The organism is Jiella flava (genome assembly GCF_017349315.1).
Taxonomy (GTDB): domain Bacteria; phylum Pseudomonadota; class Alphaproteobacteria; order Rhizobiales; family Rhizobiaceae; genus Jiella; species Jiella flava.
In genome coordinates this window covers 57,672-171,850 of sequence record NZ_JAFMPP010000006.1, presented here as the reverse complement: position 1 = coordinate 171,850, position 114,179 = coordinate 57,672, and the positions used below count along the sequence as shown (strand labels likewise).

Annotated in this window: 98 protein-coding genes, 1 tRNA gene and 1 pseudogene (2 of these 100 cut by a window edge); 57 read left to right on the top strand and 43 right to left on the bottom strand. The window is 64.3% G+C overall.

From position 1 onward, the window contains the following. The 3 genes from purS to J1C48_RS09120 all read right to left on the bottom strand — a co-directional run. A protein-coding gene (gene purS / locus J1C48_RS09130; protein WP_207257527.1) for a phosphoribosylformylglycinamidine synthase subunit PurS crosses the window boundary here: on the bottom strand, positions 1-39 show its beginning. 210 nt of this gene lie to the left of the window's left edge; 39 of the gene's 249 nt are visible here — the first part of the coding sequence; its start codon is at positions 37-39; the stop codon falls past the left edge of the window. An 85-nt stretch (positions 40-124) separates the two neighbouring features. Further along, complete coding sequence (purC, locus tag J1C48_RS09125) at positions 125-889, bottom strand: phosphoribosylaminoimidazolesuccinocarboxamide synthase (RefSeq protein WP_207257604.1); 765 nt, start codon at positions 887-889, stop codon at positions 125-127. A gap of 329 nt (positions 890-1,218) precedes the next feature. Beyond that, positions 1,219-1,292 (bottom strand) — tRNA-Cys (locus tag J1C48_RS09120). 352 nt (positions 1,293-1,644) lie between these two features. On the opposite strand from J1C48_RS09120, the gene J1C48_RS09115 reads away from it, so the two are divergent. Beyond that, a complete protein-coding gene (locus tag J1C48_RS09115; protein WP_207257526.1) occupies positions 1,645-1,923 on the top strand; it encodes a hypothetical protein in 279 nt (92 codons plus the stop codon). A gap of 267 nt (positions 1,924-2,190) precedes the next feature. Next, the gene (locus tag J1C48_RS09110) at positions 2,191-3,849 is read left to right on the top strand and encodes an outer membrane beta-barrel protein (protein WP_207257525.1); all 1,659 of its coding nucleotides are present in this window, start codon (positions 2,191-2,193) and stop codon (positions 3,847-3,849) included. Positions 3,850-4,146: 297 nt separating this feature from the next. Here the strand turns inward: J1C48_RS09110 and J1C48_RS09105 are convergent, their stop codons facing one another. Beyond that, on the bottom strand, positions 4,147-5,001 hold the full coding sequence (locus J1C48_RS09105) for an LOG family protein (RefSeq protein WP_207257524.1): 855 nt from the start codon (positions 4,999-5,001) through the stop codon (positions 4,147-4,149). A gap of 116 nt (positions 5,002-5,117) precedes the next feature. On the opposite strand from J1C48_RS09105, the gene dapD reads away from it, so the two are divergent. Both dapD and J1C48_RS09095 read left to right on the top strand, forming a co-directional pair. Further along, on the top strand, positions 5,118-5,972 hold the full coding sequence (gene dapD, locus J1C48_RS09100) for a 2,3,4,5-tetrahydropyridine-2,6-dicarboxylate N-succinyltransferase (RefSeq protein WP_207257523.1): 855 nt from the start codon (positions 5,118-5,120) through the stop codon (positions 5,970-5,972). Positions 5,973-6,016: 44 nt separating this feature from the next. Continuing rightward, positions 6,017-6,820, top strand: a complete 804-nt coding sequence (locus tag J1C48_RS09095) for a phosphodiester glycosidase family protein (protein ID WP_207257522.1) — start codon at positions 6,017-6,019, stop codon at positions 6,818-6,820. Positions 6,821-6,938: 118 nt separating this feature from the next. Here the strand turns inward: J1C48_RS09095 and J1C48_RS09090 are convergent, their stop codons facing one another. Next, positions 6,939-7,913 (bottom strand): lytic transglycosylase domain-containing protein, encoded by a 975-nt coding sequence (locus J1C48_RS09090; RefSeq protein WP_207257521.1) that lies wholly within the window; start codon positions 7,911-7,913, stop codon positions 6,939-6,941. A 165-nt stretch (positions 7,914-8,078) separates the two neighbouring features. Between J1C48_RS09090 and dapE the strand changes: the two genes are divergently transcribed. Both dapE and J1C48_RS09080 read left to right on the top strand, forming a co-directional pair. Next, entirely contained in the window at positions 8,079-9,311 is a 1,233-nt protein-coding gene (gene dapE, locus J1C48_RS09085) for a succinyl-diaminopimelate desuccinylase (RefSeq protein ID WP_207257520.1), read from the top strand. 4 nt (positions 9,312-9,315) lie between these two features. Next, on the top strand, positions 9,316-9,906 hold the full coding sequence (locus tag J1C48_RS09080; protein WP_207257519.1) for a hypothetical protein: 591 nt from the start codon (positions 9,316-9,318) through the stop codon (positions 9,904-9,906). 51 nt (positions 9,907-9,957) lie between these two features. On the opposite strand, the gene truA is transcribed toward J1C48_RS09080, so the two are convergent. The 3 genes from truA to def all read right to left on the bottom strand — a co-directional run bounded on the left by truA (position 9,958) and on the right by def (position 12,282). Next, a complete protein-coding gene (truA, locus tag J1C48_RS09075; RefSeq protein WP_207257518.1) occupies positions 9,958-10,737 on the bottom strand; it encodes a tRNA pseudouridine(38-40) synthase TruA in 780 nt (259 codons plus the stop codon). 62 nt (positions 10,738-10,799) lie between these two features. After that, on the bottom strand, positions 10,800-11,759 hold the full coding sequence (gene fmt, locus J1C48_RS09070; protein ID WP_207257517.1) for a methionyl-tRNA formyltransferase: 960 nt from the start codon (positions 11,757-11,759) through the stop codon (positions 10,800-10,802). A 4-nt stretch (positions 11,760-11,763) separates the two neighbouring features. Next, a complete protein-coding gene (gene def, locus J1C48_RS09065) occupies positions 11,764-12,282 on the bottom strand; it encodes a peptide deformylase (protein WP_207257516.1) in 519 nt (172 codons plus the stop codon). 136 nt (positions 12,283-12,418) lie between these two features. Here def and J1C48_RS09060 point away from each other — a divergent pair, with 136 nt between their 5' ends. Both J1C48_RS09060 and J1C48_RS09055 read left to right on the top strand, forming a co-directional pair. Beyond that, entirely contained in the window at positions 12,419-13,588 is a 1,170-nt protein-coding gene (locus J1C48_RS09060; RefSeq protein ID WP_207257515.1) for a DNA recombination protein RmuC, read from the top strand. A 219-nt stretch (positions 13,589-13,807) separates the two neighbouring features. Beyond that, on the top strand, positions 13,808-15,388 hold the full coding sequence (locus tag J1C48_RS09055; RefSeq protein WP_207257514.1) for a serine protease: 1,581 nt from the start codon (positions 13,808-13,810) through the stop codon (positions 15,386-15,388). Between the two features lie 37 nt (positions 15,389-15,425). Here J1C48_RS09055 and J1C48_RS09050 read toward each other — a convergent pair whose 3' ends face one another. Continuing rightward, positions 15,426-16,046, bottom strand: a complete 621-nt coding sequence (locus J1C48_RS09050) for a fused DSP-PTPase phosphatase/NAD kinase-like protein (RefSeq protein ID WP_207257513.1) — start codon at positions 16,044-16,046, stop codon at positions 15,426-15,428. A 281-nt stretch (positions 16,047-16,327) separates the two neighbouring features. Here J1C48_RS09050 and J1C48_RS09045 point away from each other — a divergent pair, with 281 nt between their 5' ends. Further along, the gene (locus J1C48_RS09045; protein WP_207257512.1) at positions 16,328-16,627 is read left to right on the top strand and encodes a hypothetical protein; all 300 of its coding nucleotides are present in this window, start codon (positions 16,328-16,330) and stop codon (positions 16,625-16,627) included. A gap of 219 nt (positions 16,628-16,846) precedes the next feature. Here the strand turns inward: J1C48_RS09045 and J1C48_RS09040 are convergent, their stop codons facing one another. Continuing rightward, complete coding sequence (locus J1C48_RS09040; protein ID WP_207257511.1) at positions 16,847-17,569, bottom strand: pyrimidine 5'-nucleotidase; 723 nt, start codon at positions 17,567-17,569, stop codon at positions 16,847-16,849. A 95-nt stretch (positions 17,570-17,664) separates the two neighbouring features. Here J1C48_RS09040 and J1C48_RS09035 point away from each other — a divergent pair, with 95 nt between their 5' ends. Further along, positions 17,665-18,564: a DMT family transporter gene (locus J1C48_RS09035; RefSeq protein ID WP_207257510.1), complete on the top strand. Its 900-nt coding sequence runs from the start codon at positions 17,665-17,667 to the stop codon at positions 18,562-18,564. A gap of 10 nt (positions 18,565-18,574) precedes the next feature. Here J1C48_RS09035 and J1C48_RS09030 read toward each other — a convergent pair whose 3' ends face one another. Next, a complete protein-coding gene (locus J1C48_RS09030) occupies positions 18,575-19,588 on the bottom strand; it encodes a P1 family peptidase (protein ID WP_207257509.1) in 1,014 nt (337 codons plus the stop codon). A 7-nt stretch (positions 19,589-19,595) separates the two neighbouring features. Next, positions 19,596-20,681, bottom strand: a complete 1,086-nt coding sequence (locus J1C48_RS09025) for an ABC transporter substrate-binding protein (protein ID WP_207257508.1) — start codon at positions 20,679-20,681, stop codon at positions 19,596-19,598. A 175-nt stretch (positions 20,682-20,856) separates the two neighbouring features. Between J1C48_RS09025 and J1C48_RS09020 the strand changes: the two genes are divergently transcribed. The 8 genes from J1C48_RS09020 to J1C48_RS08985 all read left to right on the top strand — a co-directional run bounded on the left by J1C48_RS09020 (position 20,857) and on the right by J1C48_RS08985 (position 27,937). After that, positions 20,857-21,345: a flavin reductase gene (locus tag J1C48_RS09020; protein ID WP_231081662.1), complete on the top strand. Its 489-nt coding sequence runs from the start codon at positions 20,857-20,859 to the stop codon at positions 21,343-21,345. Between the two features lie 82 nt (positions 21,346-21,427). Beyond that, entirely contained in the window at positions 21,428-22,303 is an 876-nt protein-coding gene (locus J1C48_RS09015; protein WP_207257602.1) for an AAA family ATPase, read from the top strand. Next, on the top strand, positions 22,281-23,570 hold the full coding sequence (locus J1C48_RS09010) for a vWA domain-containing protein (protein ID WP_207257507.1): 1,290 nt from the start codon (positions 22,281-22,283) through the stop codon (positions 23,568-23,570). Before J1C48_RS09015 ends, J1C48_RS09010 begins: the two co-directional genes overlap by 23 nt. Positions 23,571-23,780: 210 nt before the next feature. Beyond that, complete coding sequence (locus J1C48_RS09005) at positions 23,781-24,113, top strand: XdhC family protein (protein WP_207257506.1); 333 nt, start codon at positions 23,781-23,783, stop codon at positions 24,111-24,113. After that, a complete protein-coding gene (locus tag J1C48_RS09000) occupies positions 24,113-24,829 on the top strand; it encodes an XdhC family protein (protein WP_207257505.1) in 717 nt (238 codons plus the stop codon). The genes J1C48_RS09005 and J1C48_RS09000 overlap by 1 nt, the downstream gene beginning before the upstream one ends. Further along, the gene (locus J1C48_RS08995) at positions 24,826-26,460 is read left to right on the top strand and encodes an NTP transferase domain-containing protein (RefSeq protein WP_207257504.1); all 1,635 of its coding nucleotides are present in this window, start codon (positions 24,826-24,828) and stop codon (positions 26,458-26,460) included. Before J1C48_RS09000 ends, J1C48_RS08995 begins: the two co-directional genes overlap by 4 nt. Before the next feature lie 142 nt (positions 26,461-26,602). Beyond that, positions 26,603-27,241, top strand: coding sequence for a DedA family protein (locus tag J1C48_RS08990; RefSeq protein WP_207257503.1), 639 nt, complete (start codon positions 26,603-26,605; stop codon positions 27,239-27,241). Between the two features lie 84 nt (positions 27,242-27,325). After that, complete coding sequence (locus J1C48_RS08985; protein WP_207257502.1) at positions 27,326-27,937, top strand: MOSC domain-containing protein; 612 nt, start codon at positions 27,326-27,328, stop codon at positions 27,935-27,937. A gap of 82 nt (positions 27,938-28,019) precedes the next feature. Here the strand turns inward: J1C48_RS08985 and J1C48_RS08980 are convergent, their stop codons facing one another. Further along, on the bottom strand, positions 28,020-29,255 hold the full coding sequence (locus J1C48_RS08980; RefSeq protein ID WP_207257501.1) for an MFS transporter: 1,236 nt from the start codon (positions 29,253-29,255) through the stop codon (positions 28,020-28,022). 317 nt (positions 29,256-29,572) lie between these two features. Further along, a complete protein-coding gene (locus J1C48_RS08975) occupies positions 29,573-30,616 on the bottom strand; it encodes an aldo/keto reductase (protein WP_207257500.1) in 1,044 nt (347 codons plus the stop codon). Between the two features lie 202 nt (positions 30,617-30,818). Here J1C48_RS08975 and J1C48_RS08970 point away from each other — a divergent pair, with 202 nt between their 5' ends. Together J1C48_RS08970 and J1C48_RS08965 are read left to right on the top strand one after the other, a co-directional pair. Continuing rightward, positions 30,819-32,210 carry a M20/M25/M40 family metallo-hydrolase gene (locus J1C48_RS08970; RefSeq protein ID WP_207257499.1) on the top strand — a complete coding sequence of 464 codons (1,392 nt, stop codon included), beginning with the start codon at positions 30,819-30,821 and terminating at the stop codon, positions 32,208-32,210. Between the two features lie 542 nt (positions 32,211-32,752). Further along, entirely contained in the window at positions 32,753-33,583 is an 831-nt protein-coding gene (locus tag J1C48_RS08965; protein ID WP_207257498.1) for a MipA/OmpV family protein, read from the top strand. Positions 33,584-33,752: 169 nt separating this feature from the next. On the opposite strand, the gene J1C48_RS08960 is transcribed toward J1C48_RS08965, so the two are convergent. Then, the gene (locus J1C48_RS08960) at positions 33,753-34,550 is read right to left on the bottom strand and encodes an SDR family NAD(P)-dependent oxidoreductase (RefSeq protein WP_207257497.1); all 798 of its coding nucleotides are present in this window, start codon (positions 34,548-34,550) and stop codon (positions 33,753-33,755) included. Between the two features lie 470 nt (positions 34,551-35,020). Between J1C48_RS08960 and J1C48_RS08955 the strand changes: the two genes are divergently transcribed. Together J1C48_RS08955 and dnaK are read left to right on the top strand one after the other, a co-directional pair. Beyond that, a complete protein-coding gene (locus J1C48_RS08955; RefSeq protein WP_207257496.1) occupies positions 35,021-37,264 on the top strand; it encodes a transglycosylase domain-containing protein in 2,244 nt (747 codons plus the stop codon). Between the two features lie 370 nt (positions 37,265-37,634). Continuing rightward, a complete protein-coding gene (dnaK, locus tag J1C48_RS08950; protein WP_207257495.1) occupies positions 37,635-39,569 on the top strand; it encodes a molecular chaperone DnaK in 1,935 nt (644 codons plus the stop codon). Positions 39,570-39,698: 129 nt separating this feature from the next. Here dnaK and purB read toward each other — a convergent pair whose 3' ends face one another. Together purB and J1C48_RS08940 are read right to left on the bottom strand one after the other, a co-directional pair. Next, positions 39,699-41,030, bottom strand: a complete 1,332-nt coding sequence (purB, locus tag J1C48_RS08945; protein ID WP_207257494.1) for an adenylosuccinate lyase — start codon at positions 41,028-41,030, stop codon at positions 39,699-39,701. Positions 41,031-41,150: 120 nt separating this feature from the next. Continuing rightward, on the bottom strand, positions 41,151-41,633 hold the full coding sequence (locus J1C48_RS08940) for a PaaI family thioesterase (protein WP_425523491.1): 483 nt from the start codon (positions 41,631-41,633) through the stop codon (positions 41,151-41,153). Positions 41,634-41,801: 168 nt separating this feature from the next. On the opposite strand from J1C48_RS08940, the gene J1C48_RS08935 reads away from it, so the two are divergent. Genes J1C48_RS08935 through J1C48_RS08925 form a run of 3 tightly spaced genes read left to right on the top strand, consistent with a single transcriptional unit; the run spans position 41,802 to position 44,020 of the window. Then, the gene (locus tag J1C48_RS08935; protein ID WP_207257493.1) at positions 41,802-42,623 is read left to right on the top strand and encodes an enoyl-CoA hydratase; all 822 of its coding nucleotides are present in this window, start codon (positions 41,802-41,804) and stop codon (positions 42,621-42,623) included. Further along, positions 42,620-43,204 carry a CoA-binding protein gene (locus J1C48_RS08930; RefSeq protein WP_207257492.1) on the top strand — a complete coding sequence of 195 codons (585 nt, stop codon included), beginning with the start codon at positions 42,620-42,622 and terminating at the stop codon, positions 43,202-43,204. Before J1C48_RS08935 ends, J1C48_RS08930 begins: the two co-directional genes overlap by 4 nt. 45 nt (positions 43,205-43,249) lie before the next feature. Then, positions 43,250-44,020 (top strand): sulfotransferase-like domain-containing protein, encoded by a 771-nt coding sequence (locus J1C48_RS08925; protein ID WP_207257491.1) that lies wholly within the window; start codon positions 43,250-43,252, stop codon positions 44,018-44,020. A 63-nt stretch (positions 44,021-44,083) separates the two neighbouring features. Here J1C48_RS08925 and J1C48_RS08920 read toward each other — a convergent pair whose 3' ends face one another. After that, on the bottom strand, positions 44,084-45,187 hold the full coding sequence (locus J1C48_RS08920) for a Gfo/Idh/MocA family protein (protein ID WP_207257490.1): 1,104 nt from the start codon (positions 45,185-45,187) through the stop codon (positions 44,084-44,086). A gap of 178 nt (positions 45,188-45,365) precedes the next feature. Between J1C48_RS08920 and J1C48_RS08915 the strand changes: the two genes are divergently transcribed. Both J1C48_RS08915 and J1C48_RS08910 read left to right on the top strand, forming a co-directional pair. After that, positions 45,366-46,643, top strand: a complete 1,278-nt coding sequence (locus J1C48_RS08915; RefSeq protein ID WP_207257489.1) for an O-acetylhomoserine aminocarboxypropyltransferase — start codon at positions 45,366-45,368, stop codon at positions 46,641-46,643. Between the two features lie 202 nt (positions 46,644-46,845). Continuing rightward, a complete protein-coding gene (locus tag J1C48_RS08910; protein ID WP_207257488.1) occupies positions 46,846-47,193 on the top strand; it encodes a cupin domain-containing protein in 348 nt (115 codons plus the stop codon). 10 nt (positions 47,194-47,203) lie between these two features. On the opposite strand, the gene J1C48_RS08905 is transcribed toward J1C48_RS08910, so the two are convergent. The 3 genes from J1C48_RS08905 to J1C48_RS08895 all read right to left on the bottom strand — a co-directional run bounded on the left by J1C48_RS08905 (position 47,204) and on the right by J1C48_RS08895 (position 50,489). Continuing rightward, entirely contained in the window at positions 47,204-48,481 is a 1,278-nt protein-coding gene (locus J1C48_RS08905; RefSeq protein ID WP_207257487.1) for a cytochrome P450, read from the bottom strand. 138 nt (positions 48,482-48,619) lie between these two features. Further along, positions 48,620-49,345: a hypothetical protein gene (locus tag J1C48_RS08900; protein WP_207257486.1), complete on the bottom strand. Its 726-nt coding sequence runs from the start codon at positions 49,343-49,345 to the stop codon at positions 48,620-48,622. A 178-nt stretch (positions 49,346-49,523) separates the two neighbouring features. Beyond that, positions 49,524-50,489, bottom strand: a complete 966-nt coding sequence (locus J1C48_RS08895; protein ID WP_207257485.1) for a formate/nitrite transporter family protein — start codon at positions 50,487-50,489, stop codon at positions 49,524-49,526. A 190-nt stretch (positions 50,490-50,679) separates the two neighbouring features. On the opposite strand from J1C48_RS08895, the gene J1C48_RS08890 reads away from it, so the two are divergent. From J1C48_RS08890 to J1C48_RS08840, 11 genes are all read left to right on the top strand, one after another. Further along, the gene (locus J1C48_RS08890; protein ID WP_207257484.1) at positions 50,680-50,988 is read left to right on the top strand and encodes an FtsB family cell division protein; all 309 of its coding nucleotides are present in this window, start codon (positions 50,680-50,682) and stop codon (positions 50,986-50,988) included. 422 nt (positions 50,989-51,410) lie between these two features. Beyond that, complete coding sequence (pdhA, locus tag J1C48_RS08885) at positions 51,411-52,529, top strand: pyruvate dehydrogenase (acetyl-transferring) E1 component subunit alpha (protein ID WP_207257483.1); 1,119 nt, start codon at positions 51,411-51,413, stop codon at positions 52,527-52,529. 157 nt (positions 52,530-52,686) lie between these two features. After that, positions 52,687-54,132: a pyruvate dehydrogenase complex E1 component subunit beta gene (locus J1C48_RS08880; protein WP_207257482.1), complete on the top strand. Its 1,446-nt coding sequence runs from the start codon at positions 52,687-52,689 to the stop codon at positions 54,130-54,132. A gap of 22 nt (positions 54,133-54,154) precedes the next feature. Next, complete coding sequence (locus tag J1C48_RS08875) at positions 54,155-54,658, top strand: SRPBCC family protein (RefSeq protein WP_207257481.1); 504 nt, start codon at positions 54,155-54,157, stop codon at positions 54,656-54,658. Positions 54,659-54,673: 15 nt separating this feature from the next. Continuing rightward, positions 54,674-55,288 (top strand): Uma2 family endonuclease, encoded by a 615-nt coding sequence (locus J1C48_RS08870; RefSeq protein WP_207257480.1) that lies wholly within the window; start codon positions 54,674-54,676, stop codon positions 55,286-55,288. A gap of 21 nt (positions 55,289-55,309) precedes the next feature. After that, positions 55,310-56,719, top strand: coding sequence for a pyruvate dehydrogenase complex dihydrolipoamide acetyltransferase (locus tag J1C48_RS08865; RefSeq protein ID WP_207257479.1), 1,410 nt, complete (start codon positions 55,310-55,312; stop codon positions 56,717-56,719). Between the two features lie 12 nt (positions 56,720-56,731). Beyond that, positions 56,732-57,370 (top strand): SGNH/GDSL hydrolase family protein, encoded by a 639-nt coding sequence (locus tag J1C48_RS08860; RefSeq protein ID WP_207257478.1) that lies wholly within the window; start codon positions 56,732-56,734, stop codon positions 57,368-57,370. Positions 57,371-57,450: 80 nt separating this feature from the next. Further along, positions 57,451-58,905, top strand: coding sequence for a dihydrolipoyl dehydrogenase (gene lpdA, locus J1C48_RS08855; protein ID WP_207257477.1), 1,455 nt, complete (start codon positions 57,451-57,453; stop codon positions 58,903-58,905). A 144-nt stretch (positions 58,906-59,049) separates the two neighbouring features. After that, positions 59,050-59,304 carry a GlsB/YeaQ/YmgE family stress response membrane protein gene (locus J1C48_RS08850; RefSeq protein ID WP_207257476.1) on the top strand — a complete coding sequence of 85 codons (255 nt, stop codon included), beginning with the start codon at positions 59,050-59,052 and terminating at the stop codon, positions 59,302-59,304. A gap of 104 nt (positions 59,305-59,408) precedes the next feature. Continuing rightward, positions 59,409-60,383 carry a lipoyl synthase gene (lipA, locus tag J1C48_RS08845; protein ID WP_207257475.1) on the top strand — a complete coding sequence of 325 codons (975 nt, stop codon included), beginning with the start codon at positions 59,409-59,411 and terminating at the stop codon, positions 60,381-60,383. Positions 60,384-60,396: 13 nt separating this feature from the next. After that, the gene (locus tag J1C48_RS08840) at positions 60,397-60,843 is read left to right on the top strand and encodes a type II toxin-antitoxin system RatA family toxin (RefSeq protein ID WP_207257474.1); all 447 of its coding nucleotides are present in this window, start codon (positions 60,397-60,399) and stop codon (positions 60,841-60,843) included. Between the two features lie 55 nt (positions 60,844-60,898). On the opposite strand, the gene J1C48_RS08835 is transcribed toward J1C48_RS08840, so the two are convergent. Next, positions 60,899-61,408: a CinA family protein gene (locus J1C48_RS08835; RefSeq protein WP_207257473.1), complete on the bottom strand. Its 510-nt coding sequence runs from the start codon at positions 61,406-61,408 to the stop codon at positions 60,899-60,901. Further along, positions 61,405-62,601, bottom strand: coding sequence for a bifunctional 2-C-methyl-D-erythritol 4-phosphate cytidylyltransferase/2-C-methyl-D-erythritol 2,4-cyclodiphosphate synthase (locus J1C48_RS08830; RefSeq protein ID WP_207257472.1), 1,197 nt, complete (start codon positions 62,599-62,601; stop codon positions 61,405-61,407). The genes J1C48_RS08835 and J1C48_RS08830 overlap by 4 nt, the downstream gene beginning before the upstream one ends. Positions 62,602-62,736: 135 nt before the next feature. Between J1C48_RS08830 and dusB the strand changes: the two genes are divergently transcribed. The 8 genes from dusB to hflX all read left to right on the top strand — a co-directional run bounded on the left by dusB (position 62,737) and on the right by hflX (position 73,337). Beyond that, positions 62,737-63,807: a tRNA dihydrouridine synthase DusB gene (gene dusB, locus J1C48_RS08825; RefSeq protein WP_207257471.1), complete on the top strand. Its 1,071-nt coding sequence runs from the start codon at positions 62,737-62,739 to the stop codon at positions 63,805-63,807. Positions 63,808-63,857: 50 nt separating this feature from the next. Then, the gene (locus J1C48_RS08820) at positions 63,858-64,940 is read left to right on the top strand and encodes a two-component system sensor histidine kinase NtrB (RefSeq protein WP_425523492.1); all 1,083 of its coding nucleotides are present in this window, start codon (positions 63,858-63,860) and stop codon (positions 64,938-64,940) included. An 8-nt stretch (positions 64,941-64,948) separates the two neighbouring features. Next, positions 64,949-66,394, top strand: coding sequence for a nitrogen regulation protein NR(I) (gene ntrC / locus J1C48_RS08815; protein WP_207257469.1), 1,446 nt, complete (start codon positions 64,949-64,951; stop codon positions 66,392-66,394). An 82-nt stretch (positions 66,395-66,476) separates the two neighbouring features. Next, positions 66,477-68,732, top strand: a complete 2,256-nt coding sequence (locus J1C48_RS08810; protein ID WP_207257468.1) for a sensor histidine kinase NtrY-like — start codon at positions 66,477-66,479, stop codon at positions 68,730-68,732. After that, on the top strand, positions 68,714-70,078 hold the full coding sequence (gene ntrX, locus J1C48_RS08805) for a nitrogen assimilation response regulator NtrX (RefSeq protein WP_207257467.1): 1,365 nt from the start codon (positions 68,714-68,716) through the stop codon (positions 70,076-70,078). Before J1C48_RS08810 ends, ntrX begins: the two co-directional genes overlap by 19 nt. Before the next feature lie 58 nt (positions 70,079-70,136). Further along, positions 70,137-71,513 (top strand): Trk system potassium transporter TrkA, encoded by a 1,377-nt coding sequence (trkA, locus tag J1C48_RS08800; RefSeq protein WP_207257466.1) that lies wholly within the window; start codon positions 70,137-70,139, stop codon positions 71,511-71,513. 183 nt (positions 71,514-71,696) lie between these two features. Beyond that, positions 71,697-71,945, top strand: a complete 249-nt coding sequence (gene hfq / locus J1C48_RS08795; RefSeq protein ID WP_207257465.1) for an RNA chaperone Hfq — start codon at positions 71,697-71,699, stop codon at positions 71,943-71,945. Beyond that, positions 71,946-73,337 (top strand): GTPase HflX, encoded by a 1,392-nt coding sequence (gene hflX / locus J1C48_RS08790; protein ID WP_207257464.1) that lies wholly within the window; start codon positions 71,946-71,948, stop codon positions 73,335-73,337. It begins immediately after the preceding gene. Between the two features lie 165 nt (positions 73,338-73,502). Here the strand turns inward: hflX and J1C48_RS08785 are convergent, their stop codons facing one another. After that, the gene (locus J1C48_RS08785; RefSeq protein WP_207257463.1) at positions 73,503-75,038 is read right to left on the bottom strand and encodes a DEAD/DEAH box helicase; all 1,536 of its coding nucleotides are present in this window, start codon (positions 75,036-75,038) and stop codon (positions 73,503-73,505) included. Between the two features lie 135 nt (positions 75,039-75,173). Between J1C48_RS08785 and J1C48_RS08780 the strand changes: the two genes are divergently transcribed. Then, complete coding sequence (locus J1C48_RS08780) at positions 75,174-75,878, top strand: alpha/beta fold hydrolase (protein WP_207257462.1); 705 nt, start codon at positions 75,174-75,176, stop codon at positions 75,876-75,878. Between the two features lie 152 nt (positions 75,879-76,030). On the opposite strand, the gene J1C48_RS08775 is transcribed toward J1C48_RS08780, so the two are convergent. Next, on the bottom strand, positions 76,031-76,372 hold the full coding sequence (locus J1C48_RS08775; protein ID WP_207257461.1) for a hypothetical protein: 342 nt from the start codon (positions 76,370-76,372) through the stop codon (positions 76,031-76,033). A gap of 793 nt (positions 76,373-77,165) precedes the next feature. Between J1C48_RS08775 and J1C48_RS08770 the strand changes: the two genes are divergently transcribed. Beyond that, positions 77,166-78,395: a polysaccharide biosynthesis/export family protein gene (locus J1C48_RS08770; protein ID WP_207257460.1), complete on the top strand. Its 1,230-nt coding sequence runs from the start codon at positions 77,166-77,168 to the stop codon at positions 78,393-78,395. Between the two features lie 1,263 nt (positions 78,396-79,658). Here J1C48_RS08770 and tagF read toward each other — a convergent pair. From tagF to tssA, 13 genes and pseudogenes are all read right to left on the bottom strand, one after another. Further along, positions 79,659-80,165: pseudogene (gene tagF, locus J1C48_RS19255) on the bottom strand (type VI secretion system-associated protein TagF); the annotation flags it as partial. 15 nt (positions 80,166-80,180) lie between these two features. Further along, complete coding sequence (gene tssM / locus J1C48_RS08760; RefSeq protein WP_207257458.1) at positions 80,181-83,750, bottom strand: type VI secretion system membrane subunit TssM; 3,570 nt, start codon at positions 83,748-83,750, stop codon at positions 80,181-80,183. Then, positions 83,747-85,399 carry a type VI secretion system protein TssL, long form gene (tssL, locus tag J1C48_RS08755; RefSeq protein WP_207257457.1) on the bottom strand — a complete coding sequence of 551 codons (1,653 nt, stop codon included), beginning with the start codon at positions 85,397-85,399 and terminating at the stop codon, positions 83,747-83,749. Before tssL ends, tssM begins: the two co-directional genes overlap by 4 nt. Beyond that, positions 85,396-86,736: a type VI secretion system baseplate subunit TssK gene (gene tssK, locus J1C48_RS08750; RefSeq protein WP_207257456.1), complete on the bottom strand. Its 1,341-nt coding sequence runs from the start codon at positions 86,734-86,736 to the stop codon at positions 85,396-85,398. The genes tssL and tssK overlap by 4 nt, the downstream gene beginning before the upstream one ends. A 19-nt stretch (positions 86,737-86,755) precedes the next feature. After that, the gene (locus J1C48_RS08745) at positions 86,756-88,384 is read right to left on the bottom strand and encodes an FHA domain-containing protein (RefSeq protein ID WP_207257455.1); all 1,629 of its coding nucleotides are present in this window, start codon (positions 88,382-88,384) and stop codon (positions 86,756-86,758) included. Beyond that, positions 88,374-89,420: a type VI secretion system baseplate subunit TssG gene (gene tssG / locus J1C48_RS08740; protein ID WP_231081661.1), complete on the bottom strand. Its 1,047-nt coding sequence runs from the start codon at positions 89,418-89,420 to the stop codon at positions 88,374-88,376. Before tssG ends, J1C48_RS08745 begins: the two co-directional genes overlap by 11 nt. Next, on the bottom strand, positions 89,417-91,186 hold the full coding sequence (tssF, locus tag J1C48_RS08735) for a type VI secretion system baseplate subunit TssF (protein WP_207257454.1): 1,770 nt from the start codon (positions 91,184-91,186) through the stop codon (positions 89,417-89,419). The genes tssG and tssF overlap by 4 nt, the downstream gene beginning before the upstream one ends. After that, positions 91,179-91,688: a type VI secretion system baseplate subunit TssE gene (gene tssE, locus J1C48_RS08730; RefSeq protein WP_207257453.1), complete on the bottom strand. Its 510-nt coding sequence runs from the start codon at positions 91,686-91,688 to the stop codon at positions 91,179-91,181. Before tssE ends, tssF begins: the two co-directional genes overlap by 8 nt. Continuing rightward, a complete protein-coding gene (locus tag J1C48_RS08725) occupies positions 91,681-92,505 on the bottom strand; it encodes a type VI secretion system accessory protein TagJ (RefSeq protein WP_207257452.1) in 825 nt (274 codons plus the stop codon). Before J1C48_RS08725 ends, tssE begins: the two co-directional genes overlap by 8 nt. Continuing rightward, entirely contained in the window at positions 92,502-93,902 is a 1,401-nt protein-coding gene (gene tssC / locus J1C48_RS08720; RefSeq protein ID WP_207257451.1) for a type VI secretion system contractile sheath large subunit, read from the bottom strand. The genes J1C48_RS08725 and tssC (J1C48_RS08720) overlap by 4 nt, the downstream gene beginning before the upstream one ends. 55 nt (positions 93,903-93,957) lie before the next feature. Beyond that, positions 93,958-95,436, bottom strand: coding sequence for a type VI secretion system contractile sheath large subunit (tssC, locus tag J1C48_RS08715; RefSeq protein WP_207257450.1), 1,479 nt, complete (start codon positions 95,434-95,436; stop codon positions 93,958-93,960). Positions 95,437-95,456: 20 nt separating this feature from the next. Then, positions 95,457-95,981, bottom strand: coding sequence for a type VI secretion system contractile sheath small subunit (gene tssB / locus J1C48_RS08710; protein ID WP_207257449.1), 525 nt, complete (start codon positions 95,979-95,981; stop codon positions 95,457-95,459). A gap of 138 nt (positions 95,982-96,119) precedes the next feature. Further along, positions 96,120-97,271: a type VI secretion system protein TssA gene (gene tssA / locus J1C48_RS08705; protein WP_207257448.1), complete on the bottom strand. Its 1,152-nt coding sequence runs from the start codon at positions 97,269-97,271 to the stop codon at positions 96,120-96,122. Positions 97,272-97,465: 194 nt separating this feature from the next. Here tssA and tssH point away from each other — a divergent pair, with 194 nt between their 5' ends. The 4 genes from tssH (at position 97,466) to J1C48_RS08685 (ending at position 102,859) form a co-directional block, all read left to right on the top strand. Next, entirely contained in the window at positions 97,466-100,258 is a 2,793-nt protein-coding gene (gene tssH / locus J1C48_RS08700) for a type VI secretion system ATPase TssH (RefSeq protein WP_207257447.1), read from the top strand. A 46-nt stretch (positions 100,259-100,304) separates the two neighbouring features. Then, a complete protein-coding gene (locus J1C48_RS08695) occupies positions 100,305-100,781 on the top strand; it encodes an Hcp family type VI secretion system effector (protein WP_207257446.1) in 477 nt (158 codons plus the stop codon). Between the two features lie 135 nt (positions 100,782-100,916). After that, positions 100,917-101,966 carry a hypothetical protein gene (locus J1C48_RS08690; RefSeq protein ID WP_207257445.1) on the top strand — a complete coding sequence of 350 codons (1,050 nt, stop codon included), beginning with the start codon at positions 100,917-100,919 and terminating at the stop codon, positions 101,964-101,966. A gap of 65 nt (positions 101,967-102,031) precedes the next feature. Beyond that, positions 102,032-102,859: a hypothetical protein gene (locus J1C48_RS08685; protein ID WP_207257444.1), complete on the top strand. Its 828-nt coding sequence runs from the start codon at positions 102,032-102,034 to the stop codon at positions 102,857-102,859. Positions 102,860-103,030: 171 nt separating this feature from the next. On the opposite strand, the gene J1C48_RS08680 is transcribed toward J1C48_RS08685, so the two are convergent. Then, complete coding sequence (locus J1C48_RS08680; RefSeq protein WP_207257443.1) at positions 103,031-103,375, bottom strand: hypothetical protein; 345 nt, start codon at positions 103,373-103,375, stop codon at positions 103,031-103,033. A 38-nt stretch (positions 103,376-103,413) separates the two neighbouring features. Between J1C48_RS08680 and J1C48_RS08675 the strand changes: the two genes are divergently transcribed. The 3 genes from J1C48_RS08675 to dnaE all read left to right on the top strand — a co-directional run bounded on the left by J1C48_RS08675 (position 103,414) and on the right by dnaE (position 108,703). Next, the gene (locus tag J1C48_RS08675; RefSeq protein ID WP_207257442.1) at positions 103,414-104,193 is read left to right on the top strand and encodes a contact-dependent growth inhibition system immunity protein; all 780 of its coding nucleotides are present in this window, start codon (positions 103,414-103,416) and stop codon (positions 104,191-104,193) included. Positions 104,194-104,784: 591 nt separating this feature from the next. After that, positions 104,785-104,976, top strand: a complete 192-nt coding sequence (locus tag J1C48_RS08670; protein WP_207257441.1) for a hypothetical protein — start codon at positions 104,785-104,787, stop codon at positions 104,974-104,976. 229 nt (positions 104,977-105,205) lie between these two features. Beyond that, entirely contained in the window at positions 105,206-108,703 is a 3,498-nt protein-coding gene (gene dnaE / locus J1C48_RS08665) for a DNA polymerase III subunit alpha (RefSeq protein WP_207257440.1), read from the top strand. Between the two features lie 305 nt (positions 108,704-109,008). Here dnaE and J1C48_RS08660 read toward each other — a convergent pair whose 3' ends face one another. From J1C48_RS08660 to J1C48_RS08650, 3 genes are all read right to left on the bottom strand, one after another. Then, positions 109,009-110,310, bottom strand: a complete 1,302-nt coding sequence (locus J1C48_RS08660; RefSeq protein WP_207257439.1) for a DNA polymerase IV — start codon at positions 110,308-110,310, stop codon at positions 109,009-109,011. 166 nt (positions 110,311-110,476) lie between these two features. Then, positions 110,477-111,145, bottom strand: coding sequence for a hypothetical protein (locus tag J1C48_RS08655; RefSeq protein WP_207257438.1), 669 nt, complete (start codon positions 111,143-111,145; stop codon positions 110,477-110,479). Continuing rightward, positions 111,142-111,417: a DUF3572 family protein gene (locus tag J1C48_RS08650; protein ID WP_207257599.1), complete on the bottom strand. Its 276-nt coding sequence runs from the start codon at positions 111,415-111,417 to the stop codon at positions 111,142-111,144. The genes J1C48_RS08655 and J1C48_RS08650 overlap by 4 nt, the downstream gene beginning before the upstream one ends. A gap of 145 nt (positions 111,418-111,562) precedes the next feature. On the opposite strand from J1C48_RS08650, the gene J1C48_RS08645 reads away from it, so the two are divergent. Together J1C48_RS08645 and J1C48_RS08640 are read left to right on the top strand one after the other, a co-directional pair. Further along, positions 111,563-111,934 carry a response regulator gene (locus J1C48_RS08645; protein WP_207257437.1) on the top strand — a complete coding sequence of 124 codons (372 nt, stop codon included), beginning with the start codon at positions 111,563-111,565 and terminating at the stop codon, positions 111,932-111,934. Positions 111,935-111,944: 10 nt separating this feature from the next. Beyond that, the gene (locus tag J1C48_RS08640) at positions 111,945-113,315 is read left to right on the top strand and encodes a PleD family two-component system response regulator (protein WP_207257436.1); all 1,371 of its coding nucleotides are present in this window, start codon (positions 111,945-111,947) and stop codon (positions 113,313-113,315) included. A 481-nt stretch (positions 113,316-113,796) separates the two neighbouring features. On the opposite strand, the gene uvrB is transcribed toward J1C48_RS08640, so the two are convergent. Further along, on the bottom strand, positions 113,797-114,179 hold the final stretch of the coding sequence (gene uvrB / locus J1C48_RS08635; protein ID WP_207257435.1) for an excinuclease ABC subunit UvrB. It continues 2,797 nt past the right edge of the window; only the last 383 of its 3,180 coding nucleotides appear in the window; the start codon falls outside the window, past its right edge — the gene reads right to left on this strand; it ends in the stop codon at positions 113,797-113,799.

Sequence of the window (114,179 nt, the reverse complement as noted above, 5' to 3'; positions counted from 1 at the left end):
GCCGGTCTTCAGCGTGACGATGATGCGGGCCTTGATCATGTGTCCCCTCGCACGGGTGTGCGTCTGTCTCTCGAATAGACCAGTCTCAGCGCCGATGCCGGCTGTTTCGCGGGTCTGCGCCGCGTCACTTGACCAGCACCGGCCCGGAAGGGCGCGGCGGCTCGTTCTCGTTCATGATCCCGAGGCGTCGCGCCACCTCCTGATAGGCCTCGACGAGGCCGCCCATGTCGCGGCGGAAGCGGTCCTTGTCCAGCTTGTCGTTGGTCTGGACGTCCCACAGCCGGCAGGAATCGGGCGAGATTTCGTCGGCGACGACGATACGCATCATGTCGCCTTCGAACAGCCGGCCGGTCTCGATCTTGAAGTCGACAAGCTGGATGCCGACGCCGAGGAAGAGGCCGGAGAGGAAGTCGTTGACCCGGATGGCGAGCGCCATGATGTCGTCGATTTCCTGCGGGCTCGCCCAGCCAAAGGCGGTGATGTGCTCCTCGGAAACGAGCGGATCGTCGAGCGCGTCGGCCTTGTAATAGAACTCGATGATCGAGCGCGGCAGCACCGTGCCTTCGTCGATCCCGAGGCGCTTGGCGAGCGATCCGGCGGCGACGTTACGCACCACGACCTCGAGCGGGATGATCTCGACTTCCTTGATCAGCTGCTCGCGCATGTTGAGCCGGCGGATGAAGTGCGTCGGGATCCCCATCTTGTTCAGATGCGAAAAGATGTATTCCGAGATGCGGTTGTTGAGGACGCCCTTGCCGTCGACGATCTCGTGCTTCTTTTTGTTGAAGGCAGTGGCATCGTCTTTGAAGAACTGCACGAGAGTGCCAGGTTCGGGGCCTTCGTACAGGATCTTGCCCTTGCCTTCGTAGATGCGGCGGCGACGTGTCATCATCAAAACTCTATCATTGTGAAGCCACGCGACGTTCGGCGGGAATCGCGTGGGAACGCGCGCGTCTGGAGCGGGTCAATAGACCAAAAGGCCCGTCATCACAATCGGCACGGCGACGGTGATCACAAAGGTTATCACCGGTCTGGCGAGCCGCGACTCTCGACGCTGTCCCGCCGGCTGATTGGCGGCCTCCGCGCTCGGGTCACAGCACCGTCTCGTCAGTGCCTTGCGCCGAGACGCCGGCACACGCGGAAGCGATAAAGCGGAACCAAAGCGACCGCTGGCATCTGCGTGACCGCGGTTTTCGCTGCAGATGACGGGAAGCGTCTTGGAGGCCTCGGCCGGAATCGAACCGGCGTGCAAGGATTTGCAGTCCTCTGCGTAACCACTCCGCCACGAGGCCTCAACGGCGCTCTACCTACTGAGATGGCTGGGGGTTTGCAAGGGGCGAGCCCGGCCATTTTGAAAAACCGTCCCGTGGCCTTGTCTGCGAAATCCATTCGCCGCTTCGTCGGTATGGCGCGACGGACACGCCCTTCAGCGGCGGTTCATGTGAGCGTGGCACAATCGGACTGATCCCCTGGGCGAAGGAGCCGACCCGGCGATGCGTTTTGCGCCATGGACGTTTGCCGCCATCGGCGCGACAATCGTTTCGCGGGATTGATGACCGGTGGTCTTTCGAAGCCCTCAAACGACGAAGAGACGGGTGGTTCATCTGTTGGATATGCCGAACACGACGCAAAGGAGACTGTGCCATGCGACTGGCGATCCTGATATCCATCTGCGTTGGCCTTGCCGCGTGCGCCGATGCCGCGCCCTCGGATGAGGCCATGCCCCTAAAGCGTTTGCCGATTGCCAAGCACCTCAGCCGGCACGAAGGCACGAATGTGCAACGAATGCGGTCTGAGCATGGGCGGGATCAGTCGCAGAAGTCCCGCCTGCGCCTTCGGATCGACGCGGGCAATGCCAAGCCGCAACGGCCCGGACTGGATCGATGCGGCATTTCGGCTGTGTTGGTCTGTCCGGAAAATTAAGCGTGGGGATAAAAGCCCATCTTTGCAATTGCATGCACGGCGTTAGGTCGGGAAATACGGAGAGATGTCGATAACGCTTTGATATTAAATATACATTTCGAATTGTGTCATTTTGGTGTCAGTAAATTCGAATAGCACCATTTGTTTGCCTTATTTCTTGACCCGCAGGTAAGTTCCGGCATACTCGATGAGTATTGGCCGATGACGCGGCAAAGCGCTCACAAGATGGCGCCACGTGCTTCGGTGAGATGCGGCTGGAGATTTGTCATGAAGACCTGCGTCATTGGCGGCATTGCCGCGCTGTTGGGGCTTGGATGGGCCGGTGTGGCCAATGCCGCGGACATTTTAGAAACGCCACCAGTCGTCTGGAGCTGGACCGGCGGTTACGCCGGCGTCAATCTCGGGCTCGGCGTCGGCTCGACGGACGTTTCGGATCCCTTCGGATCGTCGATCTATGGCGACGACATCCGCACACCCGGCTTTTTGGTCGGTGGCCAGCTCGGCTATAACTGGCAGATGCCGAATACCCGGTGGGTCTTCGGTCTCGAGGGCGATGCCGATTGGCTGGACGCCGAGGGCACCAACACCTGCTTTGCCTTCTCGGGATCCTATGTTTCGTCCAACTGCCGGGCGCGCCCCGACTTCGTCGGGACGTTGACCGGGCGGGTTGGCTATGCCGCCGGTCCGGCCGGTCATACGCTGCTCTATGTCAAGGGCGGCGCGGCCGTCATGCACAACCGCATCGACGCGACGACGAACAATCTTTACGGCGCTTTCGCGCCGTCTTCGACCAGCGAGAGCAACACGAGCTGGGGATGGACGGCCGGTGTCGGCATCGAGCAGGCGATCACGCCGGCCTGGTCGGTCAAGGCGGAATACGACTATCTCGGCTTCGGCCACACCGACATCGATAGCCCGACGAGTTTGTTCGTCTCGCCGACGGGGTCAGTGGTCGGTTTCGTCCCCGGGCGCACGGCGAGCGTCGATCAGAGCATGAATCTGTTCAAGATCGGGCTGAACTACCGCTTCGGTGCCGATGCTGGCGCCCAGTTCGCCGACGCCGCGCCGGCGCCCGCCATGGCGCCATCCGATTGGAGCTTCGAGGGCGGCATTCGCTACTGGTACAGCTCCGGACGGTTCCGCAAGGATCTGGCGGCGACGTCCAGTTCGTCGACCAGCCTGATCTCACGGCTGACCTATGACAAGCTGACGGCCCATTCCGGCGAACTCTACGGCCGCGTCGACTCGCCCTGGGACGTGTTCTTGAAGGGCAATGTCGGTCTCGGCAAGATCGTCGGTGGTCATATGAACGACGAGGATTGGGGCCTGTTTACGGCGGCGCCATTCACCTCTTATTCGAACACCGATTCCAGTCTCACCAACACCCATCTGAATTACGCCACCGTCGATCTCGGCTACGACTTCCTGCATGGCGGCGATTACAAGGTCGGTGCCTTCGTCGGCTACAACCGCGTCCACGAAAAATATGAAGCGGACGACTGCGCGCAGATCGCCTCGCCAAGTTCCGGCATCTGTTCGCCGTCGATCTCCGGCACCCGCGTGATCACGGAAACCGATACCTGGAATTCGTTGCGCCTCGGTGTTTCGACCGATGTCTGGCTGTCGGATCGCATCCGGCTGACCGGCGACGCGGCCTATCTTCCCTATGTGCACTTCAAGGGCGTCGACAATCACTGGCTGCGCAATCTCGTGATCGACGAGTCGGGCCATGGCCGTGGCGCGCAGCTGGAAGCGATGATGTCCTATTACGTGACGCCAAACTGGAGCATTGGCGTCGGTGGGCGCTACTGGACGATGCGGACGACGAGCGGGTCGGACAAGTTCAATGGAACACCGACCAATCGTGACGACACCTTCCGATACCAGCGCTACGGTCTGCTGCTGCAGACGGCCTACAAGTTCTAAGGTCTACAAGCCGATTTCGAAAGCGGCGGGCTGCAGAGATGCACCCGCCGCTTTCGTTCAAAGATCGACACCGGGCAACCCTGCGGACCACCATCAGACAGCGCGGCCGGCAGGCCTGCAGCATCGGCCCCGAAAATCGGAATCGATTTTCGGCAAAGCACGACGCGTAGAATCAACGAGTGAGAGCGCTCATTCTGCGTCCGATCGGACGCAGGGCGCTCGAATATCGCAGAGGCAATCATTCAAACGACATAGCGGCGGCATGCGGATCTCGGCGATCTTGAACGGGGGCGGCTCTCAGAACCCGTAAAAGTCACGGATACTTTGCCAGCCTTCGTCGGCGGTTTCGACGAAGGTGATGAGTTTGAGATCGTCCGGCGCGATCGTGCCTTCCTCGGCCAGAGCTTCGAAGTCGATCACTTTGTTCCAGAATGCCTTGCCGAAGAGCAACACCGGAATCTTCTGCATCCGCCGTGTCTGGATGAGCGTCAGCGCCTCGAACAATTCGTCCATGGTGCCGAAGCCGCCAGGGAAGATCGCCATTGCCTTTGCCCGCAAGAGAAAATGCATTTTGCGCACGGCGAAATAGTGGAAGTTGAAGCAGAGACCCGGCGTCGCATAGTGGTTCGGCTCCTGCTCGTGGGGCAGGGTGACGTTAAGGGCGATCGACGGCGCACCAACATCGGCGGCGCCGCGGTTGCCGGCCTCCATCACGCCTGGCCCACCGCCGGTGACGATGACGAATTCCTTGCTGCCAGATGACGCCGCCGAATGGTTCGAGGCGATCTGGGCGAAGCGGCGTGCTTCGTCATAAAACGCCGAATGGGCTTCGAGATTGGCCTTCTGCGTCTCGTTGCGCGCTGCCCAGGCGGCTTGCCCGGGCGCCGGAATTCGGGCGCCGCCAAACAGGACGACAGTGGACAAAATTCCCGCCTCAAGGAAGGCGATCTCGGGCTTCATCAATTCGAGCTGCAGGCGCACGCCGCGGGTCTCTTCGCGGGTGAGAAAGTCCGGGTCGTCAAAGGCCAGCCGATAGGTGGGCGAGCGGCTTTGCGATGTGCCGCGTGATTTTGCCGCCGCCTCGCGCCGATCTTGATCGGAGCTTGGAAAGGGATCCCAGCCATCGCGATTGCGCGGAATTTCGTCTGACATGATGAGGGGTTGTCCTGCTGGCTTCGATTGACCTTCCGGAGGGGGGGAACTAGGGTCCGGCCCGATTTGGGCAGGGGTGACCCGGCCTGTTTTTCATAACATATGGAGCCACGCCGATGACCGCGCCGGACCGCGCCGCCCTGGAAGCCACGATCGAACGCGCCTTCGACGAGCGCGATGGCATTTCGCCCACGACGACAGGCGCGGTTCGCAAGGCCGTCGATACGGCGCTGGATCTCATGGATCGCGGTGAAGCGCGGGTTGCGACCCGCGGGCCCGACGGGGCCTGGGTTGTGCATCAGTGGCTGAAAAAGGCGGTGCTTTTGTCCTTCCGCCTCAACGATATGACGGTGATCGAGGGCGGCCCGGGCGGGGCGACCTGGTGGGACAAGGTGCCGTCGAAATTCGAGGGCTGGGGCGAGAACCGGTTCCGCGAAGCCGGCCTGCGGGCCGTGCCGAATACGGTCGTGCGCCGCTCGGCCCATATCGGCAAGGGCGTCGTCCTGATGCCGTCCTTTGTCAATCTCGGCGCTTATGTCGACGACGGCACCATGGTCGACACCTGGGCGACGGTCGGCTCCTGCGCGCAAATCGGCAAGAACGTGCATCTGTCGGGCGGTGTCGGCATCGGTGGCGTGCTGGAGCCGATGCAGGCCGGGCCGACGATCATCGAGGACAATTGCTTCATCGGTGCGCGCTCGGAAGTCGTCGAGGGCTGCATCGTGCGCGAGGGCTCGGTGCTCGGCATGGGCGTTTTCATCGGCAAGTCGACCAAGATCGTCGATCGCACCACCGGTGAGATCAGCTATGGCGAAGTGCCGCCCTATTCTGTGGTCGTCGCCGGCACGATGCCCGGCAAGGCGCTGCCGAATGGCGAGCCCGGCCCGAACCTCTACTGCGCGGTGATCGTCAAGCGAGTCGATGAAAAGACGCGCTCGAAGACTTCGATCAACGAGCTCCTGCGCAGCTGAGGGGGCGGCGCGAGCGCAGACGGCTTTCACCAACGGATCGGCGGATGATCGGCCTGTTTCGAAACCGGCGCCTGGCAAGCCGGCTTGCCAGTGCTTGGCCGGCGACCCTTGTGGCGGTCGGCAGCCTGTTGTCCTGGCTGCAAACTGTCCCGGCGCTGCCGGCCGGCCATGACGGACTCTGCCGAACCGAGAGCGTCGGCGGGATCGACTACATCGTCTGCGACGTGCCGCTTGATCGCCACCAGCTGTCGCTTCGAGCGCTGGATGCGGCCGGCAGGCCATATGAGACCTTCGAGGCCGCCAAGGCCTCGATGGGCGGCCGCCGGGTCGATCTCATCATGAATGCGGGCATGTATCACGAAAGCCGCCAGCCGGTTGGCCTTGCGGTGCAGGACGGCAAAACCCTCCATGGCGCGGTGCTCGGGACCGGATCCGGCAATTACTCGCTGCGGCCAAACGGTGTGTTCTTCGTTGAAAACGGCCGGGCGCATGTGATGGAAAGCACCCGCTATCTCGCTGGCAAGCACCATCCCGAGCTGGCGACCCAATCCGGGCCGATGCTGCTGATCGACGGCAAGCTGCATCCGCGCTTCATCGAAACTTCCGACAGCCGCAACATCCGCAACGGCGTCTGCGCCCGCGAGGACGGGCGGCTGGTTACCCTCGTCCTCTCCCGGGCGCCGGTGAATTTCTACGATTTCGCAAGTGTCTTCAAAGACCGGCTCGGCTGCCGCGACGCGCTGTTTTTCGACGGCACCATCTCCAGCCTCTATTATCCGGCGGGCGGCATCGACTATCGCCGCGATCGGTTGGGGCCAATGCTGGTGGTCACCGACCGTCGACGCTGAGCGGTCTCCGGCATCGGCGCGAAAATCGAAATCGATTTTCGGCAAAGCACGAGGTGCCGATTCAAAGAGGTGGATCGCCCTGCATCTGTTTGGACGCAGGGCGATTGAAGGCCTTCGATCAATCTTGCGACGGACGCAGGTCCGGCACCGGCACGGATTCGGTGGCGTCGTTCTCGTCGAGACGCGCGGCGAGATTGGCCTCGTCCTCGCTGGCGATCCAAACGCGCCCGCCGCGCTTTGTCGCACGCTCGTCGGTCGCATGACCCACTGTCATGCGAATGGTCGCCGGAACGGCGCTGACTGGCGCCGAGCGGTCTTTCACCTTGCTCTGATCCGGCGCGAAGGCGACGGCCTCGACACGTTTGCCGCCCATCTCGGCAACGGTCTTATCGGCGGTCTTCATCGTGGCCGGTACGGCTTTGCCGAGTGCGCTGCGCTTGAAATCGAGCAAGGCCATCTGCGCCTTGAGCTTCGAGCAGTAGCTGCGCGCGGCTCTGGTCATGCGGGTCGCCCGGTGGCCGCCCTGATATTTCATCGCCGTACGGCACACGTCGTGGCCGCCTTGTTCCCAGGCACCCTTCAGATAGCGCATGCCGTAGGTGAGGTTGGTCTCGGCATCGAGAAGGCCGCTCGCCGGGCCGGAAAAGCCGAGGCTGCGCGCCGTCGCCGGCTTGATCTGCGACAGGCCGTAGACGCCGCGGCCCCGAGCGCGGGGATTGTAGCGGCTCTCGACCCGCACCACGGCGAAGGCGAGGGCGGGCGGAATGCCGTTCTCTTTGGCGTGCCTGGCGATCATCTTATCGATCGCGGCGCTGCCGGAAATCGTCCCGCGTTCGGCCGCCTCTGCCGCTTCGCGTTTGGCGATGCGCAGGTCGCTGTCATGGACGTCTTTGGTCGAGACCTCGATGCTGCCGGTTGTGCCGCTGTCCTTGCCGGAGCCGTCGCTTGTATCATCCGTCCCGGCGAAGGCGACGCCGAGCGGCGAGCCGCCGGGACCATCGGCGATGCAGCCGGTCAGCGCGACGAGGCCCGCCATGGCGACGACGGACGCCGCGAGGCGCGGCAGCCGCGATTGCGCCGATTGCATATCCATCGCCGTGTCCCCGAGCTCTGCAAATTCCCCAAAGGCATCCTCTTGATGGGGAAATCGGCACAATCGTGACGGCGAGGCGTCGCGCGCCATCAATTCTTACCAGGATGTCATCAAGGCCGCGTTGTTGTGGCGAAGCGGCATCATCTGCGGTATCTGCTCGAAACCATGAGTGACCCGATCCTTTCCGCCGGCGGCGCTGCCGCGACTCTCGATCCGACCGATCCGGTGGCGCTGCTGGCGGCGCTGATCCGGTGTCCGTCCGTCACGCCCGACGAGGGCGGCGCGCTGGCGTTGCTCGAAGCGGTGCTGCAGTCTCTGGGCTTCGCCGTCGACCGGCCGGTCTTTTCGCAAGACGGCACGCCGCCGGTCGAAAACCTCTTCGCCCGCATTGGCGAGGGGGGCCCGCATCTGGTCTTTGCCGGGCATACCGATGTGGTGCCGCCGGGCCCTGCCTCGGACTGGCGGGCGGATCCATTTTCGGCGGCGATCGTCGAGGGCGAAATGATTGGCCGCGGCGCGGTCGACATGAAAGGCGGGATCGCCGCCTTTGCCGCCGCCTATGCGCGTTTTGCCAAAGCCAACGGGGCTCCCCGCGGCCAAGTGTCGTTCCTGATCACCGGCGACGAGGAAGGTCCAGCCGTGAACGGCACGGTGAAGCTGCTCGAATGGGCGGCCGCGCGAGGCGAGCGTTTCGACGCCTGTATCGTCGGCGAACCGACCAATCCCGATCGTCTTGGCGAGATGATCAAGATCGGCCGGCGCGGTTCGCTTTCCTGCGAGGTCAACGTTCTCGGCCGGCAAGGGCATGTCGCCTATCCGCATCTTGCCGACAATCCGCTGCGCGCGGCGACGGCGATCGCCGATGCGCTGCTGGCAACGCCGCTCGATTCCGGCACCACGGCGTTTCAGCCGTCCCATCTCGAAATCACCGCCATCGAAACCGGCAATCCATCCGTTAACGTCATTCCCGCCCGGTGTTCGATCTTCTTCAATGTCCGCTTCAACGATTCATGGAGTGTCGAGGGGCTGAAGCAGGAACTGTGCGATCGCATCGCCAAAGGGGCCGGCGCAGAAAGGTTGCGGCCCGGACGGCCGGCAGCCGGCTACGAATTGATTTGGCGCGAGCGGCCGTCGGAATGTTTCGTGACGCAGCCCGGCGCCTTGACCGATTCTTTACGTGCAGCAGTTGAGGCTGTGGTCGGGCGCAGGCCGGATCTTTCCACGTCGGGAGGAACCTCCGACGCGCGCTTCATCAAGGATTATTGCCCGGTCATCGAATTCGGGCTTGTCGGCCAGACAATGCACATGTCCAATGAGCGGGTTGCGTTGGCCGATCTCGAAGGACTGACGGAAATCTATGAAGCCTTCATCGCCCGCTGGTTCGCCGCCCACACCTGATTTCATGCCGAGTTTTGAAGACGTTCTGCGGTTTTTCTCGGGTGCCTTGCAGCTGATGCTGGGGCAGCCGGAGGGGCTGCGGCGACTGGATCTATCGGCCGACGGCTTCTGGCAGTCCTTTGCGGCGATGGTTGTCGCCCTGCCGCCGGTGGCGCTTTCCTGGGTCGCCAGCGAAAGCGGCGACAAGCCGGACGCGGTCGCCAATATGAGCGGGATCGCGATTTACGGCGCGCACGCCTTTGCCGATGGCGTGTCATGGCTGTTGCCGGTGGTGATTTTGATGCTGGTCGCCAAGCCGATCGGCTTTTCGCGCAAGATCGTGCCGCTGGTTGTAGCCACCAACTGGGGCGGGGCACTGCTGGCCTGGACCATGACGCCCTATTGGCTGATCGCGATCGTGCTCGGCCCCGGCGATGGCATGGCGATGCTCGGCCTCATCGTCACCATCGCCGCGGTGACCCTCACCATGCGCCTGATCTATTTTGCGCTCGGTCGGGATTTTCCGACCGCCGTCGCTGTCACCATGTTGATGGTCGTCGCCTCGCTGATCACCTATGGCGCGGTGATGGACGTCACCGGCGTGCCGCTGGTCTGAGGCTGGCGCATAGAGGAAAGCCGTCAGCAACGACGCGGCTCCCCGCGCCGATTATCCCGGATAGGGTGGCAGTGTCCGCTTTGGGGCGTCGCCATAATCCACCTGTGTCAGATAGAGACCATCCGGCGGCGCGACGGGGCCGCAACGGGTGCGGTCGCGCGCGTCGAGAGCCGAGACCACGTCAGCCCGCGTCCAGCGATGCTCGCCGACGAGCTTCAGCGTGCCGGCAAAGGAGCGGATCTGATTGTGCAGGAAAGACTGCGCCATTGCGACGATATGCACTTCGTCGCCGGACCCTTTGCTGACCGTCAGCTGCTCCAGCGTGCGGATCGGGTTTTTCGCCTGGCAATGGGTCGAGCGGAAGGTGTTGAAGTCATGGGTGCCGACCAGCGCCTGGGCGGCGTCGTTCATGGCGGCGATGTCGAGATCGCGCCAGACCCACCAGACCTTGCCGCGCGCGACGGCCGGCGGCGCCCGGCGATTGAAGATCCGGTAGAGATACCAGCGCTTGCGTGCGGAAAATCGCGCGTCGAAGCCGTCCGACACACGCTCGGCGGAGAGGATCGAGACGAGTTCGTCGCGAAGATGCGCATTAAGCGCGTCGCGTACCGTGTCCTCCGGCCAGTCCCGTTGGAGATCGACATGGGCGACCTGGCCGGTGGCGTGCACGCCGGCATCGGTGCGCCCGGCGCCGAACAGCGTCACGGTTTCGCTGGAAAAGCCCTGAATGCCGGTCTCGATGACTTCCTGCACCGACAGGCCGTTTGCCTGCCGCTGCCAGCCGCAATAAGGCGTGCCGTCATATTCGACGGTGAGCTTGTAGCGGGCCATCAGCGGGCACCCGCCGACGGCATGGGGAGGGCGGCAGCAAGGATCACGGACGGCGTCATCGCTCAGCTCTCGCTGCAGATCGTGCCGGGCGGCACTGGCGTGCCGCGCAGAAGTGTCGTCGTCGCCATCGGCTTGCCGCCGGCGCGCTGGAGGCTGAGCAGCCGCACGGCGCCGTTGCCACAGGCGATCGTTAGATCGTCGCCGATGACGGTGCCGGCAGCGCCGGTGCCGGGCACCGCTTCGGCCCGCAGCAGCTTGACCCGCTCCATCTTGCCGCCGAAAGGCATCATCGTCCAAGCGCCGGGCATCGGCGAAAAGGCGTTGATCTTGCGGGCAATCGCATCGGCATCGGCGTGCCAGTCGATGGGCGTCTCGGTCTTCTCGATCTTTCTCGCATAGAGCGGCTCGCGGCCGGTACGCGCGCCGAGCATGGTCTGGTCCTCGAAGGTGAAGGTGCCGGCTTCGAGCTCCTCGAGCGCTACCACCATCAGCTCGGCCGACAGCGCGCTCAAGCGCTCCTGCAGCTCGCCGGCAGTCTCGCGCGGGTCGATTGTGATTTCGCCGGTCAGGCCGACCGGGCCGGTATCGAGCCCTGCCTCCATCTTCATCACCATCATCCCGGTCATCGCGTCGCCTGCCTCGATCGCTCGCTGGATGGGCGCGGCGCCGCGCCAGCGCGGCAGCAGCGAGCCATGGCCGTTGAGGCAGCCGAACCGCGGTGCGTCGAGAACCGTCTGGCGCAGCAACAGACCATAGGCGACGACGACCGCAACGTCGGCCCCAAGCGCGGCGAACGCCTCAACCTCGGCGGGCGCCTTGAAGCTGACCGGCGAGCGGACCTCAAGCCCGAGCGCTTTTGCGGCCGTTTGAACCGGTGATGGCGTCAGTTGCAGGCCGCGCCGGCCAGCCTTGCGCGGCGGCTGGGTATAGACGGCCGGCACTCGGTGCCCGGCTTCAACGATGGCCTCGAGCGTTGGCACCGAAAAGGCCGGCGTTCCCATGAAGACGACGGACAGCGCCATGACCTCAGCCCGGCTGCCGGCGCGCCGCCTGCTTGGTGAACTTCTTGATCACCATGTCGCGCTTCAGTTTCGAGATGTAATCGATGAAAAGAACGCCGTTCAGATGGTCGATCTCGTGCTGCAGACAGGTGGCGTAGAGGCCATCGACCGCCTCTTCGTGCATCGTGCCGTCAAGGCCGAGATAGCGGACGGTCACGCTCGCCGGCCGCTCGACCTCGGCGTAATAATCCGGAATCGACAGGCAGCCTTCCTCATAGGTGCTGCGCTCGTCGGAATGGGCGACGATCTCCGGGTTGAGGAACACCTGCGGCTTGCGCTCCTCGTCCTCCTTGGTCACGTCGAGAACCAGCATGCGCAAAGGCTCGCCGACCTGGATGGCGGCCAGGCCGATGCCCGGCGCGTCATACATCGTTTCCAGCATGTCGTCGGCGAACCGGCGGACGGCATCGTCGACCGTCTCGATCGGTTTGGAGACCTCGCGCAGAAGCGGATCGGGAAGGATGATGAGGGGTTTGATCGTCATGGCGGCTGAGGTAGTCGCTGTCACACGAGGGGTCAATCCGCTTCCTGCGCCGGTTTGCGCTGATGAGGACGAGGTTTCGGTGGATTTGTTCTCGATTTGATCCGATCGTTAAGCTTTACCTGCTAGGATCGTGCTCATGAGTCACGATCTCACCACCGTTTTGAACCGAACCCTCGCCGTCATCGGCGGTGTCGGCATCAGCGGCCTGGCGCTCGTCCTGGCCGGGCTGCTCCTGGTTTTTGCCGCCCTCTGGTGGGCGGCACGAGCGCGGGCGCGGCAGGCCGAGGAGGCGTTGGCTGGCGCCGAGGCGGAGGCGGGGCGCCTCGACACGGTCTTGCGCACCCAGGCGGAAATTTCAGGCCGCATGCAGACGATGGCGGAGATCCTCGGATCGCGACAGGCCGATTTGACCCGCGCGTTGTCGGATCGTCTCGACGGCCTGTCCAGCCGGGTCGGACAATCGATCCTGGCGACGACGAAGGAGACCAAGGCGTCGCTCTCGGTGCTCGCCGAACGCCTCGCTGTCATCGATCGGGCGCAAAGCGAGATTCGCAATCTGACCGGCGAAGTGGTGCGGCTGAAGGACATTCTTTCCAACAAGCAGACCCGCGGCGCGTTCGGTGAAGGCCGCATGCAGGCGATCGTCGCCGACGCGCTTCCGGCTTCGGTCTATGCCTTCCAGGCGACGCTCTCCAACGGTCGGCGCCCTGACTGTCTGATCCGGATGCCGAATGGTGCACCCGGGCTAGTGATCGACGCGAAATTCCCGCTGGAGGCCTATTCGGCGTTGGAGGCGTCGACGAGCGACGACGCAAAGGCCGCTGCTGCGGTTCGGATGCGGCGCGACATGGATGTGCATGTAAAAGCGATTGCCGAGAAGTATCTCATCCCGGGCGAAACCCAGGATACCGCCTTCCTCTTCGTGCCCTCCGAGACCATCTTCGCAGTGCTGCACGAAGACTTCGACGATATCGTTCAAAAGGCCTATCGGACCGGGGTGGTGATCGTCTCTCCGTCGCTTCTCAACCTGTCGATCCAAGTCGTGCAGGCGGTGTTGAAGGATGCGCGATTGAGAGCGTCCGCTGGGCGGATCCAGGCGGAGGTGCGCCTGTTCGCCGAGGATCTGAGCCGGCTCGACGAACGGGTTTCAGCGCTGAAAGGCCACTTTACCCAAGCCTCGCGCGACATCGATCAGATCGCCGTCTCCAGCGCCAAGCTGCAGCGCCGCGGGGACCGAATCACCGGGATTGAAATCGGCGACAACGCCCTTGCCGATGACGCGGAAGTGAAGACGGCACACGGTTAAACAGAAGAGGTAGCAAGGCTGATCTTTGGTGGAAGGTGGCGTGCCGTCGTTGTCGACGGCCCTTGCCGGGCTTCCGCCAATGGTACATCAATAGGGCTATTGATGACGTTGCGTAAGTTGCAAATGAATTCAGAAACCTTAAAAAAAAATTACACTGGACGGATCGAATGGGTTCCGGCTGCATTATTAGCGTAATGGTTGAAGACGGCAGGGGACGATATGCACGGCAGATTGGGGGGCTTGATGGCGGCAGTGGTGCTGGCGGTTTCGCCGGTCGCTTATGCACGCGATTTTCAAGCTGTCCCAAGCGCGCCGATCACATCGATCATTGATCTTTCTGTTGCTTACAATACGGAAACCGATCTCTCCTTCCGCCGCGGTCTACAGATCCGCTTGGCTTGGACGGGTGATTATGCCGGCCCGTTTTCCGGAATGATTGCCGCGCCGACGCTGCGGGCGATCCGTGACTTTCAGGCTCGCAACGGCATGCACGCCGATGGCGTGATTACCGAGCCGATGCTGCAGAAACTCGTCGCTATGTCGGATGACGCTCAGAGCGGCCTGCAGGTGACCATGGTCGACGATCGCGCCACCGGCGAGCGGCTGGCGGTGCCGCTGGGGTCGGTCCGCGACATGGGCCCGACCGAGGTCGGCAATCTCTGGCGCTCCGACGATAACGGCGTTGAAATCGAGTCCGTTCGTATCGCCGATACCGGCCAGACCTTCGACGGGCTCTATGCGGTGTTGAGCGACGCGACGAACAAGCGTTCGGTGCTCGGCGCGCAGAAGGCGCAGGATTGGTTCACGGTGTCCGGCATGGAGGCTGGCCGCCACTATTTCATGCGGTTCTCGGCGCAGGGCGCCGATCTTCGCGGCTTCTCCGTCTCATACACCGATGCCTATGAGGATAAGCTCGCGCCGTTTGTCACCGTTGCGTCGAACCTGTTTGAACCGTTCGTCAACGAGCCTTCCGCGCCGCTGGTCGCCGATGCACGGCCAAACCCGTTCTCGTCGATGCTGGCGCGCCGCCGCAACGCGGCCGATGGTGAGGCGCGCTACGCGATGGCGGATAAGGGCCGAGGCGGTCGCGCATCGAACCTGTTCGAATTGCCGTCGGACAGCCGTGGTCAGACGCCCGTCTATGACAACATGCAAGCGATTGCTCCCCAGCCTGGCACCCCGGCCTTTGACATGGCAGGCTCCGGCTTCGTCATCGCCAAGGGGTGGCTGTTGACCAACGCCCATGTGGTGCGCGGCTGCAAGAAGGTCGAAGTCGGCAACAAGATGATGGCGTCGGACGTCACGATCGATGAGGCGCACGATCTGGCGCTGATCCACGTCGCGGCCGAACTCGGCAAGCCGCTGACTATCTCGGTGGGCAAGCCGCGTCTCGGCGAGGACGTCCTTGCCCTCGGCTTCCCGCTTCGCTCGATCTTGGCCGACTCGCTGAACGTCACCCGGGGCAACGTGTCATCGCTGCTCGGGCTGATGAACGATCCACGCTATCTGCAGATCTCGGCGCCGGTGCAGCCGGGCAATTCCGGCGGGCCGTTGGTTGATCTCGCCGGCCGGGTGGTCGGCGTCGTGACGGCCAAGCTCGACGCCGTCGCCGTCGCCGATGCGACGGGGGATATCCCGCAGTCGATCAACTTCGCGATTCGGCCGGACACGGTCTCGACCTTCCTCCGCGACCACCACATCGCCTTCGAAGCCGCCGACCCGAAGGCTGCGCTTGAAAGCGTGCCGGACGCCACCGCCAAGGTGAAGGACGCAGTCTATCCGGTGGTCTGCGTCGACTGATCAGGTGCAAGTCGCGCCGTCAGTTGACCGATGTCAGTCAATTTGCAGCGATCTTGCGCCGTGACGACGCTCCCGGAACCTGGACTGGTTCGCGTCCGTGTTTTTGATGGTCCGCGACATAATCGGCAAACGCTTCGTCCATCGCCACCGTCCGGCTGCCGAGCCATGGAAAATGGCCGTAAAGAATTGAAAGCTGGCGATCGGAGGTCGCCGCAGATTTCCCGGAAACGACGTATTCGAACAGCGCCGAGACGAGCCCGGATCGATCCGCACCGGAGTTGCAGTGGACAAGAATCGGCTCGGGCGCATTGCGCAGGACGAAGGCGATTTCGTTCATCCGGCGCATTGTCGGGATATCCTTGGCCGACAGATGGAAGCTCAGGAAGTCGACGCCGTTCTTGGCGGCGACGTCGCGCTCCCGATTCCACCATTCCTGGCCCTCGTCACCCCGCAGATTGACGATCGTGCGAATGCCTTTTTCGCGGATCAAGGTCTGCAGGCTGTCTGGCGACAGCGTGCCCGAGCGGTAGAGACGACCGGCCTCGACGGTGTGAATGTTTCCGCTGAGGTGGATGTAGAGGGCGTTGGCGAGAACCAGGCCGGTCAGGACGGCAACGATGCCGAGCGCCATGGCAGCGAGATTTCTGACCAATTTCATCGCATGATCCCCGACACAATCGGACAGGAACATAAGCGACAATCATCTCAGCCACCTGACGGCGACATTGCAGTTTTGTAAATGTTTTATGGCGGGGCGGGCACAAGCGGTCTGTCCGAAGCGTCGGTGAGATGGGCTCTGTTCGTCTCTCGCATGGTGATCCACGCCGCGTCGTCGATGCGCTCCCGGAACTCTTCGACTGAGCACTCGTTGGTTCCGTAACACAGCAGATGCACCGGCCGTTCTTCAGCCGGGGGCCAAGCCACTGAGAGAGCGTCGCGATGCCAGATTTCGATCCCGATCCGGAGATGATGCGCAAGCAGCAGAACCTCGATATGCCCGAGCCCGTGGCGCAGGCCGAAGAGCCGCGCGAAATTGCCACCGACAGCGATGCCCGCAGCTGCGAGGATCGCCGCGGCGCCCTTGCCGGCGGTATCGACGGTGAAGGGCAGATGCAGGCGATCCTGCGTCAAAACCGCGCCGGCATTTCGGATGACACCACCATCTCCAGTGCCCCGGCCGTTGCCGGTCACAAACAGATGGGGCTGGTGCGAGCGGGCCGGTCGCTTCTCGGCGGCTGAGCTGAGGCGTAGAACGGACTGCGCTCAACCGCATCGCCGTTGCGCTGCCAGTCTTCGTTGAGCCGCATGATGGGATCCGAAACGCCATGCAACGTCTCGGCATCATGCTTCAGCCGACCTGCAAGCCTGATGCAGACCGAGTGTTACCACATCGGATGTCTGAGAATATTGGCTGCGATGGTCGATCTTAAGGGTTGGCGGTCGGAGCTCTCGCGGTGGTCAGCGGATGGCGCGCAAAAAGGTCGTCAGATCATCGGTGACATAGTCGATATGCGCGCCGTCACGATCTTCGTGTTCCCACACATCGCCGAAAGTCTGCTCAAAATTGCGCGGTACCACCAGAACAGTCCGCATTCCACGCTGTTTCGGCACCGTCAGATTGCGTGACAGATCCTCGAACATCGCCGCATGGGCGGCGTCGACGCGGTGCAGCCCGAAGAACTTGTCATAGGTCTCCGCGGCCGGCTTCGGCACGAGATCGGCGGCGACGAGATCGAAAATATCCTCGAAGTGATCGAGAATGCCGAGCTGCCGCGCCGCGCGCTCGGCGTGATTGCGGTCGCCATTGGTGAAGATGAACTTCCGGCCCGGCAGCGCGGCGATCGTCTCGCCGAGAGCCGGATCCGGATCGATCCAGGAATAGTCGATGTCGTGCACATATTCGAGAAAGGCGTCCGGGTCGACTTGGTGCTCGGTCATAAGACCGCGCAGCGTCGTCCCGTGGCGCTGATAAAATTCCTTCTGCACGATCCGCGCTTTGTCGTTCGGCAATGACAGGAACTCGGCGACGAAGGCCGTCATCCGCTGGTCGATCTGATCGAACAGGTTGCAGTGGCGTGGGTAGAGCGTGTTGTCGAGGTCGAAGACCCAGTCCCGCACATGCGCAAAATCGGCGGCATTCACATCCGACGTCTTCTGAAGATGATGAGCACTTGTCGACATCGGGGGCGGCGCCTGTCCTTGGAAACGTCTGTTGTTGGCGAAGTGTCTGTCCATATTAGAGTGCGGGGCTTGCCAAAAACAGGACGATTCGCCTCATGCCGCTCTGGATCCCGATCACGATCGCCGCAGCGTTCTTCCAGAATCTGCGATCGGGTCTCCAGAAACGGCTCAAGCGGCAAATGCGAACGACCGGGGCGACCTTCGTGCGGTTCGGCTTCGGGCTTCCGTTCGCGCTGGTTTATCTGGTCGTTGTCGTTCAGCTGTCGACGGGGCCGGTCCCGCTGCCGAACGGCTGGGTCGTTCTGGCCGCTGCGTCGGGCGGTCTCGCCCAGATCGGGGCGACATTCCTGCTCGTCTATCTCTTCGGCCTGCGCAATTTCATGGTCGGCACCGCCTATTCGAAGACCGAGCCGGTCCAAGCCGCGTTGTTCGGATTCCTGATCCTCGGGGACACGGTTTCGCCGCTGGGCCTTCTTGCGGTGGCGGCGGGGGTCGTCGGCGTCATCTTGATTTCGGTCGGCAATGCCGGTTCGCGCGACATCGTCCGGGGCCTTGCCTCGCGCGCGGCGCTGATCGGCGTCGGCTCGGGCGCGCTGTTCGGCATCTCGGCCGTCTGCTTTCGTGCCGCCGCCCTGGCGCTTGGCTCCGGTGAGGCCGCGCTGCGGGCGGCGGTGGTGCTGGTGCTGACACTGGCGATCCAATCCATCGTGATGCTCCTCTGGATGGCGATCCGCGACCGGTCCGAATTGCGGCGAGTGGCGAATGGCTGGAGGCCGGGTCTGTTGGTCGGGCTTTCGGGAGCGAGCGCTTCCGCTGGCTGGTTCACCGCGATGACGCTGCAGAACGTCGCCTATGTGCGTGCGCTCGGCCAGATCGAGCTGATCTTCACCCTGGCCTCGTCGCTGCTGTGGTTTCGCGAGCGGATCACCCGCCTGGAACTGGCGGGTGCCGGGATCATCGTGCTTGCGATCTTCGCGCTGATCGGCGGCACCTGATGGGGTGCGATCAGGCGGGCAGGCTCTGCCAGGCGGGCACGAGGTCGCCCTCGGCGGCGGTGGCGGCAAAGACGCCCCGGGCGATCGCGCGAGCCATCACCGCCGCGGCGGCGGCGCCAAGCTCGAGCGAACCACCGCCGCGTGGGTCGAATTGGACGCCCGAGCGCCCCGTCGCGACGGCGAAGACGAGATCACCGTCAAAGTCGGTGTGGCAAGGCCAGATCGCGCGGGCAAACCCGTCGTGGCCGGCAATCGCCAGACGCTTTGCCGCCGCCTTGTCGAGAACCGCGTCGGTGGCGATGATGCCGATGGTGGTGTTTGCGCCGGGTTTGGCGTCGAATTTGGTCCGTGGCAGGCCGGCATCCGGCGGCAGCGGGGCTGGCAGGCCCAGGCCGCCGAATTCGCCCTCCATCTCGAAGGCCGCGGCCCGGAAATGCCGCTTGCTGCCAAGCGTGACCGAACCGACGGCATTGACCGCGACCAGCGCGCCGACCGTCACGCCGTTCGCCAGGCGGACCGAGGCGGAGCCGAGCCCGCCTTTCAGCGTCGCGGTGGTGCAGCCGAGGCCGGCACCGGTACTGCCGAGGTCGAAATCAGCCGCCGCCGCATTTGCCGCCGCAAAGCCGAAGTCGCGATAGGGCGGATAGCGGCCCCAGCTCTTGTCGCCGCCATTGGCGAGATCGAACAGGATCGCCGCCGGCACGATCGGCACCCGCACGGCGCCGACGGCAAAGCCGCGGCCACGCTCGGCAAGCCAGGCCATCACGCCGGCCGCCGCGTCGAGCCCGAAGGCCGACCCGCCGGACAGGACCAGGGCATCGATGCCGGCGACGGTGTTTTCCGGCGATAAAAGATCGCTTTCCCGTGTCCCGGGGGCGCCGCCGAGAACCGCGACGGAGGCGGGCGCGGCCTCATCGAGCAGGAGCACGGTGCTCCCGCTCTTCAATTTCGAATCGCCGGCATTGCCAACGGTGACGCCGGCAACGTCGGTAATCCGATTGCGTGGGCCGGGGCGCCAGGCCATCAACGCCTCAGCCTCCGGTCTCTTCGACGAATTTTTCGCCCTGCCATTCGAAGACGCGGAAGAGGTCGAGATCGCTGTCCCCTTTGCCGTCGAAACGGATAGCGCCGAGGCCGGTGTCGAAGGGCTGCGAGGCGAGGATGGTGAGGATCGATCGCTTGCTGGCGCCGGCTTTTGCGCTCGCTTCGAGGGCGACCTCCATCGCGGCATAGGCGGTGCCGAAATAACCCTGCGGCGGCAGAGAGCCGGGGACGGACAGGTCGGTGCCCTTCGGCGCCAGCTCTGGGAAGCTGGTCTTCGGGCCGATCGCGATGATCCCGGCCGGGAGCGGCGTGTCGACGCTGGCCTCGTCGAAGAGATTCTCGTCGCCGAGAATCGTCAGGTCGAGGCCGAGCGCCTTGGCGTCCCGGGCGATGATCGCGATGTCCGGCCGGTCGCCGGCGATGAAGAAACGGGTGACGCCGGTGCGCTGCAGGCGGCGCGCCAGACCGAACTGTTTTTCCTCGGCCGGGCGATAATTGTCGACGGTCTGCGGCTTCAGCCCGTCGTCGCCGAGGCGGCGGCGCACGGAGTCCGACAGGCCGCGCGAGGCGATCGACCCGTCGTCGATGAGGCCGAAGGGCTGATCAGCCCAGCGCGCCTCGATGAAGCGCGTAATCGCGGCGGCCGCCGCGCCCGAGCGCGGCGCAAGGCGATAGATGAGATCGCCGGTCCGGACTTTCTTGTCGGTCAGCCGGTTGGCCCTCACACCGACATCGAGCGTGACGATACCGGCTTGCTTCAACACCGGCAGCGCGGCTTCGATCGCGGGGGTGCAGAGAAAGCCGAGCGCAATCGTCGCCTTCGCTTTGACGAGTTCGCGCGCGGCGGCCTCACCGCCCTTGGCCGAGCATTGGGTGTCGGCTTCGACGATCGTCGCCGCGCCCGCCTTTGTCGCCAGGGCGGCCTTGGCCCCGTCGATCACCTGCTTGCCGAGAATGGCTTGCGCTCCACTTCGCGGTGCGATGACGCCGATTCTCACCGTCCCGCCACGATTTTGGGCGATGGCGGGGACGGCGGCGAGAATGATGGCGGCAACGAAAGCGAGACGGCGCATGGCGTCGTCATAGCCGGTTCACCGCCGATTGGAAATCGCCGGCGCGCCGTGGCAGTTTGGCGACGGGCGACTTCGCGATTCTGGCCAGGGACTTTGGGGGATGTTCGGGCCGCGGTCCGCGAATTTGTTGATATCACGTTGGGTAATGGACGAGGATGAACGGTTGCTGACTACGATGCAGACAGATCCCGGCGCGTTTCGCGAAGCCATGACACGCTTTGCCGCATCGGTTCTCGTGGTGACGACGGATGGCCAATCGGGGCGGCGCGGCGTGACCGTGTCTTCGGCCTGTTCGGTTTCGGATGATCCGGCGACTCTGCTCGTTTGCCTGAACCTGTCGAGCCCCGACAACAGCTGGTTCGAGGAAAACGCCGTCTTTGCGATCAACGTTCTGGCCGAGGCTGATCAGCCGCTGGCCCGAGCCTTCGCCGGCGAGGGGAAGCTGTCGCAGGATGAGCGGTTCGCCCATGGTCGCTGGAGGCGCGGCGCAACCGGCGCGCCACTGCTGGAGACGGCGTTGGTCAGTTTCGAATGTCGGCTGATCGAGGCCCGCGTCATCGCCACTCACAAGGTGATGATCGGCGAAGTCGCGGCAATCACGATGGGCCCGGCGACCGAGCCGCTCCTCTACGCCAATCGTGGATTTCGCGGCCTCAAGACTTAAATACCGGACGTTGCGGATAAGTCCCAGCACGGAAAGGACGATTGTGACGAATTTTCCCGCCTCGATCGACGAGACGGCGGCGATGCTGGATCGGGCCGACTATCTGGCCGATCGGCCGCTCGCCACGGTGCTGTTTCTGGCCTTGACGATGGGCCGCCCGCTGTTTCTCGAAGGCGAGGCCGGGGTCGGCAAGACCGAAATCGCCAAGGTGCTCGCCACCGCCCTCGACCGACCGCTGATCCGCCTGCAGTGCTACGAAGGGCTCGATGTTTCTTCAGCGCTCTATGAGTGGAACTACGCCGCGCAGATGATCGAGATCCGCCTCGCCGAAGCGAGCGGCGACACGGCGCGCGACGCCATGCGATCGGAAATCTTTTCCGAGCGCTTTTTGATCCGCCGGCCGATCCTGCAGGCGCTGGAGGCGGCGCCGGGCCGGGCGCCGGTGCTTCTGATCGACGAACTCGACCGCACCGACGAGGCCTTCGAGGCGTTCCTGCTGGAAATTCTCTCCGACAATCAGGTGACGATCCCGGAGCTTGGCACGATCCGTGCCGAGGAGCCGCCGATCGTCATTATCACCACCAATCGGACGCGCGAGATCCACGACGCGTTGAAGCGCCGCTGCCTCTATCACTGGGTCGACTATCCGGCGGCCGAGCGCGAATTGAAAATCGTCCGGCGCAAGGCACCGCGTGCCAACGAAGATCTTGCCGCCGAACTCGTCGCCTTCGTCCAGAAACTCCGGCAGATTGATCTGTTCAAGGCCCCGGGGGTCGCCGAGACCATCGACTGGGCGAATGCCTTGACCGAGTTGAACGCCGTCGCGCTCGATCCGGCCCATATCTCCGACACGCTCGGCGTCTTGCTGAAATATCAGGACGACATCCAACGTCTGGAGACCGGCGAGAGCCGCAAGATCCTCGACGAGGTCAAGCGTGAACTCAACACCGCCAGCTGAGCCAAGAGTCTCTGGCGAACGGGCCGGCTCGACCCGCGCCGACCCAGACGGCCGGCTTGCCGACAACATCGCCTATTTCGCGCGGGCGCTGCGCCGGGCGGGCTTGAAGATCGGCCCGGCCGCAACCCTCGATGCGATCGAGGCGGTGAAGGCGGCGGGGCTGTCCTCGCGCGACGATTTCTACTGGACGCTTCATGCCACGCTGGTGTCGCGCCGCGAGGACGAGGCGGTCTTCGCCGAAGCTTTTCGGCTGTTCTGGCGCTCGCGCGAGCTGATCGAAAAGATGATCGCAATGTTTTCTCCGACCGCGCCGCCACGCGAGAGTGAGCCGGAGAAGAAACGTGCCGGCGAGGATCGCGCTGCCGAAGGTCTGTTCGAGGGCGCGGAAAAGCGTACGACCAGGCAGGATCGGCCGGTGGTCGAGATCGATGCGAGCCTCACCGTTTCCGGCGATGAGGTGCTTCGGCGCAAGGATTTCGCCCAGATGTCGGTTGCGGAGCTCGCCGAGGCCAAGCGTGCCATCGCTGCGCTGCGGCTGCCGGACGATGCGGTGAAGACCCGGCGTTTTCGGCCGGATCCACGCGGGGCGAAGATCGACGCGCGCGCCACCATGCGGGCCTCGATGCGCACCGGCGGGGATCTCGTCCTGCCGAAATTTTCGTCGCTGCGCAGTCGCCATCCGCCGGTCGTCGTCATCGCCGACATCTCCGGGTCGATGAGTCAGTATACGCGGATTTTTCTCCACTTCCTGCATGCGCTGACCGGTGAGCGGCGGCGGGTTCATACCTTTCTTTTCGGCACGCGGCTCACCAACGTCACCCGGCAGATGCGCCGCAAGGATCCCGACGAGGCGCTGGAGGAATGCGCCGGTGCGGTCAAGGACTGGTCGGGCGGCACCCGCATCGCCGAGGCGCTGCAAAGCTTCAACCGCGACTGGTCGCGGCGGGTGCTGGGGCAGGGCGCGATCGCCATCCTGATCACCGACGGGCTGGAGCGCGACAGCGTCGAGGATCTGGAGCGGCAGATGGAACGGCTGCACAAGTCCTGCCGCCGGCTGATCTGGCTCAATCCGCTGCTGCGCTATGACGGGTTTTCCGCCAAGGCGCGCGGCGTGCGGGCGATGCTGCCGCATGTCGACGAGTTTCGCTCGGTCCATTCGCTCGACGCGATGCGGGCGCTCTGCGATGCGCTGTCGGACAGCCGGCGGGCAGCCGAGACCGATCCCAGACTGTGGCTGCGCGAGGACCGTCTGGACGTCGCGGCCTGAGCCCTTGCCGAGGGCCAGCCGAGGCGCGACATATCGATGGCGATTGAAATTTGAGGCTGGCGACGGGCGCTGGCGATTTGATCTGCGTCGGCCGAGCCGATTGCGCCTCCCACTGTGATCGGAGCATCCGTTCGGATCGGCAAGAGAGCGCCTGATCGAGCCCCTTTCGAAAGGTCGGATTTCGAGCGCCAGCAATTTGAGGACAGGACGATGGCCGAACCGAATGTGCAAAATCTCGACGTCTTGACGACGGCGGAACGCTGGGCGGGGGAGGGCCGCGCGATTGCTCTCGCGACCGTGGTCGAGACCTGGGGATCGGCGCCGCGGCCGACCGGCAGCCATCTCGTCATCGACGCTGATGGCAATTTTGAGGGGTCGGTCTCTGGCGGCTGCGTCGAGGGCGCGGTCGTCTCCGAGGCGCTCGATGTCATCGATGCCGGCGTGGCCAAGATGCTCGAATTCGGCGTCGCCGACGAAACGGCCTGGCGGGTGGGTCTGTCCTGCGGCGGCCGGATCCGGGTCTATGTCGAGAAGGTGAACTGATGGACCGGGCTCTTCTTGAAGCCTTGAATGGCGAGCGCGCTCAGCGCCGCGCCGCCGTGGTGGTAACAAAGATCGCGTCGGGAACGCAGCGTTTGGTGCGCGAGGCCGAGATCACGGCCGACCCGCTGTCCGAGGCGATCGAAAAGACCATCCGCAGCGGCAAGTCGGGCATCGTTGAAACCGACGATGGCGAGGTGTTTCTCAATGTGCACCTGCCGCCGGCGCGGATCGTCGCCATCGGGGCCGTCCATATCAGCCAGGCGCTGGCGCCGATGGCCAAGATCGCCGGCTTCGACATCGAAATCATCGATCCGCGAACGGCCTTCGCCAGCGCCGAGCGTTTTCCGAACGTCGCCCTGCACGCTACATGGCCTGAGGACGTTCTGAAGGAGCGGCCATTCGATCCCTACACGGCGGTCTGCGTCATCACCCACGATCCGAAGATCGACGATTTTCCGCTGATCGCGGCGCTGAAGACCGGGTGCTTCTATGTCGGCGCGCTCGGCAGCCGGAAGACCCACGCCAAGCGGGTCGAGCGCCTGACCGAGGCGGGCCTTTCCCCCGCCGCGATCGCGCGTATCGAGGCGCCGATCGGGGCCGATATCGGGGCGGCGAATCCGGGTGAGATCGCCGTTGCCATTCTCGCCTCCGTCATCGAAGCCTTCCGCAAGCGCAAGATGTTCGCCGAGCGGCGCGGCGAGACCGAGGCGGCATGAAGTTTGGCCCGGTTCCCGCCAGCGAGGCGGAAGGGGCGCTGCTCGCCCATTCTCAAACCGTTGCGCATGGCCGGATCGCCAAGGGAACGCGCTTGTCGAAAGACGATGTCGCCGCATTGAGCCGCGCTGGCATCGAAGAGGTGGTGGCCGCGCGGCTGGATGACGAAGACCTGACCGAGGATGAAGCGGCCGCCCTGATCGGCGCGGCGCTCAAGACCTCGCATCTCACCGCATCCGAGGCGGCGACAGGACGCGTGAACCTGTTTGCCGACGCGCCGGGACTGCTTCTGCCTCACCGCGAGACGATCGATCGGGTAAATGCCGTCGATCCGGCGATCACGCTCGCCACCCTTGCAGAATTTGCGCCCGTCGCCCGTGGCCGCATGGTCGCGACGGTGAAGATCATTCCGCTTGCGGTGGCGGGATCGTCGGTGGCTGCTGCGATTGCAATCCTCAATGAGACAGTGGCGATGCGGCTCGCGCCGTTCCAGGCGCGGCGGGTGGCGTTGATCCAGACGACGCTTGCCGGCACCCAGCCGAAAATGCTCGACAAGACCCGCCGTGTCAGCGACGCGCGCCTGGCGTCCGCGGGGTCTCGGATCGTTTCGGAGATGCGCTGTCCCCATGACACCTTAGCGCTGGCGGCGAGCCTTTCCGAGGCCGCCGAGGCTGATCTCGTCCTGGTCTTCGGCGCCTCTGCCGTGATCGATGCGGACGATGTCGTTCCGGCGGCGATCCGGAAGGCAGGCGGTACGGTCGATCATCTGGGAATGCCGGTCGATCCCGGCAATCTCCTGCTCATCGGTCGGCTTGACGGTCGCCCGGTGCTTGGCGCGCCGGGCTGCGCCCGCAGTCCGAAGGAGAACGGCTTCGACTGGGTGCTCGATCGTCTCTTGGCCGGCCTTGAGGTCTCGAGCGAGGCGATCCGCAAGATGGGGGTCGGGGGGCTGCTGATGGAGATCGCCTCGCGCCCGCGCCCGCGCGAGGCGGAGGAGGGGGACGCGCGGCCAGAAGAGCCGAGCGTCGAGATCATCGTGCTGGCGGCCGGCCGTTCGAGCCGCATGGGCGGGCCGAACAAGCTGCTGGCGACCTTTGACGGACAGCCGCTGATCCGCCGCTCGGTCGAAACCGCGCTGGCGGCGAAGAACGCCGAGGGCGTGCGTGTCGTCGTCGGACATATGCGCGACGAGATTGTCGCGGCGCTGGCGGGGCTCGACGTCGAGATCGTCGACAACCCCGACTTCGCCGCCGGTCTTTCGACGTCGCTGAAGGCGGGATTTCTGGCTTCGCACGACGCCGACGGCGTGCTCGTCATGCTGGCCGACCAACCCTTGCTCAGCGCGCCGGATCTCGATCGCTTGATTGCCGCCTTCACCGGCGAAGGCAAAGGAGCGATCGTCGCCGCAGCCGATCGCGGCGAGCGTCGCAATCCGGTGATTCTTTCGACGGCGTTTGCCGCCGCGATCGCCGCATTGTCCGGTGATGTCGGTGCGGCGCGGATCATCGCTGCCCATCCCGAGGCGTTGATCGAGGTCGAGATCGGCGCGGCCGCGAGCGTCGATGTCGACACGCCCGATGCACTCCATGCGGCGGGCGGGCGGCTGCAGATCGAGTCGACGAAGGGCGCGTGACCGCGCGGTGATCCCGTTCCATTGGAACGATCGGGCCGCCCGCGACCTTTGGCCGAAGGCTCGCACGCTTCGTTCGGCATGCGAGCACCAGGCAGGCAAGCACCGGGCAAGCGAGCACCGGGCAAGCGGGAGCGCAGAGGTCATGGACGCATTCGTCCGCATGGTCATGGAGACGTTCGGCGTGTTCGGTATCGGCCTGTTGATGTTCTTGGAAAACATTTTTCCGCCGATCCCCTCGGAGCTGATCATGCCGCTCGCCGGCTATCAGTCGACGCGAGGCGACATGTCGATTGTCGCGGTGATCGCCTCTGGCACCATCGGCTCGCTGCTCGGTGTCATCCCCTGGTACTATGCCGGCCGCTATCTCGGCGAACGGCGGATGAAGCGGCTGGCCGCGCGCTACGGACGCTGGCTGACGCTGGCGCCGTCGGACGTGACGAAGGCGGATCAGTGGTTTCGCGATAAGGGCGCCTTTGCCGTGCTCATCGGCCGCCTGGTGCCGACCGTGCGCACGCTGATTTCGGTGCCGGCCGGCATCGCCCATATGCCGATGGGGCGGTTTCTGGTCTATTCGGCGATCGGCGGCGCGATCTGGACCGCATTTCTGGCCATGCTCGGATTTCTGCTCGGCCAGCAATATGAGGTGGTCGAGGGCTATGTCGGCCCCGTGTCGAATGCGGTGATCGTCGCGATCGTCGTCTTCTACATCTATCGCATCGTCACCTTCGACACCGGCAAGCTTCAGAATGAGCGCCAAGCCGCCAACGACGGCGAGCACTGATGCCCGAAGGGGAGTTCGCTTGTCGTAAATCCGGAAATCGGCGACAATTTAAGCTGCAATCACCAACCGATCGAAGGGAAGACCATGCGCCAGACGGAGCTGCCGATCTTTTCGTCGCCGCAGGTTGTTCGCGGGACGCGAATCGAAGGACGGGTGCTCGGCCTTTACCGCACCCTTGCGGATGGCTTCGAGACGACCGCCGTCGAAACACTGGAGCTCGGCTTTGGCGGGATCGCCGGCGATCGCCACGGCGGGATGACCCGGCGCAGCGGCGGGCGCGAGCCCTGGTACGAGCGCGACACGGAGATGCGCAACGAGCGCCAGCTCTCGCTGCTTGCGCCCGATGAGCTGGCGGCGGTCGCGGCGGAGCTTGGGATCGCAGAGATCCGCCCCGAATGGATCGGCGGCAATCTTCTGGTCGACGGCATTCCGCAGCTGTCGTTCCTGCCGCCCCGCACGCTGCTCTTTTTCGAAAACGGCGTGACGCTGAAGATCGACGGCCATAACAACCCGTGCCGTTATGCCGGCCGCGCGATCGCAGATCAGGCCGGCGGCGGCACCGATGTCGAGCTTGGCTTCGTCAAGGCGGCCAAGCACCGCCGCGGCCTCGTCGCCTGGGTGGAAAAACCCGGCGTGATCGCGGCCAATGAGCGCTTCGAAGCGCGCGTTCCCGAGCAATGGATCTATCCCGGGTGAGCCGCGCCAAGGGCGGGAGCTTGCCGGATGACGAAGGTATTGCGCTCGCTTCAACAGGAGGGGGGCTGAGCCTTCGCCGTGATTAGTGCCGGCCACGCAGATGCTGGGCCCGGCGCAGTTCGGGGAACATCCGCGACCAGGCCAGCGCGACGCCGATCGTCGCCGCACCGCCAAGCACCACGGCCGGCACCGCGCCGATCAGCCGGGCCATGCCGCCGGCACGAAACTCGCCGAGTTCGTTTGACGCGCCGATGAACACCATGTTGACCGCATTGACCCGGCCCCGCACGTCGTCCGGCGTCCAAAGCTGCATCAAGGTCTCGCGCACATAGACGCTGATCATGTCGGAGGCGCCCATCAGCATCAGCGCCGGCACGGACACCCAGATCGAGGTGGACAGGCCGAACACCATCGTGAACGCCCCGAACAACCCGACGAAGATGAACATGATCGCCCCGGCATGGTTGCGGATCGGATGGGCGGCGAGAAACAGCGCCATCGGCAGGGCTCCAATGCCGGGCGCGGCCCTCAAAAGGCCGAGAGCAAAGGGGCCGGCATCGAGAATATCGCGGGCATAAACCGGCATCAGCGCCACCGCGCCGCCGAGCAGCACCGCAAAGAGATCCAACGAGATCGCGCCGAGGACAATCTTTTCATGCCAGATGAAGCGGAAGCCGGCGACGAGCGTCTCGACGCTGGTCGGCTCGCTGAAGCGGCGTTGGGCTGGTGCCTCAATCGCCGTGACGAGGCCGCCGGCCGCCATGAAGAGGACGGCTCCAACGCCGTAGGCCGCCATCGGCGACACGCCGTAAAGCAAACCACCGACTACCGGGCCGACGATGGCGGCGATCTGCCAGGAGGACGAGTTCCAGGCGATGGCATTCGGCAGCTCCTCTCTGGTGACGAGATTGACCACCAGCGACTGCGACGCCGGCCCAAAAAAGGCGCGCGCAATGCCGAACAGAATGAGGATCTGAAAAATCGGCCAGGGCGCGGCAAGGCCGCGATGGGTGAGCAGGAGCAGGACCAGCGTTCCGAGACCCTCGGCGAAGACCGCAAGCCCCATGATCCGGCGGCGGGAGAAACGATCGGCTGCAGCCCCGGTGACCAGCACCAAGAAAAGTGCCGGGGCGAATTGACATAGACCGATCAGCCCGAGATCCCAAGGGTCGCGGGTGATGTCGTAGATCTGCCAGCCGACCGAGACGATGACGATTTGCGTGGCGAAGGTCGCGGCGAAACGCGACAGCCAGTAGCGCAGGAACCGCCTGTTGCGGAACGCGGCGAAGCGATCCTCCGTCTCTGTCTCTTCTGGCATCTGCGGGGCCGGCGAGGTTGCGGACGGTAACGAAGTCGGTTCGTCGGTCATGGAGCGGGCCAGAAGGTCGGCGAACGGCCGAGCGAGTGTGAAACGGTGCGGGATCTGGCTGCGGCGAGAGGGTCTGTGAGGCCGTTTCGGTCGCATCCGTCGGGACCGGCGGGCGAAGTGCTGGCGGGGCACGTGACGCCCCGCCCGCGATCAAGTTTCAACGTTTTGGCGACAATCCCGAGTGATTCTCGCCAGAACGCCGGACCGGATTAGATCATTGGCCGATCCGCCGGTCCAGCCGACTTGTGACCTAACGAGAGATCGCGTCAAAGCGGCAGCGGATGACGCCGATAGACGGCGGCGATAGCGCTCATCACCTCGTCGGACAGCGTCACCTCGGCGGCGGCGATGTCCGTCTTCAGCTGCTCGAGATTGGTGGCGCCGATGATCACCGAGGTCATGAATGGCCGCGTCAGGCAGAAGGCGATCGCCATCTGCGCCGGATCAAGCCCATGGCGACGCGCGACCTCGCAATATTCGTCGGCGACGCGGACGGCGTATTCGGTGTGGCGGCCGCCGAGCCCCTTGTTGATCGCGCCGCGGGTGCCGGGCGGAATGGCGCCGGCGGTGTATTTCCCAGTCAACAGTCCGGCCGCGAGCGGCGTGTAGGCGAGCAGGCCGACCTGTTCGTTCAGCGCTGTCTCGGCGAGATCGAGATCGAAGATCCGGTGCATCAGCGAATATTCGTTCTGGATCGAGGCAATGCGGGGTGTTCCGTCGCGCTCGGCGATCGACGCGAACTGCATGACGCCCCAGGCGGACTCGTTGGAAAGGCCGACATGGCGGATCTTGCCGGCCTTCACCTGCTCGCCGAGCTCGTGCAGCACCTCTTCGATATTGGCCTTGACCGCATCGGGCTGCTGGCCGCTCGGATCAAAGCCCCAGTTCTGCCGGAAGTGGTAAGAGCCGCGGTTCGGCCAGTGCAACTGGTACAGGTCGATCCGGTCAGTCTGCAGTCGCTTGAGGCTGCCGTCGAGGGCGCGGCGCACCGAATCAGCGGTGATCGGCTCGCCACCGCGAACCTTCTCGTTGCCGGCGCCGGTGATTTTCGAGGCGAGGGTGATGTCGTCACGCCGTCCGGTCTTGGCGAACCAAGTGCCGATGATTTCCTCGGTGCGGCCGACGGTTTCCGCCAAAAGCGGGGTGGTCGGATACATCTCGGCGACGTCGAAGACGTTGACGCCCATCTCGACCGCGAGATCCATCTGGGCGTGGCCCTCGGCCTCGGAATTTTGCGAGCCCCAGGTCATCGTGCCGAGGCAGATTTCGCTGATGGAAAGGCCGGTGCGGCCGAGCGAACGGTATTTCATGGGGAGTGTTCCGGATTGATACTGAGAAGATTGAAGGAGCCGCTTGCGATGACGCAGGGCTTACGGCCGCGACCATAGCCGGATCGGTTCTGCGCGCAAAGACGCATCTGTGATCCGAGCGGCCGATGACGCTTGCGAAGACCGGCCGTCTGCCGGTACCACGCGGTCTTAGATGCCATCTTGCCAGGCAAAGGATCTCATCATGGCCAATCTCGACAGCGTCCTGTCCTGCCTCGATCTCAACCTCGACCGATCCGTCGAGCGCTTGTCGGAGCTCTTGCGAATCCCGTCGATCTCGACCGATCCGGCCTATGCCGACGCGTGCCGGCAAGCGGCCGATTTCCTCGCCGGGGACCTGGCGGCGATCGGCTTCGATGCTGCGGTGCATGACACGCCCGGCCACCCGATGGTCGTGGCCCACCATGACGGCCCTAAGGGCGCACCGCATGTCCTGTTCTACGGCCATTACGACGTGCAGCCCGTCGATCCGCTTGACGAGTGGAAGTCCGGGCCGTTCGAACCGGTGGTGCAGACCATGCCGGACGGCAGCCAGCGGATCGTTGCGCGCGGCTCGGCCGACGACAAGGGCCAGCTGATGACCTTCATCGAGGCCTGCCGGGCCTTCAAGGCTGAGACCGGCGGCTTGCCCTGCAAGGTGACGATTTTCCTGGAAGGCGAGGAGGAGTCGGGCTCGCCCTCGCTCAATCCGTTCCTCGACGCCAATCGCGCGGAACTTGCGGCCGATCTCGCCCTGGTCTGCGACACCAATATGTGGAACCGCGAGACGCCGGCGATCGCGACCGGCCTGCGCGGCCTCGTCGGCGAGGAGGTCATCATCCGCGCCGCGAACCGCGATCTGCATTCGGGCTATTATGGCGGCGCGGCGCGCAATCCCATCCATGTCCTCGCGCAGATCCTCGCCGAGCTCCATGACGACGATGGACGGGTGACGCTGCCCGGCTTCTACGACGGCGTTGCGGAGCTGCCGGATGAGGTGAAGGCAAGCTGGCAAGGCCTCGATTTTTCTGAAGAATCGTTCCTTGGAGGCGTGGGGCTGAAGGTGCCCGCGGGCGAGAAGGGGCGTTCCGTTCTGGAGCAGACCTGGTCGCGGCCGACCGCCGAGGTCAATGGCATTTCCGGCGGTTATACCGGCAAGGGGTTCAAGACCGTGATCGCCGCCGAGGCGACGGCGAAGGTCTCCTTCCGGCTGGTCTTCGCGCAGGACCCGGAGGCGGTCCGCGCGGCGTTCCGCCAGTTCGTCGAGGCGCGTCTGCCGGAGGACTGTGAAGCCGAATTCCATCCCCATGGCGGTTCGGGGGCGATCCAGCTGCCGTTCGATTCGCCGGTGTTGCAAAAGGCCCGCCAGGCGCTTTCCGACGAATGGCCGAAGCCGGCGGTGATGATCGGCATGGGCGGTTCGATCCCGGTGGTCGGCGAGTTCAAGAGGCGTCTCGGCATGGAATCGCTGCTGATTGGCTTTGGCCTCGGCGACGACGCGATTCATTCACCGAACGAGAAGTACGAAATGACGTCCTTCCATCAGGGTCAGCGATCATGGGCTCGCGTGCTGGCGGCACTCGGCGAGGGGCGCTGAGTTTTTCTTCGGGCAATACCCAATTGACGCAAAGGCGGGTTGATCCTGATCGACAGCCTCGAGATCCACCTGTCGTTAACGGCATCTTAAGACATTCTTTCTAACTTGAAAAAATAGGGGACACGGGAAAAGGTACGAGCTCGCGAGAACTGATCGATTTTTGGTCACGATCATGCGATAGGCCGATTCTGCGGTGTGGGGATGACCGAGCCTCGAAAGAGGCGCGGGGGACATGCGGAAGGGTGCGGCAATCGGGGGATCGCCGCGCCCTTCTTCCGTTTCGGCATTCTGGTTCCGTTTTTCTTTAGTCTTGGGAAGGGTTGTGGGCCGTTACGATCGCCCGCCGCCGCCAATCTGTGCTTTGCCTGCAACGCCTTGATTTCGAAGATTACGCTAGGTGCGTTTTTGCGCCCTGTGTGAATTGCGCTCAACCTTGCGATCGGGGCATCTCTCGTTTTGAAAGCACGCCCGACGGGTTCATCGGCCGACGATGGCCCGAAGCGTTCAGAACGAGACGTGCAAGAAGGCTGGAGTATCAGAATATGGCTTTGCGCTTTGCCTCGGCAGTTGTTGCCGCGATTCTTGGTTCGACCACCTTGGCAAACGCAGCTGACGTCGTTGCTCCCTATGAGTCGGCGCCGGCTGCACCGCAGCCCGCGACCGTGGACTATGCCGGCGCTGACTTCGTGTTCGAGCTCGGCATCAAGGGGATCATCGATCCGGAATATCTTGGGTCCGACAACTATAAGATTCGTCCTGGGGTGATCTTGTCGGTTGAGTATCTCAACCTGCCGGGCATCGGCTCCTTCGGCGGCCCGGATGGCCTCGGCTTCTCGATCGGCCCGTCCTTCGATTATGTCGGCGCCCGCAAGGCGTCCGACCATCCGGAGCTGTCCGGCCTCGATGATGTCGATCCGACCTATCAGGCCGGCATCAAGGCGTCCTACGCGTGGCAATATGCCGAGGTGTACGGCTCTGCGCGTTACGCCTTTGGCGGCGCGAAGGGGTTTGTCGGCGATTTGGGGGCGAACCTCATCGCCCGGCCGACCGACACGCTGACGCTCAAGCTCGGCCCGACCGCCAGCCTCGCCTCCAAGAGCTACATGGAGGATTATTTCTCCGTCAGCCCATCGGAATCAGCGGCCAGCGGCGGCCGTTTCGCCACCTATGATGCGAAGGGGGGCTTCAAGAGCGTCGGGGTCGCGGCCTCGGCGCGCTACGAGTTCCGCCCCGACTGGTTTCTCAACGCCGATGCCTCCTGGGATCGGCTGGTCGGCAGCGCCAAGGACTCGCCGATCGTCAAGGCCAGCGACAAGAACCAATATTCCTTCACCCTCGGCATCTCAAAGCGCTTCTCGCTCGATCTGTGGTGATCAGCGGCCGCTCCGCTCTTTCGAGCGGCGTGGACGGCAACATTCGAAAGATCGAAAAGCCGAGGTCATGAGCCTCGGCTTTTTGTCTTTTGGCCCTTCGAGCGCACTGCATCCTACCGGACGCAGAAAGGACGCTCCAACTCTTTGAACCGGCGCATCGGGCATGGCGTCAGGGCACGATCGAATCGACCACGCCGCCATCGACGCGCAGCGCGGCGCCGCTGGTCGCCGACGCCTCCTTCGAGCAGGCATAAACGATCATATTGGCGACCTCCTCGACGGTCGCCGGACGCTGCAGCACCGAACTCGGCCGTTCGGCCTTGACGAACATTTCGCCGGCCTCTTCGATCGAGACACCTTGCTCCTCAGCCATGTCCTTCAGCATCTCCTGGACGCCTTCCGACATGGTCGGGCCCGGTAAAACGGAATTCACCGTCACGCCACTCCCGGCCGCCACTTTGGCGAGACCACGTGAGATCGACAGGACGGCGGTCTTGGTAAAGCCGTAATGGATCATGTCGGCAGGGATATTCAACGCCGATTCCGAGGACAGGAAGACGACGCGGCCCCAGCCGCGATCCATCATCCTCTGCATATAGGCGCGCGCCAGCCGAACGCCGGACATGACGTTCAATTGGAAGAACCGGTCCCAGGTCGCGTCGTCGATGTCGAAGAACGGTTTCGGGCCGAAAATGCCGACATTGTTGACCAGAATATCCGGGTCGGGGACGGCCTGGATCAGCTTTTCGCAACCCTCGGCCGAAGCGAGATCCGTGGCGACGCCGGAGACGTCGGAGCGGGCGACCGCGTCGAGGACATGGCGAATGGCGGTCTCGACCCGGTCGGCGTCGCGGCCGTTGATGACCACGCGTGCGCCGGCCCGGGCCAGTCCGGTGGCGGCGGCAAGCCCGATGCCCCCCGTCGAGCCGGTGATCAGCGCGGTCTTTCCAGACAGATCGATCAGCATGAATAGGATGCCTTTTCTCGAAGTTGAACGTCGTCAAGCGCCGATTTAGCGCTCTGGGCATCAGGAAAAGAGGCGCCGATCGGTGACGGCGCGTCGCAAAAAGCGCTGGCGGCGCGCGCGTTCCTTGCTTAAAGGCCCGTTAAATCGCCGCATTTACGGTTGATTAGGAGGCTGCCGATTCCCGCCCACAGCGCTTTCGAACTTTCGCAACGAGGCGATGCGTCGGGGCGAGGTCATGGGCAGATGGCGGCGGTGGCACGACTTTGCGTCGCCTGTCGCGGTCGCGGAATGGGATCGGGTCGCAAAGCCTGTGGGGACAGGCCGCCTGGTTGCAGCGGCGCCAGCGAAGTCAGGCGGGCGCAGGGTCGAAGGCGCAGTCGCTTTCGACGATGGATGAGGACAATACGGGGGATGAGGGGGCGCCATATCCGTCGCTTCTAGCCGCCCGTCATCAGGATGGAAGGCTGCGCATGGCCGGACGGCAGGAGCGGATCGAACCCAGTTTCGATCACGAAGATCGCTCGAGTGAGGACGCGTTTTCGGTCAGCGCGGACGATCGGGCCGTGCCGACTGCGGCCAATGACAAGCGCGGCAAGACGGCCAAGAAGACCGCAGCCAATCAGGCCGGCGCGGCGCGCGCGTCGAAGACTCGCGGTGGTGGATCGCGGCGCGGCGGCTCCGGCGGCGATGGCGGCGGCGGTCGCCAGCGCCGGAAGCGCAGTTTCATTGGCCATCTGTTCCGCCTCGCCATTGCCGGCGTTTTGTGGGGCACGCTCGCGGTCGCGGCGATCATCGGCTATTTCGCCGTCAAGTTGCCGCAGGAGGCCTGGCAGATCCCCGATCGGCCGCCCAACGTCAAGATCGTCTCGGTCCAGGGCGATCTCATCGCCAATCGCGGCTTGACCGGCGGCAAAGCGGTGTCGCTGGAAGAGATGAGCCCCTTTATCCCCGAGGCCGTGGTTGCTATCGAGGATCGGCGGTTCTACGAGCATTGGGGTGTCGACCCGATCGGTATCGTGCGCGCGGCATTCACCAACTGGCGGGCCGGCACGACGGTGCAGGGCGGCTCGACGCTGACCCAGCAGCTCGCCAAGAACATTTTCCTCAATCCCGAACAGACCCTGCAGCGCAAGATCCAGGAAGCGATCCTCGCGGTCTGGTTGGAGCACAAATTCACCAAGGATCAGATCCTCGATATGTATCTGAACCGGGTCTATTTCGGTTCGGGCGCAACCGGCGTCGAGGCTGCGGCGCGACGCTATTTCAACAAATCGGCCAAGGATGTGACCCTGTCGGAGGCGGCGACGCTGGCGGGTCTTCTCAAGGCTCCGTCACGCCTGTCGCCGGCCCGCGACCCGAAGGCTGCGAAAGCGCGTTCGGAGGTGGTGCTTGCGGCGATGCTCGACGAGCACAAGATCGACAAAGAGCAGTATGACGACGCGATCGCCGAGAAGCCGACCAAGGCCAAGAGCTATTGGGACGGCGCGCAGCATTATGCGGCCGACCTCGTCATGCGCGACATCAAGAAGCTGATCGGCGACGTCAAAGAGGACGTCACGGTCGAGACGACGATCGACATGCCGCTGGAGAAGGAAGCCGAACAAGTCGTGCGCAAGACGATTGACGGCACCAATCGGAATGTCAGCCAGGGGGCGCTCGTCTCCATCGACGGCACCGGCGCGATCCGCGCCCTTGTCGGCGGTCGCGACTACGCCCAGAGCCAATACGACCGCGCGGTGGATGCCCGCCGTCAGCCAGGCTCGACCTTCAAGCCTTTCGTCTATGAAACCGCGCTCGAACATGGCTGGAAGCCCGAGAGCGTGATGGTCGACGGTCCGGTCCAGATCGGCAATTGGAAGCCGCAAAACTACGAGAACAACTATCGCGGGCCGGTGATGCTTGCCGACGCGCTGCGCTTCTCGCTGAACACGGTCGCGGCCAAGCTGATCGACGCGGTCGGAACCCAGAACGTCATCGACACGGCGCATCGGATGGGCATCACGTCCGACATCGTCAACAACCCGTCGATCGCGCTCGGCACTTCCGAGGTGTCGCTGCTCGAACTCACCAGCGCCTTCGCGCCCTTTGCCAATAACGGCTATAAGGCGACGCCGCATCTGGTGAACCGCATCACCGCCGAAGACGGCAAGGTGTTGTGGGAGCGCGGCGCCGAGGTGCCGCCCAAGGTGGTCTCACCGGAGATTGTCAGCATGATGAATGCCATGTTGCGCCGGGTCATTGAGTCGGGCACCGGGCGGAAGGCGGCGCTCAAGGGGTTCGATGCGGCCGGCAAGACCGGCACCACCCAGGACTTCAAGGATGCCTGGTTCGTCGGCTACACCGCCGATCTCATCACCGGCGTCTGGTTCGGCAATGACAACGGCGCCAAGATGAAGCACGTGACGGGTGGTTCGCTGCCGGCCGAGGCGTGGCACGCCTTCATGGCTTACGCCCACAAGGACATGCCGGCGGCGCCGCTGCCGGGGGACTACCAGATCGGTCAGCCCGAAGCGCCGTTGGTCGCGGACGGCAATGGCGGCTATCAGGATGGCCAGCTGCCGATCGAAGGCGGCCAGCAGCCCGTTGGTGCCAATGGCGGTGGTCAGGTCTACGACCGCGCGCCGCCTCCGGGCGTCGTCGTCGAGGGACGGGTGTCCCCGCCGCCGCGGCGCGAGAGCGACGAAAGCCTGTTTCGTCGCATTTTCGGCGGCTAGCTGGACCATCGAGAGACCGTCCCGACTGATCAGAGGCGCGCGTCGGTCGCTCGATCGGCGCGCGTTTTTCATTGCGGCAGGGATCGCGGGGGGCGATGGCCGGGTCGACCCGAGCCGGGAGCGACCTGTCTTGTGGGATTGACCGGGCCGTCGCATTCGGCTCACGATTCAGTTCACGAAACCGTCAGAGCGCGCCTTGCGCCTGTTTGGAGCCGTTCATATATAGCCGCCATCAAGGTTCGGCCGGCCGGTTCGACCAGCGAATGCGGTTCGGCCATCTCGTATTTCAAAGACGCCAAGTGGGGGTCGCCCAGCGGGAACGCCTCGACGAGGGTCCCGGGTGGCTCGCTTCAAGAAGGAGAATGCAACTATGGCGAAGGTTATCGGTATCGACCTTGGCACGACGAATTCCTGCGTCGCTGTCATGGACGGCAAAAACTCGAAGGTCATCGAAAACGCCGAGGGCGCGCGCACGACGCCGTCGATGGTCGCTTTTTCGGATGATGGCGAGCGGCTCGTCGGACAGCCGGCGAAGCGTCAGGCCGTGACCAATCCGGAGAACACGCTCTTTGCGGTAAAGCGCCTGATCGGTCGCCGTTACGAGGATCCGACCGTCGCCAAGGACAAGGGCCTGGTCCCCTACAAGATCGTCAACGCCGACAACGGCGACGCGTGGGTCGAGGCGAACGGCGACAAATATTCGCCCTCGCAGATCTCGGCGATGATCTTGCAGAAGATGAAGGAGACGGCGGAATCCTATCTTGGCGAGAAGGTCGAGAAGGCCGTCATCACCGTTCCCGCCTACTTCAACGATGCCCAGCGTCAGGCCACCAAGGACGCCGGCAAGATCGCCGGCCTCGAGGTTCTGCGCATCATCAACGAGCCGACGGCGGCGGCGCTCGCCTATGGTCTCGACAAGAGCGACGGCAAGACCATCGCGGTCTACGATCTCGGCGGCGGCACCTTCGACGTGTCGGTGCTGGAGATCGGCGACGGCGTGTTCGAGGTGAAGTCGACCAATGGCGACACCTTCCTCGGCGGCGAAGACTTCGACATGCGTCTCGTCGACTACCTCGCCTCTGAGTTCAAGAAGGACCAGGGGATCGACCTGAAGAACGACAAGCTCGCTCTGCAGCGCCTCAAGGAAGCGGCCGAAAAGGCCAAGATCGAGCTGTCTTCGGCTTCGCAGACCGAGATCAACCTGCCGTTCATCACCGCCGATCAGACCGGCCCGAAGCATCTGAACATCAAGCTGTCGCGCTCGAAGTTCGAGGCGCTGGTCGACGATCTGGTGCAGCGCACGGTCGAGCCGATGCGCGCGGCGCTGAAGGATGCCGGGCTGACGCAGGCGGATATCGACGAGGTGGTTCTGGTCGGTGGCATGACCCGCATGCCGAAGATCCAGGAGACGGTGAAGACCTTCTTCGGGAAAGAGCCCCACAAGGGCGTCAACCCGGACGAGGTCGTGGCCATGGGCGCCGCCATTCAGGCGGGCGTGCTGCAGGGCGACGTCAAGGACGTTCTGTTGCTCGACGTGACACCGCTGTCGCTCGGCATCGAGACGCTGGGCGGTGTTTTCACCCGGCTGATCGATCGCAACACCACGATCCCGACGAAGAAGTCGCAGACCTTCTCGACCGCCGAGGACAACCAGAACGCCGTGACCATTCAGGTCTTCCAGGGCGAGCGCGAGATGGCGGCCGACAATAAGATGCTCGGCCGGTTCAACCTCGAGGGCATTCCGCCGGCACCGCGCGGCGTGCCGCAGATCGAGGTCACCTTCGACATCGACGCCAACGGCATCGTCAACGTCTCGGCCAAGGACAAGGGCACCAACAAGGAGCAGCGGATTACCATCCAGGCTTCGGGTGGTCTGTCGGATGCCGACATCGAGCAGATGGTCAAGGACGCCGAGGCGAATGCCGAGGTCGACAAGAAGCGCCGCGAGGGTGTCGAGGCCAAGAACCAGGCCGAGAGCCTCGTCCATTCGGCTGAAAAGTCGCTGGCCGATTACGGCGACAAAGTTTCCGAGGACGATCGCAGCGCGATCCGCTCGGCGATCGACGACCTGAAGGCCGAACTCGAAAAGGGCGAGGCCGACGCCGAGGCGATCAAAGCCAAGTCCGAAACCCTGGCTCAGGCTTCGATGAAGCTCGGTCAGGCGATGTACGAAGCCGCGCAGGCTAGCGAAGGTTCGGCCGGTGAAAGCGCTTCCGCCGATGCCGCGTCGGGCGAGGCCAAGGACGACGTGGTCGACGCCGACTATGAAGAGGTCGACGACGACCAGCACAAGAAGTCGGCCTGATCCGGCGATTGCTGACGAAATGAAAAAGCCCCGGCGCGGATCCGCGCCGGGGCTTTTTGCTGGATCGGGACGATCCGCAGGAGGCTTGTTGAACGCCGTTGCCAACGGCTCTCTTGCGGTGTCCTTCGATCAGGCTTCGCGGCCGAACACCCGCTTGAAGATCGTGCCGACCTGCTTGGTGTGATAGCCGAGATCGAAGCGCTGGCGAATGTCGTCCTCGGACAGGGCTTTGCGCACGTCTTCGTCCTTCAGCAGCTCGTCCAGAAAGTCGACCGTCGCGGAGCCGGCGACGTGGTAGCTCTCCCAGACCTTCATCGCGTTGCGTTGGACCAGCCGGTAGGCGTCCTCGCGGGACACGCCGGCCTGGGTCAGCGCCAGAAGGATGCGCTGGGAGTGCACGAGGCCGCCGAGCCGATCCATGTTGTTGGCCATGCGCTCGGGATAGACGAGCAGCTTGTCGACGACATTGGTGAGGCGGGCGAGGGCGAAGTCGAGGGTAATCGTCGCGTCCGGTCCGATGTAGCGTTCGACCGAGGAATGGGAGATGTCGCGCTCGTGCCAGAGCGCCACATTCTCCATCGCCGGCAGCGCGTAGGAGCGGACCATGCGGGCAAGGCCGGTGAGATTTTCCGTCAGCACCGGGTTGCGCTTGTGGGGCATCGCCGACGAGCCCTTCTGGCCGGGCGAGAAATATTCCTCGGCCTCCAGCACCTCGGTGCGCTGCAGGTGGCGGATCTCGGTCGCCAGGCGCTCGACCGACGAGGCGATGACGGCGAGGGTGGCGAAGAACATCGCGTGGCGGTCGCGCGGGATCACCTGGGTCGACACCGGCTCCGGCGCCAGCCCCATGGCCTTGGCGACATGCTCTTCGATTCGCGGATCGATGTTGGCGAAGGTGCCGACGGCCCCGGAAATCGCGCAGGTCGCGACTTCCGCCCGCGCCGCGACCAGGCGCTCACGGCAGCGCTGGAACTCGGCATGGGCGAGCGCCAGCTTGACGCCGAAGGTCGTCGGCTCGGCATGAATGCCGTGGGAGCGGCCGATGGTGACCGTGTCGCGATGCTCGAAGGCACGCCGCTCCAGGGCCGCGAGCAGCGCGTCGAGATCGGCCAAAAGCATGTCGGCGGCACGGGTCAGCTGAACGTTGAGGCAGGTGTCGAGGACATCCGACGAGGTCATGCCCTGATGGACGAAGCGGGCGTTTGGTCCGACGATCTCCGACAGATGGGTGAGAAAGGCGATGACGTCGTGCTTGGTCTCGCGCTCGATCGCGTCGATCCGCTCGATGTCGAACGTCGCCGCGCCGCCTTTCTCCCAGATGGTCTTGGCGGCGTCTTTCGGGATGACGCCGAGTTCGGCCAGCGCGTCGCAGGCGTGGGCCTCGATTTCGAACCAGATCCGGAACTTGGTCTCGGCAGACCAGATGGCGACCATGTCGGGGCGGGCGTAGCGGGGGATCATCGGAAAAGGTCCAAGCGTCGATTGCGAAAAAGAAGTGCCTGCCGTCTAACAGAGCCGGCGGAAAGCCTCAATCGAAGCTGGGCCGCTCTCCACCGGGCTGTGCCGACCAGCGGCCGACGCTTACGCGCCCGGTGACGACGGCGGAATCGAATAGGTCGCGACCGCATGGCAGACCGTGGTGCCGTCGCCGTCGCCGGCGATCGCGACCTCGACGACCGCCAGTCGCTTGCCGAGCTTCAGGATCTTCGCCGTCGCGACCAGCGTGCCGGGCGGAGGCTTCAGGAGGAAGTTGATCGACATGTTGGTGGTTACCGCCAAGGCCACCGGGCCGATATGGGCAAGGATCGCCACATAGGCCGAGACGTCGGCGAGCGTGAACAATGTCGGCCCAGACACCGTGCCGCCGGGGCGCAGATGCCGCTCGGCGGCGGCGAGTTTCATGACGATCGCGCCGTCTTCGACCGCCTCGACGAAGAAGCCGCCATCCGGCCCCATCACCTGCGGAAACTCGTCTTGCAGAAAGCGCCGCATCTCCTCGGCGCTCATCACCGGCTGCATGGTCGTTTCCTCCTGGCGCGGCGCGAACGCGCGACGATGTCGCATCTTGCGATCCGCCTGCCTCCTTGCGACCATATCGTAACGGCCTCTTGCAAGGCGAGGGGCGATCCTGCCCCATTTGCCTCGCGCGGCAAACGGTTTCACTGTGGGGGAAAACGCCCTGATTCCGAGCTCTCGCCCTGATTGCGATGGCTTGAAACCTGTTGGAACCCGATGGCTGAGATTGTTGAAATGAACCGCGAGATCGTGCCGCATCCGATCGCAGTGCAGAGGGCGCCCGGCATCACCCGCATCGCGTTGTCGAATCCACCGGCCAACGCCCTGTCGATCGCGATGATGGAGGCGCTCGAACAGGCGCTGGCCGACGCCGGCGACGATCCCGATTGCCGCGTAGTGGTGCTCGCGGCCAACGGCAAAGTGTTTTGCGCCGGCCACGATCTGAAAGAGCTGACGGCGCATCGCGCGGATGCCGATCGCGGCCGGGCCTTTTTCGAGACCACCATGCGCCAGTGCTCGGCCTTGATGCAGGCGATCGTGCGCCATCGCTGTCCGGTGATCGCCGAGGTCAATGGCCTGGCGACCGCCGCGGGCTGCCAGCTCGTCGCCTCCTGCGATCTCGCCATTGCGTCGGAGGAAGCGCAGTTTTGCACGCCGGGGGTCAATATCGGCCTGTTCTGCTCGACGCCGATGGTGGCGTTGTCGCGCAATCTGACGCGCAAGCATGCCATGGAGATGCTGCTCACCGGCGAGCGGATCGACGCGCGCACCGCCCGCGAGTTCGGCCTTGTCAACCGCGTCGTGCCGCCTGAATATCTCGGGACCGTCGTCGGCAAATATGCAACGACCATCGCCTCGAAGTCGGCGATGACGGTGCGGACCGGCAAGGCGGCGTTTTACGCCCAGGCCGAGATGGGGCTGACCGAGGCCTATGACTATGCGGCGAGCGTCATGGTCGAGAATATGCTGGCGCGGGACGCCGAAGAGGGGATCGGTGCCTTTCTCGACAAGCGCAAACCGGAATGGACCGAGCGATGAGCGGCCAGACGTCGAGCGCGGCAAGTCAGACGGGTGCGGCGACAACGGACCAGCCGCCGCTCCACTATTCCGACGCGCTGATCCTGAGGATCCTTTCCGAGGTCAAGACCATCGCCATGGTCGGAGCGAGCGCCAAGGAAATCCGCCCGTCCTATTTCGTGCTGAAATACCTGCTGGCCAAGGGTTTTAGCGTCATTCCGGTCAATCCGGGCCTTGCCGGCAAGGAGATCCTCGGCCAGACCGTCTATCCGGATCTGACCTCCATCCCCGGGCCGATCGACATGGTCGACATCTTCCGCAGCGCCGAGGCGGTTCCGGGGATCGTCACCGAGGCGCTCGCCCTTGCGCCGTTGCCGAAGGTCATCTGGATGCAGCTCACCGTGCGCCAGGATGAGGCCGCGGCAAAAGCGCAGGCCGCCGGCATCACGGTGATCATGGATCGCTGCCCGAAGATCGAATATGGCCGGCTGTCACGGGAAATCGGCTGGAACGGCGTCAATTCCCGCGTCTTGTCCTCCAAGAAGCCCAAGCTCGGCAAGGGCTATCAAAGCTTTGGCCTGAACCCGGCGCGGCGCGACTGACATCGTCTGATCCGCACGCATCCCCAAACTTTGGAACGATCTCTCATGACCATCCGCATCGCCATGTGGTCCGGACCGCGCAACATCTCGACGGCGATGATGCGCTCCTTCGGTGCGCGGCCGGACACGGCGGTGTCCGACGAGCCGTTCTTCGGCGCCTATTTGGCGCTCTCGGGCGCCCCACATCCGATGTCGGCGGAAACCGTGGCTTCGATGGACTGCGACTTCGCCTCGGTGCGTGACGCGATGAGCGGTTCGGCGCCGGACGGGCAGCCGATCTGGTATCAAAAGCACATGGCGCATCACATGGTGGGCGAGGTGTCGCTGCTCGATATGCCCGATCATCGCCACGCTTTCCTCATCCGCACGCCGGAACGGGTGGCGGCAAGCTATGCCGCCAAGAACGCGCTGACCGAGCCCGAGGTGCTCGGCTACGCGCAGATGCGGCGATATTTCGAGGCGGAGGCCGATCGGTTGGGCCGGGCGCCGGCGGTGGTCGACGCCGACGACATCCTCGCCGATCCGGCCGGCACGCTCGCCTCACTCTGCGCGGCGCTCGAGATTGCCTGGACCGAGGCAATGCTCACCTGGAAAGAGGGCCCCCACTCGGAAGATGGCGTCTGGGGCGCCCATTGGTATGCGAGCGTCAATGCCTCGACGACTTTCGCCCCGCCGCCGAGGACGATGCCGGTGTTGTCGCCGGAGCATCAGGCCATTGCCGCCGCCTGCCAAGCCGACTATGCGGCCTTGCACCGGTACCGGTTGACGGGCGAGCGCGCCGAGCGTCCGACAGGGCGCACAAAGCACGATGTGTAGCCGCTGACGCCGCCGCAGGATTGGCGTCGGGTTTCAAGGAACGGTGCGGACATCGGCGGAAGCTCAGCCGATGGGCACTTCGATATCGACCAAGTCAGGGCTTGTCGCCAGATCGAGCGTCCGCGCCTGATCCCGGCCGATGCGGCGCTGACGCGAGCGCGGCTGGAGTTTTTGCGGGGTGCCGGTTTCGATCGCCCGCTCGATGGCGGCAATGACGATCATGTCGAGCACGCCTTCCTCGCCATTTGGCTCGGGCTCGCGGTCGTTGAGGATGCAGTCGGAGAAATATTCGGTCTCGCCGCCGAACTGATCGACGACCGGCGCGGTGTGCTCGGTCGTCTCGCCATCCTTGGTCAGGCGATAGGTGATCGCCGTGCCCTCGCCGAAACCGAAGGCGGGCGAAACCTCCATCGCGCCTTTCGAACCGACGAGATGGAACTGGTCGACGCTCCCCGACGAATAGCTGAGAGTGAAGCTTGCCTGCCGGGCTCCGGTGAATTTCAGGATCACGCTCACCGTGTCGTCACAGCCGAGATCGCGCTCGGTGCGGGAGGCAACGGCCATCACTTCGATCGGCTCGGCTTCGAACAGATTGCGAACCGCGTTGATCGGATAGGCGCCCATATCCGGCACCGGTCCGGCCCAATAGCCGCTGGTGGCGCGGTGGTTCGTCGCCTTGATGGTCTGGCAGAAGGCAGAGGTGAAAAAGCGCGGTGTGCCGATTTCGCCGTTGCGCACCGCTTCGACCATGGCAATCGTGCCGGGCTCGCAATGCAGGCGATAGGCAATCATCAGCTTGGCGCCGGAGGCTTTTGCCGCCGCCTCGATCGCCTCGGCATCTTCGACGCTGACCTCCATCGGCTTTTCCAAGAGCACGTGGATGCCGGCCTTCAGCGCCGGTTCGGCAAACTCGCGATGGCGGAAATTCGGCGTTGCGATATAGACGGCATCGACCGTGCCGCTCATGAGCATGGCGTCGTATTCGTCGTAGCCATAGACCGTCAGCCCATAATCCTTCGCGAGCGCCTCGCCCTTCGTCCGGTCGCCGGTGACGATTGCTGTCATCAGCGAATTGGAGGTCTGGCCGACGCCCGGCATGAAGGCGGCCTGGGAGATCCAGCCACCCCCGACGACGGCGTAACGGATTTTTCCTTCGATGCCCGGCATGGCGGAGCTCCTCTTGATTCGCGTCAGGGTGGTCGGACGAATTTGCTCGAATTCGGCCGAAAAACGGGTTGACCCGCTCTCGTCGGGCCGTCGGCAGACATGATAAGGCGGAAGGTAATGGCGAAAAGCCGGTGCCCGGAAAGAAATCGACAGCCGGCGGATGAGGGAGAGACCAGCGATGAACGAGCCGAAATTCGAGACCTTGGCGATCCATGCCGGCGCCCAGCCCGATCCGGCGACGGGAGCGCGGGCGACGCCGATCTACCAGACGACGTCCTTCGTCTTCGACGATGTCGATCATGCCGCCTCGCTGTTCGGTCTGCAGCAATTCGGCAATATCTACACCCGCATCATGAACCCGACCCAGGCGGTTCTGGAGGAACGGGTTGCCGCGCTTGAAGGCGGCACGGCGGCGGTGGCGGTCGCGTCGGGCCATGCCGCTCAGCTCCTGGTGTTTCAGGCCCTGATGCGGCCGGGCGACGAGTTCGTCGCCTCGACCAAACTCTATGGCGGCTCGATCAACCAGTTCGGCCACGCCTTCAAGTCCTTCGACTGGCGGGTGAAATGGGCCGATCCGTTCGATCCGGCGAGCTTCGAAGCGCAAATCACCGAGAAGACCAAAGCGATCTTCATCGAGTCGATTGCCAATCCGGGCGGCGTGGTGATGGACATTGCGGCGATCGCCGAGGTCGCTCGGCGGCACAAGCTGCCGCTGATCGTCGACAACACCATGGCGACGCCGTATCTGTGCAAGCCGCTGGAGCACGGCGCCGACGTCGTCGTCCATTCGCTGACGAAGTTCATGGGCGGCCACGGCAATTCCATGGGCGGCGTGATCGTCGATGGCGGCCGGTTCGACTGGTCGGCCGACGACCGCTACCCGATGCTGTCGGAGCCGCGGCCGGAATATAACGGCATCGTGCTGCACGAGACCTTCGGCAATTTCGCCTTCGCGATCGCTTGCCGGGTTCTCGGCCTACGCGATCTCGGCCCGGCGATCTCGCCCTTCAACGCCTTCATGATCCTCACCGGCATCGAAACGTTGCCGCTGCGGATGCAGCGCCACTGCGACAATGCGCTGACGGTCGCCGAATTCCTGAAGGGGCACGACAAGGTGTCCTGGGTCTCCTATGCCGGTTTGCCCGATGATCCGACCCATGAGCGGATGCAGAAATATTGCCCGAAGGGCGCCGGCGCGGTCTTCACCTTCGGCCTCAAGGGTGGCTACGACGCCGGCGCCAAATTCGTCGAGGCGCTGGAGCTGTTCTCCCATCTCGCCAATATCGGCGATACGCGCTCGCTGGTGATCCATCCCGCCTCGACCACCCATCGTCAGCTCGACGACGCACAGAAGATCAAGTCCGGCGCCGGGCCTGATGTGGTGCGGCTGTCGATCGGCATTGAGGACGTCTCCGACATCATCGCCGATCTCGATCAAGCCTTGGCGCAGACCTGAGCTCGCGCTGGCGGAGCGATAAGGACGGGCCGGCGCAGGCTGCGCCGGTCGGTTTTTGCTGCAGCGCGGAACCAAGGCCGGGCTCAGTCATTCCGGCTGCTTCGCGCCGACACGCCGATACGGGATGCCACCGGCGACAAGGGCGTCGGGCATCTCCGTCCCATCGGGATGCGCGGCGGCGAGGCAGGCAAGAGGAGCAGTCATGGCCGGGCATTTCATCCGTTTCGACAAGGACGCCATCGAACCCGAGATCGGTACGCCGGAGAAGGACAAGATCCGCAGCGGCCGGCCCTCCAGCAAGACCTGGAATGTCGAAGATGCCGGTGGCGGGCTTTATGCCGGAATCTGGGAGTCCACCGTCGGCGAGTGGGACGTCGCTTATACCGAATGGGAGTTCTTCCACATTCTCGAAGGCGTCTCGGTGCTGACCGAAGAGGGCGGCGAGCCGATCAAGCTGAAAGCCGGCGACAGCTTCGTCATCCGCCCGGGCTTCAAGGGCCGCTGGAAGGTCGTCGAGCCGACCAAGAAGCATTATGTCGTGCGGCTGTGAGGTCGAGGATTTACAGGCGGCTGACCTCCAGCCGTTCCAGCCCATGGAAGTGCCAGTTGTCGCGATAGCGCGGCGGCGCGGCGATCGTCAGCTTGGGGCAGCGCCGGAACAGCCGCTCCAAGCCGATCCGCAGTTCCAGCCGGGCGAGCGGTGCGCCGATGCAGAAATGGATGCCGCCGCCGAAGGAGGTCAGGGTTTTGGTCTCGCGCGCCAAAAATCGATCGGGAATGAAGCGACCGGGCTGCCCATAGGCTTGCGGATCGCGATTGGCGGCAGCGAGCAGCAACGCGACCTTGTCGCCGCGTTCAAGGGTGACGCCTCCCGGCAGTTCGATCGTTTCGAGGGCAAAGCGCTCAAACAGATGCAGCGGCGGATCGAGCCGCAGCGTTTCCTCGATCGCCGCCTCGGCCTGACGCGTGTCGGCGAACAGCACGGCCGGATCCTCGCCCGATTCAAGGATCAGCTTCACCGCATTGCCGATCTGATGCACGGTCGCTTCATGGCCGGCATTGAGCAGCAGCACGACGAGAGAGATCAGTTCGTCCCGGTCAAGCTTGCCGTCCTCGACCTCGGCGGCCATCAGCGCGGAGATGAGATCGTCGCCGGGGGCGTGGCGCTTGTCGTCGATGGCGGGGCGCAGAAAGGCCGCAAACTCCTCTGCGGCGCGATTGGCAGCGACTTCGACGGCCTGTGTGCGGCCGGGCGTATACATGGCGACGATGCGGTGAGACCAGTCGAGCAGTCGCTCCGCCGCCGCGTCCTGCACCCCGATCAGCGCGGTGATCACCCGCACCGGCAAGGGCGTGGCGAAATCGGCGATCAAATCGATGGCGGGTTTGCCTTCGAAACTGTCGATCAGCGCGTCGGCGATCGCCGTGATTTGCGGGGCGAGCTGCTCGATCCGCCGCGAGACGAAGGCGCGGGTCAAAAGCGCCCGCAGCCGGGTGTGGGTCGGCGGTTCGAGTTCCAGCAGCGAGCCGGCTTCGAGCGTGTAGAAGGCGCTGAGATGATCCGGCTTATCGGAAAAGTCGGGTCGGCCTTCGGCATTGTTCGGCACGATCCGCCCGAAGCGGCGATCTTTCAGGATCGCGGCAACGAGATCGTGCCGCGCGACGGCGAGGCCGCCGATCGTGTTCCATAGGGCCACGCCGCCGGCTTCGATGAGCGCGGCATAGGCGGGATAGGGATTTTGGACAAAGCTCGGATCGCGGGGATCGAGCGTCAATTGTCCGTTCTCAAGGTGAAAGCTGGCGGGCAGGCCGGTCGATGTCTTGGTGGTCTGGCTCATGCCGTTTGATCGCCTCGATCCAGTGCGAACGCGACGGCATTTCACGAAGCGGCTGTCTCGGCTTTGCCGTCATCGGTGCAGCGATCCCGGCAGCGTGACGGTGCTGCGGGTCTCTCCGACAGTCTGGTCGTTGGACGGTCAGCAGGAGCCGCGCAGATGCACCTGGCGCCAGCCGGTCCGTTCCTCCTCGACCTTCACGGTTACCGGCCGGGTGCCGAATTCCGCCGGGACGATCCGAGCGACCTGTCGCTCCGGCGTGAGCATCACCCATTCGCGCACCGTCTCATAGCGTGGGGCGATCACATAGCGCTCGACAGAGGCGGGTCGGATCATGACCTTTTCGCGCGACATGCCGTAACGCGCCGGGATGACCTCGGTCCACGAGCGACCGGGCGTCACCACGACACGGCGCGGCGCGACGCCGTAGCGGGCCGGAACGACGATCCGGCAATAGACGCGTTTGCCGTTGACGACCCGCCACTCCCAGCGTTCGGTCGCCGGCTGCACCACGACCTTTTGCTGAACGGTCGCATAGACGGGGGGCGTCGTGTGTTGAATGACGCGGGCTGGCTCCAGCTCGATCTGCTTTTCAACGAAGCTGTATTCAGCCGGGATGATCGTTTCCTTGACGCCGCCGGGCTCGACCAGCACCTCCCGCGTCCCCCAGCCGTAGCGGGCCGGAACGATGTCGTAGACGGTTCGGGCGGGGCGAAGGACGATTGTTTCCTGCTTTGTTGTATAGGTGGCAGGTTCCTGCACCGGCTCGTAGCAGGAGACTGTCCGTCCGCCAGCCAAAGCCGGAACAACCGCCGGCACCAGACTGGTTGCCGCCGTCAGCAGGGAAACGAAAGCCCGCGCTCTCATGAAATCGTCCTTCCGCGCCAAAATCGCTTTTTTTAGAGTATAGGTCGTTTGTTGAAAAATGGACGGAAGATCTATCGCTTCGTCTGACTAACGTTAAGGCCTCAGTTTTGAGTCAAATCCGATCATTCGACTGTTTACGCATGATTTTTTTAACAGATCCGATCGGAAAATTCCCCGATCAAGAGCTTTGGCGGTCGTGACGCGCGACGCCGAAAACCCATTCTCGCCAATTCATTCGATCGCCATAGCGTTCGAAGAGCTTGGAATCTTTGTGTTCGGCGAACAGTGCGTAATTCAGCACTGCGACAAATGTCACGCCGCCGATCGTGTTGCCGAGGAGAACCGGCAGGACGAAGGTCGGCAGCAACGGCAGGAGGTGGACGTCGCTTTCACGGAAGGCGAGGAAAAAGACTTCGACCGAGGAGGTGATGACATGGAAGAATCCACCGACGCCGACGAAATACATCAGTAGCCAGACGATCAGCACCCGTGAGATGGTGTCCTTGCTGGCATGGACGAGCCAGACCATGGCGGCGACGATCCAGCCGGCAACAATGGCCATGGAGAAGATCTTGAACCAGCCCGTTTCATAGGCGTGGCGGCTGATCTCGATCGCTTTGGCAAGGCGTAGCGCATTGAGGACGTCGAAATAGGCCAGTAGCGCCGCGACGCCGACTGCGCCGACCATGTTGGCGATCAGCACGACCAGCCAGAGGCGCAGGAGATTGGCGACGCTGGCGAGCTTGGTCAGCACCAAGACCACTGGGGTCAGCGTGTTTTCGGTGAAGAGTTGATAGCGCCCGAGGACGATGATCAAAAAGCCGGCCGGGTAGAGCAAATTGCCGAGCAGACCGGGACTGGTCTCATGGGCGGATTCGCTGAAGATCACCCGGGCGAGAAAGGTCAGGCCGAGCGCGCCGCCGGCGCCGAGGCCGCTCCAGAACAGATAGCGATTCGTCGCCTCCAGCTCATGGTCTGCGACTGACAGGACGCGGGCGAAGATTTCCTCGAACGAAAAGAAGTCACGGATGGTCGCGCCTTCGAACGGCGCATTGTCGAGGGACTCCTCGGGATCCTTCCTGGCCTTGGCGATCGCATCGTCTTCGACATTGCGGTCCTGCCGCGTGTTTGCCTCGCGCGTCATCGTTGCCTCTTGCGTTTGGCGCACGAAACCGCTTCGTGAAAAGACGCCGGTGCGAGGAAGGATAGGGTGGTCGCGCGCTGAATGAATAGGGGAGTCGCGTGCACCGCGGATTGCATGAGTCAGCGCGAAGTGGGTCGCGTTCACGGGGGCTTAACCATCCACGTGCAAAGCTTTGGATCCGGAGGCTCGAATGCGCACGATACAAAAACGCAAGACCGTTCTCGGCAGGCTCATCGTCCCCGCGGTGACGGTCGCGGTGTTGTCCTACTTCCTTCTGCATGCGCAGACCGGGCGCTACGGCAGTGAGGCGAAATTGGCGCTGAACCGCCACTTGGCCGAGCGCAACGCCGAATATGCCGAACTCCTCGCCAAGCGTCACAAGCTCGAGCAACGCGTTCAGCAATTGAAAGACGGGACGCTCGAAAAAGACATGCTCGACGAGCGCGCCCGCCAGGCTTTGAACGTCGCCCGCGACGACGAGATCGTCATTTTGCGGTGAGCGCTTCCCAGGCGCGTTGACTTCAGCGAATCTCTTCGGCAGATGCCTCGTCGGTGACGGGCGGCCGGGCCCGTTGTTGACGGGCAAGCCGGTCGGCCTTCGGGTTGTCCGGCCGCTCGCGCTTGGGTTTTTCTGATCGGGCGGCGATGCCGGTGCGGTGCGGCTTTATGGGGCAATATGAGGGGGTTTCATCGCCACCCGGACGTCGAAGCCGGGTGCCAAGCAACGCGAATTGCTGCGCAGCACGCCTCTCCCTGCTCTAAAATAACTGATTTGCAGTTAAAATTGGCTTCTGCGGCTAGTTGAACCGAAATAAAGTTAAATCGGGAGATCCTGCTTGAAGAGGGGTCGGGGTCCAATATACTGACTGCCAAGCAATAGACGTGGAGCGACAAGGCCACGGGTCAAGGACGGGAGTCATCATGGCGACAAGGTCACGCAATTCCGCCTCGAATTCATCGGCGACATCGGCGGGCGGATCCAGCAAGTCGGCCACGGAGAGTTCCGCTAAGGAGATCGTCAAGACCCTCGAACATTTCGAGGCGCCGGCGCCGGCGAAATTCGCCAAGCACGACGAAGTTCGAGCCTATCGCGACATGCTGCTGATCCGCCGCTTCGAGGAAAAGGCCGGCCAGCTTTACGGTATGGGCTTCATCGGCGGATTCTGTCACCTCTATATCGGCCAGGAGGCCGTGGTCGTCGGCATGCAGATGGCGATGCAGGAGGGCGACGAGGTCATCACCGGCTATCGTGACCACGGTCATATGCTGGCCACCGGCATGGAAGCGCGCGGCGTGATGGCCGAACTGACCGGCCGCCGCTCCGGCTATTCCAAGGGCAAGGGCGGCTCGATGCACATGTTCTCAAAGGAGAAGAAATTCTTCGGCGGACACGGCATCGTCGGCGCCCAGGTGCCGATCGGCACCGGCCTCGCCTTCGCCAACAAATATTCCGACAATGGGGCCGTTTCGATCACCTATTTCGGCGACGGTGCGGCCAATCAGGGCCAGGTCTATGAGAGCTTCAACATGGCCTCGCTGTGGAAGCTTCCGGTCGTCTACGTCATCGAGAACAACCGCTACGCCATGGGCACGGCGGTCAGCCGCGCCTCGGCCGAGACCGACTTTTCCCATCGCGGCCTGTCCTTCAAGATCCCTGGTTTCCAGGTCGACGGCATGGATGTGCGGGCAGTGAAGGCGGCCGGCGATCTGGCGGCCGAGCATTGCCGCTCGGGCGAAGGGCCGATCATCCTGGAGATGATGACCTATCGCTATCGCGGCCATTCGATGTCCGACCCGGCCAAATATCGCAGCCGCGACGAAGTGCAGAAGATGCGCTCGGAGTCGGATCCGATCGAGCAGGTCAAGAAGCGGCTCGTCGCCGACCACGGCATGTCCGAGGACGACGTCAAGGCAATCGACAAAGACGTTCGCGACATTGTCGCCGACGCCGCCGATTTTGCTCAGAACGATCCGGAGCCGGATGAGTCCGAGCTGTGGACCGATATCTACGCTGAAGACATTCCGCAGGCGGCGGAGTAACGGATCGGGAGCGCCTGTCCGGTGCGCGGTGTTTCTCGCCGCCGCCGGCACGTTTCGATGTTGTGATGCAAATGCCAACGGGCCGCGCGAATGGTTTGCGCCGACGAGCTGCCAGAAGACCCGCCAGAAGACCCGTTTGTCAGGAGGAAACACCTTCATGCCGACTGAAATCCTGATGCCGGCGCTCTCTCCGACCATGGAAGAGGGCACGCTCGCCAAATGGCTCAAGAAGGTTGGCGACAGCGTCGCTGCGGGCGACGTCATCGCCGAGATCGAGACCGATAAGGCGACCATGGAAGTCGAGGCCGTCGACGAGGGAACGCTCGGCAGGATCCTGGTCGAAGAGGGCTCCGAAGGGGTCAAGGTGAACACCCCCATCGCCGTGCTTCTCGAAGAGGGGGAGGACGAAAGCGCGCTCGACAATGCCGGATCATCCGGGGCGTCGAAATCGGACAAATCCAAGGCTGATGACGTCGCCGCCAAGAGCGATGAGGCGACATCCGATGCTCCGTCGGCCGAGGGTATCGAAGCTCGCCGCGTGCCGGCCGAGGGCAAGGTCCATCCCGATCCCGACGATGCCGAAGGCGCTTTGGCCCAGGAGATTCCCGAAGGCACCGAGATGGTCTCGGTGACCGTGCGCGAAGCCTTGCGCGATGCTATGGCTGAAGAGATGCGCCGCGACGAGGCGGTCTTCGTCATGGGCGAAGAGGTCGCCGAATATCAGGGTGCCTACAAGATCACCCAAGGCCTGCTCGACGAGTTCGGGGCGCGCCGCGTGGTCGACACGCCGATCACCGAGCATGGCTTTGCCGGTCTGGGCGTCGGTGCGGCCTTCGGCGGGCTGAAGCCGATCGTCGAGTTCATGACCTTCAATTTCGCCATGCAGGCGATCGACCAGATCATCAATTCAGCGGCGAAGACGCTCTATATGGCCGGCGGTCAGATGGGCTGCCCGATCGTGTTCCGTGGCCCGAACGGCGCCGCGGCCCGCGTTGCCGCCCAGCACAGCCAGGACTACGCGGCCTGGTATAGTCATATTCCGGGTCTGAAGGTCGTGCAGCCCTATTCGGCGGCCGACGCCAAGGGTCTGCTGAAATCGGCGATCCGCGATCCCAATCCGGTCATCTTCCTCGAAAATGAGATCCTCTACGGCCACACCTTCGAGATCCCGAAGATCGATAACTGGACGGTGCCGATCGGCAAGGCCCGCATTCATCGCAAGGGTGACGATGTGACCATCGTCTCCTTCGGCATCGGCATGACCTATGCGATCAAGGCCGCTGAGGAGCTGGCCGAGCAGGGCATCGAGGCCGAGGTGATCGACCTGCGCACCATCCGGCCGATGGATCTCGACACCGTCATCCGCTCGGTCAAGAAGACCAACCGCTGCGTCACCGTCGAAGAGGGCTATCCGCAGAGTTCGGTCGGCGCCCATATCGCGTCGGAGATCATGGTTCGCGCTTTCGATTATCTCGACGCGCCGGTGCTGAAGGTCGCCGGCAAGGACGTGCCGATGCCGTACGCCGCCAATCTCGAAAAGCTGGCGCTGCCATCGGTCAAAGAGGTGATCGACGCGGTGAAGGCGGTCACCTATCGGGACTGAGTCGGGAAAGGATACCGTCCAGATGAAGCCGGAAGGCGCGCCAGGGGAAACCGCCGGGGATACGCTTGTGCTGATCCAGGAGCTGCGCAGCCCCCGCGAGCGCGTCTGGCGTTGCCTCACCGATCCGGAGTGCTTCAAGGTCTGGTGGCGGACGAATCTCGAATTTGAAGCCAAGCTCGGCGGACGCTTCGTCGAGCCGTGGTCGGATCCCTCGGGCAGGGAGCGCGTCACCCGCGCCGAGGTGACGGCATTTCATCCGCCCGAAGGCTTCGTCATGGTCTGGGCAGATGTTGAGTGGGCGTTCGACACCGTTGTCTCGGTGACCCTTCAGGTGATCGACGGCGGCACACGGGTGACCATCGAGCATCAGGGCTGGGAGAAGGTCGCGGAGCCCGATCGCGCGACCTATCTTCTCGACCATCAGGCCGGCTGGCAGAACCATCTCGGCAATCTCGCCGCCTTCGCCGAGGATCTCACCTCCGACGAGGACGAGATGATCCGCAGCTCGGCCGGCGGCCGGCCATGAGACAGGGAGGCGTCGATGTCCACGGCTGAATCGCTTTCGCCCGTGTCGCAGGGGCCGGCAACCTATGCCGATCTCGAAGCGGTCGACGAGCATCTGGTCGCCGAGATCATCGACGGTGAGCTCGTCGCCCATCCGCGGCCGGCGCCGAAGCACGGTATTGCTGCCAGTCTGCTCATCACGGAGCTAACGGACGCGTTTGGCCGGGGGCGCTCGGGGCCGGGCGGTTGGATCATCATCGCCGAACCGGAGCTTCATCTCGGCACGGATGTCGTGGTTCCGGATATCGCTGGCTGGCGACGCGAGCGGCTGCCATCGCTGCCGGAGGCGGCCTTCATCGACGTCGCGTCCGATTTCGTGTGCGAGGTGCTGTCGGCTTCGACCGAGCGCTACGACCGCGGTGCCAAGCGCCGCATCTATGCCGAGGCCGGCGTTGCAGACCTGTGGCTGCTCGATCCGCGGGCCGAGTTTCTGGAAACCTTTCATCTCGCCGATGGCCAATGGCTCGTCGGCCCGACCTTCGACAACAAGACGGCGGTGAAGGCCGAGCCCTTCGACGCTGTCTCGTTTTCGCTCACCGTTTTGTGGCCGCTCGATGGGCCCGAAGCGAACGATATCTCAAACGCGCAGTAAGACGCTTTCGGAGACGCCCTTATGCCGATCAACGTCACCATGCCCGCCCTGTCTCCGACCATGGAGGAAGGCAATCTCGCCAAATGGCTGATCAAGGAGGGCGATACGGTTTCCGCCGGCGATATCATCGCCGAGATCGAGACTGACAAGGCGACGATGGAGGTCGAGGCGGTCGACGAAGGTACGCTCGCCAAGATCGTCGTGCCGGCGGGGACGGAAGGCGTCAAGGTCAATGCGGTGATCGCCGTTCTCGCCGCTGAGGGCGAGGACGTGTCCGATGCCGCGCGGCCGGGCGGCAAGGGTGGTAAGGCTGACGCCGGTGACGCCAAGGGCGGCGCGATGACGGTCGATCCGAAGGCCGACAACGCCAAGACCGGTTCCAAGGACGCGGCCATACAGCCGGAAATGCGCGGCGATAGCCGGGCAAGTGGCGATCCGGCGGCGGCGCCTTCCTCCAAGGAGACCCAGGGCGACCGGGTCTTTGCTTCGCCGCTGGCGCGGCGGCTTGCCAAGGAAGCGGGCGTCGATCTTGGCGCGGTGAATGGCTCCGGCCCGCATGGCCGCGTGGTGAAGAGCGATGTCGAGGCCGCCAAGACGAGCCACGGCGCCAAGGCGGCTGCGCCGGAAAAGGCACCGGCTGCCAAAGCGCCGGAAGCCGCAGCCGCGCCGGCGGCGAAGGGGCCGAGCGACGAGCAGATTCTCAAGCTCTTCCCGGAGGGCTCCTACGAGAAGATCCCGCATGACGGGATGCGCAAGACCATCGCCAAGCGCCTGGTTGAGGCCAAGCAGACGGTCCCGCATTTCTATCTGACGCTCGATTGCGAGATCGACGCGCTGCTGGGCTTACGCAAGCAGCTCAACGACGCCGCGCCGTTGATCAAGACCGATACCGGCGACAAGCCGGCCTACAAGCTGTCGGTCAATGACATGATCATCAAGGCTCACGCGCTGGCGCTGAAAGCCATCCCGATGGCCAACGCCTCGTGGACGGATGGCGCGATGCTGATCCACAAGCACGCCGATGTCGGCGTCGCCGTGTCGATCGAGGGCGGTTTGATCACGCCGATCATCCGCAGCGCCGAGGAAAAGACCCTGTCGGCGATCTCCAACGAGATGAAGGATCTCGCCAAACGCGCTCGCTCCCGCAAGCTGAAGCCCGAGGAATATCAGGGCGGCACCTCGGCGGTCTCCAATCTCGGCATGTTCGGCATCAAGGACTTTGCCGCCGTGATCAATCCGCCCCATGCGACGATCCTTGCTGTCGGCGCCGGCGAACAGCGCGCGGTCGTCAAGAGCGGCGCCGTTTCCGTCGCGACCGTGATGACGGTGACGCTGTCGACCGATCACCGCGCTGTCGATGGCGCTCTTGGCGCTGAACTCCTCGCCGCCTTCAAGAAGCTGATCGAAAACCCGATGTCGATGCTGGTATGAGGATGCCGGGCCATGAAGACAGTTCTTGCGTTCGGTGACTCGCTTACCTGGGGCTATGATCCTGAAACCGGGCTGCGGCACGATTTCTTCTCCCGCTGGCCGATCGTTGCAGGCCGCAAGCTCGGCCACGATGTGAGGGTGATCGGCGAGGGGTTAAACGGCCGCACCACGGCCTTCGACGACCACCTCGTGGCGGCCGAGCGCAACGGCGCCAAGATTCTGCCGACGCTGCTCGCCACCCATCAGCCGCTCGACGTCTTGGTCATCATGCTCGGCACCAACGATCTGAAGCGTGACACCGGCGGTGGGCGGGTGTTCGAAAGCCGCCAGGGGCTCGAACGGCTGGTCGAAATCGCCCAGTGCTTTCCCTACCAGCGCGGCTATCAGGCGCCGAAGATCCTGCTGGTCGCGCCACCGCATTTTTGCCAGACCACCGAGCCGGATTTTGCTCTGCTCTTCGGCCATGCGGTGGAGGAATCGCAGCATTTCCGCTCGGCGGTGACCAAGGTCGCCGAGGAGTATGGCTGCGCGATGTTCGACGCGGCGGAGGTCTGCGAAACCTCGCCGATGGACGGCGTGCATCTTGACGCCGAAAACACCATCCGGCTCGGCGAAGCGTTGGTCGAGCCGATCCGCGCGCTTCTCGATTGAACCGCTGCGCGACCTATTCCGAACAAGCGGCGGGCCTCGCACCGCCGACCACAAAATGACGATTTCCGGAGAGACGACCCATGGCTGAACCCTACGACATTCTCGTCATCGGCGGCGGGCCTGGCGGCTACGTGGCGGCCATTCGGGCCGCCCAGCTCGGCTTCAAGACGGCCGTCGTCGAGCGCGAGCATCTCGGCGGCATCTGCCTCAACTGGGGCTGCATTCCGACCAAGGCGCTGCTGCGCTCGGCGGAAATCTTCCACTATGCCGAGAATGGCCAGAATTACGGCCTGAAGATCGCGAAGCCGTCCTTCGACATGGAGGCGGTCGTCAAGCGCTCGCGCCAGGTCTCAGCTCAGCTGAATGGCGGCGTCGGCTATCTGATGAAGAAGAACAAGATCGACGTCATCTGGGGCGAGGCGAAGATCGTCAAGGCGGGCAAGGGCGGACCGGTCGAGATCAAGGTCAGCGCGTCGAAGAAGCCGGTGGTCGAGCCGCAGAACCCGGTTCCGAAGGGCACGCTCGGCGAGGGCACCTATAAGGCCAAGCATGTCATCGTCGCGACCGGCGCACGCCCGCGCGTTCTGCCCGGCATCGAGCCGGACGGCGATCGCATCTGGACCTATTTCGAGGCGATGAAGCCGAAGGCGATGCCGAAGAGCCTCGTCGTCATGGGCTCGGGCGCGATCGGCATCGAATTCGCCTCGTTCTACAAGACCATGGGCGCGGATGTGACGGTGGTCGAGCTGCTGCCGCAGATCATGCCGGTGGAAGATGCCGAGATCGCCAAGCTCGCCCGCAAGCAGTTCGAGAAGCAGGGCCTAAAAATCCTCACCGAGGCGAAGGTCTCCAAGGTCGAAAAGGGCAAGGACGGCGTCGCTGTCACGGTCGAGACCAAGGGTGGCAAGACGGAGACGCTGAAGGCGGAGCGGCTGATTTCCGCGGTCGGCGTTCAGGGCAATATCGAGGGCCTTGGCCTCGAAGAGGTCGGCGTTCAGACCGAGCGCGGCTGCATCAAGATCGATGCCTTCGGCAAGACCAATGTCGAGGGCATCTATGCCATCGGCGACGTCGCCGGCCCGCCGATGCTGGCTCATAAGGCCGAGCATGAGGGCACGATCTGCGTCGAGAAGATCAAGGGGATGGACGTCCATCCGATGAAGACGACCGAGATCCCCGGTTGCACCTATTGCCAGCCGCAGGTCGCGTCGGTCGGTCTGACGGAGGCAAAGGCCAAGGAGGCGGGCTACGAGATCAAGGTCGGCCGCTTCAGCTTCAACGGCAACGGCAAGGCGATCGCACTCGGCGAGCCGGAAGGTCTGGTCAAGACGATCTTCGACGCCAAGACCGGTGAACTCCTCGGCGCGCATATGGTCGGCGCCGAGGTGACCGAGCTGATCCAGGGGTTTGTCGTCGCCATGGGCCTCGAGACCACCGAAGAAGAGCTGATGCACACCTGCTTCCCGCATCCGACCCTGTCGGAGATGATGCACGAAAGCGTGCTCGACGCCTTTGGCCGCGTCATCCATATGTAACCAAAGAGCCGTGCCGCAGGCACAAAGAGGGGCCCGGAAATCGGACGATGCGTTCGAAATTTCAGAGGGTCTCCTCTTGCCTGAAAAGGGACGCCTCTAACTATCGGTCATGAAAAACTCACGTGAACTTCGGGGAAGGTGTCAATGATCGGAAGTTTTCTGGCCGCAATCATCGTCGGCGGCATTGCGGGTTGGCTCGCAGAAAAAGTGATGAAGAGCGATATGGGGGTGATGATGAACATCATTCTCGGCGTCGTGGGAGCGATCCTTCTGAGCTTCATCCTGCGTGTCACCGGCATCGGCCCGGGTGCCTCTGCGTCCTTCTCATGGGCCTATCTCATCACCGGCTTCGTCGGTGCCTGCCTGTTGATCCTCATCGCCCGCGCCGTTCGTCGATAGGACAATCGCAACGAAGCTATGCGACGTCTGACGTCGTCGCATAGCTGCTTCGACAGGTATCGACGCCGATTGCATCGCAAAAACCGGAGGCTTAAGTAGGCTTCATGGTCACCATCCTCGATACCCGTCAGCCCGCTCCCGACAAGCCGCGGCTTCGTCATCCGGAAAAGGCTCATCGGCCGGACGCAGCGGCGAGTCCGCCGAAGCCCGATTGGATCCGCGTCAAAGCGCCGGTCTCCAAGGGCTATTTTGAAACCCAAAAAATCGCCCGCGAGAATCGGCTCGTCACGGTCTGTGAGGAGGCCGGCTGCCCCAATATCGGCGGATGTTGGGAGAAAAAGCACGCGACCTTCATGATTATGGGTGGCATCTGCACCAGGGCCTGCTCGTTCTGCAATGTCGCGACCGGTATGCCGCATCCCCTCAACGAGAGCGAGCCCGAGAGTGTTGGGCGCGCCGTCGCCAGGATGGGACTGAACCACGTCGTCATTACCTCGGTGGACCGGGACGACCTTTCCGACGGGGGCGCGGAGCATTTCGTGCGAACTATTCGCGCGACCCGGGCGGCGGCGCCCGGCACGACCATCGAGATCCTCACCCCGGATTTCCTGCGCAAGCCCGGTGCGCTGGAGCGCGTGGTCGAAGCCAAGCCCGACGTCTTCAACCACAATCTCGAAACCGTGCCGTCGAAATATCTGACGGTGCGCCCCGGCGCCCGCTATTTCCATTCAATCCGGCTGCTGCAGCGGGTCAAGGAACTCGATCCGACGATCTTCACCAAGTCCGGCATCATGGTCGGCCTTGGCGAGGAGCGGAACGAGGTGCTGCAGTTGATGGACGACCTTCGAACCGCCGACGTCGATTTCCTCACCATCGGCCAGTATCTGCAGCCGACTAAGAAACACCACGCCGTTATTCGCTATGTGACGCCAGAGGAATTCCAGTCCTTCGAAAAGGTCGCCTTGACCAAGGGCTTTTTGGTGGTCTCGGCTAGCCCGCTCACCCGCTCCTCGCACCATGCGGGAGAGGATTTCGAACGCCTCAAGGCTGCGCGGCTGGCGCGTCAGTCCGCCGCCTGATTTTCCTGTCGTCATGCCGAAATTCGAAACGACCCGACACGTCCATCACACTGCCGACGAGATGTTTGCACTCGTCGCGGATGTCGAAAGCTATCCGGAGTTCCTGCCGCTCTGTCACGCGCTGTCGGTCCGCTCGGAACGCGAGAAGGAAGGCAAGCGCCTTCTGATCGCCGATATGACGGTGGCTTATAAAATGATCCGCGAGACATTCACCTCGCAGGTGCTGTTGAAGCCGGAAGAGCGCAGGATCGAGGTCTCCTACGTCAACGGGCCGTTCAAGTTTCTCGACAATCGCTGGACCTTCGAGCCGACGGGTGAGGGCGAGTGCAACGTGAAATTCTTCATTGAATACGAGTTCAAGAGCCGCACCCTTGGTGTGTTGATGGGCTCGATGTTCGATTATGCCTTCCGCCGCTTTGCCACCGCCTTCGAAGAGCGGGCGGACAAGATCTACAGCTGATCGGTTCGGCTGCGCGCACCACCTGACGTCTTGACCGCGGCGCCATCATCGACGCTCAGGATGAGGCCGAACTTGCCGCGATCGCATCCCGAAGCATGCCAAGGGCGGTCTTGACCGCGGCCGAGCGGATCCTGGCGCGCCCGAGATCGCCGAAGCGTTCCTCGCGATGCCGTGTGCCGGCTTCGCTGGCGCAGGCGAAATGAACGAGGCCGACGGGCTTGGCGTCGGTTCCGCCGCCGGGGCCGGCAATTCCGGTGATCGAGACGGCGACGGTGACACCGGCGCGCCTGCGGCCCCCATCCGCCATCTGCCGTGCCACGGTTTCAGACACCGCGCCATGGGCGGCGAGAGCCGCGGCGTCGACGCCGACGAGGTCGATTTTCGCCTGATTGGAATAGGTGACAAAGCCACGGTCGAAGACGGCCGACGAGCCCGCAATATCGGTGATCGCGCCGGCGACCAGCCCGCCGGTGCAGGATTCGACGCTCGCGATCGTCCAGCCGGCGGCGGCGTATCGCATGACGATCTCCGCGGCGAGGTCCGCAATCTCACGCGTGTCGCTCATGCGGTTTCCCCAAAGACGACGGAAGCGGTGGCGATCGCGGCGATTCCCTCGCGCCGGCCGAGAAAGCCGAGAGCCTCGTTGGTTGTCGCCTTGACCGACACCCGATCGAGCGACAGGCCGGTCATTTCGGCGACCGCCGCGCGCATTGCCTCGCGATGGGGCGCGATCTTCGGCGCTTCGCAGATCAGCGAAATGTCGGCATTCATGATCCGTCCGCCCTTTTCGCGGACGATCGCCACGGCGCGCTCAACGAAGATCTTGGAGGCTGCGCCGCGCCATTGCGGATCACTTGGGGGAAAATGGTCGCCGATATCGCCGGCGCCGCAGGTGGCGAGCAGCGCGTCGGTCAAAGCGTGCAGGCAGACATCGGCGTCGGAATGGCCGTCGAGCGTTTGATCGTGGGGGATCGTCACGCCGCATAAGGTAACCTGAGCGCCGGCGATCAGCCGATGCACGTCGTAGCCATTGCCGGTGCGAACGTCGATCATCGCCTGTCTCTCCTTCAACGTCCGGTCGGCCGCGGCAATGTCCTGGCGCGTGGTGAGCTTGACGTTGCCGACGGCCCCTTCGACCAGCATCACCGTCGTGCCGGCCCATTCGGCGATCGACGCGTCGTCCGTGAAGTCTGAACGGCCCGAACGCGCGGCTTTCTCATGAGCGTCGCGGATGCCTTCAAAGTGAAAGCCTTGCGGCGTCTGGGCGCCGAACAAGCCCCGCCGCGGCACCGTCTCGGCGATGGTCGCGTCGCTGCTGGCGCGCTTGATCGTGTCGGCGATCGGCATCGCCGGGATCGCGCCACCAAAGTCCTCGGCGGCGACGATAACGCGGTCGATGGTCTCGTGATCGATGAAGGGGCGGACGGCATCGTGGATCAGCACAATGCGCGGTGTTGGTCTGGCGGTCGCGAGAAACTCCAGGCCGCAGCGCACAGAGATCTGCCGCTCGGCCCCGCCGGTGACCAGAAAGGCGCCGGCGATATTGGGGCCGAGGGCACGCTCGCACAGCTCGGTATCATCCGCGTGGATGACGATGACGATGTCGTCGATGCGCGGATGGCTGCGGAAGGCCGCCAGCGTGTGGGCAAGGACGGCGCGGCCACCGATCGAGCGGTACTGCTTCGGTCCTTCGATGGATCGGCCGGCGCGTTCGCCGCGTCCAGCCGCCACCAGGATCGCCGCGACGCTGTCCTTCATGCCTGCACGACCTCATTAGAATTGGTGTGGGTTGAGGTGCACGAACCGGAGCGGTCGCGCAAGCACCAACTTGCTTGTCATTTGAGCATGCTACGATTAAGTACAGGTCAGATGCCGCAAGAATCGACAGTTACGATGATCGCTCAACGTTTAGGCGAAAAGCAGAGATTGCCGGACGTCTCCCGTCCGCTGCAAGTGGGTCCGCACAGCCTGGCCAATCGCGTCCTGCTCGCCCCCATGTCCGGCGTGAGCGACGGGCCGTTTCGACGGCTGTGCCGCCGCTTTGGGGCGGGACTCGTGGTGTCCGAAATGGTCGCCAGCGGGGAATATCTCAAAGGCGTCGCCGAATCGACCTTGCGAGCGTTGCGTGATGCGCATGGCATCCATGCCGTTCAACTGGCTGGGCGTGAACCGGCGGTGATGGGGGAGGCGGCGCGGCGTCTGGCAGATGCCGGTGCCGACATCATCGACATCAATTTCGGTTGCCCGGCGAAGAAGGTGGTCGGTGGCCTGTCCGGCTCCGCGCTGATGCGCGAACCGGCGCTCGCGCTGGCGATCGTCGAGTCCGTGGTCCAAGGCGCCGGCGCGGTGCCGGTCACCGTGAAGATGCGGCTTGGCTGGGACCGCAGCGCGATGAACGCGCCGTGGCTTGCCCGCCGAGCCGAAGAGGCCGGCGCGCGCATGGTGACGGTCCATGGCCGCACCCGCATGGATTTTTACGACGGCACGGCCGACTGGCGGGCGATCCGCGCGGTGAAGGACGGGCTCTCGATCCCGCTCGTCGCCAATGGCGATCTCGTCTCGTTTGGCCAGCTGGGTGAGATGCTGGCGCAAAGCGGTGCCGACGCGGTGATGATCGGGCGGGGTGCTTATGGGCGGCCCTGGCTGCCGGGATTGATGGCGGGCGCGATCGCTCTTGAAGACCTCTCGGGAACGAGACTGTCGACCTTCGTCCAAGAACATTACGAGGCGATGCTTGACCATTACGGCGCAGTCACGGGCACTCGGCATGCCCGCAAGCATCTCGGTTGGTATCTCGACCGGTTTGCGGCGGCGGGCGGTGTCGTCTTGCCGGACCAGCGAAAGGCGGTCATGACCGGAACCGATCCTGTTGCCGTGAAGCGCGCCGTGGCGCAGCTGTTTGCGGGCGTGAGCCTTGCCGATATCGAGTCGGCGATCGCTGCGCCGAAGGCGGAGGCTGCGTGACCATGACCGATCATCCAACGGATCTGCCGATCCCGAGCGAAGCGGTTCAGATGCTGAACTCGCTCTATCATCCGGTGATTGTCGTTGACGAAGACGGCAGCTTTCGCTTTGCCAATTCCGAGGCGGAACAGTTCTTTTCCGCCGGCTTAGCCTATCTCGCGCGCAAGCGGTTACAGGACTTCGTGCCCGGCGACAGCCCGCTGTTTTTCCTCGTCGAGCAGGCGCGGGTCGAGCAGACGCGGATCAGCGAGTACCGCGTCGACGTGTCGTCGCCGCGTCTTGGCGGCGAGCGGCTGGTCGACCTTTACGTCTCGCCGATGGCAGAAGCGCCGAATCTCGTCGTTGTCATGATCCAGCAGCGCTCGATCGCTGAGAAGATGGACCGCCAGCTCACCCATCGCTCGGCCGCCCGCACGGTCACGGGCCTCGCCGCTATGCTCGCTCACGAAATCCGCAATCCGCTGTCGGGCATCAAGGGGGCGGCCCAGCTTCTCGCCACCTCGGCCAGCGACGAGGACCGGGCCCTGACCCGACTGATCCAGGAAGAGAGTGACCGTATCGTCAAGCTGGTCGACCGGATGGAGGTGTTCTCCGATCAGCGGCCGATCGAACGCTCGGCGGTCAACATCCATTCGGTCCTCGAACATGTGAAGACGCTCGGCAAGAACGGCTTTGCCCGCGATATCCGCATTCTCGAACACTATGACCCATCGCTGCCGCCGGTCTTTGCCAATCGTGACCAACTGGTGCAGGTGTTCCTCAATCTGCTGAAGAATGCCGCCGAGGCGGTCCGCGGCAGGGAAGACGGCGAAATCCGGCTGACCACGGCCTTCAAACCCGGGGTGCGGCTGTCTGTTCCCGGCACGAGGGACCGCGTGACCTTACCGCTGGAATTTGCCGTCGAGGACAATGGCGACGGCGTTCCCGACGACATTCGTGAGCACATCTTCGATCCCTTCGTGACCACCAAGCCGAGCGGGTCCGGCCTCGGCCTGGCGCTGGTCGCCAAGATCGTCGGCGATCATGGCGGCGTGATCGAGTGCGAATCCCAACCCGGACACACAGTGTTCCGCATTCTCATGCCGGCCTGGCGCGAATTTCCCGCGCCGGCCGAGAGCGACGAACAGGACTAATTCCGACCATGGCAATGCAGATCATCGTAGCCGACGACGATGCCGCGATCCGGACGGTTGTTTCCCAGGCATTGATGCGGGCCGGCTTCGAGGTCCGGGTGACCTCCAACATCGCGACGCTTTGGCGCTGGGTCTCGGCCGGCGAGGGCGATCTCGTCATCACCGACGTTTTGATGCCCGACGGCAGCACCTTCGACACGCTGCCGAAGATCAAGAATTCCCGCCCCGACCTGCCCGTCGTGGTGATGAGTGCGCAGAACACCTTCATGACGGCGATCAAGGCTTCAGAGCGTGGAGCCTATGACTATATCCCCAAACCGTTCGATCTGACCGAGCTGGTCTCGATCGTTCGCCGGGCGCTGTCGGAGCCGAAGAAGACCCCGCGAACCAATGTCCAGGACGACCTCCAGGAATCGATGCCGCTGGTCGGCCGCTCGCCGGCGATGCAGGACATCTACCGGGCGCTGGCGCGAATGATGCAGACCGACCTGACGGTGACGATCACCGGCGAATCGGGCACCGGCAAGGAGCTCGTCGCCCGGGCGCTGCATGATTACGGCCGACGCCGGAAGGGGCCCTTCGTCGCCATCAACATGGCGGCGATCCCGCGCGATCTGATTGAATCGGAATTGTTCGGCCACGAAAAGGGCGCTTTTACCGGTGCCCAGGCACGCACCAGCGGCCGGTTCGAACAGGCCGAGGGCGGCACGCTCTTCCTCGACGAAATCGGCGACATGCCGATGGAGGCGCAGACACGCCTGCTGCGGGTTTTGCAGCAGGGCGAATATACGATCGTCGGCGGCCGCACGCCGATCGCCACGGACGTCCGCATCGTCGCAGCCACCAACAAGGATCTGCGCCAACTCATCGCCCGTGGGCAGTTCCGCGAGGATCTGTTCTACCGACTCAATGTGGTGCCGCTTCGCCTGCCGCCGCTGCGCGAACGGATCGAGGACCTGCCGGATCTGGCGCGACATTTCTTCGCAGCCGCGGAGAAGGAAGGGCTTCCGCGCAAGGCGCTGAGCCAGGGGGCGCTCGACGTCATGCGCCGCTATCCCTGGCCCGGCAATGTGCGCGAATTGGAAAATCTGATCCGCCGTCTGGCCGCGCTCTATCCGCAGGATGAGATCGCCACCGAGATCGTCGAGCACGAGCTGACCAACGATCCGATCAAGGCGCCGGGCCTTGATGCGGAATCCTCCAAACCCGTTGATCTCAGCGCTTCCGTGGAGCGATACCTTGCCGAATACTTCTCGTCCTTCGGGGACGATCTACCCCCGCCGGGGCTGCATGGGCGGATCTTGCGTGAGGTGGAGTATCCGTTGATCGCCGCGGCTCTGGCCGCGACGCGCGGCAATCAGGTCAAAGCCGCCGACCTCCTCGGCGTCAACCGGAATACGTTGCGAAAAAAGATCCGCGACCTCGATATTTCCGTCGTCAGATCGATCCGCTGACTGGTCTTTTCCGCCGTTTCGTTGCAGTTTGGACACATTCCGTTGCTCTCTGGCAACGGGAGTTGAAATTGTATTCGATTGCATGACGACACAACCGCTCGACACTGACGCCGGAGTGCCGTTCCTGATGGAACGGCGCCGATTCCTGTTATTCCCCGGTTTGCTCGCCGTCCTCGGGGCGTTGATCACCGGGGCGATCTCGTTCGTCGTGCTGATGGGCCTGACGCCGATCGAGCCGTCTGACACGATCGTCACCATCGCGTCGGCCGTCAATGGTGCCTTCGTGGTTCTGCTCTGCGTGCTGATCGGCCGCGAGGTGCTGCGGATGGTACGGGCCCGGCGACAGGGCAGGGCCGCCTCGCGCCTGCATGTGCGCATCGTCGTCTTGTTCTCGATTATTGCCGCGCTGCCGGCCTTGCTCGTCGCGATCGTCGCCAGCGTGACCCTCGATCTTGGCCTCGACCGCTGGTTCGGCATGCGCACCCAGGCGATCGTCGAATCCTCGATCAGCGTCGCCCGTGCTTACGTCAACGAGAACGCCCGCAATCTGCAGGGCACCACGCTGTCGATGGCCTACGACCTCGACCAACAGCGACGGCTCTATGATCTCGATCCGACCGGTTTCAAGCAGCTGATGACCGAGCAGGCGCAAGGGCGCTCGCTCTTGGGGGCCCAGCTCTTGCGCCTCGACGGCAAGCCGATCCTGAAGGCCGATGTCGACAAGACCAAGCCGCTGCCGGTGCCGCCGGCGGACGCGTTGCAGCAGGCGGCCCAGGGCAATCTCGTGTTCATTCCGCCGGGTATCACCAATCTCGTCGGCTCGATCATCCGGTTGCGTCAGATCGCGGACACCTATCTCTATACGGTGCGGGCGGTCGATCCGAAGGTGATCCGGGCGCTGCGCGAGATGGAAGAGCGCACGGCGGAATATTCAAGCCTGCGAGAAAATCGCTTTGGCCTGCAGGTCGCCTTTGGTTTGCTTTATCTCGGCATTACCCTGATCGTTCTGTTGTCGGCGATTTGGACCGGTATCGGCGTCGCCGATCGCCTGGTGCGGCCGATTCGGCTGTTGATCGGAGCCGCCGATGAGGTGTCGGAGGGCAATCTGTCGGTGTCGGTGCCGGTGCGGGTGTCCGACGGCGACGTCGGTTCGTTGTCGAATACCTTCAACAATATGATTCTCCAGCTGCGCAGCCAGCGCGCCGAGCTGGTCAACGCCAAGGATGTCATCGACGAACGCCGGCGCTTCATCGAGGCGGTGCTGTCCGGTGTCACCGTCGGCGTGCTTGGCATCGAGCGGGACGGCACGATCTCGATGCTCAATCCCTCGGCCGAGCGCATCCTTGATGTCGGCGCCGGGTCGGTGACGGCGCATAAGCTCGACGACGCCTTCCCGGCGATCGGTCAGATCCACAAGGCGGCGGCGGCCTCGCGCCGTCCGGAATATCAGGAAGAGGCCAAGCTGCGCATTCGCGAGCGCGAGCGCACGCTCGCGATCCGCATCACCTCCTCGGAGGAGGGTGAGGGCGATCAGGCATCGGTGGTCACGGTCGACGACATCACCGATCTCGTCGACGCCCAGCGGACGTCTGCCTGGGCGGATGTCGCCCGGCGCATCGCCCATGAGATCAAGAATCCGCTGACCCCGATCCAGCTGTCGGCCGAGCGCATCCGGCGGCGCTACGGCAAGCGGATCGAAGATGACCGCGAGGTTTTTGACCGCTGCGTCGAAACGATTATCCGCCAGGTCTCCGACATTGGCCGGATGGTGGACGAGTTTTCGACATTTGCCCGCATGCCGAAGCCGAAGATCGAGAAGATCGATCTGCGCGATGCCCTGCGCGAAGCGGTGTTCATGCGGGAGATGGGCGATCACGGAATCGCGTTCACCGCGGACATCCCCGACAAGCCGATGCTGGGTTCTTACGATATAAGACTGTTGTCCCAAGCCTTTGGCAATCTGGTCAAGAACGCCGTCGAGGCGCTCGAATCCACTGAGGGTGTCGAGGGACGGATCGCAATTCGTGCCAAGGCGTTAGGGGACATTTATCGCATCGATATTGTGGACAATGGTCGCGGTTTCCCCAAAGACGATCGCGATCGGCTGCTCGAGCCTTACATGACGACCCGCGAGAAGGGGACCGGTCTCGGCCTCGCGATCGTTCGCAAGATCATTGAAGACCACGGCGGCACCATTTCGCTTGAAGATGCGCCGGATCAGCCACAAGGCGCGATGGTGAGGATCGTGCTGCCGGCCGGCTCTGCCACCACGGGCGGACGCGGGCCGAACGAAGAAATTGAGGAAAGGAGTGGTGAGCCATGGCATCCGACATCCTGATCGTCGATGACGAGGCCGACATTCGCGAACTCGTCGCGGGGGTCCTCGAAGACGAGGGGCATGAGACCCGAACGGCCGGCAACTCGGATGCCGCCTTGCAGGCGATCACCGACCGGGTGCCGCGGCTGGTGTTCCTGGACATCTGGCTGCAGGGCAGCCGGCTCGATGGCCTGGACCTGCTCGACGCGATCAAGGCCCAGCATCCCGAGGTGCCGGTGGTGATGATCTCCGGCCACGGCAACATCGAGACCGCCGTTTCGGCGATCAAGCGCGGCGCCTATGACTATATCGAAAAGCCGTTCAAGGCCGATCGGCTGATTCTCATCGCCGAGCGCGCGCTCGAGACCTCGAAACTGAAACGCGAGGTGCTGGAGCTGAAACGCCGGTCCAGCGATTTTGCCGAGCTGATCGGCAAGTCGCAGCCGATGAATCAGCTGCGCAACGTCATCGAGCGGGTCTCGCCAACCAACAGCCGGGTGATGATTCTCGGCGCGTCCGGCTCCGGCAAGGAAATGGTGGCGCGGGCCATCCACGCCGCATCGCCGCGCGCTTCGGGCCCGTTTATCGCGCTCAACGCGGCGGCTATCACGCCCGATCGCATGGAGATCGAGCTGTTTGGCAACGAGACGCCGCCGGGCGTCGAGCGCAAAATCGGCGCGTTGGAAGAAGCCCATCGCGGCGTTCTTTATCTCGACGAGATCGCCGACATGCCGCGCGAAACCCAGAACAAGATCCTGCGGGTTCTGACCGAGCAGACCTTCGAACGGGTCGGTGGCTCGAAGCGCGTCAAGGTCGATGTCCGGATCATCTCCTCGACCGCCCAGAATCTCGATTCGCTGATCGCCGAGGGGCTGTTCCGCGAAGATCTCTACCATCGCCTCGCGGTGGTGCCGATTTCCGTGCCGCCGCTCGCCGATCGCCGGCAGGACATCCCAATGCTGATCGACGCTTTCATGAAGCAGATCAGCGAGCAGACCGGCATCAAGCCGAAGCCGATCAGCGACGAGGCCATGGCCGTGCTCCAGGCCAGCGACTGGCCGGGCAATGTACGCCAGCTGCGCAACAACGTCGAACGGCTGATGATTCTTGCCCGCGACGGCGAGGCGGAGGAGCCGATTTCGGCGGACATGCTGCCGAACGAGGTCGGCGATATGCTGCCGCGCACGCCGAGCCAGGCCAATGGCCAGATTTTGGCCTTGCCGCTGCGCGACGCGCGTGAGGTGTTCGAGAAAGAGTATCTCGTTGCCCAGATCAATCGCTTCGGCGGCAATATCTCGCGCACCGCCGAATTCGTCGGCATGGAGCGCTCGGCCCTGCATCGTAAACTCAAATCGCTCGGTATTTGATCTTGGTGAGAGCAAAGACGGCGTCGCCGCGATATTCGATCATTGAGGGGCGGCCGGCATGAAGGTTGTCATTTGCGGTGCGGGGCAGGTCGGCTACGGCATTGCCGAACGGCTGGCGTCGGAGCGCAACGACGTCTCGGTGATCGATACGTCTCGCACGTTGGTTCAGGCCATTCGCGACAATCTCGACGCCCGCGGCTTCGTCGGGCATGGCGCGCAGCCGGACGTGTTGGCCGAGGCGGGCGCCGAGCAGGCCGACATGATCATCGCCGTGACGTTGCACGACGAGGTCAACATGGTCGCCTGCCAGGTCGCCCATTCGCTGTTCAATGTGCCCACGAAAATTGCAAGAATTCGCTCGCAGAGTTATCTGCAGCCCCATTGGCAAGATCTGTTTTCGACCGAGAACATGCCGATCGACGTGATCATTTCGCCGGAGACCGAGGTCGGCGAGATGGTGCTACGGCGGATCGCGCTGCCGGGTGCGATGGATGCGGTGCGCTTTGCCGACGATCACATCGCAATGGTCGCGATCGAATGCAGTGAAGACTGTCCGGTCATCAACACGCCGCTCGATCAGCTCACCGATCTGTTTCCCGATCTCAATGCCACGGTCGTCGGCATCTGGCGCGGCGACGGCCTGTTCATCCCGGGCTCGGGCGATCACATGGTGCCCGGAGACGTCGCTTATGTCGTCGCCGAGCGCGGGCATGTGCGTCGCGCCCTGGGCCTGTTCGGCCATGAGGAGCCGGAAGCCGGCCGAATCGTCATCGTCGGCGGCGGTAATATCGGCTACTACGTTGCCCACCAGATCGAGCGGCGCAAGTTCGGCGCCAAGATCCGGGTCGTGGAACACAATCACGACCGCGCGGTGGCGATCGCTGACGGGCTGAAGCGCACCATCGTGTTGCATGGCAGCGGCCTCGACCAGGGCATTTTGAAGGAAGCCGACATCGGCTCCAGCGATCTTCTGGTGGCGCTGACCAACGACGACAAGGTCAATATCCTGTCCAGCGTCATGGCCAAGCGGCTCGGCTGCAAGGGCAATCTGGCGCTGTTGAACAATGCCGACTATCAGGGGTTTACCCGGATGCTCGGCATCGACGCCTTCATCAATCCACGCACGGTGACGATCTCCCGCGTCCTGCAGCATGTCAGACGCGGGCGGATTCGGGCGGTCCACTCGATCCAGAATGGCGTTGCGGAGATCATCGAGGCCGAGGCTCTGGAAACCTCGCCGCTGGTCGGGGCGCCGCTGCGCGATCTCGATCTGCCGGACAATCTGCGGATCGGCGCCATTTTCAGAAGCGGCGCCTATGTGAAGCCGACCGGACAGACCAAGATCAAGGCGAAGGACCGGGTGGTGATCTTCGCTGCGGCAGCGGCCGTGCGTCACGTCGAGCAGATGTTTCGGGTCAGCCTGGAGTTCTTCTGACGGCGGCGATCGCGTCTTTTATGCATTTTTTCGTGCACGGCACGGAAGTTGCCTCGTGATTCTCGTCACATGGGGCTTCGAAGCGCTCGACGCCTGCGCTATCAAGAGCGTCGGGGTTCGGGCATTCGACCGCGCCGTATTTCCATTGGGCTGCAGCACAAATAGAATAAAGGACTTCTCTGCATGCCAGAGCGCACTCAGCCGCTGCAGGATCTGTTTCTCAACACGGTCCGCAAGCAGAAAATCTCTCTCACGATCTTTCTCGTCAATGGCGTCAAGCTGACAGGTGTTGTCACGTCGTTTGACAATTTTTGCGTGCTGTTACGGCGCGATGGGCACTCGCAGCTCGTCTATAAGCATGCGATCTCGACGATCATGCCCTCGCAGCCCGTGCAGATGTACGAGGGCGGCGAAGACGGCGGGAAGGCCTGATTGGCGGAATTTCAGGATAAAAAGCCGCGCGGACCGGTCGATCATTCCCGTGAGCCCACCCGGGCGGCGGTCTATGTTCCGGTGTTCAAGCAGCGACCGGATGCCGACAGCCGAACGGCGTCGAGCCTCGAAGCCGTCAGGCGCAGCGACGAGGCGCGGCTCAACGAAGCTGTTGGCCTTGCCGCTGCGATCGAACTGGAGATCGTCGCGAGCGGGATCGTCTCCGGCCAGAAGCCGCAACCGGCAACTTTGATCGGCAGTGGCAAGGTCGACGAGCTGAAGGGCATCATTGCTGCCGAGGCGATCGGCCTGATCGTCGTCGACCATCCGCTGACCCCGGTTCAGCAGCGCAATCTCGAGAAGGAACTGGACACCAAGGTTCTCGATCGGACCGGTCTGATCCTGGAGATCTTCGGCCGGCGGGCGCGCACCAAGGAGGGCCGGCTGCAGGTCGAGCTCGCGCATCTCAACTATCAGCGCGGCCGGCTCGTCCGATCCTGGACCCACCTCGAACGCCAGCGCGGCGGTGCCGGCTTCATGGGCGGCCCCGGCGAAACCCAGATCGAGGCCGACCGTCGCCAACTGCAGGAGAAGATCAAGCGGCTGGAGCGTGAGCTGGAGCAGGTGCGCCGCACCCGCCAGCTGCATCGCGCCAAGCGGCGCAAGCGGCCGCATCCGATCGTTGCGCTGGTTGGCTATACCAATGCCGGCAAATCGACATTGTTTAATCGGCTTACAAATTCCGACGTCTTCGCCCGCGATCTGTTGTTCGCGACCCTCGATCCGACACTGCGCAGGACGGTTCTGCCGCATGGAACCGAGGTCCTGTTCTCGGATACGGTCGGGTTCGTCTCCGACCTCCCGACCCATCTCGTCGCCGCGTTTCGGGCGACCCTCGAAGAGGTTGTCGAGGCCGATCTCGTCTTGCATGTGCGCGACGTCTCCGATCCCGATACGCTTGCCCAGGCCGAGGATGTGCGTCAGATCCTGCGCGATCTGAATGTCGACACCGAAGATACCGACCATGTGGTCGAGATCTGGAACAAGATCGACCGGCTAGAAGAGGATGCGCGCTATCGCCTTGCCGCGGCGCGCGATTCCCTTGCCGATCGGCGGGCGGCGCAGATCGTCTCGGCGGTCACCGGGGAGGGGACGGACGCGCTTCTCGCCGATGTCGAACGGCGGATCGCCGGGCATCTCACCCGTGTCTCGGTGGCGGTGACGCCGGAGGGTATGGGGGTGATGCCCTGGATCTACGACAATGGCAGCGTCGTTGAGCGGGAGGACGGCGAGGATGGTGTCGTGCGTTTGAAGCTCGAGATCACCACCCAGGCCCGGCAAGAACTACGCCGGCTGAGCGATAGCACGGACGGTCTATCGATCGACGGCTAACGGGCCCGAGCGCTGCCGATCGGCCACGCCGGACGCTCCAGAATCGGCCCGAAAATCGGCATTGATTTTCGGCAGAGCGGGATTCGTCGACTCAATCAGAGTGTCAGGCAGGGTGTGGGGCCGAGTGCGTGGGTCGAGTGCGGGGGCGGAAGCGAAAAATCGCACTCAGGCGCCGGTTTCGATCAGCATGAAGGCGGGGATGTCGTCACCGAAACCGACGAGTTGATTGGTCTCTTCGCCGCGCTGGCGCCCGCTGTTCTTCGGCGCATCGACGTTGCGCTTCGGCCGCGCGCGGCTCGACGTCGTGCCTCGGTCGTAGCTTGCGGACGTCGCCCGCGATGCGGTGTTGTCCTTGGCGGTCGGCCGCTCGGCGATCGCTTCCACGGGCATATCCAGTTCTCCGGCTTCGGCGCGGTCCAACACGTTGGCATTTGTCTCGTCGGCGTCGGCCGCCTCGACCTTGGCCTCGCTCCTAGAGCGGCGGCCACGCCGCTCGGTCTTCTCGCCGGCAGGCTTGCGGCCTCCGCGCCGACGGGAGCGATCGTCCTCGTCCGGCTCTTCGACAAGATCCGCGATCGTCGTGCCGTGCCACTCGATCGACGTGCCGATCATCTTCTCGATCGCGTCGAGATATTTCTTGTCGGCCTTGGTGACCAGCGTGAAGGCCTTGCCGGAGCGTCCCGCGCGTCCCGTCCGGCCGATGCGGTGCACATAATCTTCGGCATGGATCGGGACGTCGAAGTTGAAGACGTGGCTCACCTTCGGAATGTCGAGACCACGGGCGGCGACGTCCGACGCGACGAGGAGTTGGATTTTGTCCTCGCGGAAATTGTGCAGCATCATCATGCGGGCGCGCTGGTCCATGTCGCCATGCAGCGCGCCGGCGGAAAAGCCGTGCTTTTCGAGCGAGCGGAACAGGGTGGAGACGTCGCGCTTGCGATTGCAGAAGATAATGGCGTTGGTCAGATCGTCCTGCTCGCGAACAATGGTGCGCAGAACGTCCCGCTTATCCCACTCCTTGCGGCCCGCAGCGACGAGACGCTGGGTGACCGTCAAAGCGGCGGAGGCCTGTTTGGCGACCTCGACGCGCACCGGATTCTGCAGGAACTGCTCGGTGAGGCGGGTGATTTCCGGCGGCATCGTTGCCGAGAAGAACAGCGTTTGCCGGGTGAAGGGCAACAACTTGCAGATCTTTTCGATGTCCGGAATGAAGCCCATGTCGAGCATTCGGTCGGCTTCGTCGATGACCAGGATCTCGACGCCGGTCAGCAGCAGCTTGCCGCGCTCGAAATGATCGAGCAGGCGGCCGGGCGTTGCGATCAAAACATCGGCGCCGCGGTCGATCTTGCGATCCTGCTCATCGAAGGACATGCCGCCGATCAGCAGCGCGACGTTGAGCTTCTGGTCCTTGCCGTAGCGGGTGAAGGATTCTTCGACCTGCGCCGCGAGTTCGCGGGTGGGCTCGATGATCAGCGTGCGCGGCATGCGGGCCCGCGCGCGACCTTTTTCGAGGATCGTCAACATCGGCAGGACAAACGACGCCGTCTTGCCGGTTCCCGTCTGAGCGATGCCGAGCACGTCCCGCCGCTCCAGAGCATGGGGGATGGCTTCCGCCTGGATCGGCGTCGGTTCCTTATAACCGGCCGCTTCGACAGCAGCCTGTACCTTGGCGCTGAGACCGAGATCGGAGAAGAGTGTCAAGCTGGCAGTACTCTTTAAATCGAGAGAGGCGCAATGGCGCCTTTGAAGCCCAGTCGGGCGATAGGGCGAGTGCCGTCCTATGTCAACCGTCAGCACCCATATGGGGCGTCGTGGGCCGATTTTGAGGGCAGACTGGTGAAAAAGACGCAGTTGGTTGTCATTCCTGGGTTGTTGTCCACGCATGATGTCTATCGCGAGCTGATCGACGTGTTGGGGGTGGCGCCGTTCGTTGCGGATACGTTGAAGGATGATACGATCGCAGCCATGGCCCGGCGCGTGTTGGAGGCGGCGCCCGGACAGTTCGTTCTGTGCGGACACTCGATGGGCGGCTATGTGGCGTTGGAGGTGGTGCGGCTCGCACCGCAGCGGGTGGCGGGGCTGGCGCTGTTGTCGACGTCGCCGTGGCCGGACAGTGAGGAGCAGACGGCGCTACGCCGGCGATTGGTTGCGATGGCCGGCGAGCGCGGGATCGCGGCCGTCACCAAGCTGATGAGCGACCGGCTCTTTGGGGCCGCCACGCGGACTGAAGACCGCGATGCGCGCAATCTCGATATGGCGCTGGCCGTCGGTCCGGCCGTCTTTGCCCGCCAGCAGGCGGCGATCATAACGCGCCGGGACCAGCGGCCGCTGTTGCCGTCGATCGACGTGCCGACGGTTATCGTTACCGGAACCTCCGACCAAGTGATCGCGACTGAACGGTCACAGGAGATGGCGGCGGCAATTTGCGGCGCGCGGCTGATCGCCCTGCCGGACGTCGGTCATATGGTGCCGATGGAGGCGCCCGAGGCGACGGCAGACGCGCTTCAAACCCTGATCGCAACGGTCGAAGGCGCATCGTGAGCCCGTTCGGGTTGCCGCATCGCTTGGATCGTCTGGATGCCGCGATCGGTCCCAAGCACCAGTAAGGCCCGAAAACCGCTGCCGGTTTTCGGGCCGAAATCATGTCCGTTCAAATGTTTTGACCGCCGCCATCGACGGGCGGTGTTGCACGCTCAGTTCGACGCCGGGGCGAAACTGTATGGCTGGCCCGGCGTGAAGTGCAGCTCGTAAGTTTCGCTGACCTCGCCATCGGCCGGAACAACTTCGAAGAACAGACCCAGGGTGTTCGGCTCCTCTTCGTTCGGCTCGTCGGCGCGGTAGCCGACGATCTGGCCCTTCAACTGCGCGATCTCCGGGATCTCCGTGGTGGAGCGGATGGAGACGCCGTTGTCGTCATCGGTCTGAAGCTGCTGGACGAAGAAATGCATCTTCGCATCGTTGCCGCTTGGCTGGACCATCACCGTCCGCCAGACGCCTTCGAGGTCGCCGTCGGTCCAGGGGCCGACGATCTGCACGTCCTGCACGATCGGCGAGAGCTTTTCGACCGCCGTTGAAAAATCGCTGCGGGTAGCCGCTGACGTCGGCGCCTTGGTGCTCGATGTGCTGGTTCTCGGCGGGCTCGACTTGGGCGGAACTGGCGGTTTGGCCGGTGCCGCGAGAGCCGGGGCGGGGGTCGATGGCGCCGGCTGCTCCGGCGCCTTGCTCGGGACGCCGCTGTCTTGGGCAAAGGACGGATTAGTCAGGGCGAAGCAAATCGCGAGCGTACCGGCGATGGATGGATAACCTGCAGACATTATCTTCTCACCTATGGGAGGCTGGCCGAGCCCTCGTATTGAGGGGCAGTGGTGACGGCTCGAGCCTGCCTAATCGTCGTTTCTGTATATGAAGTCGGCAGGCATTGCGACAGGAATGCGCGGGATACCGCGGCACCTTCTCCGGAAGAAAATCGCCTTGCGCGGCTGGTCGATGCAACCCATTGCGGCCGATCTCCGCAGCGCATTTCGCGGTTCGCCGAACGGCGGGATTTTGGCCTGGCGGCCGCGCGATGCGCGATTCCTCGCGACCGGTTCGCCGCCGCGAATCATCACGGCGGCATTTGCGGTTCGAAGACGAATTTGCTGCAAAGCCGCGCCGCAACGGCTAGCAAAGCCGCGTCTAGCGTCGGTCGTCTTGCTTTCAAGTCGTGTAAATTTGATACACATAACAGACAATCATGACTTATGAGAAATTGCGTTGATCCGGAACATTGTCCGGTAACGAAGTCACGATTATGCCTCAATCAGATCCAATCGGTCGAAGGGCTGAAACGTGTCTCGAACGGCTTCCTGTCTTGCCGCACTGCTTCTTCTTGCCGGCTGTGGCGTTCCCAAATCCTATCTTCCCTCGTCCGGACCGAAACCGGATGCGATCGCGACCAAGACCATCGCACCCGACGGCCAACGTGTGCCGGTAATCGAACTGTCCCAGGCCAGCCGCTATCTCTGGCCGGTGACGGCCGCCGGCAGCCAGGACATGAGCATTGTCGCCGCGCAGGGCAGCCTTCGCACCCTGCCGCGCGGTCGCTTCGATCCGACACGGATCAGCACCGGCGACGTCATCGACGTAACGATTTTCGACACCGGGGAGAAGGGGCTGTTCTCCTCGACCGACAGCAAGTCTCTCGATCTCGGCAAGTTTACCGTCGATTCGCGCGGCTATGTGACCTTGCCGTTCGCCGGCCGTCAGCGGGTTGCCGGCTCGACCTCCGCCGCGGTTCAGCGGCAGATCGCCAACGCCCTGCGTGGCAGTGCGGTGAACCCGCAGGCGACGGTCAATATCGTCGCGAATGCCGGCAACCTCGTCACCGTCGACGGTTCGGTCGGCACACCGGGACAGTTTCCGCTGTCGTCCGGCGGCAGCCGGGTGCTCGACGTGATCGCCCTTGCGGGCGGGGCAAAGTCGAGCCCGGCAACGACCAACGTCACCATTCAGCGCGGCGGCCACACCGCGTCGGCACCGCTGGCGAAGATCATGGCGAACCGCGTTGAAGACGTCACCTTGATGCCGGGCGACCGGGTCAGTGTCGGCGACCAGACCGGCGGCACCGGCGCGTCTTTCACCGCCTATGGTTCGTTCAAGAGCACCGGTGAGTTCAAGTTCGAGCCCGGTCATCTTACCCTCGCCAAGGCGATCGGCCGGGTCGGCGGTCTGTTGGACGACAAGGCCGATCCGATCAACGTCTATCTGTTCCGGACCCAGAAGATGCTGCAGCCCGTGCAGACCACGGCGGTGAAGGGCTCCTATAAAGAACAGCTGTCCGCGCCGGCGATGGCGACGACGGTCACGACCAGCCCGATCATCGTCCATATCAATCTGAAGGATCCATCGAGCTTTCTGTATATGCAGCAGATCCAGATGCAGGATGACGACATCCTCTACGCGACCAATGCCCAGGCGGTGGATATGGCGAAATATATGACGGTCTTCCAGAAGACGCCGCCGTTGCCCGCAGCGCCGTCGCCGGCTCAGTCAGGTTCCAGTTCCGGATCGGGGGCTTGAAGGGCCGGCGACAGACAAAAGCTGATCGTTGACGACGGGGCTGATCGCAGGACGATCGGCCCCGTTTGCCATGTTCAAACACCGATCGGATCGGCGACGTCGTTGGCGGTGAACGTGTCGCCGCGCCGATCTCGTAAGCGGTGCGCTGGACGGCTGCGCTTGAGGTCAGGGGGCTTGCGAAAGGTCGAGGAGGCAAACTGCGAGGCCGCCCGATGCCCCGGCGAGAATGGCTTCCTGGATCAGCCCGTCGGCTGTCTCCTCGGGGTTGCCGTCGAGAAGGACACCGGCGATCGCGCGATCCTTGAGATGGCGGCCGATCGAGGGCGAGCACAGCATCAATCGGTCGCCGGAAAGGGCCGTCTCGATTGTGATATCCGGCATGGCGGAGCCTTGCGCACTGCCGAGCGAGCGCGACAGCCGCCGCCGCATGCCGACCTCGACATGATCGCGGGTGAGACAACGCATCATCCCGTCGCGCATCAGATAACCGCGACAATCGCCGATCCACAGTGCTGCGATCCGGCCGCCGCGGTGGATCGCCACGGCCAGGCTGATCGAGAAATCGTCAGGCAATTTCGAGGTTTCGCCCATCGCTTCGGCATTGCCGGTGCGCAGCAGCGTATGGACGCGGCCGAGCTTGCCTTTCAGCTCCGCGATGGCGTCGTCGAGGGCGTCATGGGCGGGACTTTCGTGGAGCACCTTTGCGACAATGCCGACGATCTTCGGACCGAGGCGATGGGCCAGCGAACTGGCGATCACGCCGGCGAAACCCGCCGCTTCGTTGACGACGATCACCGCCTGCGGCGTTGCGGCGGCATCGGCCTCATGCTGAGCGCCAGCGATCGTGGTGACAAGATCCGTTCGCGGAGCCGTTGGTCTCGCCTCCCGGAGCGGGCTGTCCGCTGCGTCCGGATCGTGATGGCCGGCTGGCGGCGGCGGGGGATGCGGGTCGGCGTCTCGTGACAGGGCGGCGTTCTCGGGCTCCTGGCGGGACGACACCGCCGCACGTTCTGCCGCGGGCTCTGAGTCCCGCGCCGGTGCAAAGTCGCTCTGAGGCCGGCTTTCGGCGCCACCTTGCGCCCTGCGGCCGCCCGGTCGCTCGACCAGGAAATCCAGAAAGCGGTCCGGTGGCGGCAGGCCGTCGCAGGCGAACTCCTTCGGTCGCACGGTCGGGCCGCCGGCGGTCCACCAGGCCGAGCCGTAGGTCGTCGCCGCCGGGCCGACTGCGCCCTCCGGATCGCGCGGGGGGCGCACGCGCCGCAGCTTGTCGCGGAAGACGGCGAGGTCGAAATCGCTCTGCAGCCCGGTGCGACCGATCGCTTCGGCGACGATGAACCAGTGCTCGTCATAGACGATCCGCGCGGTCGTACCCTCCAGCGTGCGGCGGGCGGCAATGACCAACGGAAAGCAGCGGCCGATCCGATCGCGGCTCGGCAGAAACACCCCGGTCATCGCGCTCGGTCCGCACAGCTCTGCCGCTAAGGTGAAGCGCCAGGCGGGGGCGGCCAGAAAGAGCTGTTCCCAACGATCTCCGAGGACCTGCCGGCTCGCCGACAAACTTTGCTGCAGCCACGCATCGAATCCTGTTTGAAAGCGGGGATCGAGATCGGCGGCGACGAAATCGCCATGGCTCGGCACTTTGCCGAAGAAGCCGGGATGGACGGCGGCGATCCGCGACGCCACGTCAGCGCCGCGACCGTCGTGCCCCTTGCCGGCGGGCGGGGGCGGCGACGTCGGCTCGCGACGGGGACGATGACGAAAGAGCGCCATGGGTCTCGTTACGTTTCAGAACGAACTCGGACACTGAAACGTTTTCAGTGCCGGAAGATCGAACGGATTGAGCACGGAACCGAACTGGATGTCGAACACCGCCGATTTGCCGCCGACATCGAATTCCGCGCGCATCATGTCGTTCTGTCGCGACAGGATCTTTGCGGAGTCGAGAAGGCGGAACGGGGACCAGTCGCCGCTCTCCGTCGTCGCCTGGTCGCGGTCCCCCGGCTGAAAGGCGACGAGCGACTGATTGGCGGCGTCCTTGGTCGGCCACTGGATCGACTTCGACACCTTGGGCCCATGATAATAGACCACCCGTTCGCCATCGACTTCGAGCATCACGGCGTTGGCGGCGTCGGATAGCGACACGGGCACGACATTGATGGACAGGGTGGGCGTCGGCGAATCCGAGCCGAAGAATGCCCGCCGGATCGCGTCGGCTTCCTCGAAGGACGTCAGGGCCTGGCTCTCCTGCCCCTTCGCGCCAAAGGCACCGCGCCATGTCCAGGGCGTCTTGGTGGTGTCGACAAAGGGGGCGAGGCGCTTGGTGAAGAAGCTCTGGAACAGCCCCTGCGGTCCGAACAGTTGGGTGAAGTCGGCGAGGGGGATGTCCTCCTTCGAAGTGCGCTTGAACGGATAGCGGTCGTTGACGGCGGCGGCGCAGAGCGATGCCCCTTCGCTCTGCCAGGCCTCGGCGAAGGTGTGGCGGGCGGTCTTCACCGAGAGCGCGTTCACGTCGGCCGCAAGCCCGACCATCCAGGTTGCCACCGGTTCCGGCAGGCGGCGGGCCGCCTGGAGAAGATCCTGATTGGACTTGGTCAGCTGACCGTCGGCATCGAAGACCTGGGCGATGGCCGCGGTGGACGTCGAGGCGCGCGAAAGCTGCTGGTAGACGGCGTCGAGAAGCGGCTGGAGCGCCGCGATCTGCGACGGCTTCTCCTTGCCGGACGAGGCGCCGGCGGCGTCGCTCGCGGCATCGGCGACATCGGTCAGGCCGCCTTTGCCGGCGGGCTTCAGCGCCTTGCGCAAATCGCCGTAGGGGTCTGGAGTGTTGCCGAGGGTGACGGCCGAAGCCAGCGTTCCGGCGGCGCTTGCATCCACTTCGGAGGCGTCGGTGGCAGCGCCGTCGTCGGACGGGCCAGCGGCATCGGCGAGGCGGACGCTGGGCGGCCGCAGATCGGTGGCTGCGGCGACGGATTTGGCGAGATCCTCTACCGGGCTCGGGACGCTGGCGAGAATGCGGGCGGTTTCTGTCTCGTCGGCGATGGTTTGCGGCTGGCGGACCCGGATATCCTTCATCAGCGAGGTCCAGTTCTTGGTGAAGGCATCGTCATAGAGGTCGAGGGTCGCTTTGGAAACGGCGTCGACGGTATCGGAGGTGGTCGCAGCGGGGGAGCCCCGCACCCAGCCCTCGTTGAGAGCCGTGCGGACAGCCTCGTCGAGCTTCGGCAGGACGATCTGGTTGTAGCCGACGGCGGTGAAAAGCCCCGGAACGCCGGACTGGAGGTTTTGGCCGGAGATGCGTTCGAAAGCTCTTTCTCCGACCGGACCCAACGCGTCGGCAGCGTCCCAGCTCGCTACGTCGGCCGCATGCGCGTCCTCCCTGAGAAGCGCCAGGGCGCGCTGAGGATAGGTCAGGCCGGCGATCCGGCTGCGCGCCTTGGAGATCAGCACCGTATCGAGCGTCAGCGGCGGCAGATCGCCTTCGGCCATCAAGGTCGCGTGGCGGGTCAGCGAAGCGCGCACCATGGCGCGTCCCTCTTCGGGATAGAGCGTCTTGAACAGCCGCGCCGACTGCGTCTTGACATAGCCGGGGTCCAGCGGCCCGAGACCGCCGAGCATACCGTAGAGCTTCAAGGCGTCGAAGATCTGGTTCGGATCCTTGCTCTTGTCCATGATGGTCTGCAACTCGACCAGCATGCGCGGCAGGAGGAGGGCATTGAGCGCTCGCTGATAGGCGTCGCGCTGGCGGCTGGCGATCTTCGGCTGCTGATCGAGCCCGAAGCTCGGCGGCCAGACGCCGATGGCGTCGAAGCCGCTGGTCACGCCGGCGAGCTCGTCGAGTGCCGGCAGCACGCGCAGGAAGTCGGCGTCGGACACATTGGTGACGGGAATGCCTTTGATCGCGCTCTGATAGGCGGCGATCTTATTGTTCGCCTCAGCCAGTGCCGAGCTGTTCTGGAAATAGGCGATGGTCCAACTCGCCAGAACGAAGACCAGCAGCGACACGGCACCGCCATAGGCGAGCTGGCGAAAGACCCGCTGGCGCCGCGACAGACGGCGGTCACGGCTGACGAGCGCCGCTTCGCCGAAGATCACGTCGGTGAACAGGCGGGTGAGAAAATAGCTCCGGCGCATACGCGGCACCGGCTGCGCGATGAGATTGCGAGCCGACTTCTGGGTCTGCGTGCCCGAGGCGAGATAGACGCCGCGCAGCAGCGGCGGCACGACCAGCTTGGAGCCCGAGCACAGCTCGGTCAGGATCTCGTGGACGCCATCCTCGAGGGCGGACAGCTCGGCCGGAAAGCGGAAGATGCGGCCGCGGATCTCCAAATCCGGCTCCTGTTGCAGCCGCTCGATCAGCATCGCGCCGACCCGCTCCTGGAGGAGGCCGAATTCCTCCTGGAACTTCTCCGGCAGCACGCTCGCCTTGTTGCTGGCCGCCAGATCGAAGGTCATGCCCCAGACCTGTTCGCGGTCGCTCTTGTTGAAGCCGTCGAAGAATTCGGTGAAGCCGGTCAGAAGATCGGCCTTGGTCAGCACGAGATAGACCGGCACCCGGGCCTTGAGGAACTCGTCCATCTCGGCAAGGCGCTTGCGGATCGCCCGCACCTCGTTGCGGCGGGCATCGGGATCCTGGCCGAGGAGATCCTGGATCGACAGGATGATCAGCGCGCCGTTGACCGGCTGCGAGCGCCGGTAGCGCTTCAAGAGGTTGAGCAGACCTTCCCAGCCGGCCTTGGCCGCGCCGTTGAGGTCGTCCTGAATGGTGTAGCGGCCGGCGGTGTCGACGAGGATCGCGTCCTCGCTGAACCACCAATTGCAGGTGCGCGTGCCGGCGACCCCGTCGACGCCTTCGCTGCCGCTGGCTTCCCCGAGTGGAAAGGTGAGGCCGGAATTGGTCACGGCGGTGGTTTTGCCGGAGCCCGGCGCGCCGAAAATCACGTACCAGGGCAACTCGTAAACATAGCCGAGCCGCCGCCGGGTGACCCGCCTGAGCAGCGCCAGCGCATCGCGCAGCTGACCGCGCACCGCCTCGACCTCGGCGCTGCGCTCGCCCTCGGCCAGGGCTTCGGCGTCCTGCTCGATCCCCTCGACCAGCTCCTTGTCGCGCTTGCGCGATCGATAGGCCGAGACGCCGAGATAGATCAGCCAGGCGAGGACGACGAGGCCGATGGCGATCAGGCGGTGGCTCTGGCTTGCCAGCGGCTTGAAGCTGCCGAAGGCGGCGAGATAGCCGTAGAACCAGATGACGAAGCAGATCGCCACGACCCAGATCAGCGACAGGAAGCGCCGGCCGATCAGCCCGGCATAGGCCTCCGCATAGGAGCGGATTGTATAGAAGGAACTGAGCGGGTTCACTGCGCGGAGCCTTGCGAAGCGGGGGGAACAGTCGGGGTGGGCTTGACCGGCGCCGCGGCTGGCGCGGCGTCGCGGGTCGAGGGTTCAGGCAAGGCTGTTTGCGCGCCCTTCAGATCGGGGATCGCTGTTGCGGCGGGCTGTTGCGGCGCCGGAGCCCCCATCGCCTGGGCACCCGAGTTTTCGAGCCGATTGGCGGCGTCGGTCATCACCAGGATTTCCGTGCGCCGATTCTTCTCCCGACCCTCGGGGGTGTCGTTGCTGGCGATCGGATCGCTGTCGGCGCGCCCCTCGGTGGTGACCTGGCCGGGGCCGGTGAACTGCGACAGCACGTCGCCGACAGCCTTGGCGCGGGCCTTGGAAAGGTCGTAGTTCGACGGGAATTCCGGCGTATGGATGGGAACGTTGTCGGTGTAACCGACGACGACCGCCTTGAAGTCTTCCGACGCCAAGGCCCCACCGATGCGCTGCAACAGTCCCTGGAATTTCGGATTGACATCGGCACTGCCGGTGTCGAACAGGCCGGCATTGGAAATCCGCACCAAGAGGCGCCCATTGGCGTTGGAGAGCCCGACGAGACCCTTCTCCACCTCCGGCTGCAGGAAGGCCATCAGGTTTTTAAGCCGCTTTTCGAGGTCCGAAACCTGGGGCTTGGCCGGCGGCGTTGGTTTGGGCGGCGGCGGTGCCGTTTTCGGCGCGGCCTTGACCGTTTCGACCTTCGGGGCCGGCGGCGGCGGAGGCGGTGCCAGCGACGGCGCCTGGTTCGGCGGCAGCGAGGCGAGGGCGCTGAAGGTGCCGTCCGAGGCGCGGTTGAGGCCGATCAGGAAGAACAGATAGCCGATGCCGAGGATCAGCGCGAGGAGCGCGAGAAGCGTCCACAACACCGTCGCCGTGCGCAGAGGCTTATGCCGGGCGTTGACGCCGCGCCAATGGGGCGAGAGTTCGCGCTCGAACACGCCGAACTGCCCGAGCAGCGTGCGGTAGAGGCTTTCGCGGATGCGTTCGAGTTCCAGCGCGCCGCGGGCGGAGACCCGGGTGCGCCCCTCGAAGGCGAGCGAGATGCAAAGATAGATGAGGAGCAGAAGGTCCTTGTTCGCGCCCGGGCTTTGGTGGAAGTGGTCGAGCAGGTCGAACACCCGGTCGCCGCCGGTGACATCCATGTGGAAGGTCGAGACGAGGCCCTGCCGCGCCCAGGCGATTCGCTCGCCCCAGGGCTGGGCGAGAATGACGTCGTCGATGGTGGCGCAGATGACGTAGTGGGCGGCGCGGGCCCGCTCTGGACTGATCCGGGCGCTGGCGAGATCGCGCTCATAGCGGCGCACCGCCTCGATCACCGTCGGGCGCAACTCCTCGATATTGGGGGCGGAACCGCGCTGGCGAAGCTCATGGGCGAGATTGAGCAGGGGCGCGGCCGAGGCGACGATGACCGGCACTTCGCTGCCACCGAAGCGGAAGCTGCGCAGCAGCACCTCCGGCGACCAGCCGCCACCCTGCGGCCGCTGCGGCGCCGCCATCGGCGGCCCATCGGCGAAGGGCGGGGCGGACTCGACGAGATCGTCGAAGACTTCGGGCGCGCGTTGGTCCTTGGTCCGAAGGTCGTCGTCGGATCCGAGCGTCGTTCGATCACCGGTCGGGGGGAAGGTCGCACTCATTCACGCAGCGCCCATAGTTCCATGTCGAGTTCGGGGAAGTCGCCGGCCAGATGCAGCGCGATCGCGCCGCTGGTCTCCAGCTGTTTCCAAAGCGGCGAGCCGGTATCCAGCTCGAAGTAGACGCGGCCCGAGCGATACGGCAGCTGCCGCGGCAGCACCGGCAAGGGGCGGACGGGGATACCGGGAAGGGCGACGTTGACGAGCTCGACGATGCGCTCGATCGGACCGACCTTGATCTGCGCCGGCAGCTTGCGGCGGATGTCCTCGGCCGGCATGTCGGCGCCGACGACCAGGACGAAGCCGGCGCTCGCCAGCAGCGAGCGGTCGCGGATCGTTCCGACGCGCACGCCGTGGCGGCGCTCGACGAGATCGATGGCGACGGCGGTCTGGGCGAGAACGGCCGACAGCGAGGTGCGCAGGTCCTCGAAGACCGCGTGAAAGGTCGCTTTCAGATCGTCATGGCGATAGGGCGGAAACTCGCTTGCCCGTTTCGCGTCGGCGGTGAAGGTTGAAAGTTCGCCCGCGAGCTGGATGCAGAACTCGTAAAAGCTCATCGGATGGAGCCGGCTGGCATTGGCCGCGATATGGGCTAGCATCGGGTCCGCCCGATTGAGGATCTGCAGAAGGAAGAAATCCCCGACCTCGGCGGTGCCACGAATGGTCGGATCGCCGATCCGGTCGGCGATCGCGGCGGCGCGGTGGCGCACGATGCCGAGAAGTTCGGTGACGAGTTCGCGCAGCCGGCCCTCGGCGGCGCAGGTCAGGCTTGGCGCGAGAAAATCCGGATCGAGATCGACCGAGCGATCCGAGCGCACCTCGATGACCCGCGCAAGACCGATGAGATCGTAGCCGGCCAGTTCGTCGCTACCCGTCAGAAACCGCAGATTCAGCCGCGCCACGTCGATCGGCGCGATGAAATCGGTGTCGATGTTGGCGTCCGGCGCCTCGAAGGGCGTGGCGGCGATCCGCGCCCCGTTCAATTCGCCCTTCGGCTGCATCACCGCATAGGCCTTGCCCGGCCGGCGCGCGGGCAGCGCGAGATAGACCATCTCGTTCTTCACCGTGTCGTGGAGATCCAGCGGTGGCGGCAAGTCGGTGTCGCCGGGGGCCTCAAACGGCGTGCCGTCGGGCAGGATGCCGCGAATACCCGACAGGGCGAATTGGCCGATGGCCAGCGCGCTGCGATCGATCTCGATGTCGGCCAAGCCCCAGGCATAGGGGATCGTCTCGTGCAGGGTCGTGCGCACGAGCCGTTCCGTCCAGCGATCGGACTGCTGGAAGTGCTGCACGCGAAGGAACATGCCTTCGCTCCATGCCACCCGGTTCTCGTTCTTCATTGCGCTCGCTTTGCTCTCGTCAATGGTCGTCGCTCATGGGGGGTGTTTCGGTCGATGGCGTGCGGTCCTCGTGGCCGATCAGCCGCTGCAGGATTTGCGACACCGACAGATCCTTGCCGTCTTGCCGGAAGGCGGCCCGGTATTCCGTCCAGTAGAGGCCGGGGCGCCTCAGGACGGCGAAGATGCCGCGCCGGCGGTCCACCCGTGCCTCGATCAACCGCGGCTCGAACAGCTGGCCAGCGTCTTGGAGCATCCGGGCGAGCCCTTCGCGCTGGGCAATCTGATGGGCGACAATCATTTCCAGCCGCATTTCGGGCGTATCGGTGCGCCGCGCCTGCGGCCGCGCGCTCTCGGGCAGGCCGAGCAGCGCGGACATTTCGTCCACCGCCTCTTCAGCTTCGCGTAGCAGCGTTTCGAGACGCGGCGGCCGGCTGTCGGCCGATGGTATCGCGTCGGCCATGGCAACCGGCGGCGCGGGCGGTGGCGGCATATCCGAGACGACGGCTGCGAGCGTCGGCCGCGGCCGCGCTGTGGGCGTCGGCTTGGCCTCACGCGGGCCGTTGGCGCGATCGACATCCAGGGGCTGGGGCTTCGGCGGCGTTGCCAAGATATCGGTCACGCTCGGCCCGGTCATGGGCTGTGCCGGGCCTTCGGGAAAACGCGGCTGCCCGAACGGCCCGTCGGCGGTCGACGGCAGATGCGGCGGCTGTGTTTCGCGCGGCCGGGAAAAGACGTCGTCAAGCAAGGCGCTGCCTGGCTCCCGCTCCGGCCGCCGTGGCGCAGGGTCGGCGTCGTGGCTCGGCTGCGGCACCAGGGTCGGTCGCGGCGGGATCGCCGCCTCGCCAGCCGGCGGCGTGGCTGGCGGTGCCTCTTCGCTCGGCGCGGTTGGCCGCTCCTTCTCGGGTGGCGCGAGACCTTCAAAGACATCGTCTGGGATCTCGGCCGGCGTTTCATCGCGCCGGCCTGAACCGTAGCGCATGTGCGACACGGCGGTGGTGATCGCCGGGCGGTGTTCGAGCTCGCTGGCATAGGTCGTATCGGCAGCGTCGTCGTTCCAATCGTCGGGCAGCAGCGGCCGGTCGCTGCCGATCTTCGGCGGGCCGTCCCAGCCGATCTCGACGTGGCGGGAGGAGGGGCCGCGCGGCGTTTCGCCGAATGCGCCGACCGCCGGGCGCGGGGCACCCGCAGAGAGCCGTTCGTCGTCGAAGAGGTGGCCGGCCAAGCCGCTGCCGGACGCGCGGGCCGGCGCGACGTCGGCGAGGATCGAGGAGATCGTTGGTGCCTCTTCGCTCAGCCGCAGATCGGCCGAGGGGTCGTCCAGATCGGGCTCCGGCTCGCCGAATACGGCGACGGCGAATGCCACGTCGCCAAAGGCGATGGTCGAGCCTTGCAGCAGCCGTGCCCGCTCGCCCTGGCGCAGCAGCGCGTCGTTCACTCGCGTGCCATGGGCGCTGAGATCTTGCAGAAAGAAGCCGTCGCGGTCGCGGGCGATGACGCAGTGATGGTCGGACAGGTCCGGACTCTCATCGGCGACCGGCCAGTCGCAGTCGCGACCGCCCCCAAGGGTGCGCCGCCCGCGTTCCAGCGTCCAGCCGCGGCGGGTATTCGGCGCCTCGGGGCCAGCGGTCTGGCGCAGTTCAAGCCGCATGCGTTGCCTCCCTGCTGCCGACCTCGGCCGGATAGAACGCGTCGCCGCTGTCCGCCACCGCTGGCGCCACCCGTGCCCAGCTGTTCCAGCCAAGCCGCGGCGCCGCCGGGCCTTGGCTGCCGAGCTGGCAAAGCGGGATCTCGTCTTTTTTCAGGACCATCTGCACGTCAAAGGTCAGACCCGAGCCGACGAAAAGCTGGGTCAGCGCCACCAGTGCGGCGGCATCCGGCTTGCCGGGCGCAAAGGCGAGATAGTCGTCGTAGCCCAATGGCCCGAGGACGATGCGAAAGCCCGAGGAGTGGTCCTTGATCGAGGCCCCGGCGATCGTGTCGACGCCGAGTTGCGAACGGCCGTCGATGGCGGTTCGGTCGCTGTCGGCAATCGTCAGCCAGCGCGGGCGAAACTGCTCGATGCGCACCGGGACGCCCGTCACTTCGGCGAGCATGGCCTGCAGGCTGGCCGCGTTGCGGATGCGCTGGGCGAAGAAGCCGGAATACCGCAGGAGGATATCGGGATCGATGCGGCTTTCGGTGCGCAGCCGTTCCGAGTTGAAGCCGGTGAGCGAGAACAGCGTCTTGAGGAAGGCATTGCCCGTCTTGCCGCCGGCCTCGGCCCAGCGCAGCCGCCGGGCCAGCCGGTATTTCTCGGCGGCGCCGACGAGAAGGGCGGTGATCCGGGCGGTGAAGAGATCGACGAAGCTGCGCAGGGCGTGGGAGCGGTTGCGCTCTTCGCGCATTACCGCCTCGTCATAGGAGGGCGGTAGGACGCCGAGCGAGCCGATCAGACCGCCGGCGGGCGTCGCCGCCACGCGGTCGCCGCCGCGCTCAGTCCCGATCGTCACCGCAACCGCCGCCGGCCGCACGCCGAAGGTGGAGGTGACGCGCACCGCCGGATCTTCGGTCGCAACCCGAAACGCGGTGGTGAATTCGAAACGCCCGGGGTCGTTTGCCAGCCGCTGGCGCAGCATCTCCGCGTCGCTATCGTTGGCGGTACTCGGCGCCCATTGAACGTCGGGGAGTTTTTCCAATGCGCTCATAACAGCGGCCTTTCCGCCGCCCGCGGCGCAAAGCGCGCGACCGGTCGCGATTGGCCCCGCAGATGCACGGTGAGCCGGGTGTAGCTGTTGATAGAGGTGTAAAGGCCGAAAAAGCGGTCGAGCACTGCGCCGAAAAGATAGGCCGAGGGCCGGTCGATCGTCGCCGGATCGAAGGTCAAGGCGATTTCCGTGCCCGGCACCATGCCGGCCTGGATCCGGGTCGTGGCGCTCGTCGTCTCGATGCTGGCGATCGAGCCGGCGAGCTGGCGCGTTTCCGGCGTATCACGGAAGGCGTAGAGCTTGAGGATGTCCTTCAGCGCGCTGCCGCCCTGATCGGCGAGCGACAGATGGTTGAGAAGAAGATGCGACATCAGCCGCCAATTTCGGCCATCGGCTTCGTCAAGCCGGACCGTCGGCGTCGGCGGCACCAGCGCCTCGACCGCCTCGATCGTCTCCATGCCGTCGACCAAGGAGAGATGCGGATGGCCGCCGCCAAACGGCAGGCTTTCCGGCAGATCGCGATTGAGACACAGCGTTTCGACACTTGCCACAGCGTCCAGCGGGCCGGTGCTGCGCCGGTTTTCGTCGACAAAGGCGATGTCGACGTCGCTGCTGCCGTCGTCGGAAAACTGCCGGTTAACCTGCCAGTAGACGCCGGTGTGGGAGGTCCGCGTGCGCCCGAAGAACGGGACGCTCGGATAGCGCGTGCCGGTGCGTTCGCCGACATTGACGGCGGTGACCGAATGGATCTCGCGGCTCTTCTGGCGGCGCGAATCCGGGATCAGCCGATATTCGGTGCGGGTGCCATCGAGGGTGATTGGCTCGCACAGCTGGCGAAAGAGATTGACCACCGGGGTGGCGTTGATCACGAAATCTTCGGCTGAAACCGCCTGTTCGAGCGTGCTGTTCGACTCGTCGAGATAGACAAAGATTTCAAGATCCTTGCCGGCCCAGGCGTCGAGGCCGTCGATCTCGAGAAACAGGAATTTCTGCGGGAGGGCGAAGAATTCGGTCAGCAGCCGGTAGCCGGAAAAGCTGGTCGGCGGGTAGGGCAGCAACCCTTCATCGGCGTCGAATCCCACCGCCCGCAGCCGCGTCTTCGGCAAAAGGATCGGCTCCGGATCGCTGGAATGACGGGCAAGAGCAAGGCCGAGCGTGTGGTTCATCAACAACTCGGCGAGGCCGCTCGCCTGGCGCCAGGAGCCAGCGAGAAAGAAGCGCAGCCGCGACAGGCCGATCTCGCCGATGCCGTTGGCTCCGCCCGCCGGGCGCAGCGACAGGCGCAGGCATGAGGCCGCGCCGCGATGGGGCGAGGCGGGCGCTTCGATCGGCTGGCTGGCGAGCCGCGCCGCCGCCAGACGAACCGGTGCGACCTCGACATGCTGCGAAGTCCGAAAGCGGCAGCTTTCGCCGTTGATCGGCTCGGCCTGGATCTCGGTATGGCGTGGTACGGGCAGCACGCCGGCGGCGCCGGAACCCGGCTGGAAGCGCACGACGGACATCGACGGGATCGGCGCCAGATAATGCGGATAGAGCGTTTCGAGCAGGCCGCTGGTCAGCTCCGGAAACTCGTCGTCGAGCTTTTGCCGCACCCGCGCGGCGCTGAAGGCGAAGCTCTGGACGAGCCGCTCGACATGGGGATCGTCGGCGACCTCGCCGGTCAGCCGCAGCCGCCCCGCGACCTTCGGAAACGCCTTGGCAAAGCGGGCCGCGCGCTCACGCAGAGCGTCGAGTTCCTCGTTGTAATGGGCGAGGAAGTCAGCCATGCGGGGCCTCGATCTCGATCCGCGAGGTCGACGGGTCGACCATCGATTCCAGTCTGATCGGCGGCATGCCTTCATAAAGGCGGAATGTCGCCTGGATGCGCATGCGCAGCGCCCGGTCGCGGTCGTCGCTGCGCTTGATGATGGTGACAGAGACGTTGGACAGCCGCGTCTCGAACATCGCGATGCGTCGCTCGACGGCCCGGGCAAAGCGCAGCTTCGCCGCCTCGGTGGCGAGATTGGCGGCGACGAATCCGTCGATCCCGTAAGAGACCAGCGCGCTGTCCAGAGCGGGCAGGGCAGCCGGCGTGCTGACCGGATTGCGCCGGGTGTTGAGCAGCGCTTCGAGGTCACGCCGGATGCCCTCGCGCAGCTGCCGCATCTGATCCACCGGCCGCTGCGGCGCGTCCTCGGGGCTGTCCGGCTCGGCGTCGATCAGCCGGTCGAGGAGCGGGCGGGCGTAGCCGGCGGTGCTGGGGACGAAGCGGTCGAGCGGATCAGGCATGCAGCGCCTCCCGATCGGCCGGCGCCGCGGCCTCCAGCGTCTTGAGTTCGAGGATCGGCAGAAGATCATCGCCGGACAGGAAGCAGCGCTGGCCGCAGCCGACGGTGATGCCGCTGCCGAGATCCTGCCAGGCGGTCTCGCGCCCGAGCTTGACCTCTGCCGCCTGCGTGCCGCCATGATAGAGCATCGGGACGAGCACCGTGCCGACGCTGCCATCATGCAGCGTCAGCTCGGCTTCGCGAAAGGCGATGTCCCGCGGCCGGCTCATCGGCTTGAGGGTCAGGGCGGCGATCTTGGCGAAGTCGACCCACAGATAGGCGCCGCCGGACGAGATCGCCTCCAGCGCATGGGGCGTGCGGTCGTCGCAATCGCGAAAATCGGCCACCGGGGTGCCGTTGACGATCATCGCCTGGCCGGCGCGCTCATCTTCCAGGGCTTCGAGCAGCGGCTTGGTCTCGCTCTGCGTGCCTTTACGTGCGCTGACCGAAAGGCGCAGGGCGAGCGCATCGCAGGCGCTCGGCTCCCCCGGAAAGGCCGGCACGGCCCCCTCGGTAAAGAAGGCCTCGCGCGCGGCCATGCCGCGCAATTCGCCACGCAGCCGTGCGAAGCCGACGGCGAGGTCCGGCGAGAACGTGCTGGCGAGGGCGCATTGCTTGTCGGCCCGCTCGAATTGGCCTTCAAGGATCAGCAGATCGATCAGCAGGTTGCGCGCGACGGCATCCGACGGGCCATCGCGCACGGCCGCGGTCGCCGCAGCCACCGCCTCGTCGAGGGCGTTGCGATCGAGGGCTTCGGAGATTTGAGCGGCGAGCGTCATGCGAAGACCCTTTCTGGGACGGCGGGACCGCGATCGCGGGTCTCGCCCGCAAGGCCGGGCGATTCCGCCACGAGGTGAAAGCTCGTCGTGACGTCGTCGAGCTGGAAATGCGGCTGGAGGCGGACGGTGCAGGCGAAGCTGCCGGGTTTGCCGGGGATCTCGCCGACCTCGATGCCGGCCGAGCGCAGGGGATAGCGGGTGCGCAGCTCCTGGCTCGCATCGTCGTTGCCGAGGGTGTATTCGGCCAGCCAGTCGGCCAGCCGGCGCTCGATGATGCTGGCGTCCGAAAGGGCGCCGATCTCGTCGCGCATGATCACCTTAAGGTAATGCGAGAAGCGCGAGGCGCAGAGCACATATTGCAGCATCGCCGCGAGGCGGGCGTTTTGACGGGCGCTTTCGGAGGAATAGCGACCCGGCGAATGCAGCGACTGGTTGGAATTGAAGATCAGCGCCGGCGACAGATAGGTCGTGCCGATCGGGATCAGGCCTTTGTCGGCCATTTGCTGTTGCTGCTGGACCGTCAGGCGCACCTCGACCGGCGGCTGCTCGGAAAGCCCGGCGCTCTCGATGCCGAGATCGAGGGGCAACAGCTCGCTCGGCCCCAGCATGCCGCCGTCGACACGATCCTGGGTGACGCCGCGAAGATCGGCAAACCAGCCGGTATCGATGAAGGCGCGGATGACGATCGCGGCAAAGGCGAAGGCGCCGTTGCCCCACAACAGCGTGCTTCCGTCGCTGGCGATCGTTTCCTGGAACGGAAAGCCGTCGTCACGGCACCGCTCATAGGGTGTATAGGGGGCGCGAAACAGGATGCGCGGCGCGACCAGGCCGAGAAAGCGCGAGTCTTCGTCCGAGCGCATCGACAGCCAGCGAACGAGGCCGGGATCGCGGTCGGTGAGGGACAAGTCGAAGGTGCGGTTGAGGTCGCTGAACTCCGCCAGACCGAGCGCCTCGGGTGCGGCGCCGGCGACGAATGGGCTGAAGGCGGCGGCCGCGACGCCGCCGATCGCTTGCAGCGCGCCGACCGTATCGCCGGTGCCACGGGGCGTCGGGGACAAGAGATAGTCGCCGACCAACAGCCCGAAGGGCTCGCCGCCGGGTGCTCCGAATTCGCGATTATAGACGAGGTCGAACAGCGCGCTTTGATCGAATTCGCCGGCCCGTTCGAGGCTGCGGCCAAGGTCGCGCCAGCTGACGGACACGACCTTGATCTTGACGTCCTCGCTGCGTGCCGCCGTGCGGACGAGCAAGGCCAGCCCCCGCCACCGCGCCTCCATCTCCTGGAATTGCGGATGATGGATGATCGCGTTGACTTGACGCTCCAGCGCCGCGTCGATCTTGGCGATGACGCGATCGCAGACGGTCCGGAAGATCCAATCGGACGGGTCGCCCCTCATGGCCTCATTTCCTGCGGCGGTTGATGCCGGCCGCGCGGAGGCGACCGGCGACGGCTCAGCTCTTGGTCGGAATCCGCGCCACCATGCGCAGCGAGGTGGTCAGTTCTTCGAGCTGCAGCCACGGGCGCATGTGGGCGATCGCGTTGTAGGAACCGGGGCGGCCGGGGATCTCGCGCACCTCGACGCGGGCTTCGCGCAGGGGATAGGCAGCGCGCGCCTCCTCGCCGGCTTCCTCGTTGGCGTTGACGTAGTTGGAGATCCAGCGGTTCAGCCAGTTCTCGACGTCGTCCGCTTCCATGAAGGAGCCGATCTTGTCCCGTCCCATCACCTTGAGATAATGGGCAAAGCGCGAGGTGGCCATGATGTAGGGCAGCCGCGCCGAGATCGCGGCATTGGCCGTGGCGCTCGGCAGATCGTAGATTTTCGGCTTGTGCACCGTCTGGGCGCCGAAGAACACCGCATAGTCGGTGTTCTTGTAGTGCGATAGCGGCAGGAAGCCGAGCTTGCCGAGTTCGGCTTCGCGCCGGTCGGTGATGCCGACCTCGGTCGGACATTTCAGGTCCATGTCGCCGTCGTCGCTGGCAAAGACATGGGTCGGCAGGTTCTCGACCTTACCGCCGTTCTCGGCGCCACGGATCGCCGTGCACCAGCCGCTGCGGGCGAAAGCCTCCGTCAGCTTGGTGCCCATCACATAGGCGGCGTTCATCCAGCAATAATGGTCGTGCGGCAGCTGCCGACGGTCGGTGTCGCCGATCTCGTCATAGCCGAATTCGTCGATCCGCACCGTGTCCGGGCCGTAGGGCATACGCGCCAGGACACGCGGCAGGGCCAGGGTGACGAAGCGGGAGTCCTCGCTTTCCCGGAACGAGCGCCACTTCGTATACTCAACCGTATCAAAGATCTTTTCGAGATCGCGCGGCCGGGCGAGATCGCGGAAGTCCTCGAAGCCGAGCATCTGCGGGCTCGCCGCGGCGATGAACGGGGCGAAGGACGCGGCCGAGATGGCCGAGATGCCCTGGAGCAGCTGGACGTCCTCGAAGGAATTGTCGAATTCGTAATCGCCGACGATCGCGCCCATCGGCTCGCCGCCTGGAGTGCCGAACTCATCCTCGTAGATCGACTTGAACAGCAGCGACTGATCGAATTCTGTCGCCTTGTCGAGATCGCGGCTGAGATCGCGCTTGGTGGCGTTGAGCACGCGGATCTTCAGATTGGCGCTGGTCTCGGAGTTCTTCACCAGATAATGCAGCCCGCGCCAGGTGCCCTCGAGCTTGGTGAATTTCGGCGCGTGCATGATGGCGGCGAGCTGGGTGGAGATCACCGTGTCGATCGCGGCGATCGCCTTGTTCAGCGTCACCGTGAGATTGCGGTCGTAGACGACGGTGCCCTTCAACGCCTGATCGGTCAGGGTGCGAAGGAGGTTTTCCGCCCGGTCGGGCGCGGTTTGCTTGGTCGCCGAAATCACTTTGTCGAGGATGTTGACCTCTTGAAGCTCGACGGTTTCATTCGGCTGAAGCTGCGTTTCCTGGCTCATGATCAGGGTCCTTCCTGGGGTCAGTCAGCCTGGTTCTGGCTATCGGCCTGTCGGCGCTTGGCAAGCTCGCCGACCAGTTTTTCGAGATCGCCCTTATTCTGCAGGACATCTTCGAGGAGCTGCTCCAGATCTTCCGAACGGTCGGCCTTGCTCATCAGATCGCGCAGCTCATTGCGGGCATCGAGCAGCGCTTTCAGCGCGGGAACCTGCTGGACGATGGCGCCCGGCTCGAAGTCTTCGAGCCGGTCGAAGCGCAGCGAGACTTCCATGTCGGTGCCGTCGCCGGTCAGCGTGTTCTCGACCGACAGGTGGAGGCCCGGCGACATCCTTCGCATCACGTCGTCGAAATTATCGCGATCGATCTGCACGAACTTGCGCTCGCCGAAGGGTTTGAGCTTGGCCGTCGGATCACCCGAGAAATCGCCGAGCACGCCGACCACGAAGGGCAATTCCTTGACCACCATCGCGCCTTCGGTCTCGACTTCGTATTTGATGTGGACGCGGGGCTTGCGCACCCGATCCAGCTTCTGGTGAACGCTTTCCATTGTCGCACTCCTTCATAAAGGTCGGGTCGAAGACCACCGGATGTCGGGGGCTCCGTCGTTGCATTGAGCCGAAGTCCCCGGCTTGGGCGTTCGGCAAGGGCGGGGACGGCGGGCCAACGCGGCGGTTGGCCGACGCCGTCATTGCGGGTTCCCGCTGCCGTCGGGCCGCGGCGGCTGAATGCCAGCCGCGGTCAGCACCTGATGGCGCACACCGGTGTCCGGCAGCAGCTCGCTGAGCAGGTCGGCAAAGTCCATCCGTCCCCGCCGGACCATCGTGTCGATCGAGGCGGCGATGGGGGAATGGGGTTCGGCGTAGCGGAAATACCGCGCAACTGCGGCGAGCACCTGAAAGGCCTCGTCGCGCGACTTGATCACCAGAGCCGAGACCGGCAGTGTGGCAGGGCTGGGCTGCGGCGCAGCTTCGCTCGGAGGGCTTGCGGCCGGCGCGCTTGCCTCGTCCGTGGTCGGCGCGGCAGGGATGTCGTCGTGACCGTTGGCGGAACGCGGCCGGGCCGACGCGGCTGGGCCGACAACCGGCTCCGGCGTGGCTTCGATCCCGGCGAGAACGCGCACTGCCGCAGCCACTTCCTTGATCGCCGCGACGATCTTCGAGGTCGGCGGGGCGTCCTGGCCGCAGCGCTCTTCCAGGAGGGCGGAGATGCGCTCGCAGGTCGCGGCGCATTCGACGATGATTTGGTGATGGCGGGCCATCACCTCCGAGCCGGCTTCGGCGATTGCTTCCATTAGCTCGTCGTGGCGGTTGGTCTCGCCGGCCCGCTGGGACATCTGATAGTCCCACAGGCTGAACTGGCCGAAGTTGCCGCTTGGAACGAGGGGCGCGAGGCGGATCGGCTGGATCAGGCTGCCCTCGACGCCGACGCCGTTCAGGCCCGCGATCGGCGCGACCTTGTCCTCGAGCTCCTCGTCGTCGATCGAATGAAGCTGATCCCAGCGCTCGCGAAACAGCACTTCCATGACATCGAAGACGTCGCGCAGCCCATCGAAGCCGCCGAGGCGCAGCTGGGCTTCGGCAAGCCAGGCCAGAACCTCGATGTCCTGGCCGTGCTCGGTCAAAATGGTCGTGGCGAGTCGGTTGACCTCCTGCCAACTCGCCGAGACCCGGATCTGATCCCCCGGCAACGTCGCGCGCTCATCGGCGCGCGCAGCGTTCCGCGCGTCCTTCAGGCTATAGTAGAGGCTGCGGGATGTTTCGCCGAGACGTGGGTTTTCGCCACATCCATTGTCGTCCTGCAACCCTTGCAAGAGGTCGGCAATCTCGATCGCAACCATGTGGTCTCGCTGTCATAAAACTGCAGAACTACTGCCACGCCAGTCCGCAGACGGCGCTTTCATCTTGAAAGCTTATGGCGCGCATTCAGTTCGTAAAGCCTAGCAAACATTTTTTTGCCACACCCCTTTTCTTGATTGAGCTCGACAACAAGTAGTCAAAACTATCAGTCTGACGATCGATGTGGCTGGGAACAATGCCTCAGATAAGTGTCGAGAAGTTAATTCAAAATCTCGATCCGGCATGTCGCTCCGACTTGGAGTCGGCTGCTGCGATGGCGGCCCGCTCGACCCATAGAACAGTCGAGGTCGTGCACTGGTTGAGGGCAATTGTGGACGTCGATGACGGTCGCCTTCTGATGGATCGTCTCGGCGTTCCGACGAATACCGTCAGGGCCGAGCTCGATGCAGCGCTGGCCGATCTTCCGGCCAGTCCGGATGCGACGCTGACTCTGTCGCAAAATCTGATCGAACTGGCGCGCGAAGCTTATGTGCGGGCGACGCTGCAACATGGTCGCCGGCAGGTCTGCCGGGCGGATCTGATCGCCTGTATGCTCGACGAAACGTCCCTGCGGGCCGTCCTGCGCGGCATCGCGCCGTCGCTACGCGAAGCCAGGCGCGAGGTTCTGGATGCCGAACTGGCCGCATCCGAGCCGGCGGCGCCGTCATCGGTCGCGCCGTCCTTCGGCGGAGACCAAAGCGTTGCCGGAGCGGGCGCTCACAGTGCATTTCTCGATCAATACACCCAGGATCTGACCGCAGCGGCCCGGGAGGGGCGGATCGATCCGGTGATCGGCCGTGAGGCCGAGCTTCGCCAAGTCGTCGACGTTTTGATGCGCCGCCGCCAGAACAATCCGATCCTCGTCGGCGAAGCGGGCGTTGGCAAGACCGCTGTCGCCGAGGCGCTGGCATTGGCGATCGCCGCAGACACACTGCCGGAGCGGCTGGCCGAAATGCGGCTTTTGTCGCTGGATCTCGGGCTGCTCGAAGCGGGCGCCGGGATCAAAGGCGAGTTCGAGCGTCGCCTGCGCGGCGTCATCGATGAAGTGAAGGCCAGCACCCAACCGATCATCCTGTTCATCGATGAAGCGCATATGCTGATGGGCGGCGGCCGCAGCGACGGCCAGGGCGCGGCGGCCAATCTTCTCAAGCCCGCGCTCGCGCGCGGTGAACTCAGAACCCTCGCGGCAACCACCTTCAGCGAATACAAGCGCCATATTGAGAAGGACGCCGCGCTCGCCCGCCGCTTTCAGGCGGTGAAGATCGACGAGCCGGACGAGGATCGCGCGATCGCCATGCTGCGCGGTGTCGCCGATCGGTTCGAGACCCACCATGGCGTGGTCATCCGCTATGATGCGCTGGTGGCGGCCGTCCGCCTGTCGGCCCGCTATATTCCCGATCGGCAGTTGCCGGACAAGGCGATCAGCCTGGTCGATACGGCTGCTGCCGCGGTGGCGCTCAGCCGCCACGGCAGCCCGGATCCGGTGCGGGTCGCCGAAGCCGAGATCGAGCGTTTGAGCGTCGAGGCGGCATGGCTGGAGCGTCAGCCCGCAAGCGGGGAGGGACGCGATCGTCTCGCCGCCATCGCCGACCGACAAGCGGAGCTCTCGGCATTGATCGCGGCGATGCGAGAACAACTCGAGGCCGAACGCGAGCGCGCCGAAGAAGCCGATCGCATCGAGACCATTTTGGCGCGGATCAACGATGGTCCATCGGCGGCGGCCTTTGAAACGGCGGAGGGGGCGATCGAGCCGGCAGCGACAGTTGCGGTGTTTCCGGGCGGCGAGAAGGCCAACGACCGCGCCGCGCTGCAGCTGGCGCTGGCCCGGGCCGAGCGCGAGCTGAAGACGATCGGCGGCGAGGCTCCGCTGTTGCGCCGCGTGGTCGATGCCGAAGGCATTGCCTCGGTCGTGGCGCGCTGGACGGGCATTCCCGTCGGCAAGCTGCTGGCCGATCAGGTCTCGGCGGTCGAAACTCTCGAAGCGCGGCTGAAGGAGCGGGTGATCGGCCAGGATGCCGCACTTGACCGGATCGCGGCGGCGATGCGCTCGGCGCGCGCCGGCCTGTCCGATCCGCGCCGTCCGCCAGCGGTCTTGCTTTTGGTCGGCATGTCGGGGACGGGCAAGACCGAGACGGCGTTGTCGCTGGCCGATCTGCTTTATGGCGGTACGCAATATCTGACGACGATCAACATGTCGGAATTCAAGGAGGAGCACAAAGTCTCGATGCTGGTCGGGGCGCCTCCCGGCTATGTCGGCTACGGCGAAGGCGGCGTTTTGACCGAAGCGGTGCGTCGTCGGCCTTATGGCGTCCTGCTGCTCGACGAGATCGACAAGGCGCATCCGGGCGTCCAGGACGTGTTCTATCAGCTGTTCGACAAGGGGGTCTTACGCGACGGCGAGGGCCGCGACGTCGACTTCAAGAACACCACCATCGTGATGACCGCCAACAGCGCATCGGAATTGATCGCGGAGCTTGCCGAGGATCCGGAGACGATGCCGACTGGCGAGGCGTTCGAGGCGCTGATCGCCGAGGAACTCGGCAAGCATTTCAAGCCGGCCTTTCTCGGGCGAACCACGATCCTGCCATACAACCCGCTGACCGGCGAAAGCCTCGCCGCGATCGTCGATCTGCAGATCGCCAAGGTCGCGGCGCGGATCGTCGATCGCTACGGCGCTCGCTTGTCGCTCGCCGAGCCGGCTCGCGATGCCCTGGTCAATTCGGCCAAGGCCAGTGTCACCGGGGCCCGGGCGATCGAAGCGATGATCGCCCGCGATCTTTTGCCAGAGCTGTCGAGCGTCTTTCTGAAAGCGATGCTCGATGGCGGGCGCATCACCGAAATCATGGTCGACCACGAGACGGGCACGGGCTTCACGCTCGCCCCCGTCTTCGCCGACCCCGAAGAATTCGCCGACCCCGAAGCGGCGGCGGATGAGGCGGCATCCGAGGCGTTGGACGTCGCGCAGACCCGTCGGGCCACGACGCCTTGACGACTAGCACCAACAGAGTGGCATCTAGACAGGAGAGTATGACGTCATGCCAATCTATCTGCAGATCGACGGTATTCAGGGCGATGCGACCCACGAGCAGCACAAAAAGTGGATGGACATCGAGGCAATCCACTGGAATGTCGCCCGCAACCTGAACACCTCCGCCGGCTCGGCCGCCAACCGCGAGGCTTCCGAGCCGACCGTTTCGGAAGTCGTCCTCACCAAGGTGAGCGATTCCTCGGCGACCAAACTGTTTCAGGAGGCCTGCTCGGGCCATACCGGCAAGCGCGCGGTGATCCATCTGGTCACGACCGGTAACCCGGGTATGACCTACATCGAATACACCCTCACCAACACGCTGATCTCGAACTACACGATCGACTCCAGCGGCGATCGTCCGGTCGAGACCATCCGGCTGAATTTCACCAAGATGGAAGTGAAGTACACGCCGTACGATGAAGATCAGCGGCCGTTGTCGCCGATGATCGCCTCCTACGATCTGGCCACCACCAAGGCCGCCTGATCCTCCTGATCGCGGCACGGCTGACGCGACGGCGGTGTTGCGGATGGCTCTGTCGCTGAGCGATCTGCCAAAGATCCTGCCGCGTGCCGCGCGGCAGGTCTGCCTATGCTTGTTTGCGACCGAAGGAGAGAAGCGATGCCGGATCGCATTGCGCGTGTCATCCGCGATATTCCCCTGAAGCAGAATCTCTGGTCGGCCAATGTCGGCAATCCGTATGTCCGGGCCTACGACTTGGCATATGAGCGCTATCATAAAACGTTGAAATTGCAGGATCAGAGCGACAAGGCATCGGCCGAGCTTCTGGTCTTTGCGGCGTCGGTCGCGACCGGCAGCGTCTTGATGGCCGTCTTCGCCACGGCGTCTTTGCGGGTTCTGGCCGGCCGTCTGTTTCTCGATGCGATCTGCAATCGGGAACTCGACCGCACCTTTGCCGTCGTTCACGCCTTCGCCAACAACAAGACCGCTCAATTTGCCTTGGGGGCGGTCTTCGACGAAAGCAAAGAGCAGCTCAAGAAGCGCGTGACGATCGCGACGACACAGCTTCTGCAAAGTTCGCAGATGGCGGCGTCGAGCACGTCGATCAACTACATGACGCGGGTCGACGACTTCATCCGCAAGAACGCGATCTGTGTCCAAATGGTCGCGAACGGCATCCAGGACGATCCGAACCTGTCTGCGGAGGAAAAGGACGCCCTGGCGGTCAAACTCCAAAAGGCCCCGTTTTTCAATCCGCCGCCGGCCAATTCGATTCAGGAAGAGAGCTTGGCGAAAAAGATCGAGCTGTCCTTCTACATGTCGGCCATTCTCGACTCGGACCATCTCGTCAAGGTTCCCGCTCATGCGGTTGCCGCCACGCCAGGGTTCAGCAGCGTCGTTGGCGCCACCGAGACGCCGATCGACATGTCGCCTCGCTCGCCGCTATATCCGGTCGCCACGCAGCCGAAAGCCATGCTCGGCGCTGTCGGGGCCTCGCAATATGTCGCCATCGACGACTTGGGGTCCGGCATTCGCGATCGCATCGACAAACTGCATCGCGAGATCTTTAAGGCCCCGTTCTACGTCGAGCATGGCGGTTTGTTCGGCGGCAAGCCGACGACGCATCGCGAGCTGGTCAAAGCCGAGCTGGTGCTTTCGCAGATCGCAAAAGCCGTTCGTCCGCAAAGCTTCATGGACGTCAGAAGCTGATGGCGAGGATGCGATTTCGGCCCTTAGGATCTGTCGCCATCGGTCGATTGTCCGGCGCGCTTGCGATGGGCGTGCTGATGATCTTCGCCGGCGTGTCGGTCCGTGCGCAGGCTGGGAGGGCTGAGGATGATGCCCTGCTCGGCCTGGAACAGGCGCGGGCGATCTATGCGGCATTGCCCAGCGTGGTCGACAGTGTGCCTGTTGAACCACTTCGGACTGATCGAGCAGAGTCCACACGCCGTTTCGCGGATATGCGCCAGGCAGCAGCGTCGGCTTTCGACGTCAAGACCGCGATGACGGCGATGCGGTCGGCGCTGGCCGCGGTCCCTGACCGACGCAATGATGGCGAGCGCCTCGCCGAAGCGGCGAAACACTATCTTGCCGCAAGGCGGTCGCCTGTCGATTCTTTGAAGATCCATGATGGTGATCACTCCCTGCCGCTTGCAAGCAGGACAGATCTCGCTGCGATCCGGACCTTGGCGCCTCTGATGGCTGCCCCTGAGCTTGCGGCCGAGGTAGCGTTTTGCCGCGAAAAGATCGCCGAGACCCTTCGCCGTGTCGCCAGCGGAGCGCCGGGCGAGATTGGCGCTCTGGGAGAATCCGATCGGGCCGAGGCCGTCGATGCCATTCTCGCTGATACAACCGGGGCCAGCGTCGGCACTGAGGGCATGCCGTCGCCCGAACTGTCGCGTCAGGCAGAAGAGCAGCGGGTGGAACTGGCACTGGCGACGTTGCGAGCTGATGACGTGCGAACGCTTCTGGATTTCTATCAGAGCCCAAGTGGGCGTGAAAAACGCGGCACCTTGATTGCGGCCTTCAAACGACAAGTCGACGCCGACTTACGGCAAGCCCTGATGGCGTTTCTGAAACAGCAAGCCGCGGGTTCCGGCTGATCGGACTGCTGCAGCCTGCGCCGGCGCGCTGACGATGAGCGACGAGCGATATGAGCGTGACTCGGTGTCCGTGTGGATTGGTGAGAGATCCCCGCCTGGACAAAACCGAGGCCTCGGTTTTGTCCAGGCGGGTCGTGTCTTCCGGGTGGTATCGCCGCTGGGCAGGAGGTTTTACGGGCTGAGTGGGTGACGATTGTCGAGGGCGTCAATCAGCTGTTCGAGATACAGCTTGCTGCGGTGCTTGAAGGCGAATCGCTTGAGCCTGGGAGGGCCGTAGGCAATCGACTGCTTGGCGGTCTTCGCATGCTCGGCTGCGGTGCCGAATTGGTCGGCGCCGGTGTCCTGCTGGCAGAGCCGGAGCCGAGCGCTCTGACCAAGATCGGCGGCGTCGCGTTGGGCGTGCACGGGCTCGATCAATGCGCTACCGGCGCTGATGAGATTTGGACCGGGCAAAGCCGGCGCTCGCTTTCGATAGAGCCGCCAGTCGGTTGGCGGAGGATCTTGGCGCATCGCCATCGGCCTCGCGAACGATCGGAACGATCGCCGATATCGCAGTGCCGATCGGCGCCGCGTCATTGGCCGGAGCCGTGCGTGTCGGCGTCATCCGCTCGGGTGAGATTTCTCTCATGCGCCATGAGGCCGTCGAGGGGCCCCGACTGGGCGGTCATACGATTTTGCGGCATGTTTGGCTGGACGAAGCCACTGTTCGCCAACGGATCGCCGAGACCGTGGCAAGTAGCCGGCCACCGGCGATGATTTCGACATTCGATGATCTGGCGATCGCGCAACGTTCGATCAGTCGGGTTCTAAGGATCAATAAGGCCCAAATTCAGCAGTGGGCCCAGTCGGCGGGGCGCCGGAATCTCGTCCTGGAGATGGATGCGGGACGCGACGTGGGCTTCGGCGATCACGCGATCGACCGAGAGTCTCGCCAGACTGTCGCGGGTGAAAATCATCCTTCGCAAGGAAGAGTACAACGGAATGCAGTATTTCATTCTCACCTCCTACCCGATTTAGTCGCGATGGCGGACGGATTTTTCGAGATATCGCAGATGATCGGCGGTTATCTCCATCAGGACATGGATCTCTATGCCGACACGGTTCGCGAGGCGATCTTGAACTACTGCGGCGATATCGCCGAGTCTGAACGGGTCCAAGTCGAGGCCGAGATGGATGAGTTCTTGGCGCGCTATCACAACCGCGCGGAAGACGAGTTCGCGCGTCGGTGGGGGCGGGATTTCACGCCTGTTGAAATCGGCCTGTCGGTCGCGGCTTTTTTTGCGATGGTCAAAGACCTCTTGTCCGGCGCGGATCTTTCGGCTGCGAGGGATTGAGGTCGGACTTTTGCGCGTGCCAAGCGTCGGGAGAACTCGAGAGACACGGGGAAACCGAGCGATGACGGAGAGTTGCCATGGACCGAGGTTGTCTGCTCAAGGTTCTGACCGTCAGCCAAATGCCGCCCTGGTCTCGTAGCGGACGGTCGCGTTGAATGTCTTGCCGACCTCAAGATCCGTGCGAAGACCGAGGAAACTGCCGATGATGTCTTCCTGGGCTTGAAACGGGCGCATGCGATCGATGCGGCGCCAGCTCGTGTCGACATTGGTTGCCGACCGCCACGCTCGCGGTCGATAAAAGGCGACTGGCGCAATCTGCTGATGACATCACCTGTCTGACTGAGGGGCCGCCGCGGCGGGCGCGTTGTCTGCCGCCATGACCGTCGCCGTCAAATGACATCGCGACCGGGGACATCATCGCGCCCGGCGCGATGGCCTCGAAGCGGGCCTGCTCGGCCCGACCTGACCATCGCGTCTGCGTCAGATCAATCTTCCGCACCGAAACACACTCGCGCCGCCCTTTGGAATTTGCGCGGGTAACCGGCGGGAATGGGGTGTTGCGGCTTCGACCCGTCAGCCGCCGTGACGGGCATGACCGGCCTTTTCAATATCGTCAATGACGCCGTGGAAAAACGCTTGACAGAGAGAACAAAAGAAGAACATAAAGGGATGAAAGCGCTAACGGAGATTTTCGCTATGCTCATCGTTGCCAAGGACATCCTGTCGCTCGCCGCCATTTCGAGCTTCCTGTTCGTTTTCGCCCTGGTGATCCACGCCGTCTGACGGAGACGGGCTGCGCCTTGCGATCGCGGCGAGCCGATGTGGTCTGCGCGGTGAGCCCGCGGGGCGGACCGCCGGCGCTCGCCATTCGGTGGCGGGGGCCTCCTTTTTCTGGGGACGGATGGCGCCGGCCGCCTTTCATAACGGCGGGTTGAGGGGTACGCCTCACACCAGAACATTCGGCTGGATCGTCCGCCTCGTCGATCCGGGCGGTGAAGGACGGGAGCCGATCATGACGGAAACGATCACCGCAAACGCGTTTGCGCCGTCGCCCGATGGGCTCCCCTTCGTCCATCTGCGGGTTCACAGCGCCTTCTCGCTGCTCGAAGGGGCGCTGCGGCTCGACCAGATCATCAAATTCGCCAAGGCCGACGAGGCCCCGGCGATCGGGATCGCCGACACTAACAATTTGTTCGGCGCGCTCGAATTCTCCGAAAAGGCTTCGAAGGCCGGCATCCAGCCGATCATCGGCTGCCAGCTCGACGTCGACTTTGCCGATTCGGAGGTCGACACCCGGCCAGGCCGCGGCGATCGCGGTTTATCGCCGAGCGGCCCCATCGTGCTGATCGCCGCCTCCGAAGCGGGCTATGCCAATCTCGTCGAGATCGTCTCGCTGGCCTATCTTGGCGATCCCGAAAATCAGCGTCCGCTGGTGGCGATGGGCTGGCTCGCGGAGCGGGCCGAGGGCGTCATCGCCCTCAGCGGCGGTCCGCTCGGTCCGATTGGCGCGGCGATCGCCGCCGATCGCGGCGCGATCGCGCGGGACCGGCTGGAGCGTCTGGCTGCGATCTTTCAGGACCGGCTCTATGTCGAGCTGCAGCGGCAAGGCAACTACAATCGGCGGATCGAGGCGGAGACGGTCGCGCTCGCCTATGAGCTCCAGTTGCCCTTGGTTGCCACCAACGAGCCGTTCTTTTCAACGGGGGACGACTTCGTCGCCCATGATGCGCTGCTCGCCGTCGCCAGCAACCGTCTTGTCAGCCAGGAAGATCGCCGCCGCCTGTCGGTGGATCACTGTCTAAAGTCGAAGTCGGAGATGGCGAGGCTCTTTGCCGACTTGCCGGAGGCGTTGGAGAACACCGTCGAGATCGCCTGCCGCTGCTCCTATCGCCCCCGGACCCGCGGGCCGATCCTGCCGCGTTTCGCCGGTGCCGATGCCGATCCGCTCGAGGCGGAGGCCGCGGAGGTTACGGAACTGCGCCGGCAAGCATTCGAGGGTCTCGAGCGGCGTTTGACAAAGCTCGGCTGCGCGCCGGGCGTTTCCGAAGAGGCCTACCGGGACCGGCTCGAATTCGAGCTCGGCATCATCGAGCGGATGAAGTTTCCCGGCTACTTCCTGATCGTCTCGGACTTCATCAAATGGGCCAAGGCCCAGGACATTCCCGTCGGTCCCGGCCGCGGATCGGGCGCGGGCTCGCTGGTCGCATACTCGCTCACCATCACGGACCTCGATCCCTTGCGCTTTTCGCTGCTGTTCGAGCGCTTCCTCAATCCTGAACGCGTGTCGATGCCGGACTTCGACATCGATTTTTGTCAGGACCGGCGCGAGGAGGTGATCCGCTACGTTCAGGAGAAATACGGCCGCGACCAGGTCGGACAGATCATCACCTTCGGAACGCTGCAGGCGCGCGCGGTGCTGCGCGACGTCGGACGGGTGCTCGAAATGTCCTATGGTCAGGTCGACAAGCTCTGCAAGCTGGTGCCGCAGAACCCGGCCAATCCGGTGACGCTCGCCCAGGCCCTCGAGGAGGAGCCGCGGCTTGCCGAAGCGCGCAAGGCCGAGGAGGTGGTCGACCGGCTGATCGCGATTGCGCTGAAGCTCGAGGGGCTTTATCGCCACGCCTCGACCCACGCCGCCGGCATCGTCATCGGCGATCGACCGCTGTCGAAGCTGGTGCCGATGTATCGCGATCCGCGCTCCGATATGCCGGTCACCCAGTTCAACATGAAATGGGTCGAGCCGGCGGGGCTGGTGAAGTTCGACTTTCTCGGCCTGAAGACGCTGACGACGCTGAAGACGGCGGTCAATCTGATCGCCCGAAAGGGCGTCGACATTGATCTTTCGGCAATGCCGCTCGATGACAAGAAGACCTACGATATGCTGACCCGCGGCGAGACGGTCGGCGTGTTCCAGGTGGAATCGGTCGGCATGCGCAAGGCGCTGATCGGCATGCGGCCGGACTGTCTGGAGGACATCATCGCGCTGGTTGCGCTCTATCGTCCGGGCCCGATGGAGAACATTCCGACCTACAACGCCCGCAAGCACAAGGAGGAGGAGCCGGACTTCCTCCACCCGATGATCGAGCCGATCCTGAAAGAGACCCAGGGCGTCATCATCTATCAGGAGCAGGTGATGCAGATCGCCCAGGTCCTGTCGGGCTACTCGCTCGGCGAAGCCGATCTGTTGCGCCGCGCCATGGGCAAGAAAATCCGCGCCGAGATGGACAAGCAGCGGGTGCGCTTCGTCGAGGGCGCGCTGAAGAACGGTCTCGACAAGGGGCAGGCGAATACGATCTTCGACCTGCTCGCCAAATTCGCCGACTATGGCTTTAACAAGTCTCACGCCGCCTGTTACGCCCTCGTCGCCTATCAGACCGCTTATCTGAAGGCCAACCATCCGGTCGAGTTCCTGGCCGCGTCGATGACGCTCGATACCGGCAACACCGACAAGCTCAATGATTTCCGCTCGGATGCCCGGCGGCTTGGAATTCAGGTTGTGCCGCCCTCGGTGCAGACGTCCTACAAGGCGTTCGAGGTCGGCGAGACCAAGATTTTTTATGCGCTCGCCGCAATCAAGGGCGTCGGCGAGCATGCGGTCGAGCACATTGTCGAGCGGCGGGGTGACACGCCATTCGCGTCGCTTGAAGATTTCTGCGCGCGGATCGATCCCAAAATCGTCAACAAGCGGACGCTGGAATTCCTGATCGCCGCCGGGGCGCTCGATTGTTTCGGTCACGACCGGGCACGACTTTACGCCAATATCGAGCGGATGTCGGCCTATGCGTTACGTGTCTGCGAGGGGCGGGCGTCAGGACAGCACGACATGTTCGGCCAGTCGGCGGGCGGCACGCTGGAGCCTCTGGCGCTGAACCCGGCGCCGCTGTGGACGGCGTCGGAAAAGCTGATGAAGGAGTTCCAGGCGGTTGGTTTCTATCTCTCTGCCCATCCGCTGGACGAATACAGGGACGTTCTGAAGCGGCTGCGCGTGCAATCCCATGCCGAGGTCGTGGCGGCGGTCAAGCGCGGCGCGAGCGCCGGCCGCCTCGCGGGAACCGTGACGGGACGGCAGGAGCGTAAAACCCGCACCGGCGGCAAGCTCGGCATCGTTCAGATGTCCGACCCGAGCGGCCAATATGAGGTGGTGCTGTTTTCCGAGGCGCTGGTGGCGTTCCGCGATGTCCTCGAACCCGGTGCGTCGGTGATCGTCACGGTCGCCGCCGAGGAGCGACCGGAAGGCATTTCGCTGCGCGCCCAGCAGGTCCAGTCGCTGGAAGACGAAGCGGTGCGCACCCAGAAGGCGCTGCGGATTTTTATGCGCGACGCCAAGCCTCTGGCTGCATTCCGCGGCCAGCTGTCGAGCAATGGCGACAGCGAAATCTCGCTGATCCTGGTGCGCGAAGCCGGCGAGCGCGAGGTCGAAATCACCCTGCCGGGTCGCTATCGCGTGTCGCCGCAGATGGCGAGCGCGGTCAAAGCGGCGCCGGGCGTGCTCGACGTCGAGCTGCTGTAGCGGTCGAGGCGCCGGATGGTGCGGACGCGAAGTTGACGATGGTCTCGTCATGATGCCGGGCTGATGGGCCGCTGCAAATCGCGTGATGCCCGCCGCGCTGAGGTCGCCGGACAATTTATAAGCCGGCTTAATGGGTGGGCGCGGCTCCTTGCGCGCGGCCCCTTGCGCACGGCTGCGCGCAGTGCAGCTTATCGCGGCTCACATCAGGGAGTATCGCTTGCATGGGGCGCCGGCAGGCCGGAGTGGCGTTTGAACCCAGGGCCAAGAGGACATGGCCGGCAGGTCATTTGATTTGTTCAGCGGCACTATGTGCGCGGCTCGTCCCGTCGCGGTTTCGCCAGCTTGCCGAAGGTGATGCCGGTTTCGATCGCGCTCTTGCCGAATTTCCCGCGCAGACGGTCGAGGGCCTGTTCGGCGCGGGCGCGCTTCTCGGCCCCCTGGTCGACGAGATCGACCGGATCAGCCAACTCGGCCTTGGCGAAATCTGCGCATCCGATGCCGATCAGGCGAAAGCGCGTGCCGTCAGCTTCCTTTTCCAACAGCGCGCGACCGGCGGCGAAAATCTTGTCGGCGAGGCGGGTGGGGTCGGCGAGCTTCCGGTTGCGCGTGCGAATTCGAAAGTCGGCGGTCTTAAGCTTCAGCACGATCGTTGCGGCCGACAGATCGGTCTGTTTCAGCCGCGCCGCAACAGTTTCGCTGAGATCGCGCAGGATCGGCATCAGGGTTTCGAGAGCGGCGATGTCGGTGTCAAAGGTGGTCTCCGCGGAGATGCTTTTGGCCTCGCTGCGGGGGCTGACCTTTCGCTCGTCGATGCCGCGCGACAGACGCCAGAGCCGACGGCCGGTCTCGCCGTAGCGCTTCATCAGGTCGCTTTCCGCCGTCGTCTGGAGTTGGCCGATCTGTCTGAAGCCATCGGCCGCGAGCTTTTGTTCCATCGCCTTGCCGACGCCCCAGATCAGGCTGATCGGCTTTTCGGCGAGAAAGCTCTGGGTTTCCGCCCGCCCGATCACCGAGAAGCCGCGCGGCTTTTCCAGCTCGCTCGCGACCTTGGCGAGAAACTTGTTGTGCGACAGGCCGATCGACACGGTGATGCCGAGTTCGGTCTCGATCCGCCGGGCGAGTTTGGCGAGTGTGAGGCTGGCCGGCTGCTGGTGCAAAGCCTCGGTGCCGGACAGATCGAGAAACGCCTCGTCGATCGACAACGGCTCGACCAGCGGCGTGACTTCTCCCATCAGAACCCGCACCGATCGTCCGACGGTCACGTATTTTTCCATATTCGGGCGCAGCACCACGGCATCCGGGCACAGAGCCAGAGCCTTGAACATCGGCATGGCCGAGCGCACGCCGCGAATCCGGGCGATGTAGCAGGCGGTGGAGACGACGCCCCGGCGCCCGCCGCCGATGATCAGCGGTTTGTCGGCAAGCTGCGGCCGGTCTCGCTTTTCAACGCTGGCATAAAAGGCATCGCAGTCGATATGCGCGATCGACAGCGTCGCCAGTTCGGCATGGCGCAAAAGCCGCGGGCTGCCGCATCGCCGGCAGCGTCGCGCGCCAGCGGCGGGCTCGAAACAGTCGCGGCAAAATGAGACGACAGCGGGGTGAGGCATCTGGGCCCTTCGCCAGAACGAAACCGATCATAGGCAATTTCGGAGCATCGAACGAGGGGCTTTCCGCCGCTCGCGCAATGGTGAAGCCGCTGATTTCTAGGCCGCTTGGTGGCTTGGCGTTAGAACATCGCCGGTTTGCGGCGATGCCCCGCGGCGCGGCTCGCCCTCAGACGGTCAGCCAGCGCAGGATTATGGTCTCGGCCTGTGGCCAGTCCTTGCCGGCAAGGGCTGGCGCCGGCAATGGCGGCAGGTGGGGTCGGAACACCGCGTTGGCCATCAGGTGCAACAGCTTGACCGCCGGCGCACTGCGATGAACCTGCTCGAGATTGGGTGGCAGATCGTCGACGAAAATCACCGGCCCGGACCAGCGCTCGCAGAGCTCGGCGACGACTCCGCCTTTGGACCGCTCGGTGGCGATCATCGGGTAGGCGAGGCCGTTTGCGTCAAGCAGCGCGCGCCGCTGATCATAGAAAGCCGGCGTCATCGCCGTCAGGAAGACGATGTCGGCGTCTGCCGAGAGCCGTTTCAGCGCCGCGGCAACGCCGGCGACGAGCGTCTGGCGCGCGCCTTGTTCGCGATAGAGCTGGTCGGTCAGCTTGTCCAATCGATTGCCGGACAGCGCCGCGCCGGTTGAGAGCGAGCGGACATTGCCGGTCAGGCGGAAGCTTTCCGGATGCAGCTTTGCTCCATGCTCTTCGAGCAAAGCGCAGAACGGACCGATGAATTCGAGTACCACCTCGTCGATGTCGAGAATCAGCAGGGCCTCGCGGTGCTTTGCAAGGTTGGCGATGTCAGGTCCGGCGGTCTGATGCGACCAAGCGGCGGCGGCGGTCATGGCGCGGTCTCGCCGGACGGGCCGAAGGCCGCGCGCGCGGCGGGAACCGTCTCCGGCGTCACGCCGGAGGCTTGGCAGAAGGCCAACAGCGTCGGCTCGTGGCCCAGCATGAAGTCGAGCACGCCAGGCAGAAACCCCGGCTCGCGCGCCGCGTCCCGCAATTGCGCGGGATCAAGGCCCGTCAACGCCAAAAACCGTGGTAGAAGTTTTTCATCCGCCGCGATGAAGCCCAGCGCGGCAATGGCGATATCGGCCGCCGCCTCACGGTCGATGCCGGTTCGGCGATCGGATCGCGCCGGACAACGCTGGGGGTCGTTCTGGAAAGTCAACGCAGCGATTCCCGATTCTTAATGAAATGCGCTTAGATAACGCGGGTAGCCGAAAATAGCGGCTTGGTCGAGGCAGGGAGTATCGGCGATGGCAAAGACCGTGATGATCGTCGAGGACAACGAGCTGAACATGAAGCTCTTCCGCGATCTCCTCGTTGCGCATGGATACGATACCGTGCAGACTCGCAATGGCTTGGAGGCGGTCGAACTTGCCCGCGCGCACCGACCGGACCTCATCCTCATGGATATTCAACTGCCGGAGATTTCGGGGCTCGACGTGACCCGTCAGCTCAAGGATGATCCCGAACTCCATCCGATCCCGATCGTCGCCGTGACCGCCTTTGCAATGAAGGGTGACGAGGAGCGTATCCGTCAAGGCGGCTGCGAGGCCTATATCTCCAAGCCGATTTCGGTTAACCGCTTCATGGAAGTGATTCGTTCCTTCCTCGACGAGGCTTGAGGCAACCGAAATGAGTGCGCGGATTCTCGTCGTCGACGACATCGAGGTTAACCGCCGGCTGCTCGCTGCGCGCCTTGGCGCCGAATATTACGAGGTCAGCTGTGCCGAGAGCGGTGAGGCGGCGTTGGCCGTTCTGGATGCGAAGCCGATCGACATCGTTCTCCTCGATGTGATGATGCCCGGCCTCGATGGGTTCGAGGTCTGCCGGCGGATCAAGGCGTCTCCCCGCCACGCCCATGTCCCGGTGGTGCTGATCACCGCCCTCGATCAGCCCGAGGATCGGTTGATCGGCCTTGAGGCCGGCGCCGACGATTTTCTCACCAAGCCGGTTGCCGATCTGCCGCTGATGGCGCGATTGCGTAGCTTGACGCGGCTGAAGCGGGCGACGGATGAGCTGCGCACCCGCGCCGAGACGGCGATGCAGCTGGTCGGCGGCGAGGCGGACATGCTGCGGCAGTTGACCGATGCCCCGGCGCATACATTGGTGTTCACGATGGCGGCTGAAGAGGGCCGACAGATCACCCGCCGGCTGCGCGGCGAAAGCCAGATCAACGTTTTCGCCGACCCGGAAGTATTTCTCGACTCCGCCGCGAAAAGTGCACCCGACGTTCTAATCGTCGACCTCGCGGCCGAAGACGACGGCCCGCTGCGGCTGATCTCCAAGCTCCGGGCGGGCGAGGCGACGCGGTTGATGCCGATTCTTGTGCTGTCGGCGGCGGACGACGAAGCCGGTGCCGCCCGGGCGCTGGAACTTGGCGCCAACGATTATGTCGCTCGGCCGATCGACCGCAACGAACTGGCCGCGCGCCTGCGCACGCAGCTGCGGCGCAAGCGCTATGACGAGGGCCTGCGTCGTTCGCTGCAGGATACGATTGAGCTCGCCGTGCGCGATCCGCTGACCGGTCTGCATAACCGCCGCTTTCTCGACAGCCGTCTATTTCGGGCGCAGCAACGGGCGGCCGATGGGCTCGAGGGGTTTGCACTGGCGCTGCTCGACATCGATCATTTCAAGCGCATCAATGACGGGTTCGGCCATGATGCCGGCGACGCTGTTCTCACCGAATTCGCCGCGCGGCTGACGACGACGGTGCGCGGCAGCGATCTCGTTTGTCGTTTCGGCGGTGAGGAATTTGCGGTGCTGATGCCCGGTGCCGATCTGCAGACCGCCGGCCAGATTGCCGAACGGATTCGCCAGACGATCGAAGCGCTCCCCTTTGCCATCGCCGGCGAGCTGCTTGCGGTGACCGTGAGTGCCGGTGTCGCCGCGGCAGGCGCGGGGACGGAGGAGCATCGCGAGACGATGCTCAAGCGCGCCGATGCCGCGCTCTACGCCGCCAAACGCGCCGGCCGTAACCGTGTCGGAACCGCCGAAGCCGCCTGATTGCGCTGTCCGCCATGGGCGATGCAATCGCCGGCGAAGAACGCATGGGGGCGATGATGATCAGTTGGGGAAAAGTTCGCCGGCAGCATCGACACGGTTGGCGTCGTCTTAACCTTGTTGTTAAAATTTCACCTTTCCGCCGGTGGACGAAGTTGCATTTGAGTCGGTTCTGAGCAAGTGTTCTATCAAGGAATTGAGAGGGTTCCGGTTCGATAAGACGCCTCGACCTTCAAAGTTACCCCATGGAATGCTCAGGTCCGCCGCATCTCCTGGGTCCCGTGGGGGGTCGGTCGGCACCGTGCAATGGCGGTTTCCTCGTACCGTCGCGCGAATGCCGGCCGACCATCAATTCCCTTTCCACCTCTTTCTATTCCCAGTGCCGATCTTTGGCGGCTGATTGGCCGGCCGTTTTGCGGGTCCGACGAAACGAGAACGACGCACGGCCCGCCCATCGGAAGCCCTGGCCTCGCGTCTGCCCTCTCTATCGCCCTGGACGGCCGGTTTTGGAGGGGCGGCGTTTGCGTTTTTGGTCGCTGGGGTCTTCGTAAGAGCCGCGGCCGACGCGTTCGCGGCGGAGGGGCGCCGGCGAATCGTCTGGAGATGAGGCGCCACGCTCGCCGGCGGCAGAGGTTCCGGTCTGCGTCTTTGTCCCGGCGCTGCCCGCGTCCGCCGAACTCGCCGCCGTGCCAGCCTTCGGCGGTGCGGGTTTTGTCGGCGGCGTCTTGCCGGCGGGCTTTTCGGTTCGCCCGACGGTCATTTCGTCGAGTGTGTTCTTGCGAAACAGTGAGCGCGCCGCGGGGATCGCGGTGTCGGTGCCGGGACCCATCTCGTCGAGCGATGGTTTGCGGAATAAGGACGCCGGTG

What these genes read in the sequence shown, in the direction of transcription:
- purC (WP_207257604.1), bottom strand. Translation starts at nt 889, where the DNA reads ATGACACGTCGCCGCCGCATCTACGAAGGCAAGGGCAAGATCCTGTAC.
- J1C48_RS09115 (WP_207257526.1), top strand. Translation starts at nt 1,645, where the DNA reads ATGCGACTGGCGATCCTGATATCCATCTGCGTTGGCCTTGCCGCGTGC.
- J1C48_RS09110 (WP_207257525.1), top strand. Translation starts at nt 2,191, where the DNA reads ATGAAGACCTGCGTCATTGGCGGCATTGCCGCGCTGTTGGGGCTTGGA.
- J1C48_RS09105 (WP_207257524.1), bottom strand. Translation starts at nt 5,001, where the DNA reads ATGTCAGACGAAATTCCGCGCAATCGCGATGGCTGGGATCCCTTTCCA.
- dapD (WP_207257523.1), top strand. Translation starts at nt 5,118, where the DNA reads ATGACCGCGCCGGACCGCGCCGCCCTGGAAGCCACGATCGAACGCGCC.
- J1C48_RS09095 (WP_207257522.1), top strand. Translation starts at nt 6,017, where the DNA reads ATGATCGGCCTGTTTCGAAACCGGCGCCTGGCAAGCCGGCTTGCCAGT.
- J1C48_RS09090 (WP_207257521.1), bottom strand. Translation starts at nt 7,913, where the DNA reads ATGGATATGCAATCGGCGCAATCGCGGCTGCCGCGCCTCGCGGCGTCC.
- dapE (WP_207257520.1), top strand. Translation starts at nt 8,079, where the DNA reads ATGAGTGACCCGATCCTTTCCGCCGGCGGCGCTGCCGCGACTCTCGAT.
- J1C48_RS09080 (WP_207257519.1), top strand. Translation starts at nt 9,316, where the DNA reads ATGCCGAGTTTTGAAGACGTTCTGCGGTTTTTCTCGGGTGCCTTGCAG.
- truA (WP_207257518.1), bottom strand. Translation starts at nt 10,737, where the DNA reads ATGGCCCGCTACAAGCTCACCGTCGAATATGACGGCACGCCTTATTGC.
- fmt (WP_207257517.1), bottom strand. Translation starts at nt 11,759, where the DNA reads ATGGCGCTGTCCGTCGTCTTCATGGGAACGCCGGCCTTTTCGGTGCCA.
- def (WP_207257516.1), bottom strand. Translation starts at nt 12,282, where the DNA reads ATGACGATCAAACCCCTCATCATCCTTCCCGATCCGCTTCTGCGCGAG.
- J1C48_RS09060 (WP_207257515.1), top strand. Translation starts at nt 12,419, where the DNA reads ATGAGTCACGATCTCACCACCGTTTTGAACCGAACCCTCGCCGTCATC.
- J1C48_RS09055 (WP_207257514.1), top strand. Translation starts at nt 13,808, where the DNA reads ATGCACGGCAGATTGGGGGGCTTGATGGCGGCAGTGGTGCTGGCGGTT.
- J1C48_RS09050 (WP_207257513.1), bottom strand. Translation starts at nt 16,046, where the DNA reads ATGAAATTGGTCAGAAATCTCGCTGCCATGGCGCTCGGCATCGTTGCC.
- J1C48_RS09045 (WP_207257512.1), top strand. Translation starts at nt 16,328, where the DNA reads ATGCCAGATTTCGATCCCGATCCGGAGATGATGCGCAAGCAGCAGAAC.
- J1C48_RS09040 (WP_207257511.1), bottom strand. Translation starts at nt 17,569, where the DNA reads ATGTCGACAAGTGCTCATCATCTTCAGAAGACGTCGGATGTGAATGCC.
- J1C48_RS09035 (WP_207257510.1), top strand. Translation starts at nt 17,665, where the DNA reads ATGCCGCTCTGGATCCCGATCACGATCGCCGCAGCGTTCTTCCAGAAT.
- J1C48_RS09030 (WP_207257509.1), bottom strand. Translation starts at nt 19,588, where the DNA reads ATGGCCTGGCGCCCCGGCCCACGCAATCGGATTACCGACGTTGCCGGC.
- J1C48_RS09025 (WP_207257508.1), bottom strand. Translation starts at nt 20,681, where the DNA reads ATGCGCCGTCTCGCTTTCGTTGCCGCCATCATTCTCGCCGCCGTCCCC.
- J1C48_RS09020 (WP_231081662.1), top strand. Translation starts at nt 20,857, where the DNA reads ATGCAGACAGATCCCGGCGCGTTTCGCGAAGCCATGACACGCTTTGCC.
- J1C48_RS09015 (WP_207257602.1), top strand. Translation starts at nt 21,428, where the DNA reads ATGCTGGATCGGGCCGACTATCTGGCCGATCGGCCGCTCGCCACGGTG.
- J1C48_RS09005 (WP_207257506.1), top strand. Translation starts at nt 23,781, where the DNA reads ATGGCCGAACCGAATGTGCAAAATCTCGACGTCTTGACGACGGCGGAA.
- J1C48_RS09000 (WP_207257505.1), top strand. Translation starts at nt 24,113, where the DNA reads ATGGACCGGGCTCTTCTTGAAGCCTTGAATGGCGAGCGCGCTCAGCGC.
- J1C48_RS08995 (WP_207257504.1), top strand. Translation starts at nt 24,826, where the DNA reads ATGAAGTTTGGCCCGGTTCCCGCCAGCGAGGCGGAAGGGGCGCTGCTC.
- J1C48_RS08990 (WP_207257503.1), top strand. Translation starts at nt 26,603, where the DNA reads ATGGACGCATTCGTCCGCATGGTCATGGAGACGTTCGGCGTGTTCGGT.
- J1C48_RS08985 (WP_207257502.1), top strand. Translation starts at nt 27,326, where the DNA reads ATGCGCCAGACGGAGCTGCCGATCTTTTCGTCGCCGCAGGTTGTTCGC.
- J1C48_RS08980 (WP_207257501.1), bottom strand. Translation starts at nt 29,255, where the DNA reads ATGCCAGAAGAGACAGAGACGGAGGATCGCTTCGCCGCGTTCCGCAAC.
- J1C48_RS08975 (WP_207257500.1), bottom strand. Translation starts at nt 30,616, where the DNA reads ATGAAATACCGTTCGCTCGGCCGCACCGGCCTTTCCATCAGCGAAATC.
- J1C48_RS08970 (WP_207257499.1), top strand. Translation starts at nt 30,819, where the DNA reads ATGGCCAATCTCGACAGCGTCCTGTCCTGCCTCGATCTCAACCTCGAC.
- J1C48_RS08965 (WP_207257498.1), top strand. Translation starts at nt 32,753, where the DNA reads ATGGCTTTGCGCTTTGCCTCGGCAGTTGTTGCCGCGATTCTTGGTTCG.
- J1C48_RS08960 (WP_207257497.1), bottom strand. Translation starts at nt 34,550, where the DNA reads ATGCTGATCGATCTGTCTGGAAAGACCGCGCTGATCACCGGCTCGACG.
- J1C48_RS08955 (WP_207257496.1), top strand. Translation starts at nt 35,021, where the DNA reads ATGGCCGGACGGCAGGAGCGGATCGAACCCAGTTTCGATCACGAAGAT.
- dnaK (WP_207257495.1), top strand. Translation starts at nt 37,635, where the DNA reads ATGGCGAAGGTTATCGGTATCGACCTTGGCACGACGAATTCCTGCGTC.
- purB (WP_207257494.1), bottom strand. Translation starts at nt 41,030, where the DNA reads ATGATCCCCCGCTACGCCCGCCCCGACATGGTCGCCATCTGGTCTGCC.
- J1C48_RS08940 (WP_425523491.1), bottom strand. Translation starts at nt 41,633, where the DNA reads ATGCGACATCGTCGCGCGTTCGCGCCGCGCCAGGAGGAAACGACCATG.
- J1C48_RS08935 (WP_207257493.1), top strand. Translation starts at nt 41,802, where the DNA reads ATGGCTGAGATTGTTGAAATGAACCGCGAGATCGTGCCGCATCCGATC.
- J1C48_RS08930 (WP_207257492.1), top strand. Translation starts at nt 42,620, where the DNA reads ATGAGCGGCCAGACGTCGAGCGCGGCAAGTCAGACGGGTGCGGCGACA.
- J1C48_RS08925 (WP_207257491.1), top strand. Translation starts at nt 43,250, where the DNA reads ATGACCATCCGCATCGCCATGTGGTCCGGACCGCGCAACATCTCGACG.
- J1C48_RS08920 (WP_207257490.1), bottom strand. Translation starts at nt 45,187, where the DNA reads ATGCCGGGCATCGAAGGAAAAATCCGTTACGCCGTCGTCGGGGGTGGC.
- J1C48_RS08915 (WP_207257489.1), top strand. Translation starts at nt 45,366, where the DNA reads ATGAACGAGCCGAAATTCGAGACCTTGGCGATCCATGCCGGCGCCCAG.
- J1C48_RS08910 (WP_207257488.1), top strand. Translation starts at nt 46,846, where the DNA reads ATGGCCGGGCATTTCATCCGTTTCGACAAGGACGCCATCGAACCCGAG.
- J1C48_RS08905 (WP_207257487.1), bottom strand. Translation starts at nt 48,481, where the DNA reads ATGAGCCAGACCACCAAGACATCGACCGGCCTGCCCGCCAGCTTTCAC.
- J1C48_RS08900 (WP_207257486.1), bottom strand. Translation starts at nt 49,345, where the DNA reads ATGAGAGCGCGGGCTTTCGTTTCCCTGCTGACGGCGGCAACCAGTCTG.
- J1C48_RS08895 (WP_207257485.1), bottom strand. Translation starts at nt 50,489, where the DNA reads ATGACGCGCGAGGCAAACACGCGGCAGGACCGCAATGTCGAAGACGAT.
- J1C48_RS08890 (WP_207257484.1), top strand. Translation starts at nt 50,680, where the DNA reads ATGCGCACGATACAAAAACGCAAGACCGTTCTCGGCAGGCTCATCGTC.
- pdhA (WP_207257483.1), top strand. Translation starts at nt 51,411, where the DNA reads ATGGCGACAAGGTCACGCAATTCCGCCTCGAATTCATCGGCGACATCG.
- J1C48_RS08880 (WP_207257482.1), top strand. Translation starts at nt 52,687, where the DNA reads ATGCCGACTGAAATCCTGATGCCGGCGCTCTCTCCGACCATGGAAGAG.
- J1C48_RS08875 (WP_207257481.1), top strand. Translation starts at nt 54,155, where the DNA reads ATGAAGCCGGAAGGCGCGCCAGGGGAAACCGCCGGGGATACGCTTGTG.
- J1C48_RS08870 (WP_207257480.1), top strand. Translation starts at nt 54,674, where the DNA reads ATGTCCACGGCTGAATCGCTTTCGCCCGTGTCGCAGGGGCCGGCAACC.
- J1C48_RS08865 (WP_207257479.1), top strand. Translation starts at nt 55,310, where the DNA reads ATGCCGATCAACGTCACCATGCCCGCCCTGTCTCCGACCATGGAGGAA.
- J1C48_RS08860 (WP_207257478.1), top strand. Translation starts at nt 56,732, where the DNA reads ATGAAGACAGTTCTTGCGTTCGGTGACTCGCTTACCTGGGGCTATGAT.
- lpdA (WP_207257477.1), top strand. Translation starts at nt 57,451, where the DNA reads ATGGCTGAACCCTACGACATTCTCGTCATCGGCGGCGGGCCTGGCGGC.
- J1C48_RS08850 (WP_207257476.1), top strand. Translation starts at nt 59,050, where the DNA reads ATGATCGGAAGTTTTCTGGCCGCAATCATCGTCGGCGGCATTGCGGGT.
- lipA (WP_207257475.1), top strand. Translation starts at nt 59,409, where the DNA reads ATGGTCACCATCCTCGATACCCGTCAGCCCGCTCCCGACAAGCCGCGG.
- J1C48_RS08840 (WP_207257474.1), top strand. Translation starts at nt 60,397, where the DNA reads ATGCCGAAATTCGAAACGACCCGACACGTCCATCACACTGCCGACGAG.
- J1C48_RS08835 (WP_207257473.1), bottom strand. Translation starts at nt 61,408, where the DNA reads ATGAGCGACACGCGTGAGATTGCGGACCTCGCCGCGGAGATCGTCATG.
- J1C48_RS08830 (WP_207257472.1), bottom strand. Translation starts at nt 62,601, where the DNA reads ATGAAGGACAGCGTCGCGGCGATCCTGGTGGCGGCTGGACGCGGCGAA.
- dusB (WP_207257471.1), top strand. Translation starts at nt 62,737, where the DNA reads ATGATCGCTCAACGTTTAGGCGAAAAGCAGAGATTGCCGGACGTCTCC.
- J1C48_RS08820 (WP_425523492.1), top strand. Translation starts at nt 63,858, where the DNA reads ATGCTGAACTCGCTCTATCATCCGGTGATTGTCGTTGACGAAGACGGC.
- ntrC (WP_207257469.1), top strand. Translation starts at nt 64,949, where the DNA reads ATGGCAATGCAGATCATCGTAGCCGACGACGATGCCGCGATCCGGACG.
- J1C48_RS08810 (WP_207257468.1), top strand. Translation starts at nt 66,477, where the DNA reads ATGACGACACAACCGCTCGACACTGACGCCGGAGTGCCGTTCCTGATG.
- ntrX (WP_207257467.1), top strand. Translation starts at nt 68,714, where the DNA reads ATGGCATCCGACATCCTGATCGTCGATGACGAGGCCGACATTCGCGAA.
- trkA (WP_207257466.1), top strand. Translation starts at nt 70,137, where the DNA reads ATGAAGGTTGTCATTTGCGGTGCGGGGCAGGTCGGCTACGGCATTGCC.
- hfq (WP_207257465.1), top strand. Translation starts at nt 71,697, where the DNA reads ATGCCAGAGCGCACTCAGCCGCTGCAGGATCTGTTTCTCAACACGGTC.
- tssL (WP_207257457.1), bottom strand. Translation starts at nt 85,399, where the DNA reads ATGAGTGCGACCTTCCCCCCGACCGGTGATCGAACGACGCTCGGATCC.
- tssK (WP_207257456.1), bottom strand. Translation starts at nt 86,736, where the DNA reads ATGAAGAACGAGAACCGGGTGGCATGGAGCGAAGGCATGTTCCTTCGC.
- J1C48_RS08745 (WP_207257455.1), bottom strand. Translation starts at nt 88,384, where the DNA reads ATGCGGCTTGAACTGCGCCAGACCGCTGGCCCCGAGGCGCCGAATACC.
- tssG (WP_231081661.1), bottom strand. Translation starts at nt 89,420, where the DNA reads ATGAGCGCATTGGAAAAACTCCCCGACGTTCAATGGGCGCCGAGTACC.
- tssF (WP_207257454.1), bottom strand. Translation starts at nt 91,186, where the DNA reads ATGGCTGACTTCCTCGCCCATTACAACGAGGAACTCGACGCTCTGCGT.
- tssE (WP_207257453.1), bottom strand. Translation starts at nt 91,688, where the DNA reads ATGCCTGATCCGCTCGACCGCTTCGTCCCCAGCACCGCCGGCTACGCC.
- J1C48_RS08725 (WP_207257452.1), bottom strand. Translation starts at nt 92,505, where the DNA reads ATGACGCTCGCCGCTCAAATCTCCGAAGCCCTCGATCGCAACGCCCTC.
- tssC (WP_207257451.1), bottom strand. Translation starts at nt 93,902, where the DNA reads ATGAGGGGCGACCCGTCCGATTGGATCTTCCGGACCGTCTGCGATCGC.
- tssC (WP_207257450.1), bottom strand. Translation starts at nt 95,436, where the DNA reads ATGAGCCAGGAAACGCAGCTTCAGCCGAATGAAACCGTCGAGCTTCAA.
- tssB (WP_207257449.1), bottom strand. Translation starts at nt 95,981, where the DNA reads ATGGAAAGCGTTCACCAGAAGCTGGATCGGGTGCGCAAGCCCCGCGTC.
- tssA (WP_207257448.1), bottom strand. Translation starts at nt 97,271, where the DNA reads ATGGTTGCGATCGAGATTGCCGACCTCTTGCAAGGGTTGCAGGACGAC.
- tssH (WP_207257447.1), top strand. Translation starts at nt 97,466, where the DNA reads ATGCCTCAGATAAGTGTCGAGAAGTTAATTCAAAATCTCGATCCGGCA.
- J1C48_RS08695 (WP_207257446.1), top strand. Translation starts at nt 100,305, where the DNA reads ATGCCAATCTATCTGCAGATCGACGGTATTCAGGGCGATGCGACCCAC.
- J1C48_RS08690 (WP_207257445.1), top strand. Translation starts at nt 100,917, where the DNA reads ATGCCGGATCGCATTGCGCGTGTCATCCGCGATATTCCCCTGAAGCAG.
- J1C48_RS08685 (WP_207257444.1), top strand. Translation starts at nt 102,032, where the DNA reads ATGGGCGTGCTGATGATCTTCGCCGGCGTGTCGGTCCGTGCGCAGGCT.
- J1C48_RS08680 (WP_207257443.1), bottom strand. Translation starts at nt 103,375, where the DNA reads ATGGCGATGCGCCAAGATCCTCCGCCAACCGACTGGCGGCTCTATCGA.
- J1C48_RS08670 (WP_207257441.1), top strand. Translation starts at nt 104,785, where the DNA reads ATGACCGGCCTTTTCAATATCGTCAATGACGCCGTGGAAAAACGCTTG.
- dnaE (WP_207257440.1), top strand. Translation starts at nt 105,206, where the DNA reads ATGACGGAAACGATCACCGCAAACGCGTTTGCGCCGTCGCCCGATGGG.
- J1C48_RS08660 (WP_207257439.1), bottom strand. Translation starts at nt 110,310, where the DNA reads ATGCCTCACCCCGCTGTCGTCTCATTTTGCCGCGACTGTTTCGAGCCC.
- J1C48_RS08655 (WP_207257438.1), bottom strand. Translation starts at nt 111,145, where the DNA reads ATGACCGCCGCCGCCGCTTGGTCGCATCAGACCGCCGGACCTGACATC.
- J1C48_RS08645 (WP_207257437.1), top strand. Translation starts at nt 111,563, where the DNA reads ATGGCAAAGACCGTGATGATCGTCGAGGACAACGAGCTGAACATGAAG.
- J1C48_RS08640 (WP_207257436.1), top strand. Translation starts at nt 111,945, where the DNA reads ATGAGTGCGCGGATTCTCGTCGTCGACGACATCGAGGTTAACCGCCGG.